Raw genomic sequence first — 115,343 nt, 5'->3', positions numbered from 1 at the left:
TGGGAAGAAGTCCCTTATTGGCTGCGGGGATATGCCGAAGTGGCCTATTTGCTGGAAGATGAAAGAATGTTGAAGGAGGCGAAGACATGGATTGAAGCGATTCTGGGCAGCCAACGTGCAGACGGGAATTTTGGTCCCTATATCGAAGTGAACGGCTCTCAGGATTTTTGGTCAAATATGGTAGCATTATGGATTCTTCAATCTTATTATGAATACTCTTCGGACGAGCGAGTCATTGATTTCATGACCCGTTATTTCCACTATCAACTGAGCGTGCCGGATGAAAAGTTCTTGTCGTCTTATTGGGAAAACAGTCGTGGTGGTGATAATCTCTGGAGTGTAGTTTGGCTTTACAACCGTACTGGTGATAAAGACTTGCTGAAATTGGCAGAAAAGTTGCATCGAAATACGGCAGATTGGACAAAATCAACCGAACTCCCGAACTGGCATAATGTGAATGTTGCCCAGTGCTTTCGTGAACCGGCCACTTACTACCTGTTCAATGGTGAAAGGAAGTATTTGTCGGCAAGCTATAATGTACAGAGTTTAATTCGACGTACATTTGGACAGGTACCCGGTGGAATGTTCGGGGCAGATGAAAATGCCCGCATGGGGTTCTTTGACCCTCGTCAAGGAACTGAAACCTGTGGCTTTGCCGAGCAGATGGCTTCGGATGAAATTATGCTTTTGATTACCGGAGATACTTATTGGGCAGAGAATTGTGAAGATGTGGCTTTCAATAGTTTTCCGGCTGCATTTATGCCGGATATGAGGTCGCTTCGTTATATTACCTCACCAAACATGGTGATGAGCGATAGCGAAAATCATAAGCCCGGCATTGACAATGCCGGTCCATTTTTGGCCATGAATCCGTTCAGTAGCCGCTGCTGCCAGCACAATCATGGCTTCGCATGGCCCTATTACGTGGAACATTTGATGATGGCTACACCAGACAATGGAGTGGCAGCCGTCCTTTATAACAGTTGTGATGTAACGGTGAAAGTGAGTGATTGTGAAACGGTGCTCATTAAAGAGCGGACAGATTATCCGTTCGATTCTCACATCTCATTTACAATAGAGAGCAATAAAACGGTAGCTTTCCCCTTTTATATTCGTATACCAAGTTGGACGAAAGCTGCGGAAGTGAAAGTAAACGGAAAAAAAATAAATGCCGATTTTGCAGAAGGAGAATATTTACGGATTCAACGCGAGTGGGAAAACGGAGATTGTATAGAAGCGGACTTCCCGATGGAAATATCTTATAGAACATGGCAAGTAAATAAAAACAGTGTCAGTGTAGATTACGGTCCTTTGACTTTGTCGTTGAAAATAGGAGAAAAATATGTAAAAAAGAATAGTACGGAAACGGCTATTTGGGATTCCCAGTGGCAAGAAGGAGCGGATGTGGAAAAATGGCCTTCATACGAAATCTATCCGGAAACTCCGTGGAACTATGCCTTGCAAATCAATTCAGGGGTTATGTTGAAGGAACACAGAAAATTGGAACCGAAGGTTAATCCATTCACTTCAGAGAATGTGCCTCTGATTTTTCAAGCAAAAGGAAGAATCGTTCCAGATTGGTCGGTAGATGAATACAAACTTTGCGGTGTACTGCCGGATGAGTGGTCGGCAAGGTCGGAGCAGGTTGATGATATTGAACTTGTGCCGATGGGAGCTATGAGGTTGAGGATTTCTGCTTTCCCAACATGCAATTAGCAGCTAAAGATTTATGTCCCGGCTATTTACGGCTTTGAGAGGAGTGAAAACCTTGTTTTAATCTTCCCTCCTCTCTATTTCTTCTTCTTTTCTTTTTTACTGTTTTTAAGTATACGACACTTGGATGTCGTAACACTTAAAATATACTTTTTGTAACCTAAATAGCTAAGCGAGCCTTAATTTAACGTGAGTTCGATATAAGAATAAATATCTTTCACTTATAATTAGAAACATAGCGATAAAAGTATTAAATTATAGTGCTCAATTATAACATTTAAACGATTACCACTATGTTTCCAGGTATGGCCGATGATTTTTGCAAGGAATTTACATTTCAACAGGAAAAATATATGATTGAGGATAAGAAGACCAAGCATCGTAACAACCCCAACCGTATGAGTGATGCAGAGATTATGGTTATTCTAATCCTGTTTCACTCCGGTGGTTTCCGTTGTTTCAAGCATTACTACAAGGAGTATGTCTGTAAACATCTGAAACACCTTTTTTCCGCGTCATATTTCTTATACTAACCGTTTTATAGAACTGGAGAAGGAAGTATTGCTTCCCATGACCATCTTCATCAAAAAAAGTCCTGCTGGGAACCTGTACCGGCATCAGTTTCGTTGACTCCACTCCCTTACGTGTATGCCGTAACTAAAGAATCTTGATTCATAAGACATTTGAAGGGCTTGCCGAGCGTGGAAGATGTTTTATAGGATGGTTCTTCAGATTCAAGCTGCATCTGATAATCAATGACAAAGGAGAGATCCTCAATTTCATGTTCACGCCTGGAAACGTGGATTACCGGGAACCGTTGAAACAGGGTAAGTTTCTGGAAAACATCAAAGGAAAACTATGTGCAGACAAGGGATATATAGGTCAGGCTCTGTTTGAAAATCTTTTCCTGAATGGCATACAGTTTGTTACTAAAGTTAAAAATAATATGAGGAACTCACTGATGAGTATTGCTGACAAGATTCTGCTCAGAAAAAGCACCTTGGTTGAAATGGGCAATGACGAACTGAAAAACATCGCACAGATTGAACACTCAAGACATCGTTCATTCAATAACTTTATAGCCAACTCCTTGTCGGCGGCATACTGCTTTTTTGAAAAGAAGTCCGTCATTGACGTAAATTTTGTCAATGACGGACAACTTGCTATTTTTTGATTTTATTTCGAACCCACGTTATTTAAGGTTGGTATGTGACGAAGGTATCTGTTCAAATATGGATTTGATACGCTTCATGTCCAGTTTAGGAGTGCGATCATAATAATAAACTCCGTTCTTTTCCTGTTCCACATCGGTAAGTTGTGTATAACAAAAACCTACTACATGTTTTGAGTTTTTCAGCGCCTTTATTTGTGAGTCAAGGCGTTTGTAAAACTCTTCTTCTGTTTGCGGGATGTTGCCGTATCCCCACGAGTTTTTACGTTCTTCGGCTTTCATCCATCCGATTCCTCCGAACTCATCTACCATATACGGTTGTCCTTCGTACACAGCCAAGAAATTCTTATTGGCATTGCGATATGGCTCTTTTCCGTCTTTGAACTCTAACTGTTCTTCCAATTTGTTTCCCTCCTGTGTGTAGTTGTGCACACTCCAGATGTCGGTAAGTATGTGGTCATCGCCACTGGCGTCATTTATAGGCCGTGTGGCATCCATGCTTTTGGTGACATTATACACATCGCGAATCAGGCGCGGATAAGTACTTTCCCTGCTTCCCCATGTCTCGTTGAATGGAGTCCATGTGACAAGAGACGGATGGTTACGGTCGCGGGCTACTATGTCGCTCCATTCGCTGATGAAGTTTCGCACGGCAAGTTCGTCATTGATGTCCATTCCCCAACTTGCGCTTTCGCCCCATGTGATGTAGCCTAATTTGTCTGCCCAGTAATAGTATCTTTCTTCGAATACCTTTTGGTGAAGACGGGCGCCATTGAAACCTGCGCTTTTTCCAAGCATGATGTCATTCTTGAGTGCTTCGTCGGACGGAGCTGTCCATATACCGTCGGGATAGTATCCCTGGTCAAGTACGAGACGTTGGAAGTAAGGCTGGTTGTTGAGGTAAAATATGCCGTTTGCCGTATGTACCTTTCTCATTCCCGCGTATGAATGAACTTCGTCCACTATGTTACCCGACATGTCTTTTACCCTATAAATTAGGTCGTACAAAAATGGAGATTCCGGTGACCATAATTTCGGCTTCTTCACCGGAAGTACTATACATGCCGAGTTAGAGCATTTTACTTCTTTTCTTGCTATGATTTTGTCTTCGTCTTTAAGTACCACTTCCAAGATGTTGTCCGATTCGTTATGGAACTCTGGGAGTATTGAAAGTTGGTTTTGGTCTATGTCGGGACGTACGACAGACGATTTCAGTCCGTTTTTATCTACCGCTTCAAGCCAAACTGTTTGCCAAATGCCTGTAACACGAGTGTATGAACATCCCTCGGAGTGGTATCGGGAGCATTGCTTTCCTCCGGTTTGCTTTCCAGAGCGCAAATTGTCCTTCACATGGACTACAAGGTTGTGCGTGTTTCCCGGAGTGACAAAGCGTGTCAAATCTACGGAAAAAGAAGAACTGCCTCCCCAGTGTTCCTGCACGCTTTTTCCGTCAATGTAAATCTCGGACCAATAGTCTATCGCACCGAAGTTCAAGAATATCTTTTTATCCTTCCAGTTTTCCGGTATTGAAATCTTTCTTTGATACCACATGCAATTGATGAAATCGGTGTGTGTTACACCTGACAATTTGCTCTCGGGACAAAACGGCACGGTTATATCCTTGCCTAGATGTTCGGAATTGTATAACTGGCGGTTTTCTCCCGATTGCCCGAAGTCGAAATCGAAAGTCCATGTACCGTTCAGGTTAATCCACTGCTCGCGTTCGAACTGAGGGCGAGGATACTCTTTTCTGGGTAAAGTCTCAGCATTACCAAACTGCGCCATCAATAGGAATATGGCGACAACGATAAGTTTTTTCATTGTTCTTGATTGTTTTAAAATGGTATTAATCATATTGAAAGTCTTTTCAATTTCCACATAAGGATTTCTCGACTACAAATATTCCCCAAAGAATCAACATGTAAAGCCATATACTGATTTATAAAAGAAAAAAACTGTTCAAAAAGCCCTATTTATACGTTTTTTATTACTTTTGTGTGCGTCTTTTGATATTGATAGCAACTCATTTCATTAAATCTAATCTTGATATGCGTAAAAGTTTAGTCTTTGCTATAATCATGGTGATATGCAGTGTGACTTCATGCCTGCATAAAGTTTCAGAAAATAATGATTGCGTTTCGAACACGTTTCAAAATCCCATTCTATCCTCAGGGCATAATCCGCAAGCTATTTTTTATAAAGGAAAATATTACTATACGCATGAAACGAACGATAGGATATTGCTATGGGAAGCCGATGATATAACAGACATGGGAAATTCTTTATGCAAAGAAGTGTGGAGACCGAAAGAAGATGTGGGAAGGCACAACTTATGGGCACCGGAGATACATAGGATTAATAATAAATGGTATATATATTATGCCGCGGATGACGGTAATACCGACAACCATCAGATATTTGTGCTTGAAAATGATGCAGAGACACCAATGACAGGAGAATTCAAGCAAAAGGGACCGATTATTTCCAATATAGATTGGAACTGGGGAATACATGCGTCAACGTTCGTGCATAACAACACGCAATACCTTATTTGGAGCGGATGGTCTCAACGAAGAGTGATGGAAGAGACTCAGTGTATATACATAGCAAGCATGAAAAATCCGTGGACACTCAGCAGTGAAAGGGTGATGATTTCAGAGCCTACATTCAGTTGGGAAAGACAATGGATAAATCCTGATGGCAGTAGGACGGCCTACCCGATATATGTCAATGAAGCTCCATATTTTATAAAGTCGCTCAATGGCGACAAGTTGTTTATCTTGTATTCGGCAAGCGGATGTTGGACACCTTACTATTGTGTGGGATTATTGCACTGCGATGCGGATGCCGATTTGTTGGCTCCGGTTTCATGGGTCAAGGAAAAGGAACCGGTATTTTCTTTGTCTATGAATGATAGTGTATGGGGACCTGGCGGCGCTTCGTTTGTTCCATCGCCCGACAGCAGCGAGTGGTACGTGTTGTATCACGCCAGAAATCTGCCCAATGGAGTAATCGGCAGTGGCGAACTGAGGTCGCCACGAATACAGAAAATATCATGGGATGAAAGAGGTTTCCCGGTTTTAGGTACTCCTGTCAGCCTGAATAAGCGTATGCAGAAACCCTCGAACAAGAGTAAGCAGGATTAAGCGTGTATGGGGGATTATAATGCTAGACCCACAAAAAAGTAATAAAAGAAGCTTGTACAGGGCTTTTTGAACAGTTTTTTTCTTTTATAGAGCAGTATGTGTCTTTATATATTGGTGCTTTAATGGATATTTGCAATCAAGAATTTTTTAATGCGAATGAAGTATCGTAATTTTATTCGTTAGAGGGCATCAATATTAACATATATAATTATACAAACGATATGAGAAAAAAGCTTTTATACCCCTTGTTGGCATCATGCCTTTTTGCGTGCAGTGACAAGGATACGTCTTATGAAGTCGTCAAGAATGACTTGAGAGCTCCAGCCTACCCGCTTGTTACCATCGACCCTTATGCCAGTGCATGGTCCATGAGCGATAACCTTTATGACAGCCCCGTTCGCCATTGGACGGGTAAGGATTTCCCTCTGATTGGCGTGGTGAAGGTAGACGGTGTTTCCTACCGTTTTATGGGGACTGAAGAATTGGAGATGAATGCAATCGTGCCCACCTCTCAGCAAGGGGACTGGACTGGACGGTATATCACAGACAAGCCCGCTGGCGACTGGGCATCTGCCGATTACAATGATTCCGGATGGAAGTCGGACCGTGGTGCCTTTGGTACCAAAGAAAATGAGCCTACAGCCAAGACCCAATGGGGGACCCGCAATATTTGGGTGCGCCGTACGGTAAATATCGACCGCGATTTGACCGGCATACCTGTCTATCTGGAATTCTCCAATGATGATGATGCCGTATTCTATATCAACGGAGTGAAGATACACAGTACGGGAACCACATGCAATAAGAACAAAGTCGTGAAACTTTCCGATGAGGCTTTGGCTGCTTTGAAACAAGGAGACAACATCATTGCCGCCGAGTGTATCAATCCGGTCGGCAACGGTCTGCTCGACTTCGGCCTGCAGATTCCGAAACATCAGGAAACCGTGTTTGGCAACACAGCCGTGCAGACCTCTGCCGACGTGCAGCCCATGCAGACACACTACGCTTTTACCTGTGGTGATGTCGACTTGAAAGTCACTTTCACGGCACCTCTTTTCATGGAAGACCTGAAGCTGTTGAGCCGCCCCGTGAATTACCTTACTTACAGTGTTGCTGCCCGTGATGGCAAGGAACACGATGTGGAGGTGTACTTTGAGGCCTCGCCGCGCTGGGCGCTCGACCAGCCTTACCAGCAATCTGCAAGCGAGGGATATGAAGCTGACGGGCTGCTTTACTTGAAGAGCGGAAGCAAAGAGCAGAATATCCTGGCTAAGCAGGGCGATGACCTTCGCATTGACTGGGGATATTTCTACATGGTTTCCGGTAAAGAAAACACAGCATACAGCATCGGCAACAGTACCGAACTGCGCAAGAACTTCGTGAACGGCACCTTTAATTCAGCTTCGCTTGCGGGTGAGGACAGCAACGGGAATATGGCCTTGGTGCGTGACTATGGTAAAGTGAGGAAGGTTACCGATAAGATAATGCTGGGATATGACGACATCTATTCCATCCAATACTTCGGTACAAACTTGCGTCCTTACTGGAACTCGAAAGGCGACCGTACCATCGAGTCGGAAATGCTGGCCGCCTACAATGAGTATGACGAGTTGCTGGCACGCTGCTATGTCTTCGATAAAAAGTTAATGGAGGATGCTTCTGCCGTAGGCGGCAAGGAATATGCCGAACTCTGCGCGTTGGCCTACCGTCAGTCCATTGCCGCCCACAAGCTGGTGGAAGCCCCCAACGGTGACCTTTTGTGGCTGTCGAAGGAAAACAACAGTAACGGCTGTATCAATACGGTGGACCTGACCTACCCCTCGGCTCCCCTCTATCTGATCTATAATCCTGAACTGGAGAAGGGCATGATGAACGGTATCTTCCATTATAGTGAAAGCGGCAAATGGACCAAGCCCTTCGCCGCCCATGATTTGGGTACCTATCCTCTTGCCAACGGACAGGTTTACGGAGGCGATATGCCGGTTGAGGAGAGTGGAAACATGCTGATTCTTACGGCTGCCATTGCTGCCGTAGAGGGCAATGCCGGCTATGCGGCCAAACATTGGGAAGTGCTCACCACCTGGACCGACTATCTGGTGGAAAAGGGACTCGATCCTGAGAACCAGCTCTGTACCGACGACTTCGCCGGACACTTTGCCCATAACACGAATCTTTCCATCAAGGCAATTTTAGGGGTGGCCTCTTATGGCCGGTTGGCCGAAATGCTCGGCAAGAAGGATGTTGCCGAAAGCTATACAACGAAGGCCCGTCAGATGGCGGCTGAGTGGGAACGTATGGCCAACGACGGTGGCCATTATCGTCTGACCTTTGACAAGCCGGGTACCTGGAGCCAGAAGTACAACCTTGTCTGGGATAAATTGCTCGGACTGAATATCTTTGACACAAAAATTGCAGAAATGGAGATACCTTATTATCTGACGAAGCAGAATATTTATGGTTTGCCTCTGGACAGTCGTGAGACTTATACCAAGACCGACTGGATCATGTGGACTGCTACAATGGCTCCTGACCTGGCCACTTTCCGTGAATTCATCGTCCCCTTGCATAAGTTCATGAACGAAACGATAGACCGCGTGCCTATGTCCGACTGGGTGTTTACCGACAAGCCCAACTGGCGTGGCTTCAAGGCCCGCTCGGTAGTAGGCGGATATTACATGAAAATGCTTGAAGGCAAGCTGATTGGAAATAAACAATGACAAAATCTATTAAACGAATGAAAAGACTTTTTGCATGGGGAACCGCCCTCCTTCTTGTAGGTGGTATGCAGGCGGCCTTACTGCCGGTTGACGAGCCGATTACTCCTGTTGATTACGTCAGCACCTTGGTTGGCACGCAATCCAAGCATGCCCTTTCTACGGGCAACACTTATCCTGCTGTGGCAATGCCTTGGGGTATGAATTTCTGGACACCACAGACCGGTACTATGGGGGATGGATGGGCTTATACTTATGATGCCGACAAGATTCGCGGATTCAAGCAGACACACCAGCCCAGTCCGTGGATTAACGATTACGGACAGTTTGCCATTATGCCTATCACCGGAAAGGTGGCTTTCGACCAGGACGAGCGTGCCAGTTGGTTTTCTCATAAAGCCGAGACTGCCACTCCTTATTATTATAAAGTCTATCTTGCCGACCATGATGTGACGGCGGAATTTGCTCCTACCGAGCGTGCCGCTGCCTTCCGTTTCACTTTCCCTGAAACGGAGGAAGCCTATGTGGTGATCGATGCCATGGACAATGGCTCTTTTGTGAAAATCATTCCGGCTGAAAAGAAAATCATAGGCTACACCACCAAGAACAGTGGTGGTGTGCCAAGCAATTTCAAGAACTATTTTGTATTGCAGTTCGATAAGCCTTTTACTTATACTGCTGCCGTGAAGGACGGAAAGATTGCCCCCCGTACCACCGAGGCAGGTGCCAATCATGCCGGTGGCATCATAGGTTTTCATACCCTCCGTGGCGAGCAGGTGAATGTACGTGTGGCTTCCTCATTCATCAGTCACGAGCAGGCCGAGTTGAACTTGAAGGAACTGGGTGACCGGACGCTTGAAGAGGTGGCGAAAGCTGGGCGTGACGAATGGAACCGGGTACTGGGCCGCATTGAAGTGCAGGATACCGACCTCGACCGTCTGCGTACTTTCTACTCTTGTTTCTACCGTTCGGTGCTTTTCCCGCGCAGTTTCTACGAGATAGATGCGCAAGGTCAGGTAATGCACTACAGCCCCTATAATGGTGAGGTGCTGCCCGGCTATATGTTTACCGACACCGGTTTCTGGGACACTTTCCGTTGTCTTTTCCCTTTCCTTAATCTGATGTATCCATCCATGAATGCCAAGATGCAGGAAGGGTTGGCCAATACTTACAAGGAGAGCGGTTTCCTGCCCGAATGGGCCAGTCCGGGACACCGTGGGTGCATGGTGGGCAACAATTCTGCCTCTGTGGTGGCAGATGCTTGGCTGAAGGGACTGCGCGGCTACGACATCGAGACATTATGGGAAGCTGTGAAGAACGGTACGGAGAAAGTGCATCCCGAGGTTTCCTCTACCGGACGTTTGGGACATGAGTATTACAATAAGCTGGGTTACGTGCCTTATAATGTGGGAATCAACGAGAATGCAGCCCGTACGCTGGAGTATGCCTATGACGATTGGTGCATCTACCAGCTGGGACTTTCGCTCGGCAAGTCGAAGAAAGAACTGGCTCCTTTTGCCAAACGCGCGCTGAACTACCGGAATCTTTTCGACCCTGCCCATAAGTTGATGCGCGGCAAGAATGAAGACGGTACATTCCAATCGCCGTTCAATCCCTTGAAGTGGGGTGACGCCTTCACCGAAGGAAACAGTTGGCATTATTCATGGTCGGTTTTTCACGATCCGCAAGGACTCATTGACCTGATGGGTGGCAAGGACTTCTTCAACCAGATGATGGATTCCGTGTTTGTGTTGCCGCCTGTGTTCGACGAAAGTTATTATGGCAGTGTCATCCACGAAATTCGGGAGATGCAGATCATGAATATGGGTAACTACGCTCACGGCAACCAGCCTATACAGCACATGATTTACCTCTATAATTATTCCTCCCAGCCGTGGAAGGCGCAGTACTGGCTGCGTGAGGTTATGGAGCGTATGTACAATGCCAATCCCGACGGCTATTGCGGTGATGAGGACAACGGCCAGACATCTGCTTGGTACGTGTTTTCAGCTTTGGGATTCTATCCCGTCTGTCCGGGTACAGACCAGTATGTGCTGGGTGCTCCTCTTTTCCGTTCTGTACGTCTGCATTTGGAAAATGGTAAGACTGTGACGATTGAAGCTCCTGAAAATAGTCGTGCCAACCGCTACGTGCAGAAACTCACTGTGGATGGCGTTGACTATACACGCAACTTTCTGACACACGAGCAACTGACGAACGGCTCCTCACTGCGCTTCACTATGGACAATGTGCCCAACAAACTGCGTGGGACAGGAGAGGAGGATGCTCCTTACTCCTTCTCGAAAACGCTTAAAAAGAAGAAGTGACCTCAAAGCCAAAACCATAGCAATTAATGATGAGGGTGTGCCGAATGTCTGACGGAGTGATAGCTGAAAAACGTTTTGACACACCCTCTCTCTTTTACGATAAATCACTGTTTGAAAACCCTATTTACCATGAAACTTAAGAAACTTACTATTTACTGCTTGGCATTGTTTTGCTCCTCTTCTTCCGTTTATGCGCAATCTGGTGAAGAAGTTCAAAAGAAACGTAGCGGCAATCCGATTTTTCCCGGTTGGTATGCCGACCCTGAGGGAGTAGTGCTGGACGGGAAGTTCTGGATTTATCCTACATATTCCGCTCCTTATGATGAACAGACTTTTATGGATGCCTATTCTTCGCCCGACTTGGTGCATTGGACCAAACATCCACGCGTGCTTTCAAAGGAAAATATCCCATGGTTGCGCCGTGCTTTGTGGGCGCCGGCTGTTATCGAGGCCAATGACCGCTATTATCTTTTCTTCGGAGGGAACGATATACAGAACAACTCTGAGATTGGCGGCATCGGTGTGGCTGTGGCAGACAATCCGGCAGGTCCTTTCAAAGATGTGTTGGGCAAGCCCCTGATTGATAAAATTGTGAATGGCGCACAGCCCATCGACCAGTTTGTGTTCCGTGATGACGATGGCACTTACTATATGTACTATGGCGGATGGGGGCATTGCAACATCGTGAAACTGTCTTCCGATTTACTTAGTGTCGTTCCTTTTGATGATGGCACAGTCTATAAAGAAGTGACTCCTCAGGACTATGTGGAAGGTCCTTTCATGTTGAAACGTAACGGAAAGTATTACTTCATGTGGTCGGAAGGCGGTTGGGGAAGTCCCGACTACCGTGTGGCCTATGCCATTGCCGACTCTCCTTTCGGGCCGTTCCATCGCGAGGGAATCATTCTTCAGCAGGATGCCGATGTGGCTACCGGTGCCGGACATCATTCAGTGGTGCGTGGAAAAGGTAAGGACGAATGGTACATCATTTACCACCGTCGCCCGTTGGGAGAAACGGCAGCAAACAGCCGTGCCACCTGCATTGACCGGATGTACTTTGACAAAAAAGGAAAGATAAAGCCGGTGCGCATGACTTTCGAGGGAGTGAAAGCTACCACCCCTCCACTTGACTAATAGCAATTTTCAATTCGAATTTATATAGAAGAAATATGAGTCTTAATTCCAAAAAGATTTGTTTCAGTCTTGTTCTGGCTGCGGCTGCCGGGATGGTTCAGGCTGTCAATAGTAGCTGCCTTCTTGCCGATGCGGGCTTTGTAGCCGTGCAGGATAATACGGCATCTGCCGGTAACTATACCTCTAACCGTCCTAAAGAGAAACAACGACTTTTCCGTTCCACTGCCGTGGAGAAAGAGATTGTCCGTGTACAGAAACTTTTGAAGAACCGCAAGCTTTCCTGGATGTTTGCCAACTGTTTTCCAAATACGCTGGATACTACTGTGCACTTCCGCAAGGGCAGCGATGGAAAGCCTGATACTTTTGTATATACGGGTGACATCCATGCTATGTGGTTGCGTGACTCAGGGGCGCAAGTATGGCCATATGTGCAGCTTGCCAATAACGACCCGAAACTGAAAGAGATGCTGGCCGGTGTTATTCTACGCCAGTTCAAATGTATCAATATCGACCCATATGCGAATGCTTACAACGATGGTGCGCTACCCGATGGGCATTGGATGAGTGACCTTACTGACATGAAGCCCGAACTGCATGAACGTAAATGGGAAATCGACTCGCTTTGTTATCCTTTACGGTTGGCTTATCACTACTGGCAGGTGACGGGTGACACTTCGGTTTTCGGTGCTGAATGGCTGGAAGCCATCCGCAATATTTATACTACTTTTTGTCAGCAGCAGCGCAAAGAGGGTGCCGGTCCCTACAAATTTCAACGCAAGACGGAGCGTGCGCTCGATACGCTGAACAATGATGGTCTGGGTGCTCCTGTCCGTCCGGTGGGACTTATCGTGTCCTGCTTCCGCCCGTCGGACGATGCCACAACGCTTCAGTTCCTTGTGCCTTCCAACTTCTTTGCTGTCACTTCCTTGCGTAAGGCTGCCGAGATTCTGGAAACAGTGAACAAGGAGACTGCTTTGGCTGCCGACTGCCGTGCCTTGGCCGATGAGGTGGAAATGGCTTTGAAACGCTATGCAACCTACAATCATCCTGAATTTGGTACCATTTATGCTTTCGAGGTTGATGGTTTCGGTAATCATTTGCTGATGGACGATGCCAATGTGCCTAGCTTGCTTGCCATGCCCTATCTGGGAGATGTAGACGTCAATGACCCTATTTATCAGAATACCCGCCGTTTTGTGTGGAGCGACAGCAATCCTTATTTCTTCAGCGGCAAAGCCGGTGAGGGTATCGGCGGACCGCATATCGGCTATGACATGGTGTGGCCTATGAGCATTATGATGAAAGCTTTCACAAGCCGGGATGATGCCGAAATCAAAACTTGCATCAAGATGCTGATGGATACGGATGCCGGTACGGGCTTCATGCACGAGTCGTTCCATAGGGATGATGCTGCCAACTTCACCCGCCCTTGGTTTGCCTGGCAGAACACCCTTTTCGGTGAGTTGATATTGAAGTTGGTTAATGAAGGGAAGGTGGATTTATTGAATAGCATTGATTAAGATATAACATGAAGAACTTATATACATGGGTGGCTGCCTTCCTTTTCGTGGCATTGGCAATTTCGGTTATGGCTTGTACTTCTGCCTCTTCTGCTGGTACGGTGACGGTGGTTGACCGGCCGGATATACATGCTGTCAATACTAATTATATGGGTTACCGTGCCCCGCTTCGTCCATTGAACTTTATAAAATTGCCAGTAGGCAGCATCCGTCCCGAGGGGTGGGTAAGGAAATTTCTGGAGTTGCAGCGCGACGGCCTGACCGGACATTTAGGGGAAATCAGTGCTTGGTTGGAAAAGGATGACAATGCTTGGCTTACGACCGGTGGAGACCATGGTTGGGAGGAAGTTCCCTATTGGCTCAAAGGGTATAGCAGTTTGGCATATATTCTGAATGATCCGAAGATGATAGAAGAAACCAAATACTGGATCGAAGGCGTATTTGCCAGTCGCCAGCCGGACGGTTATTTCGGCCCGGTCAACGAACGCAATGGAAAACGCGAACTTTGGGCACAGATGATTATGCTCTGGTGCCTGCAATCTTATTACGAGTATTCTCAAGACCAGCGTGTCATAGCCCTGATGACAAACTACTTTAAATGGCAGATGACGGTTCCCGACGACCAACTTCTGGAAGACTTTTGGGAGAATAGTCGTGGAGGCGATAATATCATCAGCATTTACTGGCTTTACAGCCATACGGGAGATGCTTTTTTGCTCGAATTGGCCGAAAAGATTCATCGCAACACTGCGGACTGGACTCAGTCGACCTCTTTGCCCAACTGGCACAACGTAAACATTGCCCAATGTTTCCGTGAGCCTGCCATTTATTATATGCAGACCGGTGATTCTGCCATGCTGAAAGCCTCTTATAATGTCCATCGGCTGATCCGTCGTACTTTCGGGCAGGTGCCCGGTGGCATGTTCGGGGCGGATGAGAATGCCCGTTTGGGATATATCGACCCTCGCCAAGGGGTGGAAACCTGCGGGCTGGTTGAGCAGATGGCTTCCGATGAAATTATGCTTCGCATAACGGGCGACCCCTTATGGGCCGAGCATTGCGAAGAAGTGGCATTTAACTCTTATCCGGTTGCCGTGATGCCGGATTTTAAAGCGTTACGCTACATCACTTGTCCGAACCATGTCGTCAGTGATTCCAAAAATCATCATCCGGGCATCGACAACCGCGGACCGTTTCTTTCGATGAATCCTTTCAGCAGTCGTTGCTGTCAGCACAATCATGCACAAGGCTGGCCCTACTTTGCCGAGCATCTGGTTTTGGCAACTCCCGACAATGGAGTGGCAACGGCTCTTTATGCAGCTTGCAAAGCTGTGGTGAAAGTAGCTGATGGAAAGGAAATCACTTTGCACGAAGAGACGAATTATCCTTTTGAGGAAGACATCCGTTTTTCTGTCTCTACCGAGGGAAAAGTCGTCTTTCCGTTCTATTTCCGAATTCCTTCATGGACTCAAAAGGCGAAAGTGTGCGTGAATGGTGAGGAAGTGGATGCGGTTCCCGTGGCAGGGAAGTATCTCTGCATCCATCGCGAGTGGTCGGATGGAGACTGTGTGGAATTGACATTTCCGATGTCTTTGTCCATGCGCACCTGGCAGGTCAATAAAAACAGCGTAAGTGTGGATTACGGTCCTCTCACGCTCTCTCTTAAGATTGCAGAGAAATATGTAGAGAAAGACAGCCGCGAAACGGCCATCGGTGATTCTAAATGGCAAAAAGATGCTGACCCTCAAAAATGGCCCACTACTGAGATATATCCCGGCAGCGCGTGGAATTATTCGCTGGTGTTGGACAAGACAGAACCCTTGAAACACTTCGAGGTAATCCGTAAATCATGGCCGGCCGACGACTACCCTTTTACGGTGGCCAATGTACCTTTGGAGGTGAAGGCTGTCGGCCGATTGGTTCCCGAATGGGAAATAGATGAAACCGGGTTGTGTGGCGTGTTGCCCGAAGAGGATGCAGCGAGAGGCGACAAAGAAGAAATCACACTCATCCCTATGGGAGCTGCGCGGTTAAGGATATCTGCGTTCCCGAATACAAGAGAATAAATTGATGAATGATGCGGACAGTAGTGAAGTGCTGACATCTTTAACTCCTGACTTGCATAAATAGAAAACTTAAAATAAAATGAAACGTATTGCTTTTTTGGATTACGTGCGCGTGTTTGCGTGCTTCTTGGTCATGTTGGTTCATGCCAGTGAGAATTTTTATGGAGCTGCCGGCTCTACAGATATGGTAGGACCGCAGTCTTTCCTTCAGAATGAGGCCGATAGGTTGTGGGTATCAGTTTATGATGGTTTCTCTCGTATGTCTGTGCCTCTGTTCATGATTGTTTCGGCTTACCTGCTTGCACCGATGAAGAAAGGACAGAGCTGTTGGCAGTTTTACCGCAAACGTTTCCTGCGCATCATGCCACCGTTCGTCTTTTTCATGGTACTATATAGCACGTTGCCCATGTTGTGGGGACAGATAGATGGCGAACAATCTCTGAACGACCTTTCACGTATCTGGCTGAACTTTCCTGCGCTTGCCGGGCACTTCTGGTTTATGTATCCGTTGATAAGTCTTTATCTGTTCATTCCGGTCATTTCACCGTGGCTGGAGAAGGTTTCGGCTAAAGAAGAACGTTTCTTCATCGGACTGTTTCTGATTTCTACTTGTATACCTTTCCTCAACCGTTGGTTTGGTGAAGTATGGGGACAGTGTTTCTGGAACGAATATCACATGTTATGGTATTTTTCGGGTTATTTAGGCTATCTTGTGCTGGCACATTATATCCGCGTGCATCTTACTTGGGGGCGCTCCTTGCGTCTGCGGGTCGGTTTCTTGCTTATGCTGGTCGGCGCGGCGGCTACCATATGGTCGTTCTATGTCCAGGCTGTTCCAGGAGTGGTTCATTCTACACCGGTCATTGAGGTGGGATGGGCTTTCTGTACCCTTAATTGCGTGGCGTTGACGGCAGGCACATTTTTGTTGTTCGGCTGTATCAGCATTCCGCAGCCTCCGCGCATCATTGCCGAAATGTCTAAACTCAGCTACGGCATGTTTCTTATGCACATTTTCTGGCTTGGCTTGTGGGTGTCGGTGTTTAAGTCTACATTGGGATTGCCCACTGTGGCTGCCATTCCGGTTATAGCGGTATGTACGTTTATCAGTTGTTTCGTGGCAACCAAGCTCATCTCGTTGATACCGGGCAGTAAATGGATTATCGGGTAAAAACCTTGTATTCGCTTTCCCGTTGAAGGCTCGGGAGCTGTCAATTGCCTGCTGCTAACCTCACTGTAGTAGGGGCGTAGCGTCACTGCAAAATGGTTGCATTCTTTTTGCACTGATTATCTGCTGATTCATAAATGGTTATGCTAAGAGGAAAGGAGGTGTAATCAAAGACAGATGCGTAATTGATAAGAAAACGCCGGAACACCTATGAGGTGCGGTAGTGCGAAGGAAAGAGGTCTTACCGGAAAAGCCGATGAATAGGAAGGTTGAGGAAGAAGGTGAAGGCTGTGGAGGATGAAAATACTCTCTCTTTAGCTGAAAAGCTGTGTATTCTGCTTGAAAACGTGTACTTTTGCAGATTATATGAATGAATGGCAGAATATGAACAAATCCGAAAAGCGAGTATTAGTGGGAATGAGCGGAGGTATAGACAGTACCGCCACTTGCCTGATGTTGAGGGAACAGGGCTATGAGATAGTCGGCCTCACCATGTGGGTGTGGGGAGACGAACCGGTGGAAGCCCGCAACCTTGCCGACAGTATGGGAATTGAACACCATGTGGCAGATGAGCGTGAGGCTTTCCGGCAGATTATTGTTCAGAACTTTATCGATGAATATCGTCGGGGGCGTACTCCCAATCCTTGTGTGATGTGTAATCCGTTATTCAAGTTCCGTATCCTGACGGAGTGGGCGGACAGGTTGGGGTGTGCGTTCATTGCTACCGGGCACTACACCCGTCTGGAGGAACGGAACGGGAAGGTTTACATTGTTGCCGGGGATGATGATAAGAAAGACCAGTCCTATTTCCTCTGGCGACTGGGGCAGGAGGTGTTGAAGCGATGCATCTTCCCGTTGGGAGCATTCACCAAGATGCAGGTTCGCGAGTATCTTCGTGATAAAGGATATACGCTCAAGGCGGAAGAAGGGGAAAGCATGGAAGTCTGTTTCATCAAGGGAGACTACCGCGACTTCTTGCGCGAGCATTCCTCGGAGATAGACAGTGAAGTGGGGCCGGGATGGTTTGTCAATTCGGAAGGCGTCAAACTGGGGGAGCACAAAGGATTTCCTTACTACACTATCGGACAGAGGAAAGGCCTGGAGATAGCTTTGGGCAAACCTGCCTATGTGCTGAAAATTAATCCGCAGAAGAATACCGTGATGCTGGGCGATGCGGAACAATTGAAGGCCGGATATATGCTGGCCGAAGAGGAGAATCTGACGGATGAAGACGAATTCTTTGGATCGGAAGAACTCACCGTGCGCATCCGTTATCGCAGCAAACCTATTCCTTGCACCGTGAAGCGCCTGGAGGACGGGCGTCTGCTGGTGCACTTCTTGTCGGAGGCTTCTGCCATTGCTCCAGGACAGTCTGCCGTGTTCTATGTCGGCCGGCGTGTGGTTGGAGGCTCATTCATCGCTTCCCAACGGGGCATCGGGATGTTTCTTTAATTTTTAATTTATAATTTCTAATTGTGAAAAGACTTGTACTTCTTTCAGCCTTTGTCCTGTTTGCGGCGGGAGCATCGGCACAACAAGATACTTTGAAGTATCGTATCAGCCTGAAGGATAAGGCTGCCACCACGTATTCGCTGGAACATCCGGAAGCGTTCCTTTCTGAAAAGGCGATTGAGCGTCGCCGGAAGCAGAATCTTCCGATAGACTCGACAGACCTTCCGGTATGCCGTAAGTATGTGGATGAGATTCGCAGGCAAGGCGCGAAGATTGTCGTTACCGGCAAATGGGAGAATTTTGTTACAGTGTCCTGCAACGACTCTGCATTGATAGAGCGTATTGCCGCCCTGCCTTTTGTTCGGAAGACGGAAAAGGTCTGGATAGCTCCCGGAGGTGACGGGCCGTTCATGGCGACAGAGCGCGACTCTCTGATAAACCGCCCGAGCGTGCATCCCGACAGCATTTATGGATTGGCTGTCGACCAGATACGGCTGAGCAATGGCGATAAGCTGCACGAAGAAGGCTTCAAGGGACAAGGAATGACGATTGCCGTTATCGACGCGGGTTTCCACAATGCCGACAAGATAACCGCCATGCAGAATATCCGCATCCTGGGTACGAAGGATTTTGTGAATCCCCAATCGGATATATTTGCCGAAAGCAGCCACGGCATGGCGGTGCTCTCGTGCATCGCCATGAATCGCCCCGGTGTCATGACCGGTACAGCTCCCGAAGCTTCTTTCTGGTTGCTGCGTAGCGAAGACGAATACTCCGAGCATCTGGTAGAGCAGGACTACTGGGCTGCTGCTGTGGAATATGCCGATAGCGTGGGAGTGGATGTGCTTAATACTTCATTGGGATATTACGCTTTCGATGATAAATCCAAGAATTATAAGCTCCGCAATCTGGATGGGCACTATGCGCTGATGTCACGTCAGGCATCGCGCATAGCCGATAAGGGCATGGTATTGGTATGCAGTGCCGGAAATTCGGGCACCGGTTCTTGGAAGAAGATTACGCCTCCGGGCGATGCCGAAAATGTGCTGACGGTGGGTGCTGTCGACAAGGAAGCTGTTCTGGCTCCTTTCTCGTCTGTAGGGAATACGGCAGACCATCGGATAAAGCCGGATGTTGTAGCCGTCGGGCTGGGTGCCGACGTTATACGTACGGACGGCAACCAGGGAAGGGCGAACGGTACCTCTTTTGCCTCACCCATTATGTGCGGTATGGTGGCTTGCTTGTGGCAGGCTTGTCCCGAACTTACGGCAAAAGAAGTGATAGAGTTGGTGCGCCGTTCCGGTGACCGTACGGATTATCCTGATAATATCTATGGCTATGGCGTGCCCGATATGTGGAAGGCGTATCAGGATTATCAGTCCGAAAGAAACAAATAACGAGAATTTCTGTTGGCTTGCCAATAGTGTATTGTCACTTTATCACGAATAAAGTACCGCTTTATTACGGATAAAATTTTATAAAGTTATAACTGGTTGAATGATAGCTGTATGGAAGCCTTGTCTTTACAAGAGTTGAATGCCCTTGTGCGCCGTAGTCTGGAGCAGTGTCTCCCCGATGAGTTTTGGGTGCAGGCAGAGTTGAGCGATGTGCGTACCAACAGTACAGGGCATTGCTATCTGGAATTTGTGCAGAAAGATCCCCGTAGCAATAGTCTGGTAGCTAAGGCGAGAGGCACCATCTGGGCAAATGTGTTTCGGTTGCTGAAGCCCTATTTTGAGGAGGCTACGGGGCAGGCATTTGTTTCGGGCATCAAAGTGCTGGTTCAGGTCACTGTCAGTTTCCACGAACTTTATGGATATAGTTTGACAGTGCAGGACATAGATCCCACCTATACGTTGGGCGATATGGCGCGTCGCCGCAGGGAAATATTGAGGCAGCTTGAGGAGGAGGGAGTCCTCACTCTTAATAAAGAACTGGATATACCCCGCCTGCCGCAACGTATTGCCGTCATATCTTCACCGACGGCGGCGGGCTATGGTGACTTCTGTCATCAGCTGGAAAACAATTCCCGGGGGTTCTACTTTTATACGGAGCTGTTTCCTGCCTTGATGCAGGGTGACCGTGTAGAGGAGTCTGTCCTTTCTGCTCTCGACCGGGTGAATGCACGCTTGTCCGAGTTTGATGTGGTTGCCATTATTCGCGGTGGAGGCGCCACGTCCGACTTGTCCGGTTTCGATACCTATCTGCTTGCTGCTGCTTGTGCACAGTTTCCGTTACCTATCATAACGGGTATCGGTCACGAGCGGGACGACACGGTGCTGGATTCTGTGGCACATACCCGTGTAAAGACCCCTACGGCCGCCGCCGAGTTCTTGATAGACCTCATGAACAATGCCGCCGATGAACTGGAAATGCTTGTTTCCCGCTTGCATGAGGGGGTCAGGAATCTGTTGCAGCAGGAACAGCGCAAGTTGTCTGTTTGCAAGAACCGGATTCCTTCTGCTTCATACCGTTGCATATCCGATGCAAAAATAGCTTTACTGACTGCGCGGAAAGATGTAGTGCAAGCTGTCACTTCCTATTTGTCCCGCCATCGCCACCGTCTGGAATTGTTGCAGCAGCGCTTGGTGGATGTTTCACCGGAAAAGCTGCTTGCCCGCGGTTACAGCATCACGTTGAAAGACGGGAAGGTTGTGAAAAATGTCGGCTTGCTGAATGAAGGAGATGAAATCACCACCCTGCTCCAAAAAGGAGAAGTAACCTCAATCGTAAATCGTAAACCGTCAAATCGTAAATAATATGGTGTCCAAGAAAAAAGAAACCTACTCCGAAGCCATGGCACGTTTGGAGAAAATTGTCAGCCAGATAGACAACAATGAACTGGAGATAGATGTGCTTGCTGAAAAAATAAAGGAAGCAAATGGAATTATAGCATTTTGCAGCGATAAATTGACCAAAGCTGATAAGGAAATTGAAAAATTACTGTCGGAGAAGCGGGAATCTGAAGAATAAAAGCTATTTTTGTTGCAAAATGTACGTAATAGAAGTAACTAATACTTTGAGATATGAAAGAACTTGATTGGGCTAATCTGCCGTTCGGATACATGAAGACAGATTACAATGTGAGAATTTACTATCGTAACGAACAATGGGGCGAACTGGAAGTTTGCAGTGAGGAAACCATTCCTATGCATATGGCTGCCACTTGTTTGCACTACGGTCAGGAAGCGTTTGAGGGTTTGAAGGCTTTCCGTGGCAAAGACGGTAAAGTGCGTATCTTCCGTTTGGAAGAGAATGCAGCCCGCCTGCAATCCACTTGCCGTGGCATCTTGATGCCGGAACTTTCTACAGAGCGTTTCAAAGAAGCTATTCTGAAGGTGGTGAAGCTGAACGAGCGTTTCATTCCGCCTTATGAATCGGGTGCTTCTCTGTATATCCGTCCGTTGCTGGTGGGTACCGGTGCACAAGTAGGCGTACATCCTGCCAGCGAATATCTGTTTGTGGTGTTCGTGACCCCGGTAGGTCCTTACTTTAAGGGTGGATTCTCAACCAATCCGTATGTCATTATCCGCGAATTCGACCGTGCTGCTCCATTGGGTACCGGTACTTATAAAGTAGGTGGTAACTATGCAGCCAGTTTGCGTGCCAACAAGAAAGCGCACGATTTGGGTTATGCCTGCGAGTTCTATCTGGATGCCAAGGAAAAGAAATACATGGACGAATGTGGTGCTGCCAACTTCTTTGGTATCAAGGACAATACGTATATCACTCCGAAATCTACTTCCATCTTGCCCTCCATCACCAACAAGAGCCTGATGCAGCTGGCAGAGGATATGGGTATGAAGGTAGAGCGTCGTCCGGTTCCTGAAGAAGAATTGCTGACTTTCGAGGAAGCGGGTGCCTGCGGTACAGCTGCCGTTATCAGCCCCATCGAACGTATTGACGACGTAGAGAACGGCAAGTCATACGTTATTTCCAAAGATGGAAAACCGGGACCGGTATGTACGAAGCTTTACAACAAGCTGCGTGCCATCCAGTATGGTGACGAGCCAGATACTCATGGTTGGGTAACGATCGTTGAATAATACGGTAATGTCTATCGTATAAGACTTGCCGGGACTTTGTTTTTATACTTTTAGGCACGGATTGCGCGGAAAACACGGATAGATTTAAGAGAAACCGTGAAAATCCGTGCAATCCGTGCTTAAAATAATATGTTTTATGTTTCAATACTTCTTAAATGGGAAAAAACAAGTTAGAGAAGTTTGCCGATATGGCGAGTTATCCGCATGTTTTCGAGTATCCGTATTCCGCGGTAGATAATGTGCCGTTTGACATGAAAGGAAATTGGCACGGGCAGTTTTTCAAAAATGACCATCCTATTGTCCTGGAACTGGGCTGTGGTAGGGGAGAATATACTGTCGGATTGGGACGCATGTTTCCCGACAAGAACTTCATCGGAGTGGATATAAAGGGAGCCCGTATGTGGACGGGAGCTACCGAGTCGCTGCAATCGGGCATGAAGAATGTGGCCTTTCTGCGTACGAATATCGAAATCATCGACCGTTTTTTTGCTTCGGATGAAGTGAGTGAGATCTGGCTTACTTTCTCGGACCCGCAGATGAAGAAGGCTACCAAAAGGCTTACTTCCACTTATTTCATGGAGCGCTACCGCAAGTTCCTGAAGAATGACGGTATCGTTCATCTGAAGACGGACAGCAACTTCATGTTTACCTATACCCGGTACATGATTGAAAGAAACCGGTTGCCGGTGGATGTGATGACGGAAGACTTATATCACTCCGGCATGGCTGATGAGATACTCAGCATCAAGACCTATTATGAACAACAATGGCTGGATCGTGGTTTGAATATCAAGTACATCAAGTTCCATCTTCCGCAAGAGGGTGAGTTGCAGGAGCCGGATGTGGAGATAGAGCTGGATGAGTATCGCAGTTATAACCGTAGCAAGCGTAGTGGACTGCAAACCAGTAAATGATGTGAATCAGTGGTTAAAACTACTGCTGATTCGCATAAAAATAGTAAATAGTAAATCGTCAAATAGTAAATACAATGACATTATATCCAAAATTAATCCTTGATGCATTGGCAACAGTGCGTTATCCCGGCACTGGAAAGAATCTTGTTGAGGCTGAGATGGTGGCCGATAACATGCGGATTGAAGGGATGAAGGTCAGCTTCTCGCTGACATTTGAGAAACCGACCGATCCTTTCATGAAGTCGATGGTGAAAGCTGCCGAGACGGCTGTACATACGTATGTTTCTCCCGAGGTGGAGGTTGTGATTACGACTGAAAGCCGTCAGGCGGCACGTCCGGAAGTGGGTAAGCTATTACCTCAGGTGAAGAATGTTATCGGAGTGTCTTCCGGAAAAGGTGGGGTAGGCAAGTCCACGGTTGCTGCCAACCTTGCCGTGTCTTTGGCAAAGTTGGGTTATAAGGTGGGTCTGCTGGATGCTGATATCTTCGGACCTTCCGTTCCTAAGATGTTCCAAGTGGAAGATGCCCGTCCGGTGGCGGAGAACATTGGTGGACGTGATTTAATTGTTCCGATAGAGAAGTATGGTATCAAGCTGCTTTCCATCGGTTTCTTTGTCGATCCCGATCAGGCCACCTTGTGGCGCGGAGGTATGGCAAGCAATGCTTTAAAGCAATTGATTGGTGATGCCGACTGGGGAGAACTGGATTATTTCCTTATTGACCTTCCTCCCGGAACGAGTGACATTCACTTGACTGTGGTGCAGACATTGGCGCTGACGGGGGCTATCGTTGTCAGCACGCCGCAGGCTGTGGCGCTGGCAGATGCACGCAAAGGCATCAATATGTTCACCAATGACAAAGTGAATGTGCCTATTCTCGGTTTGGTAGAGAATATGGCTTGGTTTACACCTGCCGAACTGCCGGAGAATAAATACTATATTTTCGGTAAAGAAGGAGCCAAGAGGTTGGCGGAAGAGATGAATGTACCGTTGCTGGGGCAGATACCTATTGTACAGAGCATCTGTGAGAGTGGTGATAAGGGCACTCCGGTTGCTTTGGATGAGAATACGGTGACCGGGCGTGCGTTCCTGCAACTGGCTGCCGCCGTAGTCCGCCAGGTAGACCGCAGAAATATGGAAATGGCACCGACACGGATTGTGGAAGTGCATAAATAAACATGGATATTTCCTTTATGAAAAAGGAGCAATTGCCCGTCGCCGGGTAACTGCTTCTTTTTCATTTAAACTTGTTTGGAGAGAGAATTAGTTTATTTAGTTGGAGTAACAGTGGCGTTCTGAACAGCAGGACTCTTTTCCGGTTCTTGCAGACGGAACATGATGGGAACTGTATATTTTACATTTACAGCTTGTCCTCTTTGCATGCCGGGCTTCCACTTAGGCATAATGGTAGTCAGGCGGATTGCTTCGGCATCCAGCAGAGGGTCGGCACTGCGGAGAACTCTGGGATTGATGATGTTGCCCTCTGTATTTACGATAAACTGTATGGTAACTCTTCCCTGAATCTTAGCTTGCTGTGCAGCTGCCGGATATTTGATGTTTTTGCTGATGAATTCCATCATTGCGGGCATACCGCCGGGATATTCGGGCATTTGTTCTACAACTTCAAAAATGGTTCCCTCCTCCGGTACCGTTGTACCTTCCGGAGCATAACCCACTACCACCAGTTCATTTATTTTGTTTTCAATGGGAGCATACTTCACCGGGATCTTGTCTTCTGTCAATCGGAACATTACTGGTACCGTAAATCTTACGCGTACTGCTTCTCCGCGTTGTGTACCGGGTTTCCATTTAGGCATGGCACTGACTACGCGCACGGCTTCTTTGTCCAATTCAGGGTCAACGCCACGCAGTATTTTTACATTGGTAATACTTCCATCCTTCTCCACAACAAATTGCACGATACCCCGTCCTTGTATACCTTTCTTCATAGCTGCTTCCGGATATTTGATGTTCTTGCTCAAGTATTCCATCAGTGCAGGCATACCTCCACCAGTGAATTCGGGCATATGCTCTACTACCTCGAAAATCGGATTGTCTGGAGTTCCCGGGTCGCTTTGCATGACTTCATTCCATTTCTCATTGTAAACGATTGTCCAATTCGTTTTGTTTTCTTTGGGTAATCTTTCATCAGTGAAAGAGATGCCTTTCTTTTTGTTTCCGTCTTGATATAAGAATAATAATTTTGCTTTGGGAGAGGCTTTGAATTCAAAACTTCCATCGGCTTGGGTAGTGACTTCGGTAGGAGTAGAATTAGGAACACTTAGTATTTTCACACCTTGTATTGGCTTTCCATCCTTGTCCACTACCTTTCCTTTGTAAGTCACGGTTTTCGTGTCTTGTTCCGGTTGGGGAGCTACTTGAGGGTCTTGAACTTCCGGTGCCGGTTGTTCGGTTTGGGGATCTACAGCTTCTATGACTTCCACCGCAATCTTCTTTGTGGTACGCGCTACGGTTTCGATATTGCTGACAATCATAAGTAAGGCCGCTAAAGGAAGGAACATCAAATATTTGGTTCTTCCTATTTCTTTGGTTCTCTTTTTGTTCATCATCTTGATGCGTTTTTTTAGAGGTAAAACATTGAAACTGTTATAGATGGTTACTGCAGCCTTTTGATGTGACAATCCTAACAAATGGTATTGATAGGTTTTGGAGTCATAGCCGTTTTCCAATACGCGGGCGTCGGCCATATATTCCAGATTGGTACGGATTTCCCGTTTCATGAGCCAGGCAAATGGATTACACCAGCAGAAAATGCACACCAGTTCACTGATGATGACATCAATGGAGTGCCATTGCCGGGCATGTGTCTGCTCATGGGTCAATATTTCGTTGAACTCCTCTTCCGTATGCGAGGACGGGTGGATAAAAATCCAGTGGAAAAAAGAGAAAGGCCCGTCTGCTTTGGGAAGTAGATGTATACTTGTGTTGCCTATTTGTATCTTGCGGCATCGGCATGTTAGGCGGATGATGCCTGCCAGTTGCATGATGAGGCGTATCATCAGCAATGCCACTATTCCCCAATAGGCGATATTGGCATATTCTGAAAGGATGCTTTTCCAGTCGGTCGGAGCCACTTCTGTGCCTACTGTGAGTTCCGGTAGCACAACGCTGGCATAGAGATCTGCCATGGCCACCATCGGTTCCTGCTCCGTAATCCACGTTTGTATGTTCAGCAAAGGTACGGCAGCGGAAACGGCAAAGAAACAAAGCAGTGCGGTTCTGCGCCAGCCGAAAAATGTGTCTTTGTAGAAGAACAGCCGATAGAATGCATAAAACAGTACTATCGCTACATTCACTTTCAGAAAATAGGCTAACATGTTTACTCCTTTCCTTTCTCTATCATATCTATAATGTCTTTCAGGTCATTGGCCGAAATCTTCTGGTCTTTGGCGAAGAACGAAACCATTTCCTTATAAGAATTTTCAAAGTAGTTGCGCACAAAACCGCTCATAAAGGTACGTTTGTATTCGCTTTCGCGTATAAGCGGGGTATACTGGTAGGTATTGCCTACACGTGCGGCACGGATATATTGCTTGCGCTCCAGGTTTTTCACAATAGATGCTACTGTTGTGTAGGGAGGCGCCGGTTTGGGATATTTGGCAACAATGTCTTTTACGAAGCAACTGCCCAGTTCCCAAATGTACAACATTGCTTCTTCTTCTTGTATCGTTAACTTTTCCATGGATAAAGTATTTAAATGAATTCAATACAAATCTACGAATATTTCGTAAACTGGCATCAAACAGTGAGTTAATTAATCTAAATGCGTTTACTGTATGTATATTCTTTTGTCTGATTGAAAAGAACATGGCTGTTGATAATCTTCTTTTGGTTAAGATTGTCTATCTTTGTTGCAATTAATTCTTTTACCTTAAATAAAGCAGAAATATGGGAACAGTTAAATCGTTGTTGCTGGGAATGTGCTTCGTATTGGGTGCATGCACAAGCCAGACTTCTACTGTGCAAACCACAGAGAAGGGAACTCAATGGGAATGGCAAAATGGTACCATTGTTGTCAAGACTCCCGAGCGTCCGGAAGGACAAAAGAGTGTATTGGGACTGACTACTCCGAAGCTGGAGGCAGTGCGTGTGGGTTTTGTTGGTTTGGGGATGCGTGGTCCCGGAGCAGTGGAGCGTTTCACTTATATTCCGGGTACGCAGGTAGTGGCTCTTTGTGATTATGAAGAGGCCCGTGCAGATAAATGTCAGGAGCTCTTGAAGAAGGCATCCATGCCCAAAGCCGCCGTCTATTCCGGTGACAAGGGATACGAGGAACTTTGCAAGCGTGATGATATAGACTTGGTTTATATTGCTGCGGACTGGCTGCATCACTTCCCCGTTGCCAAATGTGCGCTGGAGAACGGAAAGAATGTAGCGATAGAAGTGCCTTCGGCCATGAACCTGCAGGAATGCTGGGATTTGATTAACTTGAGTGAGTCTACCCGCAAGCATTGCTTCATCTTGGAGAACTGTTGCTATGACTGGTTCGAGATGAATACGCTGAACATGGCGCAGCATGGCGTATTCGGTGAAGTTATCCGTGCACAAGGTGCTTATATACATAACTTGAGCCCGTTTTGGGATTATTACTGGAAGAATGGAGAAAATGACAAGTTGGGCTGGCGTTTGGACTACAACATGAAGCATCGCGGTGACGTGTATGCCACTCACGGCCTTGGTCCGGTGGCGCAAGCACTGGATATTCACCGTGGTGACCGTATGGAAACGCTGGTAGCCATGGACACCAAATCTGTAGTGGGCAAGGAGTTGGTAGAGAAAAGAACCGGCGAGGAGTGCAAGGAATTCCGTAACGGTGACCATACCACGACCATGATTCGTACAGCCAATGGAAAGGTGATTGAGATTCAGCACAATGTAATGACGCCACAACCCTATAACCGTCTGTATCAGCTTACGGGAACCAAGGGATTCGCCAACAAATATCCGGTAGAAGGGTATGCGCTTGACGCTGACCAGCTGAGTGCATCGGGCGTTCAGCCCAAAGTGGATGATTTGAATTCACACGGTTTCCTACCGGAAACGGAGATGGAGGCACTCGTGGAGAAATACCAGCATCCCATTTTGAAGAAGTACGGTGAGATGGCGAAGGAAGTAGGAGGTCATGGTGGCATGGACTTCGTGATGGACAGCCGTCTGGTATATTGCCTGCAGAACGGTCTTCCTTTGGATATGGATGTATACGACCTTGCTGAGTGGTGCTGCCTTGCAGAACTGGGAGAACTTTCCATGGACAACGGTTGTGCGGCTGTGGCATTCCCCGATTTCACCCGTGGTGAATGGAATGTGGTGAAAGGCTACAAGCATGCGTATGCAAGTCCGGAAGAGGAAGCGGCTGCTATGGAGAAGGCAAAGGCATTCACTGCTAAACTGAAGGAGCAGGGAGCCAAGGAATGGGCTGAAAAGTAATAACGGTATACTGATAAAACAAAAAACAGCAGGCCTATCCCTGCTGTTTTTTGTTTTATCAGTTTGTCATTTAGTAACTTTCAATAATTCCTCCTTCATCTTTTCCACTCCCGGGAAACCAGTTTGCCTGAACGTGGTGTTTCCTTCTCGGTCTACAATCAGATAAGTCGGTACCCCTTCTATCTTGAATGCGTCCGAGAGGTATTTCCATTGGGTATCTGTCAGGCGGAAGTGTTCGCCGTGGATGTCGGGAATCATATTCTCCCAGGTCTTCAAGGGGGAGGTTTCACCGGTGATGTACAGATATACAATGTCCTTACCTTTCAGTTCCTCCTTCATGGGGACCATCATCTTGTTTGCCATACGGCATGGACCGCACCAGGTGGCCCAGAAATCTACTAACAATACTTTTCCTTTGAATTTGCTGATGATGGAAGTAAACAACTCTTCGTTGTTGACGTTGGTATCCACTTGGTTGATGGTGTAACCCGTCTTTTTCTTGTTGGCTTCGAGCTGTGCAAGCAACTCGTCATTGGCAGCAGTCAGCATTTCGCGGTATGCGGCGGGCATGGCGGCAACGGTTGCCTTTTGCTCGTCGGTGAGTGGGGTGAAGTTCTTGATACCCCGGTAGAGGGTGACATTACGGGCTATATCGAAGAAGATGCCTTTATCTGTTCCCCATGCTTTGGCCAGTTCCTCGCTCCGTTCTACATTTCTTGGAGCCATTTGTACATACTGGTTGGACAAGACTGCCTGCGGTACATTCAATATGCTCATGTCCTCGTCGGACACGTAGTTGGAGGACACTTTCCGGGAAAGTTCCTGATAGTAGTTGTTTGCTTCCTCCCGTTTGATGAGATTGGCTTGTAGGGCAGCCGATGTCAAGATGCTGGCAACGGAAGACAGCATGGCATTCGTAGTCAGTTTGTTATTGATGGTCAGAAGTTGTCGGGTAGAAACACTGTAAGGTAACTTGTCTATTGCTTCTTGTGTTTCGCCGGATATTTGGAGTACGTATGTTTTGGCTGCATCAATATCCTTGCCAGCCAGTGCAGCTATGTTTTGATAGAGCTTGTCTTGCATGTTGATGTCGGGGTGGTTTCCGTTCAACTCTTGTGCCACGGTTTCTAGAGGCCCGTTGATGTATACCATTTCTCCATAGGTTTTCCCCTTGCTGTGGAATTTAGACTTGCGTCGGGAAGCTTCGCGTAGATTGACGTATATTTCTGTTGTCTTGCCCGGTTCCATGAAGAACTGGAGCATATGTTCTCTACCCAGATACATGGTACATGGGGTAGTGCCGGGCAACGTTATTTCTTTGGTGAAACTGCCGTCAGGCTGGATGTCGAGTGGTATGTCCATGATGTCTCCTTTGATATTCTCCCACACGGCAATACTGATTGGCATTGCCATATTGGGGCGTGAATCCAGGAGTTTCCCTTTCAGCATGGCTTTTCCATATTGGATGACCGGTTCGGGAAGTTCGGCATTAGGGTCGGTTTTGTGCACTACGGCGTTTTGGGGAAGTGCCAATTCCGGCAGTTTCTTGCTTTTCAGCTGTATTCCCCAGATGCTGAATCCGTTTTCCACCTTTTCGCCTTCGGTGAAGTCGAAGGAGGTAGCATTGTCGGATAGGGGAGGAAAGACCAGTTGGAATTCCGCTTCGCCCGATTCGGGCATCCAAAATTCCTTGCCTGGTGTGATGCCTATGCCGGAACGCAGTTGGTAGGTTTCTCCGTTATTGTCTGTCAGGTAGCTGTCGGGTGCAATCTGTATCCAGTACTTGGGACGATACTTGGCATAGATGTGGAGCACGGTTGCCGTGTCACTGATGACTACTTTGCTCACTTCGATGGAAGTCGTGTTTCTTACGATGAACGGTGGTTGGTCAATCACACGGTTTTTGGCTTGCAGGGTACAGCAGATGCACAGTAGGAAGCCTGCTAAGAGGAAATGGATGTGTTTCATATGAATTGTTTTTTGCGAAAATACGAATGTTTCGTAAAGAAACAAGCATGTGGGAGTTAATTGATGTAAAATGCTTCCATTTCTTCGTTTTTCAAAGAAACCTTGTATCTTTGCCGTCTGATACTTAACACTTAATATCTTGTCATATGAAAACCAGAATTCTTCTGATGGGCTTGTTGTTGGCTGCTGTTGCCGATGCACAGACTGTCTATCATGATGCTTCCGCCTTCCCCCTTTTGGGCAAAGCAACAGAATCTACCCTTACCCGCTATGAGCGTCTGCCGGACTCTCTGCAGAACATCTCCCGCAAGCCTTTGTGGGACTTGGGCCGCAACAGTGCCGGACTTGCCGTGCGCTTCCGTTCCAACTCTACAAGCATTTCCGCCAAATGGGAAGTAAGGAACAATATGAGTATGAACCACATGACGCCTACCGGTATTAAAGGCCTCGACCTCTACTGCCTGCAAGACGGCAAATGGATATTTGCCGGTAGCGGTCGTCCGCAGGGCAAGGTCAGCAAGGCGACTATCGTAAGCAATATGTTGCCCGAGGAGCGCGAATACCTTTTGTACCTTTCTTTATATGACGGGGTTACCTCGCTTTCCATCGGAGTGGATTCCCTATCTGCCATCACTCCACCGGCAGTGGACTTGCCGAAACGTGAGAAGCCGGTAGTATTCTATGGTACCAGCATCTTGCAGGGAGGCTGCGCTTCCCGTCCCGGCATGGCACATACCAATATTCTGGAACGTTGGCTCAATCGTGAGTGTATCAATCTGGGCTTTAGCGGCAATGCCTTGCTCGACCTGGAGATTGCCGATGTCATAGCCGGTGTGGACGCTTCTATGTTTGTCCTCGACTTTGTGCCCAATGCTACCGTGGAGCAAATGAGAGAGCGTGCCGATAAATTCTATACCATTATTCGCAGCAAGCATCCCGATACGCCTGTTCTTTTCGTGGAAGACCCTCTCTTTACCCACTCTCCTTTTGACACCAGGATTGCCAAGGAGGTGAAGGACAAGAATGAGACATTGAATGCCTTTTTTCGTTCTTTGAAGCAACGTGGAGAGAAAAACATCTATTTCCTTTCTTCCCGTGACATTATTGGCCACGACGGGGAGGCTACGGTAGACGGCATTCATTTTACCGATTTGGGCTTTATGAGGTATGCTGAGATACTTTACCCAATATTAGAGAAACACATGCGACCGTAATTAGGTATTACAGCCCCGTTTGTCTGTTTGCTGCCTTGCCGATGCTGTAGGGCAACTATTTGTTTCCTTTAACAAAACAGTCTGTTTCCTATAAGGGAACAGACTGTTTCAATATGGCGAACAAACTGTTTTTATATATTGGAACAAATTGTTCTGATACACTGAAACAAAGTGTTCAAACGTATGTGAACACTTTGTTTCGTAGGCTTGGAACGATGTGTTACGCTTCTATACTCTTATGCTTCTTATACTCTTCAATTACATGTTTCCTGCTCTGCAATATCTGCCAGCGATATACCAGACACGTGGTGATGAAGTAGAAGCCCGTTTGTATCCATAGTGCCTGATACTCGAAAGAGACTTCATTGAGTGTGGCTCCCATACTGTTGATGCGTACGTAGCCGTTGATGCCGAAGGTAGAAGGGAAGATGTACGAGAAGTACTTCCAGAAAGCAGGCATGGCGGCTCCCGGCCACGAAATGCCGGAGAGGAACAGCAGCGGCACTGAGGTGAACACGAACAGCAGCATGCACGTTTCGCGGTTGCGGATGGCAATGGATGCTGTCATGGCAAAGAAAATACAAGCGGCCAGGTAGGGCAGGGTGAACAGAGTCAGGACACCGGGTATCGCTATTTGGTTGAGGCTGAAAAGCCATGGAACCACACACAGTATATATACCGATACCAGTGAATATACCATGAAGTAGCTCAGCCCTTTTCCCATCACAATGCGTAGTGTGCCGTTGTAGTGGCGGTTGATAGGCACCAGGTCGCGGAAGCGGTTCTGTTCGCGTGCCGTCCCGGCAGACAAGCCGATGCCGAGTAGCAGCGTTTGCTGGATAATCAATACCAATACTGCCGGAATCAGGAAAGCGGCAAATCCGTTGGTCGGATTATAGAGGGCGACATCCTCATACTCTATCGGGTAGGCGGTAATCTTGTCCTGGCGGTCGGTGGTATTGGCGCTTCGCTCCACTTTGATGTCTGCGTTCATGGCGAGCGACACGTTGGTGTTGGCGGTCAGCAAGGCTTTGTAATACAGCAGTCCGCTCATGTCGCAGAAGATACTGACCTGCGTCTGCTTACCGCGTACAATGTCGTCGCTGAAGCTGGAGGGGATGTAGATAATGCCGTATGCCCTGCGGTCTTTCAACATCAGTTTGGCTTCTTCCATATCGGCGCAGTAGCTCACGAGGCTCACTTCGGGACTGGAGTCCACTTTCCGCAGGTATTCGCGGCTCAACGAGGAGCGTGAGTCATCCACCACGACAGTGGGCACTTCGTGGATGGTTTCGTTGGTATAGATGAAAGCATATATCAACGGATAGACCAACGGAACGAGCACGAAGAAGATGAGCACGCCCTGGTCGCGGAAGGTTGTACCGAATTCCCGTTTCCATATATAGAACAAGTCATGAATGCCTTGTATCATTTTCTGTCTGAACGTCAGGTCTTTCATTAGGGCATGTATTTATAGTAAACCAACGCTCCTTTCAGCCTATGGGCTATAAGGAACGGGAGCATCATGAAAATAAGCAGCGCTACGTAGTTGACCCACGAGTAAATCATGGGGTATCCATTCAGTGCCTGGTCCACATAAATCAGGAAATAGTGGCGCAGGGGGAACAGATTTGCCAATGCCTGCAATACGGGGTGCATGCCCATGGCGGGGAATGACAATCCGCACATGGAGAAAGAGAGTACGCCCCATAGGGAAGCGAAACTGAGTCCCAGACGCAGGGTAGGCAGGGTTCCTATCATCAATATTCCCATGCCTTGCGATGCCAGCACCAGGCAAAGGGTGGCAAGCAGCATCGGCAGGATGCCGCTGTTGCAGGGAAAATGGAGGAAACCGTAGAGGTATACATTATATAATATTCCCATCAGGAAGAAGATGGCGGTATGCGGCAGCAGTTTGCCGGTAAGGGAAATCCAGATGGAGTTGTTGCCCATGCGCAGCCATTCGCGGGCTGTGCGGTCTTTTATCTCAACTCCGATGGAATAGACGGTCACCATGAAGATAAGCAGCATCAGTACACCCGGTGCAAAGGTGTTGCACAGATATACGGAGTAGTTCAGCCACGGGTTATTGAGTGGATGCGTATCTATGACGATGGGCTGGAGGAAGGCCATCGCTTGCTCCTCGGTAGCGCCTTTGGCATAGAGGGCGGTGCGGGCGGCGGCTCCCGATGCCAGTTCGCTCATCATCTTCATATCTTTGAAGAGCAGTGAGCCGGCAATGAGTAGTGTGTTGTTGGTGTAGAACGAGAGTTTGGGCTGCCGTTGCGCCTGCGCCTTGGCGGAGGTGCCTTCGGGTATATAGAAGAAGCCGTAAATCTCTCCGCGCTGCATGGCGGTGCGGGCTTCGTTGATATTGGGATAGCGAGCCACGACGGCTGTCTGCTCAAAAGCGTCCAAGTTACGTATCAGCTGGCGTGAAGTGGCACTCATGTCCTGGTCTACCACACCTACGGGCATGTCCGTAGGAAGCCCGGAGTCCATCAACGTGGTGAAGAATATGTAGCAGAACAACGGTGCTATCACCATACAGAACAGATAGAGCGGGCGGGAAACAAGACGGCGGCATTCGCGTCTTGCTACATTCCACAAAGCCGTATGTTTCTTATCTCTTTCCATCATCCTCCCCAATAACTCATAACTCCTTTTATTTCTCCAATATCACACTCATTCCCGGACGCAGTCCTTCCACCTTCTCTTGCGGAGCGGCTTTTACTTCGAATGTTTTCAGGTCGAACTGGCCGGTAGTCTTGGTCGCTTTCCAAGCGGCATATGTGCCGAGGTCTTTCATGTAGTACACTTTCAGGCGGATATTCCTATCGAGGGCAGGGATGAACGCTTCGAATTCGGTATTCATACCCAACCCTTGCAGCAAGTCCTCGCGTACATTGAAGGTTACCCACATGTCATCCAGAATAGCGATGTTCATAATGGGAGCACCCGTGCCCACAAGCTCGCCTACTTTGGGGAATATCTCGGATACCTCACCGGCAGTCTGTGCAATCAGGTAAGTTTCCTTGATGTACGATTCAACTTCGGCCACAGCTCCTTTAGCACGTTCCACCAAGGCAGCGGCAGCGGCTTTGTCCTCGCGTTCCGCACCGTTCTTGGCCATATCATACTGGGCTTTGGCGGCTTTCTCTGTAGCCTGGGCTGCATTGCGTTGGGCGGTAACTTCGTCAAGCTTTTGTGCAGACATCACGCCTTGGTCGTGCAGGTTCTTCACACGCGTGTAGGATTTTTCGGCAATCTCCAGTCCGGCCAGTGCCTTTTGCCACATTTCATAGGCAGCTTGTATCTGTTCCCGACGGGCGCCTTTCAAAGCTTTTTCGTTCTGGGCCTGGGCTGCCGATTCGGCGGCGCGTGCTTGTTCCAGTTTGGCCTGCACGTCCGGAGCCTCCAAAATGGCAAGGGTGTCTCCGGCTTGTACGCTTTGTCCCTCTTTTACACGAAATTCCAGAATACGTCCCGGCACTTTGCTCGATACTCGATACTCCGTTACTTCTGCTTGTCCTTGCACAATCTCCGGCCCTTTACGCAACATGAAGAAACCTACAAGGGCAACGATGGCAATAACTCCCGTCAGTGTGAGGAATGCCAACAACATGTTGCTGTTTTGTGATTTTGTATCTAACATATTATTTACTATTTACAATTTATGATTGAAGAAACGATCAATTATCAATTGTCAATTCCCCCGTTGCCTTTCTCAGATAGATTTCCGTCAGTTTTACGTCAATCTGTGCGTCTATCTTTTCCGATTGAGCAGAAAGCCATGCGGTATGCGCTTCGAGCACATTGCTGGCGGGTATAACGCCTTCCTCAAAGCCGAGTGTGGCGTATCTCAGGTTCTCGTTGGCTTTTTCCAGGTTCTTTTCGGCCATGGTCAGTTTTTTGGCAGCTTCGTTCACTTGGAAAGCAGACTGGTTGACCTGCAGCTCTATCTTTTCTTTGGCGTCATCCAACTGGTATTGGGCGATGCGTGCTTCCGATTTGGCTGCTTTTACTTTATAGATGCCTTCGCCCCAGTGCCAGATGGGTACCGATACCATGACACCCACGTTCCACATTCCTTTGAACTTCTTCTCAAAACTATTGAAGACGGAAGGGTTGGTTGCCATATAGCTGCCCATTAGTGCTATGGAAGGAAGATATTCCGAACGGGTGACATTTACTTTTTGCTTGTAAATCCGTGTGGCAAGTTCCAGGCTGCGTACTTCGGGGCGAGTGGCATAAACGTTGTTGATGTCGATGGCACCGTTTTTCAGAGTTGTGGGGGCCAGGTCTTCCTTCTGTTCGTCTGCGAGCATGATAGGAGTGGAAAGGTCAAGACCACACAGTTGGCACAGCAGCATCCGGGCAAGGCTCAAGCCATCGGTTACTTTGGTCAGAGTCATTTCGGCTTCATTCACTTTTACTTTGATGGAGAGTCCGTCTGCTTTGGTGGCAACGCCTTGGGCAATCATTTTGTCGACGTCGCTGTCGAGTTTCTGCAGTAGTTTCAGATAACCTTCTGCCAGCTTCTTTTTATGGGCAAGGGATACTACCTGCCAATATGCCTGGTCTGTACTCAGGATTACTTCCTGCATACCGGTGTTGTGCTGCTGGCGGGCCAGCTCTTCGGCGTATTTGGTGATTTTATTGTAGGCACGTATCTTGCCGCCCATATATAGGGGTTGGGTCAAGGTCAGTGCGCCCGCATACATGTTGCGGGTGTCTGTACGAAAGGCGTCAACCAAGGATTGGCCTGCACCGTCGAGGGCACCTACCAGGCTTTGTCCTAAAGCCGGCAGTTTCCCCGCTATTTCAGGATGAAGCTGCGCTATGACTTGGGCGGCTTGTTGCAAGGGGCCGCTGAGGTTTGTACCCAATCCGGACAAGGCCCCTTTTTGGGCATCACTGAGGATAGACAACTCTTTTTGGCTGCGCATATATCCACCGGTGGCCGAAATGTTGGGAAGGTAATTGGTGAATGCCGCCTTTTTTTGATAATGTGCAGCGTTGATTTTTTCTTGGCTTATCAGCAGTTCTTTGTTGTTGGAAATTGCCAATGCACGGCAACTATCCAAGCTCAATGCTTCCTGGGCCTTCACGGGGAAGGACAGGTATGCCAAACAGATGAAACAGAAGAACTTTTTCATTGGGCTATACATTAATTAAGGTGATGAATCGGTTACTTATACAACAACAATAATTGCATAAACAACGATGCAAATGTATAGGCTTTCAATGATATTGCAAAATAATTTAGAAATTTTTTTAGGCATAAGAACAAAAGAACACATTTTGCAGCGTTACGAAATCAGTAGTATGCCGCATGTTTTATGCTCTTTTGTTCTTACTTGTCTGAAAAATGTATTAATTCAAGTTGAATGATTGTGAACCGATAAGGGTGCCGTCAGTAAAAATGTCTACGCGGTAGGTACCTGCATAGAGGTATTCTTCTACATCCCAATATACGGTGACGGTTTGCTCTTCTCCGTTGTATTCTATATACTTCTTGATGGAATATACCAGTTCCCGGTTCTCGTATGGGAAGGTGTTTGAGGGACTTTTGGTCAGCACGTCATTGTCCGGTTTGGTGATGCGGATGTAGAGGGTGCGTTCGCCGGTTTCTGCAGTGATGTTTTTCACGATGGAGAAGTTTATTTTGAACTTCACGATGTCTTTCACTTTCTTGGCAGTCTTGCCGCGTTTGTTGGTGGGCTGCACAGAGATGTTGGTGGCGTCCAGTTGTGCGGCAAGCGTCACTGTCTTGGTCAGGTTCTTCTTTTCTTCGGACAAGTTGCTGATTTGCCGGGAAGCGGCGTTGTACTTTTGGGTGACATCGGCTATGATTTCCTTCTGTTGGGCAGTCAGGCGGTTCAGCGAGTCAATCTGGTTGATATAGCCTATCATGACTTTGCGGAGAGAGGCCAGTTCCTTCTTCAGACGGCGTATCTCGGTGGCATTGCTGCTCTTCACGGTGCGGAGTTCTTCCAATAAACGTTGGGTCTTCAGTTGTTCCTGCTCCAAAAGTACGGAGAGGGAGTCGTTGGAGACGGTCAGCTTCAGTTCGTCATATTGTCTGGCGAAGTCTGTGTATTGATTTTCAAGGTCTTCTTTATCCAGATTGAATTCCATCACCAGTTCCTTGTTGGTTTGCTTTTCGGAAATCAGCAGAATGGTAACTCCTATTAATAATAAGATAAGGAGGCTGCCTGCCACGATGAGAAGTGTATTCTTCTTAACTGCCATTTTTGATAATGATTAATGGTTAAGTGATTAATGGTTGGTGACTGATTATTCGTCTTACGTTCACTAATCGTCCGCAAAATTAATCATTAATCATTAATCATCGTCCACTAATCGTTGGCTAAATGTGTATTTAACTAAAATTATTACGGAAATATTTCTCTAATTACGAAGTTCGCTGTACTTTTGTATCATCTTTAAAGAATACTTATAAACAAAAAACTTTAGAAATTATGTCAAAAGTAACCGTAGTAGGTGCAGGTAACGTAGGTGCTACATGCGCTAATGTGTTGGCCTTTAATGAAGTGGCTGACGAAGTGGTAATGCTGGACGTGAAAGAAGGCGTTTCAGAAGGTAAGGCAATGGATATGATGCAGACTGCTCAACTGCTGGGCTTCGACACCACTGTTGTAGGTTGTACCAACGATTATGAGAAGACTGCCAACTCCGACGTTGTAGTGATTACTTCCGGTATTCCCCGTAAGCCGGGTATGACTCGTGAAGAATTGATCGGTGTTAATGCAGGTATCGTTAAGTCGGTTGCACAGAACATCTTGAAATATTCTCCGAATGCTATCCTCGTGGTTATTTCTAATCCGATGGATACCATGACCTATCTGTCATTGAAGTCTTTGGGCTTGCCGAAGAACCGTATCATCGGTATGGGTGGTGCTTTGGACAGCTCTCGTTTCAAATATTTCTTGTCTCAGGCTTTGGGCTGCAACGCCAACGAAGTAGAAGGCATGGTTATCGGTGGTCACGGTGATACTACCATGATTCCGTTGGCTCGTCTGGCTACTTACAAAGGACAGCCGGTAAGCACACTGCTGAGCGAAGAAAAACTGAACGAAGTAGTAGCTTCTACCATGGTAGGCGGTGCTACACTGACTAAGTTGCTGGGTACTTCTGCATGGTATGCTCCGGGTGCGGCAGGCGCTTATGTAGTTGAGTCTATCATCCACAACCAGAAGAAGATGATTCCTTGTTCAGTATATCTGGAAGGAGAATACGGTGAATCAGACATCTGTATCGGTGTTCCCGTAATCCTTGGCAAGAACGGTATCGAGAAAATCGTTGAACTGGAACTGACTGCTGACGAAAAAGCTAAATTTGCTGCCAGCGCTGCTGCCGTTCACAAGACAAATGCTGCTTTGAAGGAAGTAGGAGCTCTCTAATTGAGGGTAACTTAAAGAGAAATAAGCAAGCCTCACGGACTTTTTCTGACAAGGAAAAGACGTGAGGCTTTTTTTATCCCCCAAAAAGAATCATTATGAAAAAACTACTATTAGGTATTGCTGCCGCTTGCCTGGCAGGTTTTACTTTTGCGCAAGATGCTCCGCTCTGGATGCGTCATAGTGTTATCTCTCCCGATGGGACCACCATTGCTTTTACGTATAAGGGAGATATTTATACGGTGCCGGTTACCGGTGGACGTGCCATGCAGATAACTACCAATCCTGCATATGATACGGATCCGGTATGGAGTCCGGACAGTAAGCAGGTTGCTTTTGCTTCGGACCGTATGGGAAGCCTGGACGTCTACATTGTGTCCAAAGACGGAGGCGAACCACGACGGCTGACTACCCACTCGGGAAGCGAAACACCGCTTGCTTTTACAGATGCCGGACATATCCTGTTCTCTGCAGGCATCATGCCGTCTGCTGAGGCTGTTGTCTTTCCCTCTAACGGGCAGTTCAACCAGGTCTATCGAGTATCAGTGGAGGGAGGGCGTCCGACGATGATTTCGTCCATGCCTATGGAGTGCATCTCCATCAATAAGGAGGGAGCGATGTTGTATCAGGATAAGAAAGGTTACGAGGACTACTGGCGTAAACATCACGTATCGCCCATTGCCCGGGACATCTGGATGTATACTCCGGGAAAAGAACCGCAGTACCGCCAACTGACTACTTTCGGAGGAGAAGACCGTGAACCGGTTTGGGCTCCTGATGGAAAAACATTCTACTATCTGAGTGAGGAAAACGGCTCTTTCAATATCTACCGACGTACTCCCGGAGATGCGAAGGCCGTGCAGTTGACGCACTATACCAAAAATCCGGTACGTTATCTCAGTGCCGCTACGGACGGAAGGTTGTGCTATGGATTTGATGGTGAGATTTATACCCTGCTTCCCAGTGGAGAAGCGCAAAAGGTGAACATCTGCATTGTTTCCGACAGAAACGACAAGGATATTATCCGCCAGATTAAGAGTAGTGGCGCCACGGAAATGGCAGTGTCTCCGGATGGTAAGGAAGTGGCTTTCGTTTTGCGCGGCGATGTCTACGTCACTTCAGTGGAATATAAGACTACGAAGCAGATAACGAATACTCCTTGTCAGGAACGTACCGTAGACTTTGCCCCCGATGGGCGGACACTGGTTTATGCTTCCGAACGCGGCGGGCTTTGGCAACTTTACACTTCGACGATTGTGCGTAAGGACGAGAAGCTGTTTACCTATGCCACAGAGCTGAAGGAAGAACGCCTGACAAACTCGGATGCCGCTTCTTTCCAACCCCAATACAGCCCCGACGGTAAAGAGATTGCTTTTCTCGAAAACCGTAGCGCCATCCGTGTCATCAATCTGAAGACGAAGGCTGTGCGTACCGTTATGGATGGCAAGTACCAATACTCTTATTCGGACGGTGACCAGTGGTTCCAGTGGAGTCCGGACAGCAAATGGATTCTTTCGGACTATATCGGTGTAGGTGGATGGAACAACAAAGATGTTGTGCTGCTGAATGCCGATGGTAAGGGTGAAATGGTGAACCTGACCGAAAGCGGATACAACGATGGCAATGCCAAATGGGTATTGGACGGAAAAGCCATGATTTGGACCAGTGACCGTGCGGGGTATCGCAGCCACGGCAGTTGGGGAGCCGAAGACGATACTTATATCATGTTCTTTGATGCTGAAGCATACGACCGTTTCTTGATGAACAAGGAAGAAACCACTTTGCTTGAGGAAGTGGAGAAGGCAGAGAAGGAAAAAGCCGGGAAGAAAGACGAAAAGGATGCCAAGAAGAAAAAAGAGGATGCCGACAAAGATAAGGAGAAAAAGGTAGAGCCGTTGAAGTTCGATCTCGCAAACCGCTTTGACCGTATTGTACGCCTGACCGTTAATTCCTCGCATATGGCAGATGCCATGCTTTCTGCTAAAGGGGATAAACTCTATTATCTGTCTGTTTTTGAGGATGGGTACGATCTTTGGGAGCACAATCTGAAAGAGAATGTTACAAAAGTTCTTTTGAAGAAAGTAGGTGCAGGCGCTTTGCAGCCTGACAAGGAAGGGAAGAATATCTTCCTTTGTGCCCGCGACGGAATGAAGAAGATAGAGATTGAAGGCAGCAAGATTTCTCCAATTGAATTTGAGGCTTTCTTCGATTACCGTCCTTACGGTGAGCGTGAATATATCTTCGACCACATCTGGCAGCAGGTAAATGATAAGTTCTATGTGGCAGACTTGCAAGGTACGGACTGGAATGGATACAAAGAAACTTATAAGCGCTTCTTGCCTTATATCAACAATAACTACGATTTTGTGGAAATGCTGAGTGAGATGCTGGGTGAATTGAACGGTTCTCATACGGGAGCGCGTTATTATGCTTCGGGCGCAGCACTTCCTACGGCAGCTTTGGGAGTGTTCTATGATGAAGCTTATGCGGGCGATGGACTGAAGATTAAAGAAATTATAGCTCAGAGTCCATTGACGAAGAAAAAGACGGATGTCAAGCCGGGCTGTATTATCGAGAAAGTGGATGGTGTTGCCATTAAGGCTGGCGCTGATTATTTCCCGTTACTCGAAGGTAAGGCAGGCCGCAAGGTGATTCTCTCGGTCTATAATCCTGTTACCGGAAAGCGGTTTGAAGAAACCTTGAAGCCCATATCTTACGGTGCCCAGAATGAGCTGTTGTATAAGCGCTGGGTGGAAAACTGTCGCAAGAAGGTGGATGAATATTCCGGTGGGCGCATTGCTTATATTCACATCAAAGGTATGGATAGTCCGAGCTTCCGTAAGATTTACTCCGATTTGTTGAGCGAAAGCAGTCGTAAGAAAGAGGCTGTTGTGGTGGATACCCGCCATAACGGAGGCGGATGGCTGCACGAACAAGTAGCGACGTTACTTAGCGGCAAGGAGTATGAACGCTTTGTGCCGCGCGGCCAGTACATCGGCAGCGATCCTTTTGATAGATGGCTGAAACCTTCGTGTATGTTGGTTTGCGAGGATAATTACAGCAATGCCCACGGTACTCCTTTTGTGTACAAGACGTTGGGTATCGGTAAGCTGATAGGTGCTCCAGTGGCAGGAACCATGACTGCTGTCTGGTGGGAAAGCCAGATTGATCCAAGTATTGTATTCGGTATTCCGCAGGTAGGTTGTGTGGATATGCAGGGTAACTATCTGGAGAACCGGACTTTACAGCCGGACATCTTGGTTTATAATGAGCCGGAAGCTGTTTTGAAGGGAGAAGATGCACAGCTGAAAGCGGCGGTGGACCACTTGCTGAAGGGGTTGCAACAAAAGAGATGAGTTGTTAAAGCGCTGATTTTTATATAGAACTCAGATTATTTAACGTGAGTCCGACGAATTCAGACGCTCTGTTGATTCGTCGGATTCATGTTTTTTAAAGTTTTCTCATGTCAGTGTTCTATCTGCAAGAGTGTATGACTAAGTCCCTATGTAAAGGAAACAAAGTCCCGGACTATTGTATGCTGGGTTTCGTTATCCTGTCCGGGCGCTCATTTCTTTATTCCTGGTGACTCATATCTCTCCGAATGTCCTGAAGGGGAAGTTTCTTATTTGCCTTTGAACCATTTATCAGCGAACCAGATGTATTGTTCCCAATCATAAACCGTAATGTCATGGATTCCGGTGCGGATATGGTAGGCAATGCTTCCATCTCGGACGGGGGTATCTGTAGCAGGCATCTCTGTAGACTCTAATCCTTTCTTGCCAAAAAGCTCATATACGGGAGTGGCATATACTCCGGATAGGAATTCGCCTTTGGGGTCGGCCCAGCGGTCTTCGGTTGCACTGGCTATGTAGACCGGACGGGGAGCTTGCAGGGCAATGAGCTCGTGTTGGTCGAACGGTAAATTTTCCTCCTTATCATTGTATTTCCAGAAGTTGCGGCAGAACCAATGCGTGAATTGCCGGTTGACGGCACGGACTGTTTCGCCAAAGGCACGGCGGGAGAGCGCTGCACCTCCGCAACCGGAACAGTTGGAAATGATTAGGGAGAAACGTGGATCTGTAGCACCGGCCCATAATGCAGCTTTGCCATGTCGGGAATGACCGAAGACAGCCACTTTGGATGCATCTATCTCTTTGTCCGTCTCAAAATAGTCCATGGCACAACTCATGGCCCATGCCCATGCTGCAATGGTTCCCCATTCGTTATCGGCAGGGCGGCGTTGTCCCTTTTTGTAGAACAAAGGATGAACTCCGTTTTTAAAGGCGTCATCGAAATCAGGATCGATGTCTCCCCGGTAAATAGTGGCAAGCGCATAGCCGTTCTTCATAATCGTTTCTATGGGCCAGCGTGCCGAGGCGATACCTCTTTCGGGGAGCTTCCTCCATCTGAACTCTTTTTGTTTTTCAAGTGTAGGATATGATATGCCGGGGTCGGTGCTGATGGTGTGGTTACCTTTGAAGTTGAGTCCGAAGAACAACGGTACGGTTCCCGCACGTTGGTTGGGAATGTACATGAGTATGGTGAAATACTTTTTGTTGTCCTTTGTAAGATAGACATTGACTTCTTTTCGAGTAGCCAGTCCTCCAAGTGCATGGCTGTCTTCCGTCAATACTTCGAAATGCATGTCCTTAGGATGTTTGGGAGCCTTACCGAACATCTCTGTTTCAAAGAGTCGCAATAGTTCGGGACGGCGTTTCTTCGTCCATTGTTCTGCTGTTGTTACCGGTTTTCCGTTTTCCAGTGTCAACGCATCAGGCAAGGTGTATTCGGGAACATTCACTTCATTGTAATTGGCTTTGGCGGCCGGCTGCTTCAGGTCGACCAGATAGGTGACCTTGTCCGGACAAAGTATGGCTGCGTGTGCTGCTGTCTGGGCTACTTCCTTCTCGTCATAGTTCATGCCTTTTGGGGAGTAGGGGGCTCCTATGACATTTTGGCCGGTCAAAGCTTCGAACCAGGTACAAGCGGCGGTATATCTGCCTATTTTCAGGTCCAGATGATAGCCATCCCTATTCATGTGGTCGCCTATAAAGGTGGTGCGGGCATTCTGGATGGCAGTGCCGGAGGGGATGATTTTTTTGATGCCCACCAATCCGGCTGCTTCCTTAACGGCATTGACAATATCGGTGTACATTTTCATCTGACTTGAATTGTAGTTCTTGAATCCCGAATGAGTGCTGTTGCCGGCATAGGCCCAAGTTTGATGCATCATTAAAACTGTCTTTTTACTGACCCGTGGTTTGACATAATCCACCAGTTCAGGGAGGGACGCTTTGTATGTTTCGTAAATGCCTGATACCGGACTTGCTTGTTGCAGGCTTACATAGTCCCATGGTTCGTCGGCAAGGGCTTTCTCAATGGTCATTTCTCGGATTTCTACCCTTTCCCCATTTTTGTCTACTTTGCGGTAGGCGTAGGCCGGTGTATTGTTGCGTATATTTTTTACATGCCGTTCCAATGAACATCCTCCGATATACATGTTGCCGATAATCATGATATAACCTTCGGACTTTCCCAGTTCGTGCAGATATTGTTCCACTGCATCTTGTGAGAAACTGTTGCCTATGGCCAGCACTCTAAGAGTGTCTGCGTCAGTTGCTTTTGCCTGCAATCCTCCGGGGGAGGCAAGCAGCAGGGCAAGCAGCAGGAGGAGCCTTGCCGATAATCTTGAAACATGAAAGTCGTTTCTTTTCATCATACCTTTGTGTGTTTTTAATGTATTTACTTTATAGTTACTTCTGCCAGTTTCAGCCAACCGGAGTTTGTGTAAGTACCTTTGGCAGAGATATTCAGTCCTTTTACATTACTACCATTGCCTTTGGTCGTATCTACCAAAGCCACTGCCCAAGTATAGTTGCCTTTCTTGACTCCCTTGATTTTAGGAGTAAACTCATAAGAAGTGGGATGGTCTTTAATCCAGACCGACAAATCGGTATTGCTGTCCAGATAGGAGTAGGCTATCTGATTGTCTTGATTCAATAAGGCAAAGGCTACTTTGTATTTCTGATTCCATTGTGGTATATTGGTAGGACAGTATCCCCAGCCTAAATTGTTCCAACGATGTGCTATTCTTATTCTTGTCCCGTTCTTTATCTCTTTGGGAACCACAATGGAATCGGGATACAAACGATAACCTCCTTCGGAGATGAAACGCTCAACCAGAGGATAGGCATCACGGAACCAACTCATGGTTTCGTCTCCTACACGGAAATCCATCATATTGACATGAGCTTCCTGGCCGTCTTCAAATTCTCCTATACGAACTTCTTTGGCTGTTTTGTAACCGCTCGGGTCATTGTGGTAAGGGTGTTTGCTTACAATCCAGCCACCTTCCAGCAATACCGGACGCTTCATAATCCAAGGCTTTACATAATTCCGTTCCCACTGGCCGTAATACTCTCTCATTCCGAAAGCATCATGGCGTAAAGAAAAACCTTTCTCACAAGCACTGTCCAACAGACGTTTGCTGTCGGGATCAAAATTCTCTTCACCGGCCCAGTCTTTACCTGCACCCATCCAACGGTGGTAGTTGATGACTAAAGGCACCTTCGTGAAATTCTTGAGATACAGGTCAATGATCCAGTTGAATACAGTTTCACGGTTTTTAGGGTCGATGTACTTCATGGTGTGTGCCTCGCCCCACTTGCCAAGGCCGTAGCCATCTATAAATTCTACCAAGTCGGGATTATTGTACTTCTGGGCAAACGCTTCTATGAATTTTGCATATTTCTCCTGAAAGATAGGGTCATCGGGATAGGGAGAACGTTTCCCGTTATCAGTATAGTATTTGGCTCCTGCATCGAATACATAAGCCGGAGTAGCTTCGTTCTTTCTGTCACGACTATCGACTATCACGCGGAAAGAAAGACGCATGCCTCTGTCGAGTGCACCTTGAATTACTTTTTTCAACTTTTCATCCGTGTCCCATCCGTAGACTCCTTCGGCAGGATTGAATGTACTCCAATGAGTACGGATATAGAGTGTACGAGCATAATCGGAAATCTTCACGGTCGTTCCTTTTTCCGGTACATAGATATGGTCGTATTTCTTCCAGAAGTCATCGCTTACATTCTCGTTTGCATAGATTACCCAGCCACTCAAAGGATTTCCCTGCATGGTTTTCTTGTCCGGCCAGATTTTTATGTAATCGGCTTCCGTATCTACAGCCATCTTGTAAATCTGGCATCCTGCTGCAAGAAAAGCGCCGACACCGTAAACTTCTGTCATGTCACGGGTGACTTTACGAGGATCGGCACCGATCGGTTGTACCCAGCCAAGTTTGCCGTTTGCATCTACAGCATTAGTCAACGCTTTCCATCCTTTTATAATGACTGGCATAAAGTCATCTTCGTCCAAGATACCTGCATTCACACCATATGCCAGTGCATATACAAAGAAACCGGTAGAACTGGTTTCGGGAGAAGGGTAGGAAGCCGGGTCCAAAAGGCTGGCATGCCAATAACCGTCTTCGTTCTGCAATCCGGCAATACGGGTACATAACCGGACAAACAGTTCTTCGTAATAAGCGCGTTCCATCAAGCCTTTGGGCAACTCCTGCAATACTTCTGCCAATCCGGCCAGTACCCAGGCATTTCCACGTCCCCAGAACACCTTTCTGCCATTGGCTTCTTTTTTGCCGAAATAATGCCAGTCTCGGTAGAAAAGGTTCTCTTCCTTATCGAATAGATATTCGTAGGTAGCCCGGTATTCATTGTCCATGAATTGGAGGTATTTCCGGTTGTTGGTTTCGCGGTATAGCTTGGCATAAACCGGGGGGGCCATGAACAAGGCGTCACACCAGGTCCAGCGTTCCAGGGTTTTGTTGTCACCGTACTCCAGTTTGAATGTACCGTTGGATGGATGGTTGACGATCCATTCCGTACGTGCCAGGGTAGGAGCTAGTATTTCCTCTTTTTTATATTTACGGTATAAATCAATGAATGATTGGGAAACGGTTATATCGTCTGCATGGTACAATCGCTGATGGGGTTGCCAGCAGTTCCGTCTTCCTATTTTATAGAGCCATTGATAGTAGGTGCTGTCATTGTACTCCTCTTCTGCCAGTTTTGCCCAATCTGCCATACCTACATAAAGTGCTCCATTGGTCCAGTCCAGGTCGTGGTGTTCGTGGGCAGTGTTAGGATTGGAAATTTGCCAGTCCGCCACTTGCTTCATTTTCTCTTTTACTTCCTTTTTGCTGAATGGCACTTGTGCCATGATTGCCATACTGATAAACAGAAAGGCTGTTGCTGTTAATTGTCTGTGTATCTTCATGATTGTTTGTTGATAAAATTAAGGGAATTGCCTTTGTTCTCAACGGACGCGGACAATTCCCTTTATGAGAATCTTGAAAACTATCTTTTTACCTTTATTCGTGTTTTATTTTGTCTTTGTGCTGTTAATATCCTTCGTTTTGCGGGAATTCTGCTCCCGTATTTGAATCGATTATGCTCTGAGGAATCGGCCATAATGTATGGTAATCACGCATAACGGGACCCGATTCTGTATTGTATTTGCGGGTACGCTCCAATAATTTGCCGGTACGGCATAAGGTAAAGCGGCGTGATTCTTCACCTACCAACTCGCGGATACGTTCGTCCAGCAAGAAGTCCATGGTCATTTCACTGTCTGTAATCTCAGGAGCATGTGCGCGACGGCGTACTACATTGATTGCTTCGCGGGCACCTGAAATATCCTTCAAACCCAACCTTGCCTCGCAGAGTAAGAGATAAGTTTCGGACAAACGGAACTTCATGCGGTCACGGTAGGAACCGGTCAAAGAAAGGTTTTCGGAACGGCCATAGAAGAATTTTGTCAGAGCCGGATAAAGACGGAAGGTGGTAAACCATGTTTCGTCTGTAATCGTGGCTTTTTTACCATAAAGGTCGGGCATGTTCTCGTTGTTGTAATACCAGTTACGTTTGATGTTGTATTCGGAATTACGAATGTCTTCTTCATCAAAGAAACCGGTATCTTCTCCAATCCACCATTTCATTGGTACCAATTGCGACAAGCCGCGGCCACCCAGTGAGTCTGCCAAAACAAAACCGGTAATTTCGAAGTATTTGGGTTCCCAGGCACGGCGTGTCCAGTCATCGGAATTTGTACCGCCACCAGTAGTGTTATATTCAAACTGCATGACCCAAATGCTTTCCATATTGCCGGATGTGCGATTTTGATTGTTTTCAACGAATAGGTCGGAGAACACATCGCCGTTTGCTTTTGCCTTTTCACCGAAGCGGTCTTCCATCAAGTGGAAATATCCGCTGTTGATGACATTTTCTGCAGCTGTTTCAGCCTTTGCATAATCACCTTGCATTAAGTAAACCTCACTTAACAAGTGTTCTGCCGCCCATTTGGTTAGCTTGCCAACTTTTACGGCATCAGGGTCGGTAGGCAGGTTCTCGACAGCAAACTGAAGGTCTTCTACCATGTGGGCAATAACCTCTTCCTTCGGTGTACGGGTAAAATCAATTCTGAACTGATCTTGAATCTTGTCCACATAAGGAACGTCTCCATACAGATAAACCAACGTACGGTATGCATAAGCACGGAAAAAACGTGATTCTGCTTGATAGAGCGCCTTGTCTGTGCTATTATCCCAGTTCGTGTTTATTTCAGAGTATTTCAACATCTCATTGGCTCCTGCAATCAGACTGTAGGCCCAATTCCAGTAGGAGCCTACAATACCGGTATTGGGAGTTAATGTCAAATAACCGAACGGTTGGATAGAACCGTCTTTGGTACCCATGGTAGCAAGGTCAGTGGCAATTTGTAATGCTTCGTAAGGGCAAGCGGCATTATGCATGAAGGCTCCGTTTTCACCCCAAGTGTTATATTCAGAACGTGCTTGGGCATAAAGTCCGGTGGAACCTACCTCGAAACCATAGGAACTTGTATATGTGTTATCCGGGGCCAGTTCACTTTTCAGTTTCTCATCCAGAAAGTCAGAGCAACCGGTAGCAGACAGAGCTACTAACAGAGCTAGAGTTGCTTTTGATATATAATTTTTCATTGTATATATATTTAAGTAAGTTTAGAATGATAAGTTCAGTCCAAGTACGTAGGAACGTGCAGTCGGGTAAGAGGCAAACCAACTGTTGTCATAGTTCAATACGCTGCGTATATCACAGAATGTATAAGGGTTTTCCACGCTGATATTGACTCCCAAACCACTCAGCCCCAATTTCTTTACTAAATTCTTTTCAAAATTGTATCCTAAAGTGATATTTTTTATTTGGATGTATGTAAAGTTTTTGTAATAGCTGTGTCCGTCGAAGTTGTTATATACCGGAGAAGCATATTTGGCATTGGTATGTTCCGGCGTCCAGTAATCGGCATTATGCAGATAGTTGTATAAATTGTAACTCCAACTTCCGATATTGGCTTCATTCAGCTCACGTGTAACCTTGAATGTTCCGTTCAGTAAAAATGACAGATAGAAATTTTTGTAGGTTAGAGTATTGCTCATAGACATCAGGAAGCTTGGATTCTTTGAACCGATGATGACTTTATCGTTGGAATCAATGTAACCGTTTCCGTCTGCATCTTTCACTTTGGCAGAGCCTGGCTTGGCACCTTTTTGGATTTCTTTTTCGGTACCGTCTGCTGTAGTATAGGTGAATTTGTCACCTTCCTGCCAGATACCGTCAACGTCATAGTCGTAGTAAACTCGCAAAGGTTTGCCGATGAACCACTTATTGGTGATATCATCTTTTTTGTCACCACGCAGGTCTACAATCTTGTCACGGTTTAGTGAGAAGATGATTCCGGTGCTCCATTCGAAATTCTTATTGCGTATGTTGACAGTGTTTAAAGTGAATTCAACACCTTTGTTACGTGTTTTACCCACATTATCCCAAATAGTTTTATAACCGTTCATGATAGGAACAGTACGCTTCATCAGCAAGTCTTTTGTGTTGGCGACATACATTTCAATGTTACCGTTGATGCGGCCGTTAAAGAATGAATAGTCAATACCGACGTTGAATGTTCGGGTTGTTTCCCATTTCAGATTCGGATTTCCAATGCCGTCATTGGCTAGATAAGCACCATTGACACCTGCTCCACCGTCACCCCAGATATAGTTTGTGAGATGTAGACGGTCCAGCGTCTGATAGGGGCTGATGGCTTGGTTACCGTTGGAACCATAAGATACGCGGAGCTTCAGTTGGTCCAACCAGTTTTGGGTATTTTCCATAAAGCTTTCGGAAGCAATGTTCCATGCAGTAGCCACTGACGGGAAGAATGCATACTTATTGTTTGCACCGAAGGCAGAATAACCATCGGAACGTCCGGTTAGGGTCAGCATATATTTTCCGGCATATGAATAATTCAGACGAAGCATATAAGATAACATGGAGGTTTCTGATAAACTGGACTTTACAGTCTTATTTTTCTCACCTGCATTGATATTATGATAGCTGGAGTCATCGTTTACAAAACTTTCGGCACTTGAATTGGAAGTTTTCTTCTGAGTCTGTTGTACACTGAACAAACCTGTAGCGTCGAAACGGTGCTTGCCAAATTCACGATTATACTTGAGCAAGTTTTCCCAAGTGTAATCCCAGTAGTGCTCATTATTGATGCTGGCTTTTCCGCTGGCTGTTCTACCGTCTTTGGTGTCACGGCCATAGTATGTGCCGGTAAAGTTGCTACGGTAGTTGTAACCAAAGGTTGTACGGGCTGAAAGACCTTTTACCGGCAACAGAATGTCAGCATAGGTGTTGATGAAGAAGTTACGTCTTGTTTGATCTTGATCGGCATTGACATTGGCCATCGGGTTAATAATCAAGGATTGGTCCATAGGTTCTTCATAATACTTGCCGTTTTCATCTTTGTAGATACCATAAGGACTCTGTTTTACAGCATGTTCAATATTCGGGGTTATACCACCGCCATCTCTTTGAATAAATTGGGTCTGTATACCGATAGTCAGCCATTTGTTTAATACTTGTGTGACATTCAAATTAATATTGTAACGTTTCATGGCAGAGTTATAGACTACACCTTCTTGATCCAGATAGGAAACTGCCCCCATGTAAGTGGTACTTTCAGTACCTCCGGAAATGCCTACCTGATGTTCCATGGTAAATGCATTGCGGAAAATATAGTCCTGCCAGTCGTTTGTAACGCCTTTCTTGTAATTTATAAGTTCGCTGGCACTCAGAATATTCTCAGGAGCCAATTGGTCACCACTCCATCCATCTTTCAGGCGTGCAATGTCTTGTTTAAATGTGATGTATTCGTCTGGAGTCATCACATCAATAGTCTGTTGGGGTTGCGACATTCTGAACTGCCCTTTGTATGTAACTTGGGGTGCACCTTTCTTGCCTTTCTTTGATTGAATCAAGATAACACCATTGGAACCGCGTGAGCCGTAGATAGCTGCTGCGGAAGCATCTTTTAAGACACTAAGGCTTTCGATGATGTTTGGGTCAATATCACTCAAAGAACCATTGTAAGGAATACCGTCCAATACGATGAGCGGTGCATTGTCGGCACTTAATGAGTTTTCACCACGTACACGGAGGGTTTGGTCTGCTCCTGGTTTCGCATCACCAGTAGTTACGCTTAAGCCCGGGATTTGTCCTGCGAGACGGTCCATTAAGTTACTGCTATTTATCATGTTCAGCTTCTTCTGGTCTACTGATACCAGACCTCCAGTCAGGTCGGACTTACGTTGTGTACCATAGCCGATTACCACGACTTCTGCCAGTGTTTTACTGTCTTCCACTAACTTTACGGTACTGTTTCTACCAGCTTTTACAGTCTGTGTCACATAACCGATATAGGAAATTTTGAGATTACTCCCTGCCGGTGCGTTGATCGTGTATTTTCCGTCAAGATCTGTGATGACACCAGTATTGGTTCCTTCCACCATGACATTTGCTCCGATAATTGGTTCACCACTTTCGTCAATTACTGTACCAGAGATGTTCTGTGGTTGCCCGGATATTGCCTTGTTATTCTTTCCGGTATATAAAATAATGTGTGTTGCGTCGATTTCAAATTTAACATTGGTCCCTTTCAATAAGGCTGCTATTGTCTTATTAATAGTTGCATTCTTAACATTTAGGCTGACTTTCTGTTTGATGTCTATTTGCTGCGATTCATAGAAGAAAGTGTATCCGCTTTGCTTTTCCACTTTTGGCATAGCCTCTGATAATGGGATGTTTGTGAACTTCAGTGTGATCAGTTTCTCTTTCTTTTGTGCAGAAACTGGGGCACATAGAAGTACTAGTATAAGAATGATGAGTTGTTTTCTTATATCCATAATTGTCTTAAATTTAAAGATTAATGTAGGTGTTTACTTTTCGTTAATTATTAAATAACGTGCATTTCTCATTTGTTTGGCATAAGTTTTTTGTTACTGTTTCATTTTACTTTTTGTTTTGTGTCTGCAAACGAAATTGTCAATTCATTCTCTTCGTTAAAGGTATATTTCATAGGTTGGATGCGTGACATGATACGGAGTATTTCGTCCAGCGGTTCGCTACGCAACGTAAACGTATAGAAATATTTATTGGATAATGTAGGATCCACGTCTATCTTTACCCGATACCATTTAGAAAGCAGTTTGCAAATGTCTCCCAATGAACGGTTTCTGAATACGAGTTGTGTATTTGCCCACGAAGAGGCAAAATGTACATCATCTTTTTCTACCTTAAGTGTCAGGGTTTTCCGATTAAAAGTAGCTGTTTCGCCTGGTTTGAGGAAACGGTTCTCTGTCTCGGTTTCCAAAGAGACGGACCCTTCTACCAAACTCACTACTGTATTTTCCGAACCGGGGAATGCATCGACATTGAATTTGGTTCCGTGAACTACGATACGCATACCTTCTGTCTGCACGATAAAAGGTTTGTCAGCATCGTGTGCTACATCGAAGTAAGCTTCACCAGTTACATTTACGATACGCTCATCCTTATTCATTTGTGATTCGTATTGCAAAGAGGTCTCTGTATGCATCCATACTTCGCTTCCGTCAGGAAGGAGAACCTTAGACTTACCCGACAAATTAGAGTATAACTGCGGCATGGCTTCAAGCTGTCCGTTAAGGAATCCTATGTAGAATGAGCAACCGATGGCAACAGCTATACATGCTGCTACTGCGTAGCGGTATATCCGTTTCAGCTCGAAGCGTTTCTTTGCAGGTTTTTCAGTCTGCTTAGGCTCGCTGGCGTGCATACGGTTGACAAGTTCATTCCAATAATATTCGGTATTGGGCGTATAGTTTTCTACATTTGCCTGAATTTTTTCCCATAACAGTTGTAATTCCTTGAATAACGCTTCGTTGTTACTGCTGCGTAACCAAGTCTCCAATTGCCGCTCTTCGTCTGCGGAAATTTCCTGTTTCAACTTAGGAATGATTAAATTCCAAGGAACACTTTTTTTCATGATCATGATGTTTTTATAGGCCTTCACTTATATGACACATCACTTGAGTTTAACCCTTATTCCAATTCCAATTATTTTTTTAATAAATTTCGAGGAACGAATAATATTAGTATCTTTGCCGCTCAAGAAGCCCTTATCTAATATAACTTCGATATGCCTGCAGAAGATGATATCCTATTGTTACAGTTAATCAAACAAGATGACGAGAAGGCTTTCAAGCACCTTTTCGATACTTATTTTGTTTCACTCTGCCGCTTCATGTCCCTTTATCTGAGAGACAAGCAGGAGATAGAAGAACTGGCCCTTTCCATTTTTATGAATTTATGGGAGGGTAGGGCCGACTTGACTCTTAAAATCTCATTCAAGGCTTATCTTTTCCAGTCTGCACGCAATCGTTGCCTGAATGCTTTACGCGATGAAAAGGATACGGTTCCCATCGAGGGAGGAGAAGAATATGGATATGCTCTTGCGGCTGATACTTCGGTGGAGATGGAAGAACTTAATCGATTGATTGAAGAAGCTGTTTGTTCCCTTCCGAACAAATGTGGGCAGGTTTATCGCAAAAGTAGGGAAGAAGGGAAGACTAATCAAGAAATTGCCGGGGAAATGGGTATTTCTGTCAAGACGGTGGAGGCCCAAATAACCAAAGCCTTGAAGCATATCAAGAAATTTTTAGGAGAACAGTATACTTATTTGTTCTAAAAATAGAAATTGCAGGCCATCTGTCTTTTAGAATGATGAAAGGAGGATGGCCTACAATATAAAAAGAAGATTAATCTATAACCGTGAATTTTACTTTCTGGTCTTTCACTATTACATAATATTCTCCATTTTCAAGGAAATGTTCACCATTGGCATTTACAAAACCAAGATCACGTATCGGGTCTATTTCAAAGCGGAATATATGTGTTTCACCTGCTTTAATTAGTTGCTTTTCGAAGTGCTTCAACTCTTTGCATGGACGGGTAATCGTGCTAAATGGGTCTGAGATAAACCAATGCACCACTTCTGCACCGTCACGTTTGCCTACATTGGTGACTGGGATTTCCATTACCAACTTTTCACCGCGTCTGATGGTTTCTTTGGGCAAGTTGATATTACCATAATTAAAGGTGGTATAACTCAAGCCGTATCCGAATTCATACAGTGGGGAAGAGGGGATGTCTTGATATTTGCCACTTTGTGGACGGGCTGTTTTGCGCTGATTGTAATAGATTGGAATCTGTCCGGTGGAACGTGGAAAAGTAATGGAAAGCTTGCCCGAAGGATTTACCCGGCCGGACAAGACACCTGCCAATGGTTTACCGCCAGGTACTCCCGGTTGCCACATTTCAACGATGGCGTCACAGAGAGGTTCCACTTTAGAGAGTCCCAAAGGACGTCCGTTAGCCAGTACCAGAACAATCGGTTTGCCTGCTTTCTTCATTTCAGCAATGAATTCCTCTTGAATGGTAGGCAGTTCTATGATGGAACGCGATGCGTTTTCGCCACTCCACTTTTTCTTTTCACCCATGCAGAGTAGAATGACATCTGCTTTCTGGGCTACAGCCAGTGCCTCACTGAATTTGGAAGTGTCGTTACCGTCGAAACCACAACCCTCGGTATAAATCAGTTTGGCCTTGCCTGCAAATTCTGCATCCAGCGCCTTTTTGATGGGGAGGACATCTTCTGCATGTCCATGTCCATACCATGACCCCAGGAGCTCGGCACTGTTTTGTACCAGAGGCCCCATGACGGCGATAGTTGGCTTGTTTCCATTTGCCAGAGGGAGTACCTTGTTTTCATTCTTCAGTAGAACAATGGTCTCCTCTGCCAGTTTCTCTGCAATAGCCAGGCTTTGTGGAAGGAGGAAGCGCTCTTTTTCTGTAGATGTCGGGGTGTAGGGATTGTCAAAAAGTCCAAGGCGGAATTTGATACGGAGCACGCGTTTCACTGCATCGTCCACCAGTTGCATGCTTATTTTACCTTCTTCCACCAGCTTTGCCATATGCCTGTCATAGCAATGCCCCATCATGTCCATTTCCAGGCCGGCGTTGAAAGCTAGACGGGCAGCTTCTTTGCGGTCGGCAGCATGGCCCTGGTCAATAAGTTGCGGTACTGCAGACCAGTCTGAAACAACAAAGCCGTCGTGTTTCCAACGGTTCTTCAGAATTTCTGTCATCGTGTAATGGTTGGCGCTTCCGGGAGTACCGCTGATGTCATTGAATGAACTCATTAAAGTAGCGGCACCGGCTTTTACGCCAGCTTCATAGGGAGGAATATAGGTGTCCCACAGAGTCTGATTGGAGATTTCCGTATAAACATAGTCACGTCCTGCTTCAGAAGCGCCGTATCCGATATAATGTTTAAGGCAGGCGGCTACTCGCTTGCTGTCGGACATGTCTTCACCTTGGTATCCTTTGATAGATGCGACACCGAATACAGCATTGGTATAAGGGTCTTCGCCATAGCCCTCTGCAACACGTCCCCAGCGTCCGTCTCTTGCCACGTCAATCATAGGGGAAAAAGTCCAGTCTACCCCGGACATGCGTGCTTCCTGGGCGGCAACGGCACATGCTTGTTCTACCAATTGGGGATTCCAAGAACATGCTTGTCCCAAAGAGATGGGATAAATGGTACGGAACCCGTGGATGACGTCGTATCCGAAAAGGATGGGGATACCCAGACGTGATTCTTCCATTGCTTTTCTCTGAGCCTCGTTACGCAGATTGGCATCTTCATCAAAATAAATGAGGGAGCCTAGTGTGGCAGGAATTTTTTTTACTTCCTCACCACGATTGTTCTCGTTGTTATTCCGCCCCAAAGTGTACTGGTTGAGTTGTTGTACCTTTTCTTCCAGTGTCATTCTGCTGACCAGGTCATTCACACGCTCCTCAATGGGAGCTTTGGCATCTTTGTAGATGGGTTGCTTTTTGTTTGCAGCCATTGCTCCGGCCAGGCAACCACTTAAAAGGAGGCAACTGATAAATGTTAGTTTCTTCATGATATATATAATTATGCTATTCTCATTAAATAAGACACGTTTTTCGGAATCTGCTCCTACATAAAGGTCGTTTTTTTAAGGAATATAAACAAGTACATGCAAGAGCTTATTTGAAAATAGGCTTATCGGTTAGTGTCATGGAAGCTTGTTCGTTATTTTTTAGTTCAAATACCACTATTTCATTATTACCTGCTATCAGAGCACCGGTAGGTATCTCCAGGGTCTTTTCTGCATTTTCTTCCCAGTAGGCACCCAAGTATTGCCCGTTTATCCAGACTTCTCCCATTCCCCAGCCGGATACGTCAAGAAAGGTCTCTTGTGCCGGGTTGCTTACTGTGACACAACCTTTACGGAAGCAAGGGATGGAGGAGGTACCTTCTTTGAAAGTTATTCCGGCCACATCGCATTCCTTAATTTCCAATGGGGTCATCTTCCAGCCTTCTAAATCTGTCTTTCCCAATGTTATGCTGCCGTAGATACCTTTTGAATTGTCCAGAATTTCAGGACCATAGGTAATACGTCCGATATTTTCAGTATAGATACTAAGTTTGTGTATGCCTATCGGTAGATTGGTTTTCAGGCTTTTACTGCTATCTTTTAAATATCCTTGCAGTTTGCCGTCTGCATAGACCACAGCATAATCCCGTACGTTTTCAATAGTTAGTGTGGGATTCTCCTCTTCCACATCAACGGTTGTCTCATAAAGGGCATAGCCAAAATCCATATCCAGTTCATTCATGGGCAGTAAGGCATCATCTTCTACTGTTTCTCCATAAACTTGTTCCAATGGAGCTGTTTGTGACATTTTTATCTCTTGTGCTGCTGCCGGTCCGACCGGCAGCAACAAAAGAACCCAAAGCAAGAATAATTTCATCATATTTCCTTTATTTATTTCTTTAAGAATGATTCAATGTAGGACTCATCAACGGTAATTTGCGGAGCGAATTTGTCACTCTTTACGTAGCGGTCAATGCTTTCCAGCAATTGCTGGGTGGCAGGACGTTCGTTGATGTTTTTCTGGGTATCTACGGCCAGTACCAGTAAACTGCCTTTCTTCACTTTTGCTTCGAAACCAATACCGAGCTTTTCATTATTGTCGTAATGGTCTATTACTTGTATGAAAGGCCGCAGTGCTGCCGGAGCATCCTTCATCTCAATAACCTTGGCATTTTCCAGAATGTCCCACCACTGCCAGTCAGTATGGTAGGAAGTTATGAAATGCTCGAATATAGGCTGGTCGTCATGAATCAGACAGCCAATGGTCATAGGAGGCCATTTGAACATTATCGGATTCCAGAAGTGATTGTGGAACACTGATTTACGACCTTTTACTTTGGAAGGTTTGGGGCAGAGTACCACTTTCTTGCCATCGGCAAGGTGTTGTTTTGCTTTTTCATCGAATACTGTGGTGTAGAGCACTTCACTAGTGGACTGCATTAAGTTGCTATGACGGGGATATACCCAGATATCCCAGCTGTTTTTTACGTGTGCAACAGAAAGATGGACCGTCAGCTTCTGTGGTTCAGTGATATTGTTCAATGCATAACTGAAACTGCCAAGTGGAAATACCCCGTTCTTTCCGACAGTTTGTGTTTTCAGTTTTCCGCTCTTAAGGGTTTTACCGTTGCTGTCGGTGATACTCCAATTGATTTTTGCGTTTTTCAATAGGGCAGGTCCATAATTGTATATTTCCGCTTTTCCTTCAAATACTTCATCATTGTAAAGTGCGCGTTTGTCGAAACGGAGCAACGCAACAGTCGGTGCACAGAACTCGCGCCACTTTTCCGGTGTGATGAGCCCTTTGGTATTCCAGAAAGGATCGAGAATGCCTACCGGTGCATATCCTTGTCCGGTAAAATCATTCAGAGACAGTAATTGGAAACCGCCTTTCAGATAAGTGCGCAACTGGGCTTCTATGACATCCTTGTACTCTATGGCGGTCAAGGCTCCAGAAGCACGGAAGAAGTCATGTGCTTGGTCGAGCATGTGGTTTTTGTCCAGCAGTTCACGGAATATCTCGAAATTACGCGCTTGTACGGGGCCGGTGAAGTTCTTTATTTCCTCGAAATTGGGATAGATGCACCGCTGTCCGGATTCATGCGAGATGATGGGCAGGCCTACTCCCAGTTCCTTGTTTTTGTCCCAGTTTGTATAAGGACGTCCTTCGTAGATGGCCATGTGTCCTTTGGTAGTCTGATGGGTAATGTAGAACTGGTCTGATTTGACACGTGTGCGGGCTGTGGAACCGCTGTATAGACGGCGGTTATCCAACTGGCGGGCCGTGGCGGTAAGCTCTTCTATGAAACTGAAATCGCCGGTAATTTCGTTTCCGTTACAGTAGAGAATGAAGGAAGGGTGATTCCCATATTCTTTCAAGTATAATCCGCAAATCCAAATTTCCGCAGAATCCGAAACGAAGCGTTCGATTTTCAGGGAAAAGGACAAAACGAAGCGTTCAAAAAAGGAAAGCGCGCAACACTCAAAAAGCCGAAACAAAAGTTTTGTAATGACCTCTGTTTCGGCTTTATAATTTCATAAAAAATGGCTTTATAACGGCATTAAAATAAGGCTCAAAAGTTTGGCCTTCTACTTGAAAAATTGTATCTTTGTTCAGTGCTAAGCAGCTGTTTTATGAACTAATTTTTCCTGTTTCTTATACAGCATCATGTCTGTATATTCGGCAGAATAATTCATGTGGGCATTGAATTCCTTTTTTGTACAACCCTCAAAAGGATTGCCAATGGTTTTGTTTGCTCCAATCCATTCACACAGTTCAAGTATGGAAGATTTATTGGATGTGAAATAAACGAAGGAATGCTTTTCGAGTATCTTTAAAACATCCAAATAATCAGACAAGCGCCAATACATATTGTACGTACCAACATCAGTGGAAAGATAAGGCGGATCAATTAAAAAGACGACTCCGGGAACATCCTTATATTGGTTGAATACTGCTTTGTAGTCGCATGATACAATTTCAAGCCCTTTTAAGTAGTCAGAAGACTCCGGATAACCGGTCTTGCGAATGTTGTTATAAAGGACTTCCTTGCGCATTTCGGCTACAGACAATTTATACTTCATGGAGAACATAAGTGAGGATGATAAGGTTATAAAATCCACGTACCCAACATTTAGTTCTTCTTCCTCGATACGTTTAAAAATGCGTTCTCTAAGTTCCCCTTTAATTGGTTTATGTTTGGGTATCGAATTACCCACCAGCTCCCTAATATCGGCAAGCAGTTTATTTGTCTGTGGGATATTTTTCAGTCTGAACCGGTAGTTGTCGAAGTCATTGTAGACAACAGTAGCATCGGGCTTGCTTCTTTTGGCTATATGCGAAAGAAGTCCGGAACCGCCAAACAAGTCCACAAACACGGTATCTTCAGGGAACTGTTCCAAAACTTTAATAAACTCTTTAGCAAACATTCTTTTTTGGCCTACAAATGGCAGTGGTGCAGATAAATTCATATTCTTCATACGTTCAAGTCAAATTTAATGTTTTCAACTCCGGATAACAGTTCCAGAGTCCGGTCAATGTTATTTTCATATATATGCACATTTCCAAGGTCAAGGGTTATGGACTTCAGGGGAAGCTCCACCTGCCTTGCCATCAGATAAAGATGATAAATATCAGCCGGAAGCCCAAGGTTCGCATCAGAACTACGCTGATATGCAGATAGCACCAATTCTCCCTCATCAATTTGGAACTGCACAAGACTCAGGCAGGGTGCCTGGTTGCTTTCCACCCCGGTTTCTCCAAGAAACAGGACATAATTCTTGCTGTTGCGCTTTTCCCGGTTAATCCTGGTTATGAGGGGTGGAAGCTTTTCAAAGTAAGTTGGATAGCTGTTTACAAGGGTATGGCCGCAATAATCCCACCAGGTAATCCCTGCCTCTTTGTATTTTTCCACATCCCGGACTCCTTGCATAAACAGTTTCAATTCCTCTTTCAGCTTTTTCCTGGCTATCCCGTGGCTTTCAAATATGTCAAGTAAATCAGCGGGGGTTAGCATGAGCCTTTCGTTTAATAGATACTTGATACGCCCTTTCCTATTGGTCTGGATTTTGCCCGTTTGGAGTATCTTGTCTAATGTCTGGTAATACTTATTCATGAGCTTTATTTTTGGTTGTACAAAGGTAGCTCTACCGGACAACACAAGGCATCCCCGGCACATCAATCACACTGCACCGAGCGTGCAGTGCTTTCCAAACCGTTTGATAACATCATACACCTTACGTTCGCTTACCGAATATTTATTTGCCAAAAACGCCACTGCATAAGTGGTCTTTTCACCTTGTTTTTTCATGACCTCATACTCCGTATATAAGTCTATGAATCGAAGGTCATCCTGCTTGCCGCCCAAACTTATAAGCATTTCAAGCGGTTCTCTGTTAAATTTAAGTGCTTCAAACAATGTCATATCCAATCATTTTTGTACTTTTGCAATGCCAATCATTTATTTAATGCGTAAAAACGCCACGAGAGTGCGGCAGAGGGCATTGCCCCCGGTCGCGCACTCTCGTGGCGTTTTGTGTTAATAAATGATTGGCGTCTATATTAACAGGCCGGGGGCTTTTTTTATCCCTCCCCCGAAGGGATTGTCAATCACTCAATCCGATATAATTCCAAATTGAACTTGTCCTTTTTTTCCCAGCCTTCAGCCAGAACTGTCTGAATGAATCCTACTGCTTTTGTATAGAAATCTTTCAGTTCTTCTAACTGAGTAAAAGTATGGTATTCCGGTTGTTCATCCGAACCAAACTTAAACGTCACTGGCAGGGTTTCTCCGCCCGTCTGAACGGCCAAATCGTATGCTGCCTTATAGTTGTACTGGTTCTCCACAGAAAGCCATACATGGGCACCATTATAGGCGAATCCGGATAGGATAGCCGCATCAGTCTGGCTGTTATACCAGGACATAACCAATGTGTGGATTTCCTCATCAGTAGGCTTATGCCCGAACTCCTCTTCCATGTAGGAGGCAGAGCCGTTCTCTTTTTCCTGCACATCCCATCGGATGCGCCATTTGTCTTTAACCGGGTTCGTGCATTCCATCAGCGAAACCCCGGAACTTCCTTCAACTCTTCTCATGTAAACACGTATTTGGTTCTACCTTTGCCGAATGTCTCTGTCTTGATGGTCGTTTCAAACGGGAAACCATCCGGCATTTCCTTTACTTGTGCGAGAATATTCTTCATTTCCTCGCTGTTGGTGAAGAACTTCTTTGCCTCGCCGTTCACTTCGATGGCCACAATACAGCGGTCTTCTCCCTGCTCGGTTTTGATACCGGTCTCAAAGTCCTTCACTACAATGGGTAAGTTTACCAGTTCCCGGATGCTTACCACCACTCCGGGGAATCGCTTTTTACCGTCTTCCGGCTTGTAAGCGACATTCAAGTCTTTAAAACTTCTCATTTCTTTGCCTGTTAATTTTTTAAACAACTTATTACAGTCGGCGTGCTTCGTCATGCCGTAGAAACTGGCAATCAGTTCCCGCCGTCTTTTTCTCGATTTTACCTCGTGCATTTTCCGGGCAAACTTCTGTTTGATGCGTTTCCGCAATCTTACATAGTCGGGACGGATAACATAGCCAAGGAAATCAATGCCTTCTTCCACAGGGAACACCCGTTCATTCGGCTTTATTTCCAAGTCTATTTTTCCCATTTGCCCGTGAACAGCATCACGAATCTTCCACAATTCCGCTTTCGTTTTACCGAGTACCAGTCCGTCATCGCAATAGCGATAGTAATAACGAACCCCGTACTTATCCTTCAGATAGTGGTCTAAAAATACAGACAGAAGCAGATTTCCTGCCCCTTGTGAACTGCGCAGTCCGAAACTGATACCTTCCGGCAGCAGCTTAACAAACCGCTCCAACAAGACCAACAGCCTTTTGTCCTTGAACACCCTCCGGAAGCACCACATAACAAAGTCCTGCCGCGCATTGTCATAAAACCTCCGGATGTCAAATTTGTATGCGTAAAGCGTGCCTTCCGGATTTTTTTGCAAATCGGTACGTATGCAGTTCATCAGGTCATGAGTACCGCGCCTTTTGATGCTTGCACCGGTTGTCCGGATATAACGTTTTTGCAGGTGGCGGTCCACCACATTCATGATGGCAAACACAGCGATGCGGTCTTTCATGGACAGGATCTGCAAAATACGTTTTTTACCGTATTCTTCAATTTCCCTCTCATGGTAGCCGCCCAGCCGGAATGAGCCGTCCGCAATGGAAGCCGTCAGTTCGGTGATAATCTTCTCCCTATGGGCAAGCAGGAATCGTCCCTGCCTTGACCTCTTACGATCGGTTCCGCGAAGTACCGAATCGAATGCCTCCGACATATTGGAGTATTCGATGATTTCCTCGATAATATATCCTTCCCTGCGCATAAGCTATTGGTTAATAAACATGGAAGATGAGGGCCTTCCTTTCCCCGGGTCTGACTTCTTCGAACTGATAACAGCCTACCAAACTCCACCCGACGCGTGATTTTTCAGCTTTCCACCTTTTCTGGTGCTGTTGCTGTGGCTTGCTCCCCTCGGCACCGCTTCGGGGACACGTCCCCGCTGCTGTACGCCGATTTGTTAGATTTCCAGACGCGAGCCGACATTCGCATTCGTATTCGAAGCATCGTTATTCGCATTCGCATTCGACACACCGCCATTCGCATTCGCATTGTTGTACCCGCGATAGACCACACGGACTATTGGGGAACTCTACCGCTTGCAAAGTTACTGATTTAACAGGCAAAACAGATAAACGAATTACACTATCATCCAAAATAAAACGGATATACTGCCACCCGCGACGGTGAGCCCCCAATCAATCCAGTCCCAAGGACTTCCCCGAAGAGTATCTTTCAGTTCCAGACAGGAAGCTGCAATGGCCGCAGCATAAAAGGCCGTCCAAGGAGTAAATCCCAATAGACCTACCATCAAACCACCGATAAGATGCTTGTAACGGTTACTCATTTTTAAAAATGCGATAATCTTTTTCATATACCTCAAAATTCTATTTTTTCGACCGGCTTCGCCGGTATTTGAATACCTTTTAAATGGAATTCGGAAACCATCCGAATCCCGTTCTTTCGTTTTAGTCGCTTCGCTCCACGCTTTGGCGCTTTGCGCTTACGCCACCTCGCGTATCGCCTTGTACGCTGCCACGCTTTGCGCCCGGACGATTTTGCCGCGGAAGGCCAGACGCGAGCCGACATACGCATACGTAAGCGAAGCAACGTTAAACGCATACGCACCCGACACACCGCCATTCGCATTCGCACTGTTGAACCCGCGAAAGACCACACGGACCGTAGCGGTGCTTATCCAGTACATGTCGGTATAGTAAGTAGAAGATGATCCGTTCAGATTACCTACCGGAATCATGTCCATATACTTGCCGTGCGCCACGCCTGTAATCCACTGACCGCTGTCCTTCTTGCCCTGTACCATACGGATACTGCCGTCAGGCATCCAGATGCGCCATTTGCCCACGTTACCGCTGTCGTTCGGCAGATCCACGCCGTCCATCATGTCATACTTGTTGCCGTAGATGTCCTCATAGCCCAGGCAGCAGATATTGTTCACCTGCACCACAGTCGCCTGTCCGTATTCGTCCCGACTCTTATACCAGGCATACTGGTGCACCAGGCCGTCAATCAGCGAATTCGTGATTTTGTTGTTAATGACATACGCTTCATCGTAGCCGATGGTGTCTGTCATCCCGTGTTCGGCCGTTCCGCCTGTTGTGCGGTTATTGTTATGCTGACCGGCACCGCATTGTTCCTGCATATCCCTGCGCCCGTACTTTGCATAGCTCAGGTTCGCGATGCGGCTGTGCATCAGCGCATCTATCTGCTGCATACCCCGCTGCTGGCTGTAGTAGTGGAAGTCCGTCCAGGTCATACTTGCCGTGGTCGAAGCTCCGGTGATGCAGGCACGCAGTTTACTGCCCACCACCGAACTGCCCACAACGGCACACAGATGCTCCTCATTGGCCACCCAATCCGGTTCCATGTCCTCTATCTTGTCGCTGTGGCTCAGTACCACGCAGTCAAACTCTGCCGTGTTCAGAATGGAGAAATGCAGGGCTGTAGCACGTTCCGGAACGTCTGCTATCAGATACATGCCGGCTTCAAATTTCAAGCCGATGGTCGGCACCACAATACTCTTCAGGATGTTTCCCTCCGCATCAGCAAACACACTGCCGATAAGCCCTGTTCCTGGAACGCTCGGGAAGCGGACACGTCTGTAACCCGACACGTCCACTTTGCACACGGAATAAGCCTTGTCCGTCGTATAGGATTCCATCAGCGTGGGCTTGCCGCTCATGATCTTGCGTTCACCCAGCCAGCCGCCCTGTGTCTCCTTGATGGCATCCAGTGTCAGTACCGTCGCCTCAGGCACCGGGGGCATTTCGTCCTCCGGATAACTGCTGTAGCAGGCGTACTTCTTGTTGTTCAAATAATCGTTGATGCCTTTGCTCCAGTAAAACGGCTCATACATCATCCAGTCTCCCTCGCTGCCGTCCAGCTTCGCCACCGTACAGTCGTTCATATCCTCCGCATCGGCATAGAAGTTCGAGCTTTCGTCATGCAGGGGGAAATAGGTCATCTCCCCGTCCGGGTTGTTCACTTCCACCTGCTGCCCGGCTATCTCCACCTTCCGGCTCGTGGGCATCTTCGTCACCTTGGCCAATACGCGGTGGCGCTTGGACAGGATGGCATTCACATGCCCGCTCATTTTGTACGTATTGCCGAATTTGTACCCCGTCTTGTTGTCCAGGTTCGAAACATTGGCATCGTCGGCCACGCTGTCGTCAAACTCGATCATCGTATAGGGCGGCTGCTTGATGGTCAGTTCCGGATAACGGGCGGCATACTTCTCCAGTTCCTCATCGGCCAGATACTTCGTCAGGGTCAGCTTGCCCCTCAGTCCCGAATGCCGGTCATCCACGGCACCCGTCTGTGTATACGTTCCGTAGTCGTAATACTTCTTCAGCAGGGTTCCGTCGTCTTCCCGGTCTATCTCCAGCACGAAGCGCTCCAGCTTGCCGCTGCCGTTCAGTCTGGCCTGGTGCAGGCGTTCCAGCATAGCGAACCCGTCGATGCCGGGGCAGTTGGTGTAGCGGTAGCCCCGCACATTATTGATCCCTTCCAGTATCAGGCCACTATCGGACAGCTTGGTCAGATATTCCAGGAACAGTTCCTCAATCGTGTCCGGCAGGCATAACTGCACAACGGGCGCACCGGTGGCCAGTTTCACACGGGTCAGCCCCGTACCCCTCACGTCCAGTTTCTTCAGGCGGCCCTGCCAGCTCAAGTCCAAAGTGGCCACATTCCCGTTGTCCCCGTTCCGGGCCAGCCGGTTGTTCCGCATGTTCACTTCTTCCAGAAGCAGCATACCATTGGTCGAAGCCATGAACGAGCCGTTCCGGTAACCGCTGGCTTTCTCCACGCTCATGTCGAGTTTTACCAGTGAGGTCAGCAGACCGAAGTTGAAGCCGATTGCGAACGCATCCTCGTGCCATACCAGCTCCTTGATTTTGGCTGCACCGATAATCTTCAGCGGGTCGTTCTCACCGAAGGCACGGGTCAGCTGCAGGGAATGGAGCACGTCCGCATCCACCACGCCGCTGTCGGCCTGCACGCCGTTGCTGGTGGAGAGCTGCACACGGTACGGGATGGTCAGCCGGTACTGCATCGGTTTCAGTTTATAAGCCTTGTCCAGCGATGCCGTACTCTGGTAGAACTGGGCACCCAGCGTGGATACATAGCCGTACTCCACCTGCTTCAGGTCATACCGGCGTTGGATGAAGTAGTTCCGGTGTGCTTTCAACGAACCCTTCAGACCGTAGATTTGCGGATAGGTCTGTTTGGCACCGTCAGCACCCACCGGCATTTCGTTCAGGAACGGGTAGATGTATTTGAAGATGCCGGACTTGTTATAGAGGCGTGAGCACCACTTCTTCATCTGTTCGGTATCGAAATGGTCAATGGCTTTCTGGATACTGAAGGCACTCATGAAGCTTGCGCCCCCGTTCCATCCGCTCACCATAATCTCCACAATCATGTCCCAGCAATTGGCCACGATGAGGTTCCACAGCCACGAGTTATGACCCTGCATCACATAAGCCCCGTCGCGCTTCGTCTGGCGGTTGTCGTCATACTTCCCGGTCAGGAACGACTTGTTGTCAGAACCGAGCTGGCAGTCGCCGTCATAATAGTCAATCGACCATTTCACACCGTCCCATGTGCGGATAAGCATGTTCTTCGCAAGCTGGTCCACGCCGAGGTTGAACTGCACGTACAGATAGTAGGCAATCAGGTGGGGAAGGTCGAAATACTTCCCGGCCTCTTTCCTGAACGTATCGCTCTGCCACTTGGCGGTAGGGAACTTGTCGCCGTCGTCCTCATAGTCCACCCCCTCGAACGAATGGGATTCCGTGCTGTAAACCATGTTCCTGCCCGCAGGCGTTTCCTTTACGCACCGGTAGACGAAACTCATCATGCGGTCGGTGGCCTTGTACATCTTGTCGTACTTGTCACCGGTACCGAGGTGGTCTTTCAGGTTCGGTTCTTCCTCCGCGTCACCGCCTCCGTCCGACCAGAAGGTATCTTTCGGATGATTAAATTCCAGTCCTCCGTCAAAGTTGTAGTCCATGAAATCCTTATGCTCCGGTTCGGTACTCGGCAACCAGTGGAACAGGCACAGCGGATTGGAGTTGTTCAGCGTCTCGAAGCAGACGGGCAGGTACTGCTTGTGTCCTTCCTCGTCGGCTTCCAGGTAGTTCAGCGTGTCGCCCTCGCCCCATTTCTCGCCGCCGATGGTCTCATCCTGCCCGAAGATGGGGTAGCTGTCGCTCTTCTCGTTGTTCATGTTGTACTGGCCGTAATAGGTCAGGTCTTCGTCGGCACTCTTCGCTACGAACAGGTCGCACGGCAGGCCGTCGATGGCCGAACGGTAATCGTCCTCCAGCCCATGGTCTTTGGCGTAACGCTGGGCAGGCGTAAGCAGCCCCATCTCTTTCAGTCCGTCATTGATAAGCTTCGCACCTCCGGTATTGGTGGTCATGGACGAGTCCGAGAAGTCGCATTTGGAACATGCCAGCTTCGCGCCTACCGAGTTCCTGCGTAACTTGAAGAGATTTTTTTTGCCGGTAGTTACCACCGGATTCTTCTGCCTGCCGTTTCCGTCAATCTCCCCGTAGCTCAATGTAACCGTCCAGCCGCTTGCCGTCTTCTGGAAGTAGAAACGGAAGTTCTTTCTGGCATAGTTCACGGAAGAAGTACCCTGAATACGGACATATACGTTGGTAAGGATAAAGTCAAGCGTCCTGTCCTCTCCGTTATAGAAACGGACCTCCCTTACCAGTTTATTGGCCTTCTTGTCGTTCAGCTGGGCCAGTGCATCCACCACGTTCAGCGTGTCGCTCTCGCTCGGAACCTCACTGCCCACGCTGCCCGTGCCTATCAGTACCAGGATCGAGTTCCGGCGCTTCTTCATCAGCCCCATCAGCTTCTCCATGCTCACCGTATCTCCTTCATTCAGCACGCGGTTGTCCTCATCCAGTGAGCGCACGCCCGGTTCCCCGTCGGCATCCTCCAGGTGGTTGCGGTCCACGATGTAGTTGTTCAGCACCTCGTCCGAGGTCAGCGCCTTGTTATAGATACGCACGCTCTTCACGTTCAAGTCGGCACCTGCCGACTTAAATTCCAACTGGCTCTGAATGTCAAAATTCACCTTGTCGAGCCACTTGGAAGCAGCCGACTCTTCACCGTTCACATAGAAACCGATCAGCGTGCGCTGTTCGTTGGTCTGCACGTTCGGATAGAACACGTAGGTAATGCGGATATTCGTACCCGGCTGGAACTTGGTACCCACCGAGTCTTCATAGCGCAGCACCTGTCCGGCATCCATCGCCTCGGTCACCACACCGGTCAGGAACTTGGCCTCTTCCGGAGTCACAATCAGCCCGTACCGGTTGCCGTTGTCCAGCTGCCCCAGGCAGGTGATCAGCTCGGCATCCGTATCCGTCACGTTGGCCGTGCTGTATTCTATCTCCAGCGTCATGCCCACGTCACGGATGGCAAATCCCTCGGGCTTGTCCGCCTCGTTGAAGGGGCGGTAACCGCCGTCAGCGGTCAGGGTCATACCTGCACCACCGGCCAGCAGCAGGCGGTCCTTGTGCCAGCCGCTACCGGCACCATATTCGTTCACGCTCCACAGCACGTCCCGGAACTCCATACGCTTGTCACCGCTCACCCAGCTTGCCGGGTTGTTTTCCGTGTTGCTTCGCCCGAAGGCGTCAAACGTACACACGGCATCCGGTGCCAGCGTGGCTTCAATGTCCGGGTGCGATGTGGTGTTCACCTGCACCTCAAGCACGGCATCGCCGCATGACACACGGTAGTCCAACGGTTCCACGTTCACGTTCGTCCGTCCGTAGCTGCCGGTCTCACCGCGTTGCAGCAGGTCTTCCTTCACCACGCTGCCCCGGTCGGTCACTTTCACACGGGCCGTGTACGCATCGCGGTCATAGCCGGCATACGTGAAGTTCCATGCCGTGAACTGCTCTGCCTCCAGCACCGGGTGTTTCCAGTCACGCTGGAACCCCGCTGCCCGGTGGCTGAACATCAGGCCGGCATACGCTGTCACACCTCCGCCTGCCTTCAGCAGCGTAATGTAATGCACCCGGCTCACCACACCGGAGTTCTCATGCTGCGCGTAGGCTTCCACCACGTTCGTACCCTCCTGCATCTGTGTCAGGGGGATGGTCACGTTCTTCTGCTGCACACCGCTGCCGGCCGAAAGACCGAGGGTAAAGGCCTGTCCGCCGTTCACGCGGTAGTAGATGTTCTTCTCACCGCTCGTGCCCTTGGCAGTAAAGGGGATGTTCACGTCATTTTTATATCCCCCGTCGGCCAGCCCGTTGCCCGCCGAGTAGGTGGTCTCCAGCTCCATGGCCACCATGGTCACCTTGGCCGTGGCCGTCTTCATCAGCGTGCCGTCCTGGTAAGTTGCCTGCGCTTCCACCTGTACGGTATAGGCAGTGGCATCCTTCAGGTAGGGCGAAGCGTCAAAGGTATAGCTCTGTCCGGCTGTAACGCCCACAAACTCCGCATCCCGGAACTCACTGATGACGGTCGAACCGCGTTTCACGATCACGCGGGCTTTCAGGTCGCTGTAGCCGTCCACCGTACCGCCACCGGCAGTGCCCACACCTACGGAGTATTTCACCACAAAGCCGCTGCCCAGTGCCAGATACTGCGAGGCGGGAAGTCCCGCACCGCCGCTGTCCGTCAGGTCGATGTTCACCACCACCTTGTCATCGTCCGTGTACTTGGAAAAGCGCACTTCCTTCGAGCTCTCGCCGCCCTGGTTGTCCTTCTGCTTGACGGTCATCACGTACTGGGTGCCGTCCTCGCTGTCCTGCACATCCACGTCCGTCACCGTACCCACCATCGCATCGAACACCGTTCCGGATGTAGGAGGTTTCGTCTCGCCGCTCACCAGTTCCTCGGTAGGGGTACGGTTTGACAGTTCCTTCTTCAGGAACGCTTCGATGTCATCGCCTGCATAGGCATGATAGGTGCCGTCCGGCTGTTTCTGATTCCATGGTGTTTCAAGATTCATCGGATGTTCAGTCGCGTTGATGATTCCGCTTATTTTCCTTTTTGCCATAATACTGTCCTTTTATAATAATCATTCATTTATCAGTTTTACTGCTACCGTTCCATGCGTCCGATCCGTTCCACGGCTCGTCGCCTTTCCAGTATCCAAGTCCGAAACAGCTGCTTATCGCAGACCACACCAGTCTTGCCCCGGCATAGACTGCCGACAGGGCACGTTTCCCCACATACGCAGCCGTTATTTCCTTACCGCCTATGGTTATCATCGTCAATCCTCCTCATAAATCAGATACAGCGTATTCGCATCCTTGTCCTGCAGCGCCTCGTAAGCTTCCCCGCTCATCACCTCATGCCGGTAGGCCAGCAGTCTCAGGCTGCCGCCTGTTCCGGTATATACGGCATCACCCAGCAGGTAGAGCTTGTCCGGCAGGATGGCTGTCCGGTCCGCATTCATGAATATGCCGGCAGGAGGCACACCCGCCACATCCCAGTCCCCGTACAGGGTGGAGTCCATGTGGTAGGCGAACTTCCCGGCATCCGCTACATACACTACGCTGCCGCCCGGTTTGGTACTCTTGTCAGGTAAAACGTTGCCTGTTTCCATCCATGAGGAAAAGCGTGCGGTAGCCCCGCCGATGGCTGCTGCCGTAGTCTGTTCCACCTTGGCAGCGGCGTTTTCTGCCTTGGCTGCCGCTTCGTTGGCCTTGGTGGCCGCTTCCGTGGCGGCCTGGGTCTTTTCCTCCAGTCCGGCTACGGCTCCTTCCGCTTTCTTGGCGGCAGCCTCGGCACGGGCGGCGGCATCGCTCGCAGGCTTCCCTATCAGTTCCAGGGGGACGTTCACCATCTTGCCGTCCTTCTCCCCGGGCAGTGATTTCACACCGCTCAGCGAGGTGACGGTCTCCAAGTCCTCCACGCCGGTAGAACTCTGGAGTACACGGTCCAGCACTTCCTGAACCAGTTCTTCTTGTGTCATTTCTGCCATACTCATTCGTTTTTATCGGTTTCTGACCCGCCCAGGATTTCGTTCAGGGCATCTATCACATTGGGAAGACAATAGCGTTCCACCGCCATGTGTATCATCCCGGTTTCCTCATCGCTGAACTCGGTCTCGCCGGTACTCTCGAAAATCTTGAACGCAAGCCGATGGGCCTTGATGCCACTGACACGCGTATACAGCAAATCGGCTATCTGCTCACGTGCATCGAAAACCTCCCTCGTCTGACGGGTTATTCCGGTGGGAACGCTGAAATTCCTGAAATCTAACTTTTTCATATATATCTGTTTTTTAGGATGAATGATTCAATATCTGGTAACGGAATCCGTCCGCTTTTGTAATAAGTACCGTTACGGAGTCCCCGGATGCCATCTCGTAGTTTTGCAAATCTTCATTGTGGTTATAGATACCTTTTAGTATGATATTCTTTGAACCGGGTCTGACCCTGAACGTGACAATGGCTGCAAAATCGGTAGGCAAGTAACTCATGCCGAACTTGTATGCCACAGAACTTTCCGACGGCAGCGTAACCTCTACCTTACTGTAGTTGGGTTCATTGTAATACATCAAAATGATATTGTGTTGTGAGAAATCCACCGTGTAGTTTCCACTTCCGAAGGTAAGCAGCTTGGCTTTCGTATTGATAAACGCCGGGGCAAGTAATGCCGCATTGCTGCTGATACCGTAGTTCTTCGTACCGCCGGTAACATCTATAAACAATCCATAGTTCGCTTGGTCGAAGCCGTAATTCCCGTATATATTGGGGGCTGAGTTCACGATACGACCGACAGCGGTAAAAGCTCCTCCTGCAGAAGACGGTATCACATCATCACCGAACATCACATATCCTTTGCTGCCGCCGACACGGAAAAAATCATCATAAATGGCAAGACCGCCACCGCTCCCGTGAGAGTCGGCCACAGAACCGATACGGCCGTTCCCTATCTCAAAGCCGCCGATTTTCCCTTTGCTGCTGTCTATCTCTCCGGTAAACTTACCGTTGGTCGTTTCAATGCTGCCGTCTTCCAGTATCTTGAAGTTGCCGTTGGCCGTTACCAGTCCCTCCAGCTGTATATGGTCGGCTGTCAGCTTGATTTTGCTCACGGTATTTCCGTACTCGTCCTCTTCCTCCACGCTCACCCCGATAAGGGCAATCTTTCCTGTATTGTCCTGCGCATACAGACCGGAACCTTCAGGCTTTATGACAAGCCCGGTCTCTTTCAGCGCATTACCGTCCTTGTCGAAGACCGCCGCTGAAATCTTTACCAGCCGGTCGCTCTGTTCGAACAGTGTACGGTACTTATAGGCCAGTGCGTCCGCCTTGTTGGTGCTGAACACCAGCAGCGAAATGTAAATCACGCCCGTAAACGACAGCTTGAAGTCGCCAGTGCCGTTCCAAAGTCCGTCCAACGTGAACATCTTCTCACCGCCAACGGGCAGGTCCTCTTCATGGCCGAACATGTTGAAGTTCTCAAACCCGGTCTTATCAGCGTTCACAAATTCTATTTTCAACCTTCCGGCCTTGATAACCCGGTAGCTGAACGACAGATACACCACGCCGGGCACCCGTTCGCCCTGGCTGTTCGTCTGCCGGTACTCCGGTACCAGCCGGAAGTCCTCCAGTTTCTGCATGATATAGCTGTTCCGGATATAGGCATAAGGCACCTTGCCGTCGGTCCGTATCTCGGCATGGCCGTCCGGCTTCGTACCGTAAGGACCGCCGTTCGCCCAGATCCAGCGTCCGCCCAGGGTGAACAGCGTAGCCTTGCTGCCCGTCTTCCATTTGTCCATGCCGTCGGCAAAACTGCTGTTGTCCAGATAACTCTGTTCTTCGCGTATTTCCTTGCGCAAGCTTTCCACGGCTGAATGGATTTTCCCCTCGGTTATCTCAAACCGCGTCAGGATGTCCTCGCCCGTCATCAACACGAACGTACCCTTCAGCCACACGTTGTCGGCATACAGGCCGTTTCCTTTCGGCTGTTTGTCTGCCGGGAAAGCGCTGCTCCTGATGCCGTCCAGCTTACCCAGCCGGCAACGAAGGCAGCCGTTGAAGTTCTTGGCCTTCACACCGTCCAGAATGTCGATACGGGGCTGTCCGTCCTCCGTGGCCGCAATGGATATAAGGTTCTGCCGGAGCGGGGTTTCGGTGTTGCCCATCAGCACGCACTCATCGCCTGCCTCCGGCTTCACCCCGCCAAACTCGCTTACCGGGACCAGTACACCGCCGGCTATCACCGAAGCCACCTCCACCCAGTATGCTTTTAGTTTCTTACCACCCGTAACCGCACAGCGCATCAGGTCATGGGCCACAAAGCCCGATTCCTGCTCAAACACGATGCGGTAGTTGTCGCCCTGCTTCACCACGTCCTTGATCTTGCCGTTGGCAGCGGACACCACCAGCTGGCCGCACACGCTGCGCACCTTCTCGATCAGCAGTTCCAGCGCCACCAGGCTTTGCCGGGCAGTCACTTTGTCCACCGTCAGGTTTGTCAGTCCGGTCAGCTGGTCAATCCACAGCTGCCAGCCCTCACCGGTCAGCCCGTCCACAAACTCCGTGCTGCGCAGCAGTTCGCGGATCACGGCAGTCAAGTATTCGGCATTGCCCTCACCATCCACGATGCCGCAGGGCTTGCCGCCAGCAGCCTCGCCAAAGCTCACACCCTTCAGGAAGCGGATGGACTCTTTGGCTGTGTCCGGCTGGTTCTTGCTCAGGAACTCTTTCTGGCTGCGCCGGGCGGAAAACAGGTTGTTGTCCGTGGGCAGCGTCTTGTCCCAGCTTCGTATGATGTCCGGAAGGGCAGCGCCTTCCGTCTTTGATTTCGTATAGCTTTTCAGCGCACCGATGCTGTCCGTCACCTTGTCGAACTTGCCCACCTGCAGCGCATCGCTTATCTCGATGTCCATCTGCCCGGGTTCGTTCACCTTGCGGCTGATCTTGGTGATACGGCTCTGACGGTAGCCTTTTTCCGGGAAATACTTCCGGCTCTCCAGCTTCACCCGTCTGCCCACAAACAGGTCTATGCCGTGCTCCTCGATGTATACCGGGTCTGTCGGGGCTTTGTAGGCGGCAATGTCCAGCCAGTGGTCCCGGTTGTACTCGTCCACCGCAACCGCAAACTCCTCTTCGGCCAGCCGGTAATACTCATCCGGCATCCGGATATTCCACAGGATATAGGTGTCGCCTGCTCGGGGCACCAGCTTGCCGCCCGGCAGCTGGGTGTCGTCATCGTAGGGCCAGATGGTGATCAGTTCGAATTCACGTGCCGCGCTGTCGTAGTTCACCTCAAAGTAGTGGTCATCGCTTTCTCCCAGTCCGGCAAGGTCGCCCGTCTGGAACGACACACGTTTGGTTTCTCCGGCCAGCTCGTACAGGTTAGGGTCAAAGTCCAGTTCCCCGTCCCGGAAATAATAGACGGTGAATTTGTTTCCTTCATCGTCTGCCACCTCCTCGCTGCGAACCGAGCTCACCGTACCGACCCGACGGGGGAAGATGCCGCTGAAAGCATCCTGCTCGTAATGGTCATAGATGCCATATTCCTCCACGCCCTGCTCGATGTACTTCCTGCCGCCGGGAAGCATCAGACGCGGGCTGCCGTATTTCTCCGCATCGATGTTGCGGGTCGAGCCTACCGGGAACAGGCGCGTATAGAATTTGGCCGTGTTGCTCGTATCTCTTTCCAGGGAGGTCAGCCCCTTGCCATAGCCAAGGGTGATTTCTTCCCCGTGTTCGCAGCGGCACACGTTCACAGTCTGCCCCTCAACCCACCATTCCACCTTGCCGCCTGCCTTTTCCGCGATGGCTTTCAGCGCTTCGTCGCAGTACATCCCCTCGTAGTCTATCGTGATCAGCTCCGTACCTTCCACCGTACCCGTCTTCCAGTCAGTAATGTGGCCCATGCCGTTATTGATAGCCTTCACCACCATCGCCACATGCTCGCGGGGCGTGGCCGTCAGGGTAAACAGGGGGTTGGTGTCCCCGTCCGTCGTCTCCAGCACCAGGAACCGCTTGATTAGGCTCTCGATACCGTACAGCTTCAGGTTATACTCCCATTCACCATCGCTCACCTGCTTCGGCGTGTAGCGTTCTGTCAGCCAGTACCGTTCGCCCAGATAGTCCGTGTAGTCGTTCACGTCCAGGGGCAGGAAGGCATAATAGCTGAACGACAGGGAAAGCACATTGTCTCCCTGCACTTCCTTGCTTTGCGTCGAGCTGTCGTTCACGGCCACATCCGCACGCTTGGTTCCGGCTTTATCATATATCGTTAGAAGCATATTCTAATAGCGTTTGAATGGTTATATAATCGGTTTCGGTTCCCGGAACTTTACCCGGAACTTTCCGGCATGCACACCTTCCGTCCACAGATAGGTCAGCGGGGTGAACTTCGTACAGTCGGCATACTTCACCCGCAGCTGCAGATCCAGCTGGGGGAAACGGATCTCCAGCCAGCCGTCCTTCCCTTGCTTCAGGAAATTCACAAAGGCAAAGTACTGCTTCATCCAGCCTGCCTGGGTCTTGTTGTAAAGCGCAAAATGCAGCGTCACGTCACGCGCTTCATTCCGTGGGGTCAGCACGGGGCTGTATTTTTCCCCGTGCTCTTCCCGTATGTCCACAGCCGTATCCTTCTTGGCCTTGCTCGGGGTCAGGATGGCCGTCAGGTTCTCCATGCCCCCGCGCCGGTCTTCCACCAGGAACACGCCGTATTCCGTCCAGATGTCCGTGCCGTTCACCAGCACCAGTCCGCTCAGTATATTGCCCATATCACTTCACTTTTAGTCCGTCACGTATCATTTTCTTTATCACTTCCTTCAGTTCGCCCAGGTGTCCGGCGCTCACACCGGTGTTCTCGGCTATCCGGGCCAGATGCCCTTCAGCCGTGTCCATCTTCTCCACCACGCTTTCCAGCCGGTCGTCCATGCTGCTCCAGTGCTGCAGCCCGCCGGTGAACATGCCCTCCAGCTTCGTGCCCTGGTCCTGCGTCATGGCCGTAAAGCCGCCCGCTTTCGCACTTTGGCTCGTACCGCCCTGCTGCGTCTTGTCATAACCGGTGGCTGCCGCCAGGTTGTCACGCAGGGCAAGGGCTTCATCCATATACTGCATGTACTCTTCCATCAGCGCGTTCCGTTCCGCCTCGGTCAGTTCGTTGTCCTCCATGGCCTTGCCGAACTTCTCCCACCAGCCTTTCAGTTTGTCGCTGTACATCTCACCGATCTTGTTGCTCAGCATCGCCCGCATGAAGTACTCGGATATATCCTCCGCCGCATCCTTGGCACCGTACTTCATGTTCATCAGGTTGTCGATGAAGCTGCTGTACATACCGTCGAACGAAATGCCCGTCAGCCCTTCATACAGCTGGTCGGTCAGTTCCTCCAGCTTGCCGGCCTGGTCTATGTAGTCATCCAGTTTCTCGGTCAGTCGCCCGCCATAGCCTCCCTTACCGGTATTCTGGATTTGCGTCCACATATCCACGTTGCTGCGCAGTGCCTTCATTTCCTCCGGGCTCAGGCTCCACAGGTTCCCGTCCCACTGGCGGCCGATCTGTCCGCTCAGTTTGTCTATCTGTGCCTGGTTGAAACCGCCCCAGTAGTAGTTCCAGCTGTGGTGACTTCCGCTGTAGCGTGCCTGTTCCTTTGCTATCTGCAGATAGTTTGCATTCGTTTCTTTTTGGTATTTGTAAGCATCCCGGTAAGCTTCCACCGATTTTGTCCCCTTGCTTGCCTTAATGGTATCGGTCAGGTCTTCGATGGAAGTCTGCAGTTTCTCGTTCCGGTCCGTAAGACGGTCTATAGCCGCCTGCACTTCCCTGGCGTTCCCGCCGATGCCGAACAGTTTGTTGAAACCTCCGAAAGACACCGTGTTCAGCAGTCCTCCGATACCATTCACAAGGGAACCGCCTATCTGTTTGAACAGGTCTCCGCTGAGGATATTGTCGAGTATTCCGGTTATCGCATTGAAAATGGTATCTATCAATGATGAGATAATCGGGCCAATACCGTCTTTCAGCAAATCCAGTATGGAGAGAATGGCCGATATGATTTGTCCGATGACTCCGGCACTTGACAGGGTTTCGGACATCCGGCTGATGGCATCGCCGACCTTGCCTCCGATATTCAGTTTTGAAAGACCGGTAAGCATGTTCTGGATTCCTTCAAATGATCCCTGCAAGGTTCCGCTCGCAAAGCCGTGCAACCCGTCGGATACCATGTTCAACCCGTCAACCGTGTCCCGGGAGGCACTTTTCACCTCCCCGGCAAGCGCCTTCATTTCAGAGGTGGCGTTCAGGTATTCTTCGTCAGCTGAAATGCTGGACGATTGGGCCATTTGAAGAGCGATTTTAGTACGTTCTATTTCTGCCTGGTTACCGCTTTCAAGAGCCTTGTTGTAATCGGTCTGCGCTGCTTTTAACCGAATGAATGCCGCTTCCTGCTGCAGTTCCGCATTTTGCACGCGTGTTACGGCATCCCCCAAAGCGTGCATCTGCGTTTGCAGCCGGGCAAAATCCAATGTCCCGTTGCCACCGGGGAGCATGCTTTGAATCCGTTCGATGGCATCGTAAACGACCTGCTGGTCTGCGGCTCCCGTTTTTTTGAACTCATCCGTCTTGACATACTGTTTAAGCTCGCCAAGCAGGTTCTTCATCTGGTCTGCAAGCAGACCGGTCAAATCCCCGAACGCTGCTCCCCAGTCTATCTTCTGGGTAAGGGCTTCCATGTCCACTTTGTGCACAGCCGCATCACGCTGCTTCTCCAAAGTCAGCCTTTCTCCCTGGGACTGTGCCTTGCGGATTTTCTCGGCATATTCTTCAGCGATGGCCAGTTTCTGCTGCTGGAAGGTCCCGTATTCCTTCAGATAGTCACGCATGGCTTCCGCCTCTTCCCTGTACACGTCCGCCTCCGCTTTTTTCCTTGACTCGGTGTTTGAGGCACGGGCTTTTTCAAGTTCATCCTGTTGCTCCCGGGTAAGTCCGTTATCTCCGGTGGAAAGACCGGCTTCCTTGTTCTCACGCTTCCAGTCGGCTTCCTGCCGGTTTATTTCTTCTTTCCGGGCGTTATAGTCATATTCGATTTGTGCCAGTTTCTTTTCGGTACCGGCTTGCATGCGGTCTATCTCTTCCTTCCGGTTCTCGGCCTGCAGGGCGGCAAGATCCTGCGCCAGCCTGCGCTCTGTGGCAAGCCGTTGCTTGGCTTCCGCTTCCGGATTCTTCCCGGACTGTTCGGGGTCGGTATGTCCGCCGATATTTCCTTTTTTGGCTGCTTCTGCCGCTTTCTTTACCTCTTCCTCCGCTTTTTTCAGATAACCGTCGCGTTTGTTTTCGGCATTTTTCAACAGTATGTCATAAGCTTCCTGATCATGTTTCTTGATGGCAGCCTGTGCGTCATAGAACTGCCCGGATTCTGCCATGCTTGACTGCATGATATATTGTCCCCATTTCCCGAAAAAACCCATGGCGCTTTCCGCCTCTTCCGGTTTCTGCGCCTTGATTTTATTCACCTCTTCATCGGCTTCTGCAGCTTTTTTTACAAGGTTCTGGACATTGGCCTGGTGCAGCAGGACCTGTACATAGTCCTCGCTCTTTTGGATAAGGGTATCATACCATTCGGAAAGTGTTTTATAATACCCGAAAGATTCCCCGTACTTGCGGTTCAGTTCCTCTACCTTCGCCTTTTCCTGTTCCTTGCTGCCGGTGAAGTTCTTTATTTCATCGATGACCGATTTCAGTTCGAAGCGGGTACGCACCATCTGGGCACGGCCGTCCTTCTCTATCTCGGTCATTTCCTTGACTGATACGTTGAATTCATCCACGCCTTTTTTGGCACTGAACAGGTTTTTCGTCCAATCCCAGATTTCATCACCGTACATTACCAGCAGCATGATGCCGGTGGTCATGGCCGTCTGCCAGGAAAAGAGCGAGGACAGGACCTGTTTCCATACCGGTGTGCCTTTCTTGCCTGACTTCTGCAGCTCATCATATTCCTTACGGGCACGGGCCAGTTCGTCCGTAAAAATCGGCAGGTTGTTGGATATGGCCAGAAAGAACATCTGCGGTCCCATGGCCAAAGAAGGCATTTCACGGGCCATCTGCTGGATGCTGTTGTGAAGCCCGTTGAACTGGCGCTGTGCATTGGGCATGTCTGCAGGGGTGACCTGCACGGATTCCGATTCCTCCTGCAGCAGTTTCAGTTTGCCGCGCAATTCCTCAAGCTGCTTCTCCAGTGCATGGATCTGCGCGATATTGGCACTCTGGTCCAGATTGGGGGCAGCCGTCTCCCCGGCAAGGCGCAGCCTTTCCAGTTCAGCCTCCAGCAGCCTGACGGTATTACGCAGTTCCAGCGCCTCACGTTCGGCCTTGTTCATGCCGGGCGTGAGTTTGTCCTTCATCAAAAATTCAATTTCTACAGGTTTGCTCATTCCAGTTTGCTTTGAAAAAATCCTACTATATCGTTCGCTTCATCCTCGGCGCTGTGTTCCGGTCTGGGAGCACCGTTTCCGCCGCCTTGCTTTTTCCGCACATACCGCGGCGCGTCGCTCAGCATCATGATCAGCGTCTGGTAATTCACCCCATCAAGGATGTAATCCACGCTCCAGCCGGTCGCCGATGCAATCTGCCACACGAAGCCGAAAGGGCTATGGGAACCTTCATACCGGGTTCTTAACTCCCCTTCCTTGCCTGGCTCAGTCTCGGAGTCATCGGGTTCGCCCGCGCTGTCGAGCTGATAATACGCATAAAATCCTTCGTGCCCATCATACGCTCGAATGTTCGGAACATGGCCGTCAGATAACGCCACTCCACAAAGTTCCGCAGTACCCACGCTGTCACCCCGATGCCCACGTGCCGCGACACGTATCCCCGGCATACCGTATAGGCCAGCAGGCGGCTCACAGCCTTACCATGCTCCGCCACAAAGGCCAGTTCCTCGGTCTTGTCCTTCGGTTGCCAATCGGGTTTGACACCCGTCTTCAGGTATTCCCGCGCCAGCAGAATCTGACCCCGCAGCCTCGGACGCTTCATCGTCACACGCACCTCCACCGGGCGTTTCAGCCACGGAAGCTTCCACCTTTTAAGAGGTACGGACACGCCGCTGTCAAGCAGCGCGTCCGCACACTCCATCTCTATCAGTTGTTCCAAACGGTCAGCCATACGTTAGCCCTCCTCACTTTGGAGCGATGCTGCAGCCGCGGCTTCCGCCGGCGGCAGCTTGTACTGCCCCCACTCGTCCGGTATTGCTTCCGTATCGAACACGCCGTAAGGCTGCGAACCGTCCTCCGGCATCGCCACTTCGAGCGTAACCTCTATCTTGGAGGTTTCTGTAAGGGTCAGCTTGCCTGCAGGATTGGAAAGCAGCGTGGCGTTGGGAATCAGTACGCTCTGTCCGGACACGAGGGAGAGTTCCCATGGTCCCTGCATGACAAGCACCTCCGACGGGGCTGTCCAGCCGATCGGAGTTTTCTTTTCCGAGTCTTCTTTCTTATAATGCAGGCTGCCGCCAAGCAGTTTGTGCAGGTTCGAATAGCTCATCTGGATCACATTGAACGTCGGGGCGATGCCGCCGTTACTCTGTGGGATGACCAGCACCGGGGCACCCTGCACCTGTTCGGCCTCGATCTTCGCGGCCTCGGGTTTCTTGCCGCCCAGGTCAAACGAGTTCTTTTCAATATACCCGATTGTGAAATCCTTATACTTTACGGCTCCTATGCCGTACATGAAATTCTTGTTCATCGTTTATAAAGTTTGATGGTTAATAACACACCGGCCAATAAGCCGGCCAATACACCTGTGATAAACGTCCGCATCCGGTTCGGAGGGCGTTTTTCTACTGTTTGAACGTCATTTGAAATTTCGCTCTTGGTTTCGCTACGGATGCGCGCCAGCTCTTCTTCATACCATAGCACCAGCTGCTGCAGACTGTCACACGAGGCTTCGGCCACGATGTTCCCGCTGTCGTCGCTGCCTACGGTCAGATTCGCCTGTCCGCTCTTGCCACGGTACACGGCACCTTCAGGAAGTTTACGGAGGCTGTCCGCAGGTATAGACAGCTTCACCGAACTCGCCGGTATACCCGCCATCACCAGTCCCGCCCGTCGGCTTCCGCTCGCGCTGTCGGTGCTTGCCGATTCCGTCTGTATCTTCTCCACCGTCGTGCTCTTCCTGCTGCTTGCGCAGCCCGCCAAGCACAGGACAGTCATCATGATGGCGGCAACTGTTGGCAGTGTCAATGGCCTTGCGCAGTCGCGCCATTTCGCGCTTGTTGGCCTGCAGGTCTTTTCTTGTTGCATTCAGTTCTTCTTTTAAGGGTACCACAATATTGCTCACCAAAACGCGGGTGGCATGTTCTGCGTTATCCACACGCACACCCTCTGCGTCGGCTTCGGCTTTCATCGCTTCCGCTTTCGCTTTCCTCACCGTAGCACGCAGGGAACCGATGGCTGCTGCAGTGCCCACAAGGCCGCCGCTAAGAATAATGTTCATGATCTCGCTAAAGTCCATACCACCCGTTTTTTAGTCAGTCAACCTTTTATTCTGCTTCCTCGCGTTTCTTTCGGAATAGTCCGATAACCCATTGCACCAGTCCCGTGTCGGCTACCCCATTGGCTACAAGTGAGGCACCAAAACCATAGAGCAAGGCAATGTCCCAGCTCACATCACTCACAAATCCGGCATCAAGCCACCACAGTAGCATCGCGCACACCAAGCCCACACACCAGCTCACCAGCTGCGTCACCCAGCCTTTCATGTTGGGGAACAAACCTTTCAACCCTTCAGTAAGCACCACCACACCGCCGACGAAACCGGCAAAGGTGCCAATCATTGCGTCATAGTCCGTTGCCGGAACATCGGCCCCTTGGGCCATCACAGCCGATACTGTTCCCAGCATCAGCATCATAAACAGCATAATTCGTTTCATTGATTGCTTCTTTTATTATTGGTTAATACCTATTTCTTTCAGCCATTTCTGTACATCGAAACTGGGGCAGGCTTTGGCCGCCAGCTCGTTGTGTCCCACAATGCGCACATCCGGGAATCTGCGATGGAAGTCCTTCACATACTTCTCCAGTGCCTTTTTCTGGCAGCCGGTGCGGGTGTCCTTCGGGGTCTTGCCGTCCTTGGCCACACCGCCGGCATACACAATGTGGCGGCTCACGCTGTTGTACCCCTTGGCTCCGTTGGTCACTTCCCAGGGATCCACCTGCGCATCCTCGTTGTTGTTCACCAAGCGTTCCACACCGCCCTGCAGGTGGAACAGGTCGGTGTAGCCCACCTGTTTCCAACCTCTGCCACCCTGGCTTACGGGCGAAGTGTGCCACTTCCGGATGTCCGCCGATGATACCTCACGCCCCTCCGGGGTTGCCGTACAGTGAATTACCAGATACTTCAATTTTGCCATACCATCTTATTCTTTCTGGTTTTGGGTAATGGTAATCTTGGCCGTCTTGCTGCGGTCGGCATTGAGCGTAAGGGTCAGTGTACCGGTTTTCTGACTGCCACTGTTTGCACCGGCCGAAATCTTCACGCCTTTATCCGTCGCTTCCACCTTGAAGCCGGCAGGGGCACTGCCTATCTCATATTCTCCGCTGGCGGTCACGGTCACTTCTTCACTGCCACCGGTTGCCTCAAGGGTCACACTGGCAGGGTCAACTGAAATCTTCTTCTCGCTCGCCTTGAACACGGGGTTGCTTCGCTTGTCCAGCACCACCACTTCTTCACCGAAGGCAATGTTCGTGTCAGCCTTCATCAGCATCTTGAAGAAGTACAGTTCGCTCGCGTTCGAGATCTTGTCAATCTGAATCACGTCTTCATCGTCCTGCAGGTTCACAGCCGCAAACAGGTTGCCGCCGGCATCGGGCGAACAGAGGGTGCACACAATCAGATCATCGGGCCAGGCCGCAAGCGTCTCAATGGTAATGCCCTTGTAGCGACGGGCATTCACATCGGTTTCGCTCGTGTTCTTGGACTCGCGCTGGGTCAGCTCGTCATCATACTTGTCAAAGTCGTTCACGCTCATCAGAATGCGGAGGTCCGGGTTGTTGCGGATGGCCACGGGAATCTTCGCACGCATGGCTTTCAGTCTGCCCAGCATGGTCGATTCTGCGCTGTCCACCACAATCACCTCAGTATCCTTGGCCATCTGGGTCAGGATGCCGTTAAACAAGTGGTCGTCATCATCCCCATATTCACCGTTCACATAGTGGTCACCCAGTTCAAACTGTACCCGCTTGGCCAACTCGGCAAGCAGGGCGTTCTGCGCTTCGGGCGGAAGTTCCGAGAATACCAGGTTGCCCTTCGGCTGCCATTTGCGCCAGATGTTCTCGAACGTGCGGGGGTTAAACACCGTAAAGGCCATGAAGTCCACCGGGTCAAGACTCTTTTCGTCGTAGTTGAAGTTGCCCTTCGAATCCTCCACGCCGGGGTTCTCCTTGCGCTTCTGGAGCATCTTGCCGGTCTTCAGGCGCGGCAGGCTGATTTTCTTCTCCACACCGGGAATCACCATGATCAGCCCCTTTTCCACAATCTCATTGCTCGTAGCGGCAAGCGTCAGCAACTGTTCCAGTACCTCGCCGCTGTAATTCGTGTTTCTTACAATTATTGCCATAGTTCAATCACTTTTTACGTTTGTCCTTAATTTCTCGCATACGCCTGTTCCAGGGGCTTTCTTCACCATTCGGTTCCAGATGCAGGTCTTCCATCACACGGCGCTTTACCGGCAGTTGGGCCAGGGCCTTTTCGCCGTTCTCGCGGTCATTGGCCAAAAGGTTTTCGTAGATGGGGCGGGTAGTCGCATCAATGCGACCGTCCTGCTCGGCTGCGTCAAGCAGCTGCTTGCGGGCGGCAAGGTCTTCGGCTTCAGCCTTGTCTTCGTAGGTCTTCACCTTGGCCTTCAGGTCGGTGTTCTCTTTCGTAAGGATAGGTACCTTGCCTGCCTCTTCCTCCAGTTGGTCCATCAGGCGGAACACATCCGCATCACTCGCGCAGTCCTTGAAGCGCGGGCGTTTCTTTACGTCTTCCAGATTCATGTCTTCTCTGTTTTTTTGTGGCTCAACGAGCCGGTTATTGAATAAAGTATATATCTGCGCCGGTGTACTGTCTGCCGGCACGGGGTCTGCATCATAGATGTCGTCTATGAAACCAAGGTCCAGGGCTTCCTTGGCGGTCAGCCAATGGTCCTCGCCGTCAAAATAGGTCTGTTTCACTTCTTCCTTGCTCATGCCCAGCCGCTCGGCATAGATTTCACTCAAGCTGCCTTCCAGGCTTTCTATCTCTTCCATGCAACGCTGCAGGTCCTGCTTGTTGCCGTAACACCCGCCGCTCACACTGTGCAGCATCAGACGGGCATATTTGCTCATTTCTACGGGCTTGCCGCAAAGGGCTATCACACTGGCCATGCTGGCGGCTATGCCATCCACATAAATGCGGATGTCGGCCTGGCTATGGCGCAGGGCGTTGAATATCGCAATGCCGCTGTACACTTCCCCGCCGTTGCTGTTGATACGCACATGGATGCGTCGGCTCACGCGTTCGGCTTCCATCAGTTCCTGGGCTATGCGCCCGCTTTGCACCTCCGTATAGTCTCCGATGTCCCCGTACAGGAATATCGTACTGGTGCCGTCGTCACTCGTTGTAATATTGAAAAATCTGCTCATCGTCATGTCTTTACCAGCGGTTTCCCCGCCTTTCGATGGTGCGAAAATAGAACATTCCCATGGCACCAAGAAACCGCGTCCGCATCATAACGTTTTCTGGCGTTATCATAACGCTGTAACCCGTCATCATGCGTACGCGCTTTTACAAACCCCGCTTTTTCATGCAATTTTGTAACGTGATTTACAACTAAAAAGGACGATTTATGGCAGATTTGACGAATGCCCAGAAAAAGGAATGGGCAAAAACTTTGTACCTCAAGGAAAACCTCACACAGCAGGAAATCGCCGACCGGGTGGGCGTGTCACGGGTGTCCGTGTCCAACTGGGTACGGGCCGGGAAGTGGGAGGAACAGAAGGTGGGGCTTACGCTCACAAGGCAGGAACAGGTGGCTAACCTCTACCGGCAGGTGGCCGAAATAAACAAGGCCATCGCCGAACGGCCCGAAGGGGAACGGTTCCCCTCATCCAAGGAGGCTGACATCCTCGGGAAACTGTCGGCGGCCATACGCAACATGGAGCAGGAAGTGGGCATTGCCGACATCATCAGTGTCCTCACCGGGCTCATCGACTGGGTACGGGCGGCCGACCTCGAAAAGGCAAAGGAAATTACACGCCTGGCCGATGCGTACATTAAAGACAAATTATAAAGGGATAGACAATGAAACAGACTGACAGACTCGCTCTCCTCGATTGGGAGAAGTACAAAGAAGACATCGCAAGGGCTACACCGGTCGATAGGAACATGACGGCAGCCGAACGGGAAAAACACCGGGAATATCTTGAGAAACATCCCATAGAATGGATCAAGTTCTTTTTTCCGAATTATGTCAAATATGAATTTGCCGACTTCCAGAAAAAGGCTATCCGGCGGATCATTGCACACGATGAATGGTTTGAGGTGCTTTCTTGGAGCCGTGAGCTGGCCAAATCCACCGTCACCATGTTCATCGTCATGAATCTCACGCTTACCGGACGCAAAAAGAATGTGATTCTGACCTCCAACAGCAAGGACAATGCGGTGCGCCTGCTCGATCCCTACCGGGCCAATCTCGAAGCCAACGGACGCATCATGGCATACTACGGCAAACAGGAACTGCCGGGCTCATGGACCGAGGATGAATTCACCACCAAAGGGAAGGTCTCTTTCCGCGCACTGGGTGCCGGACAATCTCCGCGTGGTTCGCGAAACGAGGCCATACGTCCCGACGTACTGCTGGTCGATGACTTTGATACGGACGAGGATACCAAGAACCCGGACATCATCCAGAAGCGCTGGGACTGGTGGGAAAATGCGCTGTATCCCACAAGGTCCATTTCCGAACCTACACTGGTCATCTTCTGCGGAAACATCATCGCCAAGGACTGCTGCGTGGTGAGGGCGGGCGAAATGGCCGACTCCTGGGACATCGTGAACATCCGCGACAAAAACGGTTTTTCCACATGGCCGGAAAAGAACTCGGAAGAGGACATCGACCGCACACTGTCCAAAATATCCAAAAAGGCGGCACAGGGAGAATATTTCAACAACCCGATTTCCGTGGGAGAGGTATTCGAAAACATTGCATACGGCAAGGTTCCGGCACTCTCCAAATTCAAGTTCCTCGTGGTGTATGGCGACCCGGCACCGGGCGAAAGCAAGGGTAAGAAAGGCAAATCCTTCAAGACGGTTTCGCTCTGTGGCAAATTGGGTGGCAGGCTTTACGTCATCAAGACTTTCCTGGCACAGGCGCTCAATGCGGAGTTCATTGACTGGTATGTCCGGATGCTTGAATTTGTCGGGGGCAAGACCAATGTCTATTGCTACATGGAGAACAACAAGCTGCAGGACCCTTTCTTCCAACAGGTGTTCAAACCGCTGGTGGCAAAAGTACGCCGCGAACAGAAGATTGCGCTGTTCATCCGGGGCGACGAGGAGAAGAAGACGGACAAGGCTACGCGCATCGAGGCCAACCTTGAACCGCTCAACCGCGAGGGGAACCTCATCCTCAACGAGGCTGAACGGGACAATCCGCACATGAAGGAACTGGAGGATCAATTCAAGTTGTTCACCCTGACCATGCGCTATCCGGCCGACGGACCGGATGCGGTCGAAGGGGCGAACCGTATCATTGACGAACTGATCAGGCGCATTGAACCGCCCGTATTCCGATCACGGAAGGATGTAAGAAAACGGAATAAGAAAAGATTATGACAACTCTAAAACAATAGGACTATGAGCAAATTTGTTGAACTTACCGATTACGATGCGAGCATCCACCGAGACATCCTCGACGCACTGGTTCGCGAAGACGAAACGGTCATTGAGGTTTGCGAGGACAGGGCCATTGCCGAAATGCGGTGTTATCTGGGCAAACGCTACGACTGCAACAAGATTTTTGCAGCCACCGGCGAGAACCGTAACCAGCTCGTGCTGATGATGGTCATCGACATGGCGGTCTATCACATCTTCTGCATCCACAACCCGCAGAAACTTTCCCAGGTACGCAAGGATCGTTACGAACGGGCGGTGGAATGGATGAAGGCGGTGGCCGACGAGGACATTTCAATCGAAGGGGCTCCGCTGCTGCCCGAGGAACAAAGGGCGGGCAGGTCGGATTTCCGCATTCAAAGCAACCGCAAACGAACGAACCACTGGTAAAAAGCAAGCATCATGAAAAAGAAAAACAGAAAAAACAACAAAGCCGGCATCATCACCGTAGGGGGAAACTTCACGTTGCCGGGACAAAAGAGACCGAATGTGATTGTGCTCACACAGCCCAAACGCTTCGGGCTGGACATTTCCGACTACATGGCAGCCGTAAGGGTGGCCGAGAATGTCGATTTCTCGCGACGTTACAAACTTTATGACCTCTACGAGGACATTCTGATGGATACCCACCTTTCCTGTGTGCTCGAAAAGCGAAAGAATGCCGTGCTGTGCTCCAACATGGAATTCCGGGTGGACGGGAAGCCCGACGATAAAATCAACGAACAGATACAGTCGCCCTGGTTCAACCGGCTGGTGGGTGACATCCTTGATGCGAAATTCTGGGGCTTCTCGCTCTGCCAGTTCTACAAGCTGCAGGAGTGGGTGGATTATGACCTGGTACCACGCAAGCATGTGGATCCGGTCAGGGAACTCATCCTGCGCCACCAGACGGACATTACCGGCCATTCCTGGAATGAATATACCGACCTGCTGTTTGTGGGTTCACCGTCCGATTTGGGGCTGTTGGCCAAGGCTGCACCTTGGGTCATCTACAAACGTAACACTACGGGCGACTGGGCACAGTTCTCCGAGGTATTCGGCATGCCTATCCAGGAATATATCTATGATTCCGACGACGACGAGTCACGCCAGCGGGCCATGGAGGATGCGGCCAATGCCGGAAGTCTGGCGCAGTTCTTCCATGCCAAGGACACGGAACTCAAACTCACGGAAGCCGGAAACAAAACAGGGTCTGCCGATGTCTATGAACGCCTCTGCGAGCGGTGCAACAACGAAATTTCCAAACTGATACTGGGCAATACGCTGACCACCGAATCGTCCGAAAAAGGCACGCAGGCTTTGGGTACGGTTCATAAGAAAGTAGAGGACAAGGTACTGGAGGCCGACCGGAAGTACGTGCTCAACGTGCTGAATTACGACATGACGGACATTCTGCTGCGCATGGGCATCAACACCGAAGGGGGTACGTTCTGTTTCCCCGAACCGAAGGAAACGGATGCCGGTACCAAAATATCCATCCTCACGCAGCTGAAGAAGAACTTCAACATCCCCATCGACGACGACTATCTCTATGAGGAATTCGGTATCGACAAACCGGCCAATTACGAGCAGCTGAAGGCGGAACAAAAGACGGCTGAACAAGCCGACCAGATTCCAAGCCCGAAGAAGGAGCCGGAGCCAGCGAATAAGGGACGGGATGATGAACCGACACCGAAACAGAAAAGAAACTTCCGGAACTGGCTCAAAGGTTTTTTCGTGAAAGCCCCGGCAGACGGGGCAGCTTTAGACTGGTAGTCGACAGACTGTATGCGGCTGATAATGGCAGCATCTCCATGGAGTTTGACTTCTCCGAAGAGGTGCTGCGGCGTGCCTTGCTGAACATATACAGCAGGGACTTTCATCCGGCAACCGAAATCGAAATCAACCTGTTCAATGAAATATGGGCAAAGATGGACAAGGCGGCAAAGGAAGGGTTCAGCAAATCCAAGGCCATTACTCCGGACGAGGATTTCAGAAATGCCATACTCCGGAACAATGCCGTATTCTCGGCATTCAAGGTACATCGTATGCAGAATGACATGGCACGACTTTTATTGGATTCAAACGGCATTTTAAAACCGTTCGACAAATGGGTACAGGAAGTCTTGCCCATTGCTTCCCATCAGGTTCGTCACTGGCTGCGGACGGAGTATGATACGGCGGTCATCCGGGCGCATCAGGCGGCTGACTGGCAACAGTTCCTGCGCGAACGCGATATTCTGCCCAACCTCAAATGGCTACCGTCCACCTCCATTCATCCGGGGGCTGACCACCGCCCGTTCTGGAATACCATCCGGCCGATTGATGACACGTTCTGGAACATCCACCGACCGGGCGACCGGTGGAACTGCAAGTGCGACCTCACTGCCACCGACGAGGAGCCGACACCATTTCCGGACGAAGACGACAAGAACAAGCCCCAGCCCGGACTGGATAACAATCCGGGAACGGACGGCAAACTGTTTTCCGACAATCATCCATATCAGGCAGAAGCCCACAAGGGTGCCCAAAAAGCGGTGGATAAACTTATGGCCCGTATTGACGAGATGATTGCGGAAATGCCGGACTACCTTACCGGGGAGGAAAAAATGGCCATTGCCCGGAACAACCTCGAAATGGAAAAGGCTCTTAAAATCAAAAAAGGAAAACCTATGGATGTGGATAAGGCGGACAAACAGAATGCAAATCCCAAACATGTGGAAGAGTATATTTTGGATTCCAAAGGAATATACCGCGATAAAAGGGGAAACAGATACCGGAAGAACAGCGATTACGATAAAAAACGGGATACTCCATACAGTATCAACTGCCAGACTTGCGCACCGGCATACGCTTTACGATTACGTGGATGGGATATTACCGCCAAAGGCAATGTCGCAGGGTCTAAACTTGAATATCTGAGTAATGGACGTGCTTTTGAAGTCTGGAAAAACACCGACGGTACTCCGGCGCAACATATAAGTATAAACAGCTGGCTTGCGCACAAAGGATACCTGAAAATGACCCCTAAAAGGTACATGGAGTATTTCAATGAGGTATGTAAGGAAGAAGGCGTGTATGAATTGTGCATCGGCTGGAAAAGTGGAGGAGGTCATGCTACAATCCTGCAACGGTTTGCGGATGGTGAACTAAGGTATATCGAACCCCAAAGCGATAATTCTGCCGGTTCAGGAATGGAATGGAAAGACGTAAAATATTTATGTGAAATAGGAGCTGCGACTTCCCACAACTGCAGGGGAGTCCTGAGAATTGACAATAAGCTATTCGATGTCTCCTTCCTCGATATTTTCGATACATGAATCGATAACGTCAAGGGATAACGGACCGGTTATTTCGGTTGCGTCTTTACCGTCATACAGATAGACGAAAGGATAACCGGTACAGGAGTCCCCCGGAAACTTGAACACATAGGCTTCCTGGCCTTCATAAATACCAAGGTATTCGAAGGTGTCACCGTATTGCTCAATAAGTACACGGGCCTCGTTCTTTACTTGTTCCGGTATATTCATAACGCATAAAAGGCATATTGGAAGCCTCGGTTGCAAAGTTATAAATTATTCTTGAATTACTGATGATTATGGACATAAAAGATTTTACGGAAATGATAAAGCGGAAACGTGACAGGCTGGACAGTATGATGCGCCGCAAAATGCCAGTCATGGTAGGACGAATGGCCAAAGACCATTTTCAGGATAACTTCCGGCAGGGTGGATTTGTCAATGGCGGTCTTCACCCTTGGCCCAAAGCCAAACGGCTGTCCTCGGGAGGTTCCGATGCCGCCAGCAATTATGGAACGCTGCTCTCCGGCAGGAAACATCTGTTCAAATCGGTCGGATATACACCTGCAGACTACCGGGTAAGGGTATTCAACGAGGTGGTCTATGCACCCATCAACAACTGGGGCGGGGAAATCGATGTCACCGTCACAGACCGCATGAGGCGCTTTGCATGGGCCAAGTTCTACAAGGCTTCGGGAAAAAGAAAAAAAGCCGGCACAGGGCAAAAGAAACGCGTCAAACGACGTTCCAAGCCGAAGGAACTGAATCCGCAGGCACAGTTCTGGAGGAACATGGCGCTTACCCAAAAAAAGAAACTGCACATCCGCATCCCGCAGCGTCAGTTCATGGGCGAAAGCGAAGAATTGAACCGGCGTATCCGGGAAAAGGTGGACCAGGAAATTACCAACATTTTAAACCAATAACGATATGGACGAAATTTTTATCGCAATCATGGAACAGATTGCACAGGAAATGCCGGAACTCTCTCTCATCGACGAGGACTACGGACAATTGGAAATGGGAGCAGAAGAAGACCAGTACCCGGTCACTTTCCCTTGTGTATTAATCGGAAATACAAACTCCGACTGGCACGACCTCGGATACGGGGCACAGAAAAGCGAATCCGCACTGACCGTCCGGCTGGCCATCGATTGTTACGACGATACAAGCTACGCATCCGGCACGTATGACAAGGTGAGGGAAAGGCAGCAGCTGGCCAAGAAATTATACAAGTCGCTGCAGTGTCTGCAATGCACGGACAACGCTTCGCCGCTGGTACGCGAGAAAAGCCGTTCGTATGCCATGCCGCATTACATCAAGGTCTATGAAATGACGTTCTCATTCACACTGCACGATGAATCGGCCATGCCGTCATCTTATGGGGAATAGTTCCAGCTGGGCGGCAGTCAGACGGGGGGCTTTCACCTTGGGAACAGGCTTCAGATTGTAGTCTGTTCCCTCACGTGATTTCCGGCGGATGATGGTCATGATACGTTCCTCGGATATAAAGAATTCGCGCTCCGACAACACTTTTAAAGCATCGTCGAACCGCAACCGCTGTATTTCTGTCCAATAGTAGTAACGACGGCATAGTGCCTCGTCACGCAGCTTGATCAGTTCTTTATCCCGTCCTTTGCCCATACATTTTATTTCTCTTACAAAAATAACTGATTTCCATCTATTTTAAGAACAAAAGCGCCGCAATTATAACAACTGCGGCGCTTTCTGTTTATAGGGTTAACGGGTTTCGGCTACAAACGGCAGAAACTGGGTTCAATGCGGGTCCATACGCCGTTTTCAGGGTTGCGGCGGCTGAAGTAGTAGTTGGTGGCATTGCGCTGCACTACATTAGCTTCCTTGAACAGGCGCATGATGTCTGCATACTCTTCATCGAACTTATCTTCCAGTTCATACAGCTTTGAAATGCTCTTGTAGTCCAGGTCGCCCATCTTGTTGCGCTCCAGCAGGGTCATGGCCATCTGATACATCGGATCATCAGAACCTTTCTCGCTGTTCTGCATGTAGCGCTTCAAATAGTCAATCAGACGGTCGGCTGCCATGTCGGCTCGTTCATCGAAGCCTTTCACCTTGTTGCTTTTCACTTCCAGACGGAAGTCTCCGTCCGTAATGGTATAGCTGCGCTGTTCGTCGCTTTTCACCTGGCCGTATTCCTTCATCACCTTGGTAAAGGCATCGGCTTCTTTTTCCAGCCATCCGCGGAACCCGGTCACGGCATTCACCATCTCAAGAACGTTGGTCTTTACTTCGTGCATAAACTCACCGCGTAATGCCTCGTAAGTTTCACGACGGGCGATGCGGTCTTCTTTCTCTTCTTGCTGCAGCTGGGCCATGAGGGCTGCTCGCTGTTCTTTACTCAGGGACTTGATGTCCACACTTTGATTGTTCTTTTCCATTTTAAATCATTTTAGTTGTTAATCAGCTATTACTTTGTCATCCTTCAGCAGCAAAGCGAATGTCCTGTCTCTTTCTGCTTTGGTTTCAAACTTCTTGTATGTCTTCCAGCCACCGTTTATGCCGGTACACATCTTTATCCTCGGGCCTGGATAATCATCCTTTCGTATTATACAGAACCCCGCTTTTATCAGCTTGTCTTGGTCATCTATCCTCATAATCATCCTGCTTTTCCGGTTCATCGTCTATCAGCATGGCCTCCCCATTGGCATACGCCCAGTCGGCCAGTTCGTTGAAAAACTCCGCTGCATCCTGGTTCTCCATATCGGATGTCGTAAGGGTCACGTCTTTTCTTATGCGCTCAAGCGCTTCATGTGCTTTTTTATCCATATTGCTCTATTTATCGGTTAAACCTCCTTTTCGTTGGATAGCCCGCAGTTTGATGGCCAGTTGTTCCAGCTCGGCTGTACTAACCTGAACAAAGGGCTTGCCGGCTATCCGGGGGTTGTTGCAGAATTCGTTCACCCGGTTCCAGTCGGTGGTGTCTATACCCAACTGTTGCATCAGCTTCAGGCAGACGCTGCGTTTCCGTCGCAGTTCCTCGCGAAGTTTCTGCCGCCATTCGTCTTGTCCGCTCAGTTTCTCCAGAGCAGTACAACAAACTTCATACTCCTTGGCCGTCATTTCCTTCAGACTGTCTGTCCGGTTCCACGTGTACTGCAGCACGATTTGTTTTTTGAATTCCTCCCGATCGCCCTGATAAGGCAGTTTGTTGAACAATGCATAGAACCGGGCGAAATTGGTTACTTCCTGTGCCATATCATCCTTTCACTTTTTTCTCCACTGAAAGAATTGCCAAACTTATCATCATAAGTTTTACAGACTGGCTGTCCTCTTCAAACAAATCAATATCCGCAACCACAGGCTCACCGCTCATGGTGTTCCATATTTGCTCTACCTCTTTCGTCTTCTTTTGATTCATCAAAAAGAGATACGCGTCATACTCGGAACGGTCAAATTCAAATACGACCTGAACTTTCTGTTTTTCTTCCATACATTCACTATTAAAAGGTTATTCAAACAATACTTTAATGCCACACGAACTGGCTACGTCAAGCTCCAGTTTGGCTCCCTTGCTCAGTTCCCAGTCCTTCAGCATGTAGATATAGTCACAAGCCAGCAACAGGGCAATGTCGGCCCGCATGTGGGCTCTCCAATGAGCTTCATCCGGCAATCCGTTCCTGAAAGGGTTTACAGGATCATAGCCTTGTGCCATCAGTTTCTCCTCGGCACGGCTGAAGGCTTCCTTGCGCTCATTCATATCATAGTGCGCGATGGCTCCGCTGATGTACACTTTCCCGGCACCGGTCGCTTCACCACGTTGAAAAGCCTTGTGTCGTTCCCACCGTTCCGGAACCACCACACTGTAGTTGCACGATTGGCAGCAGCAGCCTTCTTCTTTCACCGGGAACGGATTGTATCCGTAGCCCTCATACTCTTTGCCGCAGATGCAGCACACTTTCTTTTCTTCTTTCTTTTCCATCACTTCAAATCTTTAATGTTTATTTGGCAGGACGGATGCCATACCTGAATATTCCGAGCAAACATCACATCCCTGGTTTCTATCACTACGTGTCCCTTTGTCTTGGCCCTGCGCAGACGGAGGTCGCTTTGTATGTTACGTTCTACCCAATCGTCCACCACGGCCTCCGCTTCCTGTTCTTTCAGGAGTATCTGGTACAGCTTATTCTCCCATTCCATCATTCAAATAATCCTCCATATTATCGTCCTTCAATGTTTTGGCAGCACCTTCTTCCCATATCACGTAGGGCTCACCGGGCCGCTCCATAAAGCGGCTTTTGCACCAGGCTTTGAAACAGCTTACCATGATTTTCACATCGGCATCATATTCCACCTTGCGGGCGCTTCTACCTGCCGGATGAAGCCCCTCGGCATGGCTGATGAAGATAAACAGTTTCTTGGGATGACGTTCCTTGAACTCCTTGTAGGTTTTGTAGTTCAAGCCGCTGTATTGGAAGCTGTCGATAATCACGATTCCGGGACTGCCTCTGCGCCGTAACCGTTCCTCCAATTGCTCCATCGGTTCCCGGTCAAGGATAATCAGCTTCTTTTTCACTTCACCCATCTTGTGCCGTTTCAGGCTCATCTGGAACGACAAACCGGTACTTTCTTCCAAACTGTCATAAATTACGCGTCCGAAGCTACACAGGTACTTGGCCAGCTGCATCACAAAGCTGCTCTTACCGTTTCCGCTGGCTCCCCAAATAATCCACACGCCGCTCTTGGCCGGGTTGCCTATCGAGGTTTGCCAGTCCCCGGAAAACTCGAACCGGGGAATCTTCATGTTCAGCACCTCACCGGGACTGTAGGCTCTCTTCAGTTTCACGGTTACCTCCTTTCAATTCTTCAATAAGAGCATCAGCATAGTCCACAGCAAGTCTGGCAACTTGTTTTATAGACATTATACCTGATGAATTGCTTCTTACTACCGGAAGCATGCTTTTGGCAATTTCATATCTGCGCTGTTCCCAGTCTATCTCATTCGCTTTTCTCATCTCGCGATGGATACCGATAACAGCATCCATCGCTTGCATTTCTATCTTGCTTATCATGCCTGCATCCTCCTTAATTTTTCGATTTCGGTATATACGCGCCGCAAGCCGCCTCCGGTGCTATGAACAATCTTGGCAATGTCGGCACCGTCCGGGGCATTGATTTTTGCGACGATGGCAGCCTGTGCCTTCAGAAACTTTTCGCGTTCCTGCGCATCGTCCGGGGTCACCTTGCTGTAGGAGTCACCGTAGCGGCTCAACATTTCGGTATAGCCCACCTTCTTGCCTTCGATGGCGCGGTTGATCTTCTCCTTTAATCCGTCGGCACCCATCATATACCAGGCACAGCAGCGTTCCGTAGCGTTCCAAAGCGCCTTTAACTCCAGGAAGGCTTCATACTGCAGGTCCCCGGCTTCATCCAGGATAACCAGGGGCGTATCAATCGTGCGCAGGTAGGCCACCAGATCCTCATACACGTCGCTATAGCGTCCGTTGCTGGTCACACCGAATTCCTTGGCAATGTAGCGTATCAGCTTCAGTTTGGTCTTCACCTGGCTGCAGTCCACATATACGGCGTGCTTGTGCTGCTTCACGTAAGCTTTCGCTGTAAAGGTCTTGCCGATATTGGGCATATCGCACAGGATGGCACTCAGCCCGCTTCCCTGGCACACTTCCAGCTGCTTGCTCACAAACACGTAGGTCGGGGTCTGTGCTGCCAGCCAAGGTATTTCTGTACGCAGTTGCACGCCTAATCTTCGGGCTATACCTACCCAGTTGGCATCACTGACCTGCTTTTCATAATTGCCCCGCTTGATGGCATTGTAAACGCTGGGGGCTATGCCCAGTGCCGTGGCATGGCGGTTGTCACTGGGATAATTTTCACGGTCGGCGGCTATCGCTGCCACAATACGTTGCTTTACTTCATTTGTTATTTCCATTTGAATGCTGTTTTAAATTCGTTCTAACGTCGTTAATTATATCTTGGCTACTGCATCATGCTCGAAGGCACTGATGTCCATATAGGCTGAGTAATCTTCTTCCTCGGCTTGTGCAGGAAGGGGAACGGCTTCCGCCTGTACCTCTGTTATCAGCTTTGCTTCCTCTTTGGCAAGGATGCCCACACGCTTGATCTTGCCGTCCTTCATCATCTTGTCGAATTGAGCTACATACTTGGACTGTTCGGTATAGGCTGCCTTGTCGTACTCGGTCTGCTCGGCTGTATTCTCATTGTAACGGGCTACGGGCTTGCAGGTGGCGATATATCGTCCGTTCTGGTAGATATATACCTCGTTGATGGTTCCGTCGGCATCGGGCAGATAATAGGCATCTACCTTGTAGTTCCTCGGCTCCAGCTTTTCGATGATTTCCGGGCTGGGCAGTCCGTATTGGTTGTACATCACCGTGCAGTAGGTGTTCTGCCGGATGGTTGTTTCGGTGTGCTGTCCGATGAACCGGTAAAGAACGGCCTTGTCCCAAGGTGCAAGGTTCGGGTTCTGATGGGCGCAAAGCACATCCCAACGGCTCATGCCCGGATAGCGCTTTTGGTTGGGGTGAGGCTGTGCGTTGAAGGTCTCAATGGCGCGTATATCATCGGCTACCAATTCTTCATAACTATAGGCCTTCACCTTGTAGGTGTTGTTCTTTTCGTCATACACCTTTTCTTCCTTCGGGCGGTTGGCCTCCAGCTTGGCATACCATCGGCCGATACCTACCTGCGTGCGTTTCTCCACACCGTATTTCTTTTCGCGGTTCTTGTGCTCGGCACGTTTTTCACGCGAGTTCCCGGGGTTACACCAGCGGATCAGGGGGAAGACGGTACCGGCTTGCATCAATCCGTCGGCAAAGTCGCTTACCAGGTGGTGTTCCACTTCTAACTCGGCGGGGATATACATGCCGTTCCGGTCCAGGGTCTGGAACATGTTTCGCATGCAGTCTAAAAATAACTCGGTAGTCTTGTACCGGTTGTAGGCATATCCCACCACAGCACCGCTCACCACATCGTAGGCATAATAGGCTTTCACTCGGTTGCCATCCTTCATTGGGCGCGGCAGGTCGCGGTCGTCAAGAGAAACCTTACTCAAGGAATATTCACCGATGCTGCGCAGATGATAAGGACGGTAGGCATTGTTGAAATCCCATTGGCTCATGTGCAGCTTACCGCGAAGGGCCTTGTTCTTGGGGTTGTTCAGGTAGTTGGCTACTGTGGCCGGGCTCAATACCAGCGGATTTCCATCCTTGTCGGTAAAGTCTGCCGGATTCAACACCTCGCCGGTTTCGGGGTCATATAGCTCCAGTTCTCCTTGCACAAATAGATTGTACTGTTCCCACACGGTGGTATTGAAGGGCTGCTCCGGTTGGGCATCGATGCTCAGCAGCAGGCGTTCAATGTCATAGGTCACTTTCCGGCGGTTCTGGTTCATGAACTTGCGGCTGATAAGGCTTTCATAGCCGTTGGCCTTGAAGTCATTCACACGCTTCTTGAAGCGGTTGGAACTGACAGGCAAGGTATGTCCGAACTCTGCTTGGTAGTAACTGATGGCTCCTGCCAGTTCGCCCCAGTTCACCGGCCCGGCCTTCATGGCCTTTCGCATAAACGTGGCATCCTCCATGGCACGCATCACTGCCTCAATTACCGAAGCGTTTACCGTATATTCTTGGATGTGTTCCGGTGGCAGTGTATCTCCGTTGTCAAAACGGAACCGGGTGTAAAATTCCCGGGCTTTCGCATCGATGTGGTAATGGCTGCCGAGCCAGTTTCTTATTACGTCTTCTTTCATATCTCCGTATTTTAGTTTTATCCTTTCCTGAAACCGTAGGGGCATGGTGGCTATTTCTACCAAAACGTAACCTCCCAGACCTCTTCCGGATCGAACTACATTGATTTTCTCCTTTGCCGCTAACTTCTTGTAATTGGGTATCGACATGATGGGAGCAAGTTCTTCTTCGGAAAGAGTGGAAGGATGAACTCCTTTCAGCGTGCGGCTTCTGCTGTAGTCTGCCTTTCCGTTCACCATCACCGGTCGGTCATCGTAAGTCAGGTCATTGTAGGATATGCACAATATCTTTCCATAATACTCCATTTCATTTCTATTTATAAGGCAGATGCCATCTGTTGGGTCTCGTGCTGCAGCTGCATGAAATCCGATACAAATTCACATTGGTAGGTTTCAGTCCGTTTTCCGTCCACGTACACATCCACATCATTGGTCTTTCTGTGGACCACGAGTTTTACACGGGGACCGAAAGTGCAGGTCATGGTCTTCTCGCACTCCTCGAAGGTGGTTTCGCAGTTCGGGATGAAGTTCCCGTCAGTCAGTTTGCCGCCTCGCTTCAGGGCAAGAGTGCGTATCCGGCGCGCCTGATCGCTGTCACGGACAAAATTCAGTGCTTGCCACACAGCCTGACGGCTGCATCCGAATGTCTTCATCAAGAAGGTCTTGGTCTCGTTATCTGTCAAAATCTGCTTTCTCATATCGTCATACTTTTTAATCGTTATCGTTCGTTCAAAGGTTTTCAACGGCTTCCGCTATTTCCTAATCACCCGTCAGTATTTCATGAAGGCGTGTCCCTTTCTGCAGTTCTTCGACCAGCACCTGCATCGCTTCCTCACACACACAGCTCACATTCTCTATCACCCGGTAGGCATCCGAGTTGCTTATCTCATCCTCCGTCATGAATTGTCCAGCCAGCTCCATCGCCTGGTCGGCAATATTCTGCGTATGTGCCGTACTGCCTATCATCGTGCGCAACTTCTGTTTGAACAGACTCTCTGCTGTTCTCGGATTGAAATTCTTTGCCATAACTCTAAATTTTAAAAGTTTATATCGTGGGGCGCGGGGAATCGAACCCCGACGGCTTTCTACGCTTTCTTATTTCGATTTACCAACTCTCCGGCCGTGCCTGCCGCCCCTGCCCGTCTTTCCGGGCTGCCAGTTATCCGGCAATCTATTTGCCTTGTTCTTCTATCATCGAAAGGACAACCATCCTGTCTTCATCCCAAAGCGGAAGCCCCAATTCAATGGTCCGTTTCACCACTTCCATCTCACCGACCAGCCCTACCGCTTCTTTGCGGAAATCGGTATCGTCATACGCATGCGCCTTTCCAATCAGGAAGTCGGTCAGGTTGCCGATAACTTCCTTTTGCCGTTCACATTTCATCTCATAGTTCAGCACCCGTACATGGACATCGCGGATAATCCGGCTGTCCCCATGTTTCTTGAAATCTTTGCAGAACTCATCCTTGTTCATCGAAGTGTTCAGATAAACCGCATGGATGTAATCAAAATCCTCTGCTGTAGGGGTTATCCCCGTCCGTTCCATAAATTCTTGCTGTGTCATAAACTCACTTATTTTATTGTATTATTCTGCATCTTCAATTTTGAAAGAAAAGCACTTATCCGCCAATACTCTTTTTACAAAGTCTAAGTCGTATCTATCAGCTGAAAAGAAAACTGCCTGATAATCTACACTGGGATAAGCCTTGATTGCTGTTGTATCTACCATCTTCTTGACCAGTCCGTAAAGAGTTTCGGCGGTCTCTGCTGTTGCTTGAGCTATAATTACTTTTGCTTTCATTTACTTTAATCCTTAAAATTCGCTAATCACACGCATTTTTTGTATATTTGGCGCGCTGTTTACATCTTAAACACGCTGCAAATATAGACAAGATTTCTCGATTATGAAAGAAAAACAACAAGAAAAATCGCCTATAAAGCAAAATATCTTGCTTTACTTAGAAAACAAAGGTGTAACCCCCTATGAATTCTATAAAGAATCGGGGGTTACAAGGGGAATTCTACAACAAAATAATGGAATCAGCGAAGATAATATAGCAAGATTTCTCGCTTATGCTCCAGATGTAAATATCGAATGGCTTCTTACCAGCAAAGGAAGTATGATAAAAGATGGTTCTACCGATATTCAAATATCGAATGATACAACCACTTCAGCTATGCCAACTACGTCCATGAACCCAGGCATCGGCACACCGTATTACGATGTGGATTTCATCGGCGGCTTTGATGAAGTGTTTAATTCACAGGTAAACATACCTGCCACCAACATTGTAATAAGGGGATTCGAGAAAGCCAGCCTCTGGTGCAATGTCACCGGGCACTCCATGGAACCCAAAATAAACCATGGCGACATCATTGCCCTGCACCAATGCACACTCAACGACATCCAATATGGCGAAATCTATGCAGTGGTGTTGGATACCATCCGCACCATTAAAATCCTCCGCAGGTCGCCGGATCCGGACAAGCTGCGCTTCATCCCCATCAACACCAATGATTACGATGAACAGGAATTCGACAAATCACGCATCATCAATGTCTTTGAAGTAATCGGAAGTATCAGCAAGTTCTTCTAAGTGGTACACGCATGCCTCCTACAGAAGGCTAAAAAAGGACGCACGCACACACTTTTGAAGGAATTTACCTGAAGCAAACTCGTAAATACACTGTAAATCAAAGGATTTATTTTATTATAATAAGGTATATCACACAAACAAGTGTCGTTTTTCCTCTCTGAAAACAGAGAAAAACGGCACTTGCTTTCATTTATAACATAGTTTCCTATTTCGGGCGTACCCTCTGAGAACTGAAAAAGTAACCCCTAAAGTAACCCCTAACTTAAAGAAGTAGTAACCCCTAACAGTAACCCCAATAGTAACCCCTAACCAAATAAAACCAACCGTAGGGGCATAAAAAAAGGGAGCCATAAGCTCCCCAATCAGCATTCAAAGAAATAACGCCTACAAGCCTTTCTAACGGCGCTATTATATCGTTCTAACCATTCCCTTACTACCACCCGAGATGAGCGTAGATTGCTTAATTATAGCCTTTTTCGTGCATATTGTGCCGTTACCAGACAGCCCGGCATGAAGCAGGTAATTCTTGGTTGCCCCCACCTGATCTGCCGTCAGAACCGTATAAACAGCCGATATACTGCTGAAATACCAATCTTTCTGCTTCGTCCCGTCTATTTTATGCAGCAAATGCACATGAATCACTTTTGCCATATTCGTTTCTATTATGCTGCAAATATACCAAATAATACTTATTTGGAAGAATTTTAAGGCAACATCTTTAAAAATAGGCACAAAAAAACGGCCACACAGCCGTTCACACCATCATATAACAAAATCCATCAACCCAGCCATAAAACGGCCACACAGCCGAAAATAAAACCCTTCCAGGCCGTTTTAGCCCCATCTGCAAGCCCGATGTAAAGCAATCCCCCGAATATCCGAAGAAAAGCCCCTCAAACGTAAAGCAGATGTAAGCCATGTAAAGAGAAAAACCGCTTCGAAATATTCAGCCCATTTTCCCGATCATGCCTAAACCCTTTGGTTTTCAAAACCTTTCGCCCATTTTTCCCGACCATTGAAAAAACCGCTTCGTTCTATGCCCCATACAAGATACCCCGCAGCTCGCGACGGAAGAAATTCCAGCGCTTCTCATCGGGTTGGGCATCTTTACCCCACATCGGCATTTCCACCTCCAGATAGACACCCAGCTTGTCTGCCATACGGAACGCAGCGGCAGGAGGACACCAGGAGTGGAAGCGCATATGGTTCATACCATATTCTTTCAGGATACGGAGTACACGTTCCCAAGAGGCATCGTCCACAGGAGCATAGCCGGTCTTGGGGAACACTGCGTTTTCAACGGTACCGCGCAGGTGTATGGGTTCGCCATTAAGGATGATATGGTCCTCACCGGCCTCTACTTCGCGCATACCGAAAGTTGTGCTTTTCTCATGCGCATAGGATTGGCCCTCTACACTGGAAGTCAGCTTACAGTCCAACGTATAAAGATTGGGATGGAACTCATTCCACAAATGGATATCCTTGCCCAAAAACATTTCTTCCTCGATATAAGTAATGGAATCGGTCACTGTTACTGGTACTTCCTTTTGTAGTCTATAGTCCTTTCCTGTCACGTGGAAGGATATTTTGCCGCTGGCGGTATGTTCTGTACAGTTGCGGACAGTCATTTTGACTTTGATGCTTTTGTTCTTGATGTCCGGATAGACCTGCATGTCATCTACATAGACCGGGTCTACAGCTACCAGTTTAATTTCGCCCAATACTCCGTTCCAGTTTATTTGGGTAAATTCGGAGTGGGCATGGTCCCATTTATGGGTATCGTACTGGTAGCGGTTGTCTATGCAGAAAGTTATCAGTTCTTTTTTGCCTGGATGTAGCCATTGGGTCAGTTCGTGGTTGTGGGGAATACTGATGTAGTCTATTTTACTCACTTCTTCTTTGCCTACATATACCGAACTGAGCCAGTGTGTACGTTCAAAATAGAGGAAAATGCGTTTGCCTTTCCATGCCGCAGGAATCTCTATTTCCCGCTGGTACCATGCGGGGCCCATATATTCGTAGACACGGGTCAGCCTATCCAGGTGGCGGTAAGGAGATTTGTAGCCTATTTTATAGTCATCTGTAATTCCCGGCAGAACGATGCTTTCCTGCAGGCGATGGCAGTAACGTACGTCCAGTGAACCTCTCCGGAAGTCCATGACATCTGTCTGGAATGCCCATTCACCGGACAAGTCCATTTCATTCTTTTCTTGGGCATGCCCGCTCCAGACCATAGAGGTCAGGAGGAGGGCAGCCATGTAGTGTTTTATTTTGTGTTTCATTGTTCTGTTTTCTTTTGGTTATAGTAATCACGCATGATGTACCATGCTTTTTTGCGTTGTCCCTGGTCGGAAACCAGTCCTTTACGGTTCCATTCCCCTCCCTGGTGTGGATGGAAACGGAAGGGAGAACGGAAATCAAAAAGAATCCACGGCGATGTTCCGCGCAGGTTGGGGATATGCTTGAACATTTCCAGATTGTCCTTGTAGAGTTGTGCCTGATAATCCTCACTCCAAGAACTCTTGACTTCCGCGTCGCCATGTTTGCCATAGAGCGCTTCGCCTCCGAACTCGGAAATGAAAAGAGGTTTGCCGGGAGCTACATTCCAGACAGCCTGGTCCGGAGCCAGTGGCCAGTCATGATACCATCCCATATATTTGTTGATGGCTACCATGTCCAGGATGTTGATAATGGAGTCATTCATCTCAAAGTTCCGGCTTTCGCGGTTGAAGCGTACCAAATCGAAGGCAGCCGTAATCAGACGGGTTGAGTCGATGTCCAGGCAACATTGTTTCATGTGTTTCAGAAATTCATTGCGCGGGGCGGAAGTGGCTGTTTCATTGGCAATCCCCCAAAAGGTAACGGAACAACGGTTTTTGTCGCGCATCACCATCTCTTTAATCATTCTGCCTGCTTTCTCACGGGTAGCGGTATTCTTGAAGTCAATCCCTTGCCAGATAGGTATCTCTTCCCATAAAAGGAATCCCATTCTTTCTGCCAGGCGGACAGTATATTCATTTTGTGGATAATGTGCCAGACGAATCATGTTGGCACCCAGCTCTTTGGCTTCGGATAACAGCATTGTTGCGTCCGCTTCTGAGAAGGCACGCCCGCGGCGTTGCGGAATTTCCTCGTGGAAGCTGATACTGCGCAGGAAGATGGGCCGGTCGTTCAGATAGATATCTTCGCCTTTTACATAAAGGTTACGGAAACCAATTTGCTCGTTGAGCCGGTCACTTTCCGAAGTGATGGTTACATCATACAGCTTTGGAGCATCCGGTGACCAACGTTGCAGTTTTTTGGTTTTGATAGTGGCCTGGGCAATTCCGTTGGCATCGGTAGTCATGTTCTGTCTGATGCCCAATTCGGGGATGGCGACTTGCACGTTGATGCCAGGCTTTGCTTCGGATAAGGTTACTTTGGCACGAATCAGGTTGGATTGTACCTTGTCCAACTGGATGAAATGGTCTTTGATGTAGCTTTGTGGAACGCTTACCAACATTACATCGCGTGTGATGCCGCCGTAATTCCACCAGTCAAAGGACATGGCAGGGATGGCATCCGTGGTGCGGGTATTGTTGACTTTCACCACCAGGAAGTTGTCCTTTTGCTTTACCTTATCTGTGATTTCCACCTGGAAGGGAGTGAATCCACCTTCATGGCTGGCTATTTTTTCCCCGTTCAGATATATTTTGCTACGGTAACTTACCGCACCGAAATAGAGAAACAAACGTTTGCCGTCAGTCTTTGGGGTATCGAAAGAGCGTCCGTACCATACAGTCCCTTCATAAAATTTCAATTCGGGCATTTGTGAATTGAAATCGGCAGGTACATTCAGGACCAAACCTCCGTCGAAAGAGTATTCATAAAATTGCTTGTTGTCTTGAGGTTTTCTGTTTTTGTACACCTGCATCCTTTCCCCTTGGTCATAAAGGTCTACAATGGCTCCCCACTTCCCATTCAGTAGCCGGTAGTCGCGTCCGTAAACATTGGACAATAAGTCTTGTGCTTGTGACTTGCCTCCCAGTACAGACACTGCGAGCAAACAAGTAATCATTAGTCTTTTAATTTTCATAAATCGTATGTATCAGTTAACGTTTAAAAAGCCTATGAATTATTCTTTGTATATTTTCAATGCGCATCCGCCTCCTTGTGCCATTTTGACGGTCAGTTTACGGGATGCAGGAATGTCTGTGACGGTCTTTTGGTAGTCGGAAGCCAGGCGGTTGGCATTCACTCCGTCATGAAACATTTCCGCTTTCCATCTGCCTGTACCGAGGAAAGAAAGGTCCAGTGTCAGAGTACGTGCATCCCAATTGGTCAGGGAGCCGACATACCAGACATCTCCTTTCCTGCGCGCCATTGTAATGTATTTTCCAATTTCTCCGTTCATGGCTACTGTTTGTTCCCAAACGGTAGGGATGGTAGCGATGAATTCCGTGCATTCTTCTTCACGGTCGTAATTGGTGGGACTGTCGCACAACATGTTCAATGGTGATTCAAATACTACATATTCAGCTAATTGGCGGCAACGGGTTCCCTGGCTCATTGGGGTATCCATTGAGGAGTGGTAACACCGTTTGTTGGCATTGTGCATGGCGCCTTGTGTATAGTCCACCGGTCCGGCCAGCATACGGATGAATGGCATGGTGACATCGTAGGTTACCTGGTCGGTATGGATGTCACTCCACTTCATCTGTTCCAGCCCGTGAACGGCTTCATAGTTGATGACATTGGGATAAGTGCGGTTCAGCCCGGTAGGTTTGTACGTGCCGTGAAAGTCTACCATCAACTTATATTTAGCGGCAATTTCGGCAGCCCGGTAGTGGAAGTCTACCATTTCCTGGTCATCCCTGTCCATAAAGTCAATCTTGAATCCCTTGATGCCCATTTCGGAATAGTGCCTGCATACATGTTCCATGTCGCGGGCAAAGGCATGGTAGCCTGCCCAAAGGATGAGTCCTACATTCTTTTGCCTGGCATAGGACGTGAGTTTCTTTAAATCTATTTCCGGTACAACCTGAAAGAGGTCAGCCTCGAGGTTGACAGCCCAGCCTTCATCTAGAATCACATACTCGATGCCATGCCGGGAGGCGAAGTCGATATAGTGCATGTATGTTTCATTGTTTATTCCAGCTTCGAAATCCACGCCTTTGATTCCCCAATGGTTCCACCATTCCCAGGCCACTTTGCCCGGACGTATCCATGAGATGTCTTTCATGCGTGATGGAGCAGCCAGCTTATAAACCATATCGTTATCTGCCAGCTCCTTGTCATTTCTTGCCACAACAATGATGCGCCAGGGTAGTTTGGCTTTCGGCTGGCAGGAAGCAATGTAGTTTTCACGCTCTGTGACCAATATTTGCAGTTGGTTATGCCCGCCTTGTTTTTTTGTTTTGGGGACGGCGGCAAAAGCGGAAGTGAGTGCTGTTCCCCCGTTCCTGTTGATGAGGAACATGCCCGGATAGCTCTCCACGTCGGATTCGGCAATACAAAGTTTACGGCCGTTTTCCTGCTCTATTACTACGGGGGTAAACATCAGTCTTTGGGGGTTCAGTCCGGATAGCTCTATATGTGTATAGGTGTTTTCAAAAGAGTTGGAGAACTGGGCCTCTATCGGTTGTTTATCGCCATCTTTTACATAAGGGACAATCGATTTGTAGTCCTTGTTGAAGTTGAAGGCGGCTTCTTCGTTTGTAACTTTGAACGGTCTGTTTCCGGTCGCTGTGAACCGGTATGCCATTCCTTCATTGTACATTCTGAAAATGAGGTTGAAATGTTCCCGGAAACTTAACGTCATTTCATTATAGACATCCTTTACTTCACTGCGCTTGTAGAAAGGAGAGGGAATCACCTCATTTGCCTGGCGATGACTGACTCTCTTAAGATGGGAGCCGTTACCCCAGACTGTCCCATTATCCAGATGTACTGATAAGGGAGAGGGGGCTACCAATGTATGCCCTTCTTCCGTCAGCTCGTAAGTGATCCGGTCACCTATATATAAGGTAACCTCCAACTTGCCGTCCGGTGAGTTCAGACGATATTCCTTTTGTCCGAACATGTTCGGGATGATGAAAAGCAGTGTTGTAATAAAAAAAAGTATTCTCATGATTCTTATAGTTTTTATTTGTTTTGTTGAAAGAAATCAGCGACCCATTTCCATGCGGCTACCCATTGTTCTGGGTAGGCATAATGAGCCGTTTCTTCGGATACTAATATTTGTTTGGGTGCTTGAATTACATTGTAGGCAGAATAGGTAGTAGTGGGTGGACAGACCATATCATTATATCCGAATGAGTAGAATCCGGGAACTTTTATTTGGCGTGCAAAATTAACTGCGTCATAATAACGTGCTGTATTTGCCTTTTCTGCAGTCTGATTTTCTTGCTTGTTAAACATGTGTGGCCATCCTCCGGCACGGTTATGTATATAGCCGACCATGTCACAAAGAGCAGGGTAAAAGGCTACCAGTCCTTTGACACGTGAATCAAGTCCAGCTGTCACGATGGACAATCCTCCTCCTTGGCTACTGCCGAATGTTATCAAATTGCTCCCATCGAATTGTGGTAGGGAATAAATAAAGTCAATGGCACGTACACAGCCTAGATATACACGTTTATAATAGTATTTATCCCGATTATCCAGATTGAACGTGTGGTACCCTTTTAATGCTCCCATATAGAGATTGGTATATACCGGTCCTGACATGTTGACCGGAATACCGTGTATTCCTATTTCGAAAACAATCCAGCCATTGGCAGCATGTTCCACATCTCCGGCATAAGAACGTATTCCTGCACCTGGTAGCTTTAAAACTGCGGGATATCGACCTTTTGCTTTAGGCATAGCCAGCATGCCGTATAAGCGTGTATGGGATTCATAATTCTGTATATTCACATGGAATACATTCACTTTCTCTGTACAACGTTCGGGTACAAGAGTCATTTGTACATCCATTGGTGTCTTTTGAGCCTGGAGCTTTGCTGTTTCCCAGAAATTTAGAAAGTCTTCGGGCAATGATGTGATAGGTTTTAATTTTTCTGGATCGATTCCAACGGTTACTATCCCTTGGTATTCGCGTCCTCCATATTTAACAAAGGCTTGGCAACGGAGAAAGCCAGGTTTTTCCATTGTTTGGGCTTCCACCGTAGCTGTCCCTTTTTCAGCTTGCAATATGCCTTCTTTGTGAGGCTTCATCATATCTTCTGAAATCTGGTACCGAATTTCTGTGTCAGGAATTGGTACGTTGTTTTTCAGTACCGTAATGCTGAATTCTATTTTTTCGCCTGGCTTATATAGCCAGTCTGTATGATTGGGAGTGATCTGTATCCGAATCAGCCGTTCGGCAGGTTGTCCGAAGGCTCGGTAAAACAGCATCAAGAAGGCGATTAAGAGTATACTCCTTGTGATTTTCATGTCAGTCTTTATTTTAGCGTTTGTTTTTAATCTCATACTTGTAGACAACATAGTCATTGATTGATGGCAGAGAGATTTCCAGCCTTCCTTTCTTTCCGGTTACTGCTGTCATCGCTTTGCCGTGTCCCATCAATGGGATACATCTTACTGTGACACCTTCTGGCAGCCAGGTTTCGACTTCTGTAGTCCCTTCTGGATGATTTTCACGGTACACAATCAAGTATCCTCTATCTTTCTTTAGAGACTGGAAGCCGGTCCAAGAGCGTCCCGACGGTTCATCTCCTATGGGTAGGATAGTGCCGGAATGCATGTCATGCTGAAATTTCTTGTAGGCTTCTGTATGTTCTCGTAATGTAAATGCTTCCTCGGGTAGATTGGTACCTTCCATCCAGGCAAGCGGCTGTCCTGCTAAAGTCGTAGCAAACAGATATTCAAATGAATAGTTTTCCGGAGCGAAGACTTCTCCTTTATATTTATCCGTATTTCTCCATTTGTTCAGGAACTCTATTTGCAGCTTTTCTGCCGGAACATATTTGGAAAGCATCCAGAGGTTACGCAAAGTCCAGTAAGGATAGTAGTTCTGCCAGTCGGTATAACGGTTTTCCAGAAAGAAATTTCCATATTCATTGAACATGTGGTAGCCTCCGCGGCGGCTGGCTGTCGCATCAAGGTTGAAAATCACTTCCTCGTCCGTCTCTTCCAGCACTTTGTTGAATAAGCGGTGCAGGTTTGTTTCGGCTTCTTTACTGGGAATGGTGAGCCCGTCTATCTTGAATACTTTGATGCCGTATTCGCGATAAAGGCTGATGAGTGCTTGCGCATCTTTCTGCCAATCGGCAAAATCATTTTGTATGCTGGGATTGAACCAAAGACCGATTTCAATACCTAATTCCTTGCCACGTTTTACGATGGGATGCAAACCACGTGGATACTTTTGCGGGTCGGGTTTCCAGTAGTCTTTATTGTCCCAAATGTTCTTGAATGAACCGCGGGCTACAGCTGAATTAGGGCTTTTACCTATTTGCCAGCCATCATCAATCTGGAAATGGGTGATTCCCAGACGGGCGGCGCGTTCCAGTTCTTTCAAACAGAAGGATTCGTTTACTTTTGAGTCCTGGCTACGGTCTCCCCAGGTGTTCATCATAATCATCTCGTCGCGGTCGGCCCGGTAAGTACGTATATTCTTCTGATATGAACGAAGCGCTTGTAGTCGGCTCAGTTCATCTTCTCCGTATATTCCCAATACGCATCCGTATGTTTGGGTCCAACGGTCGGGAGTCACGTCTTTCTCGGTAATGCCCAGGCCGGTTACTGTAAACTTTCCGAAATCAGTCAGAAAATCCTTTCCTTGATAGGCTAATTGTACCGAAGAGCAGGGAGCCTCTTTTAAAAAGAAGATGCCACAGTTGTCCTCGCCATTAAAGGCAAACAGCAGATTGCCGCGATATCCCAGTTTGCGATAGGAAATAATCTCTTTCTCGAAAACCAGGTTGTTGTGCCAGTCCGTCACATCGGAAAATTCCACGCTGCGGGCGTGCCAATGTTGTCCTTGGAAATGGAACTGGTCTAGTACAGCGGTTACTTCTTTAGATTTCATGTCTTCGGCGAATTCAATATTCTTCCGGTCGGCTGCACTAACTTCTCTGCCTCCGAAAATACTGTTTACTGTTCCTCTGAGGTAGGTGTCGCAGGCTATGGCTGGACAATCATCATAAATACGATATACCCGTTTTATATCTAGCTTCTCCAGGCTGAAAGAAACTTCTACTTTCAGATAAGCGGGAAATATTTTAGTCTCTTTTACGGGAACTACTTTGAGTGAACCGTTTGATGGTTGCGGCAAATCTTTCGTTACTCTGAAATCTGGAGTAAGGCTGTGGTTCTTCCATGATTTTCCATTACTCTTGTCGGTCAGGCGGTAAGTTATGATATTTCCCCCGTTCCACAAAAAGGTACGTTCGACCAAGCTGTTTCCGATGGTTAAAGTGTCATTTTTCAGACGGCCGTAACAAGCATCTTGTGCGTGTAACGAATATCCTCCGAAAAGGACAAATAATAATGTTAGAATATTTTTCATGATATGCGTGTTTTATTAATACTTAAATTGTAGTATCAACGTGTTTCTTACTTCTTGTTTTTTTCAATGATAAATATACGAGGCTCTTTTAATAATTTTTGTTCATTGAACTTCTGATTATCGGGAATCCCTTCTTTTTTTCCTACTCCCTCTTTCATCAGTGCTTTCAATTCCGGTAGGTGTTTCTGATATACTCCTCTCGGAGTGGTGTTGTACTTTTTACATAAGGAAGCCGCCATCCCGACAACTTCGCCCATCATTCCGGTGGTACGCATTACGCGGACAGTGCCCAGTGCCACATGGGTAACACTGATATTGCGGCCTGCCATAAAAAGATTCTCGATATTCCTGGAATATAGGCAGCGGTAGGGCACTGCGTAAGGATATATATGGATGTGTTTGGTTGCTGCTTTGAAGGGCGCATCAGGAAAGTGTGACGCATTGAGCGAATCCGGGAAATGCAGGTCGATGCTCCAGGTTGTGACGAAGGAGGCATCTTCGTGATAGACATTTTTGTCTATATCATCTTGCTTTAGAATATAATCGCCCAACAATCGGCGTGATTCGCGTTTCCCGGCAATATAGGCTACCCAGTCCAATGCGCGGTTCTTATATTTCTTGTTGTCCTTTAATTCATTTTTCAGAAAACTCCAGTTAGAATAGATGACCATTAAGCCATAATCACGTATACGTTCGAAGTCGTCGATTTGATTGAAGTTCATGCCGGTTTCCCATTTCCATTCACCCATCGTCACTTTTTCGCAATTCTTTTCATTGAATTGCAGACCGTACGAGAAAATAGGGAAACGGGTAGGTTTACCTTTGTCTGCAGAGTACCATTGTACGGATGAACCCATTGTCATTTTGTCCGGTTGAATCGGTGCCAGCTCTTCTCCGTATTCGGTACGGGATTCGCGTCCCATGTTGTAGTCTGCACCGGCCAGATACCCGATGGTGCCGTCTCCGGTACAGTCGGAGAACAATGGTGCTTTCAGTTCCACTTCTTTTCCATTCTCTATATGCTTGATGATGACAGATTCTATTCTGTTGCCATCGGTCTTTACAGATATGGCGCGGTAGTTGGCATAAAGGGTGATATTCTTTTCATTGGCGATAAAAAGCTCCTTCTTTTCATCTTCATAGTTTGCGGCAGGTTTGGCATTTCCTTCTTTAGAATGTCCGAATTCTCTTATCATACGTCCCAGTCCGGAATTGGGGCCTACTCCGATATTGCCCCCTAAGTGAACCCTGACTTCAGAGCTATTATTGCCGCCAAGTACTGGGCGGTCGTTGATTAATGCCACTTTGCATCCCAATCTGGAAGCGGCTGCGGCTGCACACATACCGGCTATACCGCCACCAGTTACAATCACATCATAGGAGTATTGCTCCGGTTCGGCTGGAATATCCAGCATTTTTTTACGGAAATTTGTCAGTTGTACAGTTTCGTTAGGAGGTAGTTGCTCTTTTTCTGTTGTAAAATAAATAGCATCGCAACGGCCATTGAAACCGGTCAAGTCTTTTAATGTTAGATTACTATTCCCAGCCTTTACTGAAATTTTTCCGGCGGGTTGCCACATCCATTGGTTGCCTTCATCACCTAAAACTATAGGCAGCTTTTTATTACCGATTTTTAGAGTGAACTTTCCTGCTCCTTTGCCATCATACCAGGGAGAAGTCCAGTTATAGGTACGTACATATACATAATATGTACCGCTCTCGGGAAAAGATATGGTAGTGGAAGCATCCTCAACCGGGACTCCCATTCCATGAGCCATTAGATAGGGTGACCCCATAAGATCCATGAATTGCTGGTCTACTACCCATCCTCCTTTTTGGTCAAAGCTTTCTGCTTCTATCAATAGATTGGAGGCTGTGATAAGCTGGCTACAGAACAGTAGACTTAAAATCAATATAATTCTTCTCATAAATATGCGGTTCTTTATTTTGTTGTGGAAACGGTATAAAAGGGCTGCCCTGGATTTCTAATTTGCAGGGGCAGTCCTTTCATTACAGTTTGTTTATCCTTTTATTCACAATCTTTTTACCTATAATGTCTAACCGTTAATACCCTGGATTCTGTTTCATGTTTTCATTAATAATGATTTCAGATGTGGGGATTGGCCATAAATACTGCCGTTCGTCCCATTTGCGCTGGGAAAGTACTTGGATTAAGCCTTCTTTTTCCATAGCAGAGAAGTCTGCGATTCCATCTTCATCTATCTGTGGTGTAGTAGGCCAGAACCACAGTCCTTTTGATGTAACTTTGTCTCTTAATATGTCAGCAGGATATAGAATGCCGTAGTTCTTGGTGTTCAGAGCTTTGGTTGCCAATTTCCAACGAATGAGGTCCATGTAGCGGAGTCCTTCTTTAGCAAACTCTACGCGACGTTCCAGTCTGACTGTCTGGCGTAAGGACTTTTGGTCACGTGCTGTTACTGCCGGATATTTGTCTGTTTCAGAAGATTTCACTCCGTATGCTCTGGCACGTACACTATTGATGGCTTCTAATACAGATTCGTCAATCTTGTTCAGTTCAATCATGGCTTCTGCATAAGTCAACAATACTTCTGCGTAACGTATTTCAATATAGTCACTTTCCACTTTTTGTTTGTTATCTACCCAAGAATCGTCAATACCTTTTTTCCATAGCAATGCATTGAATGAGGTGTATTGTGCATTGGCACGGGTATCTTGGTTGGTTACCATTTTACCGGTTTTGTAGTTCATTACTTTTAATGCATCGGGATGAGGATCAAAGTCAAAGCTACAATGGCGGGTTCCAAATTCTACAATGGTGGCAGTACAACGGGGGTCACGGTTCTTGAAAGGATTGTGGGGATCAAAAAGAGGTGACTCGTCAATGGGCAACCCATCTGTACAGAGGAACGAAGCCAACAAGTCCCAAGAGGGTGCATACGAACCGTATCCTCCAGCATTTCTAGGTAGCTCATTTTTTGTGGCAGTAGCATCGTATAGAATGTTGTATTGCACGGAACGTGGGAATACAAGAATGCTTTCTATAGAATTTTTGGTATTCATCAAGAATAAGTCGCTGAAGTCGGGATGTAATTGATAAGCTTGCAAATTCATACACGCTTTAGCTGATTCGGCCGCAAGTTCCCAATCACCCATGTAAAGGGCAAAACGTGCTTTCATGGCTAGCGCAGCACCTTTTGTGAAACGTTGTGTCGAGTTACCGGTATAAGATACTGGTAACATAGAAATTGCTTTGTCGAAGTCTTGGTAAATTAAAGGTATAATCTCTTCTTTTGGAGTACGTCCTTTTTGGAAGGCTTCTTCAATGTAAATATTCTTATCTAGCCAGACAACATCACCAAAGAAAGAAACGAGTACTGCATATTTACAAGCTCTTGTAAAGTAAGCTTCTCCTCTGTATTGATTCAATATTTTTTCAGAGACACCAGCCTTTTCGGCGCGCTCAGACTTTTCAAGAAATGTATTGGCCATTGTTATACATTTATAGTTTGATTGCCATTGCTCTACTGGATACCAGTTCTCTGTTCCACCATCACCATTTACTGTACCGTCTAGGAGGTTGCAACGATTCACATTTCTATAGGTGAAGTTGTCGGTGGCTTGTTCCAGAAGTCCCTGGTTCATTTTATTCCAATATCCTATTTTATAGAATTCATTGGCAGCCATCAATAGTTCTTCTTCTGAAGAATACCAGTTTTCAGTGGAGGCCTCAGACAATGGAACTAAGTCCAAGTCATTGCAGGAACTTGCTAAAAATCCAAGTCCTAAAGCTAATATTATAAATTTATGTTTCATTTTTTTTCTTTCTTTTAAAAGTTAACAGATACGCCTAACAATATAGATGTTGTGATAGGATATTCACTTACTCCCATTTCAGGGTCCCATCCTTTCGGATATTTGCTCAAACAGAATAGATCGGAAGCACTGGCATAAATGCGTGCACCTTTGATGCCTATTGCGTTCATCCATTCTTTAGGGAATGTATAGCCTAAAGTTATATTTTTGAGACGGAAGTAACCTCCGTTGAACAGCCAATAATCTGACATGGCATAGTTGGAACTTTTGTTTACATGGGTTAGACGAGGATATTTGGCAACTGCGTTTTGTTCGTCCGTATTATAAGGACTCCAATAGTTTCCATCAATGATGGCGGGGAAATTCCCGTAATTGTTACGGAATGGTTCTACCATTTCTCTTGCCAAGCGTGCATTTTGTTTTCCGACACCTTGGAATGCCAATGAAAGGTCAAAATTTTTGTACCCCAAATTGATATTACCACCATATAGGAAATGGGGTAATGAGCTGCCTAGTAATACTCGGTCATATTCAGGAGAAATCTTTCCGTCGGGTACACCGTCAGGACCAGATATGTCTTTGTATTTAATATCGCCCAATTGAGTGTTCTTATCATTGATTTTGGGAGAATTCTTTAAGTCTTCTTCTGTCAGGAAAAGACCATCGCTAACATAGCCATACCACTCATTGAATTCACTGCCTTCCATTTTAACTTTGTCACCGAGGAATTGGGTTCCTTGTAAATCCCCCATTTTGGAGGTGAAGTCAGAGAAGTTAATGGCTATTCCGTAGCTGAAGTCACCGATGTGGTCATTCCAACTGACATTCAATTCATAACCTTTGGTTGACATTTTGCCGGCATTGACGTCTGGGTCAGAGAATCCTAGAAAATCAGGGATAGCCATTGCTAATAGCATGTCTTTAGTATTTTTCCAGTAATAGTCACCGTTCACACGTAAGCGGTTGTTCAAGAAAGAAATGTCTAAGCCAATGTCTGTAGATTCAGTTTTCTCCCATGTTACATTTTCAATGGCATATTTCTGTTGGGATGCAGTTTGGTCAAAATAAATACCGTTGTTTTGATAGAAAATAG

At 48.2% G+C, this 115,343-nt stretch carries 90 protein-coding genes and 4 pseudogenes (2 of these 94 running past the window's edge); 29 read left to right on the top strand and 65 right to left on the bottom strand.

From position 1 onward, the window contains the following. Together JXR92_RS00940 and JXR92_RS00935 are read left to right on the top strand one after the other, a co-directional pair. A protein-coding gene (locus JXR92_RS00940; protein WP_138344903.1) for a beta-L-arabinofuranosidase domain-containing protein crosses the window boundary here: on the top strand, positions 1 to 1,716 show its 3' portion. 309 nt of this gene lie to the left of the window's left edge; only the last 1,716 of its 2,025 coding nucleotides appear in the window; the start codon falls outside the window, past its left edge; it ends in the stop codon at positions 1,714 to 1,716. A 290-nt stretch (positions 1,717 to 2,006) separates the two neighbouring features. Next, positions 2,007 to 2,887: pseudogene (locus JXR92_RS00935) on the top strand (IS982 family transposase). Between the two features lie 18 nt (positions 2,888 to 2,905). Here JXR92_RS00935 and JXR92_RS00930 read toward each other — a convergent pair. Next, the gene (locus JXR92_RS00930) at positions 2,906 to 4,705 is read right to left on the bottom strand and encodes a glycoside hydrolase family 2 protein (RefSeq protein WP_138344905.1); all 1,800 of its coding nucleotides are present in this window, start codon (positions 4,703 to 4,705) and stop codon (positions 2,906 to 2,908) included. A gap of 227 nt (positions 4,706 to 4,932) precedes the next feature. Here JXR92_RS00930 and JXR92_RS00925 point away from each other — a divergent pair, with 227 nt between their 5' ends. The 14 genes from JXR92_RS00925 (at position 4,933) to JXR92_RS00860 (ending at position 24,543) form a co-directional block, all read left to right on the top strand. Beyond that, positions 4,933 to 6,030 (top strand): glycoside hydrolase family 43 protein, encoded by a 1,098-nt coding sequence (locus JXR92_RS00925; protein WP_138344907.1) that lies wholly within the window; start codon positions 4,933 to 4,935, stop codon positions 6,028 to 6,030. A 221-nt stretch (positions 6,031 to 6,251) separates the two neighbouring features. Beyond that, positions 6,252 to 8,747 (top strand): glutaminase domain-containing protein, encoded by a 2,496-nt coding sequence (locus JXR92_RS00920; protein WP_138344909.1) that lies wholly within the window; start codon positions 6,252 to 6,254, stop codon positions 8,745 to 8,747. Between the two features lie 17 nt (positions 8,748 to 8,764). Then, positions 8,765 to 11,071 (top strand): GH92 family glycosyl hydrolase, encoded by a 2,307-nt coding sequence (locus JXR92_RS00915; protein ID WP_138344911.1) that lies wholly within the window; start codon positions 8,765 to 8,767, stop codon positions 11,069 to 11,071. A 129-nt stretch (positions 11,072 to 11,200) separates the two neighbouring features. Then, on the top strand, positions 11,201 to 12,205 hold the full coding sequence (locus tag JXR92_RS00910; RefSeq protein ID WP_098032184.1) for a glycoside hydrolase family 43 protein: 1,005 nt from the start codon (positions 11,201 to 11,203) through the stop codon (positions 12,203 to 12,205). Positions 12,206 to 12,240: 35 nt separating this feature from the next. After that, a complete protein-coding gene (locus JXR92_RS00905; RefSeq protein ID WP_138344913.1) occupies positions 12,241 to 13,725 on the top strand; it encodes a glycoside hydrolase family 125 protein in 1,485 nt (494 codons plus the stop codon). Between the two features lie 8 nt (positions 13,726 to 13,733). Beyond that, a complete protein-coding gene (locus JXR92_RS00900) occupies positions 13,734 to 15,791 on the top strand; it encodes a beta-L-arabinofuranosidase domain-containing protein (protein ID WP_138344915.1) in 2,058 nt (685 codons plus the stop codon). Positions 15,792 to 15,870: 79 nt separating this feature from the next. Continuing rightward, on the top strand, positions 15,871 to 16,959 hold the full coding sequence (locus tag JXR92_RS00895) for an acyltransferase (protein WP_117600803.1): 1,089 nt from the start codon (positions 15,871 to 15,873) through the stop codon (positions 16,957 to 16,959). Positions 16,960 to 17,340: 381 nt separating this feature from the next. Then, the gene (gene mnmA, locus JXR92_RS00890) at positions 17,341 to 18,408 is read left to right on the top strand and encodes a tRNA 2-thiouridine(34) synthase MnmA (protein WP_098032197.1); all 1,068 of its coding nucleotides are present in this window, start codon (positions 17,341 to 17,343) and stop codon (positions 18,406 to 18,408) included. Positions 18,409 to 18,431: 23 nt separating this feature from the next. Continuing rightward, positions 18,432 to 19,805 (top strand): S8 family peptidase, encoded by a 1,374-nt coding sequence (locus JXR92_RS00885; RefSeq protein WP_098032180.1) that lies wholly within the window; start codon positions 18,432 to 18,434, stop codon positions 19,803 to 19,805. 111 nt (positions 19,806 to 19,916) lie between these two features. Next, the gene (xseA, locus tag JXR92_RS00880) at positions 19,917 to 21,167 is read left to right on the top strand and encodes an exodeoxyribonuclease VII large subunit (RefSeq protein WP_117600804.1); all 1,251 of its coding nucleotides are present in this window, start codon (positions 19,917 to 19,919) and stop codon (positions 21,165 to 21,167) included. 1 nt (position 21,168) lies between these two features. Then, complete coding sequence (xseB, locus tag JXR92_RS00875) at positions 21,169 to 21,381, top strand: exodeoxyribonuclease VII small subunit (protein ID WP_117600805.1); 213 nt, start codon at positions 21,169 to 21,171, stop codon at positions 21,379 to 21,381. 53 nt (positions 21,382 to 21,434) lie between these two features. Beyond that, positions 21,435 to 22,454, top strand: a complete 1,020-nt coding sequence (locus JXR92_RS00870; RefSeq protein WP_016273137.1) for a branched-chain amino acid aminotransferase — start codon at positions 21,435 to 21,437, stop codon at positions 22,452 to 22,454. Between the two features lie 155 nt (positions 22,455 to 22,609). Further along, a complete protein-coding gene (trmB, locus tag JXR92_RS00865; RefSeq protein WP_117600806.1) occupies positions 22,610 to 23,368 on the top strand; it encodes a tRNA (guanosine(46)-N7)-methyltransferase TrmB in 759 nt (252 codons plus the stop codon). A 74-nt stretch (positions 23,369 to 23,442) separates the two neighbouring features. After that, positions 23,443 to 24,543 (top strand): Mrp/NBP35 family ATP-binding protein, encoded by a 1,101-nt coding sequence (locus JXR92_RS00860; protein WP_117600807.1) that lies wholly within the window; start codon positions 23,443 to 23,445, stop codon positions 24,541 to 24,543. A gap of 92 nt (positions 24,544 to 24,635) precedes the next feature. On the opposite strand, the gene JXR92_RS00855 is transcribed toward JXR92_RS00860, so the two are convergent. Together JXR92_RS00855 and JXR92_RS00850 are read right to left on the bottom strand one after the other, a co-directional pair. Continuing rightward, complete coding sequence (locus JXR92_RS00855; protein WP_431190421.1) at positions 24,636 to 26,387, bottom strand: TonB family protein; 1,752 nt, start codon at positions 26,385 to 26,387, stop codon at positions 24,636 to 24,638. Between the two features lie 320 nt (positions 26,388 to 26,707). Then, positions 26,708 to 27,070 carry a BlaI/MecI/CopY family transcriptional regulator gene (locus JXR92_RS00850; protein WP_005829755.1) on the bottom strand — a complete coding sequence of 121 codons (363 nt, stop codon included), beginning with the start codon at positions 27,068 to 27,070 and terminating at the stop codon, positions 26,708 to 26,710. Positions 27,071 to 27,276: 206 nt separating this feature from the next. Between JXR92_RS00850 and JXR92_RS00845 the strand changes: the two genes are divergently transcribed. Next, positions 27,277 to 28,815 carry a Gfo/Idh/MocA family protein gene (locus tag JXR92_RS00845; protein ID WP_119961226.1) on the top strand — a complete coding sequence of 513 codons (1,539 nt, stop codon included), beginning with the start codon at positions 27,277 to 27,279 and terminating at the stop codon, positions 28,813 to 28,815. A 66-nt stretch (positions 28,816 to 28,881) separates the two neighbouring features. On the opposite strand, the gene JXR92_RS00840 is transcribed toward JXR92_RS00845, so the two are convergent. Next, the gene (locus tag JXR92_RS00840; RefSeq protein ID WP_138344917.1) at positions 28,882 to 30,783 is read right to left on the bottom strand and encodes a TlpA family protein disulfide reductase; all 1,902 of its coding nucleotides are present in this window, start codon (positions 30,781 to 30,783) and stop codon (positions 28,882 to 28,884) included. Between the two features lie 146 nt (positions 30,784 to 30,929). Here JXR92_RS00840 and JXR92_RS00835 point away from each other — a divergent pair, with 146 nt between their 5' ends. Further along, positions 30,930 to 31,997, top strand: coding sequence for an SGNH/GDSL hydrolase family protein (locus JXR92_RS00835; RefSeq protein WP_119961224.1), 1,068 nt, complete (start codon positions 30,930 to 30,932; stop codon positions 31,995 to 31,997). A 220-nt stretch (positions 31,998 to 32,217) separates the two neighbouring features. On the opposite strand, the gene JXR92_RS00830 is transcribed toward JXR92_RS00835, so the two are convergent. The 5 genes from JXR92_RS00830 to JXR92_RS00810 all read right to left on the bottom strand — a co-directional run bounded on the left by JXR92_RS00830 (position 32,218) and on the right by JXR92_RS00810 (position 38,252). Next, positions 32,218 to 33,456 (bottom strand): ABC transporter permease, encoded by a 1,239-nt coding sequence (locus JXR92_RS00830; protein ID WP_117965187.1) that lies wholly within the window; start codon positions 33,454 to 33,456, stop codon positions 32,218 to 32,220. Beyond that, on the bottom strand, positions 33,456 to 34,634 hold the full coding sequence (locus JXR92_RS00825; protein WP_119961270.1) for an ABC transporter permease: 1,179 nt from the start codon (positions 34,632 to 34,634) through the stop codon (positions 33,456 to 33,458). The genes JXR92_RS00830 and JXR92_RS00825 overlap by 1 nt, the downstream gene beginning before the upstream one ends. Positions 34,635 to 34,662: 28 nt before the next feature. Continuing rightward, positions 34,663 to 35,652 (bottom strand): HlyD family secretion protein, encoded by a 990-nt coding sequence (locus JXR92_RS00820; protein ID WP_131225440.1) that lies wholly within the window; start codon positions 35,650 to 35,652, stop codon positions 34,663 to 34,665. 37 nt (positions 35,653 to 35,689) lie between these two features. Then, a complete protein-coding gene (locus JXR92_RS00815) occupies positions 35,690 to 37,156 on the bottom strand; it encodes a TolC family protein (RefSeq protein ID WP_117974254.1) in 1,467 nt (488 codons plus the stop codon). A gap of 217 nt (positions 37,157 to 37,373) precedes the next feature. Continuing rightward, complete coding sequence (locus JXR92_RS00810; RefSeq protein ID WP_138344919.1) at positions 37,374 to 38,252, bottom strand: hypothetical protein; 879 nt, start codon at positions 38,250 to 38,252, stop codon at positions 37,374 to 37,376. A gap of 230 nt (positions 38,253 to 38,482) precedes the next feature. Between JXR92_RS00810 and mdh the strand changes: the two genes are divergently transcribed. Continuing rightward, positions 38,483 to 39,424, top strand: a complete 942-nt coding sequence (mdh, locus tag JXR92_RS00805; RefSeq protein ID WP_005829779.1) for a malate dehydrogenase — start codon at positions 38,483 to 38,485, stop codon at positions 39,422 to 39,424. A gap of 95 nt (positions 39,425 to 39,519) precedes the next feature. Then, a complete protein-coding gene (locus JXR92_RS00800) occupies positions 39,520 to 42,777 on the top strand; it encodes a S41 family peptidase (RefSeq protein ID WP_138344922.1) in 3,258 nt (1,085 codons plus the stop codon). Positions 42,778 to 43,043: 266 nt separating this feature from the next. Here JXR92_RS00800 and JXR92_RS17605 read toward each other — a convergent pair whose 3' ends face one another. The 5 genes and pseudogenes from JXR92_RS17605 to JXR92_RS00775 form a co-directional block, all read right to left on the bottom strand. Further along, positions 43,044 to 45,137 (bottom strand): DUF4886 domain-containing protein, encoded by a 2,094-nt coding sequence (locus tag JXR92_RS17605; protein WP_138345029.1) that lies wholly within the window; start codon positions 45,135 to 45,137, stop codon positions 43,044 to 43,046. A gap of 1,469 nt (positions 45,138 to 46,606) precedes the next feature. Further along, positions 46,607 to 47,716 (bottom strand): annotated as a pseudogene (locus JXR92_RS00790) (glycoside hydrolase family 88/105 protein); the annotation flags it as partial. Between the two features lie 124 nt (positions 47,717 to 47,840). Then, on the bottom strand, positions 47,841 to 49,457 hold the full coding sequence (locus tag JXR92_RS00785) for a RagB/SusD family nutrient uptake outer membrane protein (RefSeq protein ID WP_138344924.1): 1,617 nt from the start codon (positions 49,455 to 49,457) through the stop codon (positions 47,841 to 47,843). Between the two features lie 21 nt (positions 49,458 to 49,478). Further along, a complete protein-coding gene (locus JXR92_RS00780; RefSeq protein WP_138344926.1) occupies positions 49,479 to 52,718 on the bottom strand; it encodes a TonB-dependent receptor in 3,240 nt (1,079 codons plus the stop codon). Between the two features lie 101 nt (positions 52,719 to 52,819). Continuing rightward, positions 52,820 to 53,839, bottom strand: a complete 1,020-nt coding sequence (locus JXR92_RS00775) for a FecR family protein (protein WP_119961268.1) — start codon at positions 53,837 to 53,839, stop codon at positions 52,820 to 52,822. A gap of 153 nt (positions 53,840 to 53,992) precedes the next feature. On the opposite strand from JXR92_RS00775, the gene JXR92_RS00770 reads away from it, so the two are divergent. After that, the gene (locus tag JXR92_RS00770; RefSeq protein ID WP_119961204.1) at positions 53,993 to 54,541 is read left to right on the top strand and encodes an RNA polymerase sigma-70 factor; all 549 of its coding nucleotides are present in this window, start codon (positions 53,993 to 53,995) and stop codon (positions 54,539 to 54,541) included. Positions 54,542 to 54,611: 70 nt separating this feature from the next. On the opposite strand, the gene JXR92_RS00765 is transcribed toward JXR92_RS00770, so the two are convergent. The 25 genes and pseudogenes from JXR92_RS00765 to JXR92_RS00645 all read right to left on the bottom strand — a co-directional run bounded on the left by JXR92_RS00765 (position 54,612) and on the right by JXR92_RS00645 (position 85,080). Next, positions 54,612 to 56,822 carry a glycoside hydrolase family 3 N-terminal domain-containing protein gene (locus JXR92_RS00765; protein ID WP_118273882.1) on the bottom strand — a complete coding sequence of 737 codons (2,211 nt, stop codon included), beginning with the start codon at positions 56,820 to 56,822 and terminating at the stop codon, positions 54,612 to 54,614. 106 nt (positions 56,823 to 56,928) lie between these two features. Continuing rightward, a complete protein-coding gene (locus tag JXR92_RS00760; RefSeq protein WP_138344928.1) occupies positions 56,929 to 57,699 on the bottom strand; it encodes a hypothetical protein in 771 nt (256 codons plus the stop codon). Between the two features lie 11 nt (positions 57,700 to 57,710). Next, positions 57,711 to 59,198: pseudogene (locus JXR92_RS00755) on the bottom strand (beta-glucuronidase); the annotation flags it as partial. A gap of 240 nt (positions 59,199 to 59,438) precedes the next feature. After that, entirely contained in the window at positions 59,439 to 60,299 is an 861-nt protein-coding gene (locus JXR92_RS00750) for a DNA adenine methylase (RefSeq protein ID WP_007562461.1), read from the bottom strand. After that, a complete protein-coding gene (locus JXR92_RS00745; RefSeq protein ID WP_007562465.1) occupies positions 60,296 to 60,934 on the bottom strand; it encodes a thymidylate synthase in 639 nt (212 codons plus the stop codon). The genes JXR92_RS00750 and JXR92_RS00745 overlap by 4 nt, the downstream gene beginning before the upstream one ends. 66 nt (positions 60,935 to 61,000) lie before the next feature. Beyond that, positions 61,001 to 61,243, bottom strand: coding sequence for a hypothetical protein (locus tag JXR92_RS00740; RefSeq protein WP_007562467.1), 243 nt, complete (start codon positions 61,241 to 61,243; stop codon positions 61,001 to 61,003). Positions 61,244 to 61,428: 185 nt separating this feature from the next. Next, on the bottom strand, positions 61,429 to 61,914 hold the full coding sequence (locus JXR92_RS00735; RefSeq protein ID WP_007562469.1) for a DUF4376 domain-containing protein: 486 nt from the start codon (positions 61,912 to 61,914) through the stop codon (positions 61,429 to 61,431). Then, positions 61,911 to 63,212 carry a reverse transcriptase domain-containing protein gene (locus JXR92_RS00730; protein ID WP_007562471.1) on the bottom strand — a complete coding sequence of 434 codons (1,302 nt, stop codon included), beginning with the start codon at positions 63,210 to 63,212 and terminating at the stop codon, positions 61,911 to 61,913. Before JXR92_RS00730 ends, JXR92_RS00735 begins: the two co-directional genes overlap by 4 nt. Before the next feature lie 375 nt (positions 63,213 to 63,587). Further along, a complete protein-coding gene (locus JXR92_RS00725) occupies positions 63,588 to 63,821 on the bottom strand; it encodes a hypothetical protein (protein ID WP_007562474.1) in 234 nt (77 codons plus the stop codon). Positions 63,822 to 63,950: 129 nt separating this feature from the next. Next, the gene (locus JXR92_RS00720) at positions 63,951 to 70,502 is read right to left on the bottom strand and encodes a hypothetical protein (RefSeq protein ID WP_206897512.1); all 6,552 of its coding nucleotides are present in this window, start codon (positions 70,500 to 70,502) and stop codon (positions 63,951 to 63,953) included. Positions 70,503 to 70,527: 25 nt separating this feature from the next. Beyond that, entirely contained in the window at positions 70,528 to 70,716 is a 189-nt protein-coding gene (locus tag JXR92_RS00715) for a hypothetical protein (protein WP_007562482.1), read from the bottom strand. A gap of 2 nt (positions 70,717 to 70,718) precedes the next feature. Beyond that, on the bottom strand, positions 70,719 to 71,438 hold the full coding sequence (locus tag JXR92_RS00710) for a hypothetical protein (protein ID WP_007571287.1): 720 nt from the start codon (positions 71,436 to 71,438) through the stop codon (positions 70,719 to 70,721). Further along, positions 71,435 to 71,722 (bottom strand): hypothetical protein, encoded by a 288-nt coding sequence (locus tag JXR92_RS00705; RefSeq protein ID WP_005798244.1) that lies wholly within the window; start codon positions 71,720 to 71,722, stop codon positions 71,435 to 71,437. Before JXR92_RS00705 ends, JXR92_RS00710 begins: the two co-directional genes overlap by 4 nt. A 13-nt stretch (positions 71,723 to 71,735) precedes the next feature. Further along, positions 71,736 to 75,716, bottom strand: a complete 3,981-nt coding sequence (locus JXR92_RS00700; RefSeq protein ID WP_007751559.1) for a hypothetical protein — start codon at positions 75,714 to 75,716, stop codon at positions 71,736 to 71,738. 21 nt (positions 75,717 to 75,737) lie between these two features. Next, positions 75,738 to 76,202, bottom strand: a complete 465-nt coding sequence (locus JXR92_RS00695; RefSeq protein ID WP_005798248.1) for a hypothetical protein — start codon at positions 76,200 to 76,202, stop codon at positions 75,738 to 75,740. A gap of 1 nt (position 76,203) precedes the next feature. Beyond that, positions 76,204 to 79,851, bottom strand: a complete 3,648-nt coding sequence (locus JXR92_RS00690; protein WP_206897511.1) for a phage tail family protein — start codon at positions 79,849 to 79,851, stop codon at positions 76,204 to 76,206. Continuing rightward, entirely contained in the window at positions 79,848 to 80,054 is a 207-nt protein-coding gene (locus JXR92_RS00685) for a hypothetical protein (protein ID WP_007562496.1), read from the bottom strand. The genes JXR92_RS00690 and JXR92_RS00685 overlap by 4 nt, the downstream gene beginning before the upstream one ends. Before the next feature lie 38 nt (positions 80,055 to 80,092). Continuing rightward, positions 80,093 to 80,581 carry a hypothetical protein gene (locus tag JXR92_RS00680; protein ID WP_206897510.1) on the bottom strand — a complete coding sequence of 163 codons (489 nt, stop codon included), beginning with the start codon at positions 80,579 to 80,581 and terminating at the stop codon, positions 80,093 to 80,095. 3 nt (positions 80,582 to 80,584) lie between these two features. Next, positions 80,585 to 81,160: a hypothetical protein gene (locus JXR92_RS00675; RefSeq protein WP_206897509.1), complete on the bottom strand. Its 576-nt coding sequence runs from the start codon at positions 81,158 to 81,160 to the stop codon at positions 80,585 to 80,587. Then, the gene (locus JXR92_RS00670) at positions 81,157 to 81,483 is read right to left on the bottom strand and encodes a hypothetical protein (RefSeq protein WP_224205180.1); all 327 of its coding nucleotides are present in this window, start codon (positions 81,481 to 81,483) and stop codon (positions 81,157 to 81,159) included. Before JXR92_RS00670 ends, JXR92_RS00675 begins: the two co-directional genes overlap by 4 nt. Further along, positions 81,449 to 81,928 carry a hypothetical protein gene (locus JXR92_RS00665; protein WP_007562503.1) on the bottom strand — a complete coding sequence of 160 codons (480 nt, stop codon included), beginning with the start codon at positions 81,926 to 81,928 and terminating at the stop codon, positions 81,449 to 81,451. The genes JXR92_RS00670 and JXR92_RS00665 overlap by 35 nt, the downstream gene beginning before the upstream one ends. Before the next feature lie 28 nt (positions 81,929 to 81,956). Further along, positions 81,957 to 82,346, bottom strand: a complete 390-nt coding sequence (locus tag JXR92_RS00660) for a hypothetical protein (RefSeq protein WP_007562505.1) — start codon at positions 82,344 to 82,346, stop codon at positions 81,957 to 81,959. Positions 82,347 to 82,361: 15 nt separating this feature from the next. Beyond that, on the bottom strand, positions 82,362 to 82,826 hold the full coding sequence (locus tag JXR92_RS00655; RefSeq protein WP_007562507.1) for an N-acetylmuramoyl-L-alanine amidase: 465 nt from the start codon (positions 82,824 to 82,826) through the stop codon (positions 82,362 to 82,364). Between the two features lie 6 nt (positions 82,827 to 82,832). After that, a complete protein-coding gene (locus tag JXR92_RS00650) occupies positions 82,833 to 84,032 on the bottom strand; it encodes a BACON domain-containing protein (protein WP_117737026.1) in 1,200 nt (399 codons plus the stop codon). 7 nt (positions 84,033 to 84,039) lie between these two features. After that, positions 84,040 to 85,080 (bottom strand): head maturation protease, ClpP-related, encoded by a 1,041-nt coding sequence (locus JXR92_RS00645; RefSeq protein ID WP_022199168.1) that lies wholly within the window; start codon positions 85,078 to 85,080, stop codon positions 84,040 to 84,042. Positions 85,081 to 85,283: 203 nt separating this feature from the next. Between JXR92_RS00645 and JXR92_RS00640 the strand changes: the two genes are divergently transcribed. Genes JXR92_RS00640 through JXR92_RS00620 form a run of 5 tightly spaced genes read left to right on the top strand, consistent with a single transcriptional unit; the run spans position 85,284 to position 90,627 of the window. Further along, entirely contained in the window at positions 85,284 to 85,727 is a 444-nt protein-coding gene (locus tag JXR92_RS00640) for a helix-turn-helix domain-containing protein (RefSeq protein WP_007562513.1), read from the top strand. 11 nt (positions 85,728 to 85,738) lie between these two features. After that, positions 85,739 to 87,271, top strand: coding sequence for a hypothetical protein (locus tag JXR92_RS00635; RefSeq protein WP_007562515.1), 1,533 nt, complete (start codon positions 85,739 to 85,741; stop codon positions 87,269 to 87,271). 21 nt (positions 87,272 to 87,292) lie between these two features. After that, a complete protein-coding gene (locus JXR92_RS00630) occupies positions 87,293 to 87,718 on the top strand; it encodes a phage protein Gp36 family protein (protein WP_007562516.1) in 426 nt (141 codons plus the stop codon). 12 nt (positions 87,719 to 87,730) lie between these two features. Then, positions 87,731 to 89,083 carry a phage portal protein family protein gene (locus JXR92_RS00625; RefSeq protein WP_007562517.1) on the top strand — a complete coding sequence of 451 codons (1,353 nt, stop codon included), beginning with the start codon at positions 87,731 to 87,733 and terminating at the stop codon, positions 89,081 to 89,083. 38 nt (positions 89,084 to 89,121) lie between these two features. Next, a complete protein-coding gene (locus JXR92_RS00620; RefSeq protein WP_206897508.1) occupies positions 89,122 to 90,627 on the top strand; it encodes a toxin glutamine deamidase domain-containing protein in 1,506 nt (501 codons plus the stop codon). Here the strand turns inward: JXR92_RS00620 and JXR92_RS00615 are convergent. Further along, a complete protein-coding gene (locus JXR92_RS00615) occupies positions 90,589 to 90,837 on the bottom strand; it encodes a hypothetical protein (protein WP_007562519.1) in 249 nt (82 codons plus the stop codon). The two genes, JXR92_RS00620 and JXR92_RS00615, sit on opposite strands and share 39 nt — an antisense overlap. A gap of 68 nt (positions 90,838 to 90,905) precedes the next feature. On the opposite strand from JXR92_RS00615, the gene JXR92_RS00610 reads away from it, so the two are divergent. Both JXR92_RS00610 and JXR92_RS00605 read left to right on the top strand, forming a co-directional pair. Further along, complete coding sequence (locus tag JXR92_RS00610; protein ID WP_181975829.1) at positions 90,906 to 91,529, top strand: hypothetical protein; 624 nt, start codon at positions 90,906 to 90,908, stop codon at positions 91,527 to 91,529. Positions 91,530 to 91,533: 4 nt separating this feature from the next. Beyond that, positions 91,534 to 91,995 (top strand): hypothetical protein, encoded by a 462-nt coding sequence (locus tag JXR92_RS00605; protein ID WP_007562523.1) that lies wholly within the window; start codon positions 91,534 to 91,536, stop codon positions 91,993 to 91,995. Here the strand turns inward: JXR92_RS00605 and JXR92_RS00600 are convergent. From JXR92_RS00600 to JXR92_RS00525, 16 genes are all read right to left on the bottom strand, one after another. Further along, a complete protein-coding gene (locus JXR92_RS00600; RefSeq protein ID WP_007562525.1) occupies positions 91,978 to 92,247 on the bottom strand; it encodes a hypothetical protein in 270 nt (89 codons plus the stop codon). The two genes, JXR92_RS00605 and JXR92_RS00600, sit on opposite strands and share 18 nt — an antisense overlap. A 110-nt stretch (positions 92,248 to 92,357) precedes the next feature. Beyond that, positions 92,358 to 93,020 carry a DUF3164 family protein gene (locus tag JXR92_RS00595; RefSeq protein ID WP_007751532.1) on the bottom strand — a complete coding sequence of 221 codons (663 nt, stop codon included), beginning with the start codon at positions 93,018 to 93,020 and terminating at the stop codon, positions 92,358 to 92,360. Between the two features lie 18 nt (positions 93,021 to 93,038). After that, the gene (locus JXR92_RS00590; protein WP_007562529.1) at positions 93,039 to 93,236 is read right to left on the bottom strand and encodes a hypothetical protein; all 198 of its coding nucleotides are present in this window, start codon (positions 93,234 to 93,236) and stop codon (positions 93,039 to 93,041) included. After that, positions 93,223 to 93,408: a hypothetical protein gene (locus JXR92_RS00585; protein WP_007562531.1), complete on the bottom strand. Its 186-nt coding sequence runs from the start codon at positions 93,406 to 93,408 to the stop codon at positions 93,223 to 93,225. The genes JXR92_RS00590 and JXR92_RS00585 overlap by 14 nt, the downstream gene beginning before the upstream one ends. 6 nt (positions 93,409 to 93,414) lie before the next feature. Further along, positions 93,415 to 93,837, bottom strand: coding sequence for a hypothetical protein (locus JXR92_RS00580; protein ID WP_007562532.1), 423 nt, complete (start codon positions 93,835 to 93,837; stop codon positions 93,415 to 93,417). Position 93,838: 1 nt separating this feature from the next. Then, a complete protein-coding gene (locus tag JXR92_RS00575) occupies positions 93,839 to 94,072 on the bottom strand; it encodes a hypothetical protein (protein ID WP_007562534.1) in 234 nt (77 codons plus the stop codon). Between the two features lie 18 nt (positions 94,073 to 94,090). Next, positions 94,091 to 94,561 carry a DUF4406 domain-containing protein gene (locus JXR92_RS17515; RefSeq protein ID WP_007562536.1) on the bottom strand — a complete coding sequence of 157 codons (471 nt, stop codon included), beginning with the start codon at positions 94,559 to 94,561 and terminating at the stop codon, positions 94,091 to 94,093. After that, positions 94,561 to 94,782: a hypothetical protein gene (locus JXR92_RS00565; RefSeq protein ID WP_007751522.1), complete on the bottom strand. Its 222-nt coding sequence runs from the start codon at positions 94,780 to 94,782 to the stop codon at positions 94,561 to 94,563. Before JXR92_RS00565 ends, JXR92_RS17515 begins: the two co-directional genes overlap by 1 nt. Continuing rightward, positions 94,763 to 95,425 (bottom strand): AAA family ATPase, encoded by a 663-nt coding sequence (locus JXR92_RS00560; RefSeq protein WP_032558186.1) that lies wholly within the window; start codon positions 95,423 to 95,425, stop codon positions 94,763 to 94,765. Before JXR92_RS00560 ends, JXR92_RS00565 begins: the two co-directional genes overlap by 20 nt. After that, positions 95,394 to 95,651 carry a hypothetical protein gene (locus tag JXR92_RS00555; protein WP_007751518.1) on the bottom strand — a complete coding sequence of 86 codons (258 nt, stop codon included), beginning with the start codon at positions 95,649 to 95,651 and terminating at the stop codon, positions 95,394 to 95,396. Before JXR92_RS00555 ends, JXR92_RS00560 begins: the two co-directional genes overlap by 32 nt. Beyond that, positions 95,648 to 96,529 (bottom strand): AAA family ATPase, encoded by an 882-nt coding sequence (locus JXR92_RS00550; protein ID WP_007751516.1) that lies wholly within the window; start codon positions 96,527 to 96,529, stop codon positions 95,648 to 95,650. The genes JXR92_RS00555 and JXR92_RS00550 overlap by 4 nt, the downstream gene beginning before the upstream one ends. Before the next feature lie 36 nt (positions 96,530 to 96,565). Beyond that, positions 96,566 to 98,671, bottom strand: coding sequence for a hypothetical protein (locus JXR92_RS00545; RefSeq protein WP_206897507.1), 2,106 nt, complete (start codon positions 98,669 to 98,671; stop codon positions 96,566 to 96,568). Positions 98,672 to 98,682: 11 nt separating this feature from the next. After that, positions 98,683 to 99,063 (bottom strand): hypothetical protein, encoded by a 381-nt coding sequence (locus JXR92_RS00540; protein WP_007758937.1) that lies wholly within the window; start codon positions 99,061 to 99,063, stop codon positions 98,683 to 98,685. Positions 99,064 to 99,124: 61 nt separating this feature from the next. Continuing rightward, the gene (locus tag JXR92_RS00535) at positions 99,125 to 99,391 is read right to left on the bottom strand and encodes a hypothetical protein (protein ID WP_007751507.1); all 267 of its coding nucleotides are present in this window, start codon (positions 99,389 to 99,391) and stop codon (positions 99,125 to 99,127) included. 145 nt (positions 99,392 to 99,536) lie between these two features. Next, a complete protein-coding gene (locus JXR92_RS00530; protein WP_007751501.1) occupies positions 99,537 to 99,929 on the bottom strand; it encodes a hypothetical protein in 393 nt (130 codons plus the stop codon). 21 nt (positions 99,930 to 99,950) lie between these two features. Continuing rightward, positions 99,951 to 100,166 (bottom strand): DNA-directed RNA polymerase subunit beta, encoded by a 216-nt coding sequence (locus tag JXR92_RS00525; RefSeq protein ID WP_117615990.1) that lies wholly within the window; start codon positions 100,164 to 100,166, stop codon positions 99,951 to 99,953. A 103-nt stretch (positions 100,167 to 100,269) separates the two neighbouring features. Between JXR92_RS00525 and JXR92_RS00520 the strand changes: the two genes are divergently transcribed. Further along, positions 100,270 to 100,962: a S24 family peptidase gene (locus JXR92_RS00520; RefSeq protein WP_206897506.1), complete on the top strand. Its 693-nt coding sequence runs from the start codon at positions 100,270 to 100,272 to the stop codon at positions 100,960 to 100,962. 408 nt (positions 100,963 to 101,370) lie between these two features. Here the strand turns inward: JXR92_RS00520 and JXR92_RS00515 are convergent, their stop codons facing one another. The 9 genes and pseudogenes from JXR92_RS00515 to JXR92_RS00475 all read right to left on the bottom strand — a co-directional run. Then, positions 101,371 to 101,613: a hypothetical protein gene (locus tag JXR92_RS00515; protein WP_007751495.1), complete on the bottom strand. Its 243-nt coding sequence runs from the start codon at positions 101,611 to 101,613 to the stop codon at positions 101,371 to 101,373. A gap of 395 nt (positions 101,614 to 102,008) precedes the next feature. After that, positions 102,009 to 103,244: pseudogene (locus JXR92_RS00510) on the bottom strand (sugar-binding domain-containing protein); the annotation flags it as partial. Continuing rightward, complete coding sequence (locus JXR92_RS00505; protein ID WP_131225434.1) at positions 103,241 to 105,037, bottom strand: glycoside hydrolase family 2 protein; 1,797 nt, start codon at positions 105,035 to 105,037, stop codon at positions 103,241 to 103,243. The gene JXR92_RS00505 and the pseudogene JXR92_RS00510, both read right to left, overlap by 4 nt. 39 nt (positions 105,038 to 105,076) lie before the next feature. Further along, positions 105,077 to 107,071 (bottom strand): glycoside hydrolase family 97 protein, encoded by a 1,995-nt coding sequence (locus JXR92_RS00500; RefSeq protein WP_138344932.1) that lies wholly within the window; start codon positions 107,069 to 107,071, stop codon positions 105,077 to 105,079. A gap of 14 nt (positions 107,072 to 107,085) precedes the next feature. Further along, positions 107,086 to 108,378, bottom strand: a complete 1,293-nt coding sequence (locus JXR92_RS00495; RefSeq protein WP_119961267.1) for an acetylxylan esterase — start codon at positions 108,376 to 108,378, stop codon at positions 107,086 to 107,088. 13 nt (positions 108,379 to 108,391) lie between these two features. Next, entirely contained in the window at positions 108,392 to 110,455 is a 2,064-nt protein-coding gene (locus tag JXR92_RS00490; protein WP_138344934.1) for an alpha-galactosidase, read from the bottom strand. Positions 110,456 to 110,502: 47 nt separating this feature from the next. Next, entirely contained in the window at positions 110,503 to 112,383 is a 1,881-nt protein-coding gene (locus tag JXR92_RS00485) for an FAD-dependent oxidoreductase (protein WP_119961199.1), read from the bottom strand. Positions 112,384 to 112,519: 136 nt separating this feature from the next. After that, positions 112,520 to 114,250 (bottom strand): RagB/SusD family nutrient uptake outer membrane protein, encoded by a 1,731-nt coding sequence (locus tag JXR92_RS00480; RefSeq protein ID WP_119961198.1) that lies wholly within the window; start codon positions 114,248 to 114,250, stop codon positions 112,520 to 112,522. A 14-nt stretch (positions 114,251 to 114,264) separates the two neighbouring features. Then, on the bottom strand, positions 114,265 to 115,343 hold the 3' portion of the coding sequence (locus tag JXR92_RS00475; protein ID WP_119961197.1) for a TonB-dependent receptor. The gene runs 2,245 nt beyond the window's last position; 1,079 of the gene's 3,324 nt are visible here — the last part of the coding sequence; its start codon lies beyond the right edge, outside the window — the gene reads right to left on this strand; its stop codon occupies positions 114,265 to 114,267.

This window comes from Bacteroides parvus, from assembly GCF_017309675.2.
In the GTDB taxonomy this organism is placed as follows: domain Bacteria; phylum Bacteroidota; class Bacteroidia; order Bacteroidales; family Bacteroidaceae; genus Bacteroides; species Bacteroides uniformis.
The sequence above is the reverse complement of the archived record's forward strand: the minus strand, read 5'-3'. Positions and strand labels throughout refer to the sequence as shown.

What these genes read in the sequence shown, in the direction of transcription:
- JXR92_RS00930 (WP_138344905.1), bottom strand. Translation starts at nt 4,705, where the DNA reads ATGAAAAAACTTATCGTTGTCGCCATATTCCTATTGATGGCGCAGTTT.
- JXR92_RS00925 (WP_138344907.1), top strand. Translation starts at nt 4,933, where the DNA reads ATGCGTAAAAGTTTAGTCTTTGCTATAATCATGGTGATATGCAGTGTG.
- JXR92_RS00920 (WP_138344909.1), top strand. Translation starts at nt 6,252, where the DNA reads ATGAGAAAAAAGCTTTTATACCCCTTGTTGGCATCATGCCTTTTTGCG.
- JXR92_RS00915 (WP_138344911.1), top strand. Translation starts at nt 8,765, where the DNA reads ATGAAAAGACTTTTTGCATGGGGAACCGCCCTCCTTCTTGTAGGTGGT.
- JXR92_RS00910 (WP_098032184.1), top strand. Translation starts at nt 11,201, where the DNA reads ATGAAACTTAAGAAACTTACTATTTACTGCTTGGCATTGTTTTGCTCC.
- JXR92_RS00905 (WP_138344913.1), top strand. Translation starts at nt 12,241, where the DNA reads ATGAGTCTTAATTCCAAAAAGATTTGTTTCAGTCTTGTTCTGGCTGCG.
- JXR92_RS00900 (WP_138344915.1), top strand. Translation starts at nt 13,734, where the DNA reads ATGAAGAACTTATATACATGGGTGGCTGCCTTCCTTTTCGTGGCATTG.
- JXR92_RS00895 (WP_117600803.1), top strand. Translation starts at nt 15,871, where the DNA reads ATGAAACGTATTGCTTTTTTGGATTACGTGCGCGTGTTTGCGTGCTTC.
- mnmA (WP_098032197.1), top strand. Translation starts at nt 17,341, where the DNA reads ATGAACAAATCCGAAAAGCGAGTATTAGTGGGAATGAGCGGAGGTATA.
- xseA (WP_117600804.1), top strand. Translation starts at nt 19,917, where the DNA reads ATGGAAGCCTTGTCTTTACAAGAGTTGAATGCCCTTGTGCGCCGTAGT.
- xseB (WP_117600805.1), top strand. Translation starts at nt 21,169, where the DNA reads ATGGTGTCCAAGAAAAAAGAAACCTACTCCGAAGCCATGGCACGTTTG.
- JXR92_RS00870 (WP_016273137.1), top strand. Translation starts at nt 21,435, where the DNA reads ATGAAAGAACTTGATTGGGCTAATCTGCCGTTCGGATACATGAAGACA.
- trmB (WP_117600806.1), top strand. Translation starts at nt 22,610, where the DNA reads ATGGGAAAAAACAAGTTAGAGAAGTTTGCCGATATGGCGAGTTATCCG.
- JXR92_RS00860 (WP_117600807.1), top strand. Translation starts at nt 23,443, where the DNA reads ATGACATTATATCCAAAATTAATCCTTGATGCATTGGCAACAGTGCGT.
- JXR92_RS00855 (WP_431190421.1), bottom strand. Translation starts at nt 26,387, where the DNA reads ATGATACGCCTCATCATGCAACTGGCAGGCATCATCCGCCTAACATGC.
- JXR92_RS00850 (WP_005829755.1), bottom strand. Translation starts at nt 27,070, where the DNA reads ATGGAAAAGTTAACGATACAAGAAGAAGAAGCAATGTTGTACATTTGG.
- JXR92_RS00845 (WP_119961226.1), top strand. Translation starts at nt 27,277, where the DNA reads ATGGGAACAGTTAAATCGTTGTTGCTGGGAATGTGCTTCGTATTGGGT.
- JXR92_RS00840 (WP_138344917.1), bottom strand. Translation starts at nt 30,783, where the DNA reads ATGAAACACATCCATTTCCTCTTAGCAGGCTTCCTACTGTGCATCTGC.
- JXR92_RS00835 (WP_119961224.1), top strand. Translation starts at nt 30,930, where the DNA reads ATGAAAACCAGAATTCTTCTGATGGGCTTGTTGTTGGCTGCTGTTGCC.
- JXR92_RS00830 (WP_117965187.1), bottom strand. Translation starts at nt 33,456, where the DNA reads ATGAAAGACCTGACGTTCAGACAGAAAATGATACAAGGCATTCATGAC.
- JXR92_RS00825 (WP_119961270.1), bottom strand. Translation starts at nt 34,634, where the DNA reads ATGGAAAGAGATAAGAAACATACGGCTTTGTGGAATGTAGCAAGACGC.
- JXR92_RS00820 (WP_131225440.1), bottom strand. Translation starts at nt 35,652, where the DNA reads ATGTTAGATACAAAATCACAAAACAGCAACATGTTGTTGGCATTCCTC.
- JXR92_RS00815 (WP_117974254.1), bottom strand. Translation starts at nt 37,156, where the DNA reads ATGAAAAAGTTCTTCTGTTTCATCTGTTTGGCATACCTGTCCTTCCCC.
- JXR92_RS00810 (WP_138344919.1), bottom strand. Translation starts at nt 38,252, where the DNA reads ATGGCAGTTAAGAAGAATACACTTCTCATCGTGGCAGGCAGCCTCCTT.
- mdh (WP_005829779.1), top strand. Translation starts at nt 38,483, where the DNA reads ATGTCAAAAGTAACCGTAGTAGGTGCAGGTAACGTAGGTGCTACATGC.
- JXR92_RS00800 (WP_138344922.1), top strand. Translation starts at nt 39,520, where the DNA reads ATGAAAAAACTACTATTAGGTATTGCTGCCGCTTGCCTGGCAGGTTTT.
- JXR92_RS17605 (WP_138345029.1), bottom strand. Translation starts at nt 45,137, where the DNA reads ATGAAAAGAAACGACTTTCATGTTTCAAGATTATCGGCAAGGCTCCTC.
- JXR92_RS00785 (WP_138344924.1), bottom strand. Translation starts at nt 49,457, where the DNA reads ATGAAAAATTATATATCAAAAGCAACTCTAGCTCTGTTAGTAGCTCTG.
- JXR92_RS00780 (WP_138344926.1), bottom strand. Translation starts at nt 52,718, where the DNA reads ATGGATATAAGAAAACAACTCATCATTCTTATACTAGTACTTCTATGT.
- JXR92_RS00775 (WP_119961268.1), bottom strand. Translation starts at nt 53,839, where the DNA reads ATGAAAAAAAGTGTTCCTTGGAATTTAATCATTCCTAAGTTGAAACAG.
- JXR92_RS00770 (WP_119961204.1), top strand. Translation starts at nt 53,993, where the DNA reads ATGCCTGCAGAAGATGATATCCTATTGTTACAGTTAATCAAACAAGAT.
- JXR92_RS00765 (WP_118273882.1), bottom strand. Translation starts at nt 56,822, where the DNA reads ATGAAGAAACTAACATTTATCAGTTGCCTCCTTTTAAGTGGTTGCCTG.
- JXR92_RS00760 (WP_138344928.1), bottom strand. Translation starts at nt 57,699, where the DNA reads ATGATGAAATTATTCTTGCTTTGGGTTCTTTTGTTGCTGCCGGTCGGA.
- JXR92_RS00750 (WP_007562461.1), bottom strand. Translation starts at nt 60,299, where the DNA reads ATGAAGAATATGAATTTATCTGCACCACTGCCATTTGTAGGCCAAAAA.
- JXR92_RS00745 (WP_007562465.1), bottom strand. Translation starts at nt 60,934, where the DNA reads ATGAATAAGTATTACCAGACATTAGACAAGATACTCCAAACGGGCAAA.
- JXR92_RS00740 (WP_007562467.1), bottom strand. Translation starts at nt 61,243, where the DNA reads ATGACATTGTTTGAAGCACTTAAATTTAACAGAGAACCGCTTGAAATG.
- JXR92_RS00735 (WP_007562469.1), bottom strand. Translation starts at nt 61,914, where the DNA reads ATGAGAAGAGTTGAAGGAAGTTCCGGGGTTTCGCTGATGGAATGCACG.
- JXR92_RS00730 (WP_007562471.1), bottom strand. Translation starts at nt 63,212, where the DNA reads ATGCGCAGGGAAGGATATATTATCGAGGAAATCATCGAATACTCCAAT.
- JXR92_RS00725 (WP_007562474.1), bottom strand. Translation starts at nt 63,821, where the DNA reads ATGAAAAAGATTATCGCATTTTTAAAAATGAGTAACCGTTACAAGCAT.
- JXR92_RS00720 (WP_206897512.1), bottom strand. Translation starts at nt 70,502, where the DNA reads ATGGCAAAAAGGAAAATAAGCGGAATCATCAACGCGACTGAACATCCG.
- JXR92_RS00715 (WP_007562482.1), bottom strand. Translation starts at nt 70,716, where the DNA reads ATGATAACCATAGGCGGTAAGGAAATAACGGCTGCGTATGTGGGGAAA.
- JXR92_RS00710 (WP_007571287.1), bottom strand. Translation starts at nt 71,438, where the DNA reads ATGAGTATGGCAGAAATGACACAAGAAGAACTGGTTCAGGAAGTGCTG.
- JXR92_RS00705 (WP_005798244.1), bottom strand. Translation starts at nt 71,722, where the DNA reads ATGAAAAAGTTAGATTTCAGGAATTTCAGCGTTCCCACCGGAATAACC.
- JXR92_RS00700 (WP_007751559.1), bottom strand. Translation starts at nt 75,716, where the DNA reads ATGCTTCTAACGATATATGATAAAGCCGGAACCAAGCGTGCGGATGTG.
- JXR92_RS00695 (WP_005798248.1), bottom strand. Translation starts at nt 76,202, where the DNA reads ATGGGCAATATACTGAGCGGACTGGTGCTGGTGAACGGCACGGACATC.
- JXR92_RS00690 (WP_206897511.1), bottom strand. Translation starts at nt 79,851, where the DNA reads ATGAGCAAACCTGTAGAAATTGAATTTTTGATGAAGGACAAACTCACG.
- JXR92_RS00680 (WP_206897510.1), bottom strand. Translation starts at nt 80,581, where the DNA reads ATGGCTGACCGTTTGGAACAACTGATAGAGATGGAGTGTGCGGACGCG.
- JXR92_RS00675 (WP_206897509.1), bottom strand. Translation starts at nt 81,160, where the DNA reads ATGAACAAGAATTTCATGTACGGCATAGGAGCCGTAAAGTATAAGGAT.
- JXR92_RS00665 (WP_007562503.1), bottom strand. Translation starts at nt 81,928, where the DNA reads ATGGACTTTAGCGAGATCATGAACATTATTCTTAGCGGCGGCCTTGTG.
- JXR92_RS00660 (WP_007562505.1), bottom strand. Translation starts at nt 82,346, where the DNA reads ATGAAACGAATTATGCTGTTTATGATGCTGATGCTGGGAACAGTATCG.
- JXR92_RS00655 (WP_007562507.1), bottom strand. Translation starts at nt 82,826, where the DNA reads ATGGCAAAATTGAAGTATCTGGTAATTCACTGTACGGCAACCCCGGAG.
- JXR92_RS00650 (WP_117737026.1), bottom strand. Translation starts at nt 84,032, where the DNA reads ATGGCAATAATTGTAAGAAACACGAATTACAGCGGCGAGGTACTGGAA.
- JXR92_RS00645 (WP_022199168.1), bottom strand. Translation starts at nt 85,080, where the DNA reads ATGAGCAGATTTTTCAATATTACAACGAGTGACGACGGCACCAGTACG.
- JXR92_RS00640 (WP_007562513.1), top strand. Translation starts at nt 85,284, where the DNA reads ATGGCAGATTTGACGAATGCCCAGAAAAAGGAATGGGCAAAAACTTTG.
- JXR92_RS00635 (WP_007562515.1), top strand. Translation starts at nt 85,739, where the DNA reads ATGAAACAGACTGACAGACTCGCTCTCCTCGATTGGGAGAAGTACAAA.
- JXR92_RS00630 (WP_007562516.1), top strand. Translation starts at nt 87,293, where the DNA reads ATGAGCAAATTTGTTGAACTTACCGATTACGATGCGAGCATCCACCGA.
- JXR92_RS00625 (WP_007562517.1), top strand. Translation starts at nt 87,731, where the DNA reads ATGAAAAAGAAAAACAGAAAAAACAACAAAGCCGGCATCATCACCGTA.
- JXR92_RS00620 (WP_206897508.1), top strand. Translation starts at nt 89,122, where the DNA reads ATGGAGTTTGACTTCTCCGAAGAGGTGCTGCGGCGTGCCTTGCTGAAC.
- JXR92_RS00615 (WP_007562519.1), bottom strand. Translation starts at nt 90,837, where the DNA reads ATGAATATACCGGAACAAGTAAAGAACGAGGCCCGTGTACTTATTGAG.
- JXR92_RS00610 (WP_181975829.1), top strand. Translation starts at nt 90,906, where the DNA reads ATGGACATAAAAGATTTTACGGAAATGATAAAGCGGAAACGTGACAGG.
- JXR92_RS00605 (WP_007562523.1), top strand. Translation starts at nt 91,534, where the DNA reads ATGGACGAAATTTTTATCGCAATCATGGAACAGATTGCACAGGAAATG.
- JXR92_RS00600 (WP_007562525.1), bottom strand. Translation starts at nt 92,247, where the DNA reads ATGGGCAAAGGACGGGATAAAGAACTGATCAAGCTGCGTGACGAGGCA.
- JXR92_RS00595 (WP_007751532.1), bottom strand. Translation starts at nt 93,020, where the DNA reads ATGGAAAAGAACAATCAAAGTGTGGACATCAAGTCCCTGAGTAAAGAA.
- JXR92_RS00590 (WP_007562529.1), bottom strand. Translation starts at nt 93,236, where the DNA reads ATGAGGATAGATGACCAAGACAAGCTGATAAAAGCGGGGTTCTGTATA.
- JXR92_RS00585 (WP_007562531.1), bottom strand. Translation starts at nt 93,408, where the DNA reads ATGGATAAAAAAGCACATGAAGCGCTTGAGCGCATAAGAAAAGACGTG.
- JXR92_RS00580 (WP_007562532.1), bottom strand. Translation starts at nt 93,837, where the DNA reads ATGGCACAGGAAGTAACCAATTTCGCCCGGTTCTATGCATTGTTCAAC.
- JXR92_RS00575 (WP_007562534.1), bottom strand. Translation starts at nt 94,072, where the DNA reads ATGGAAGAAAAACAGAAAGTTCAGGTCGTATTTGAATTTGACCGTTCC.
- JXR92_RS17515 (WP_007562536.1), bottom strand. Translation starts at nt 94,561, where the DNA reads ATGGAAAAGAAAGAAGAAAAGAAAGTGTGCTGCATCTGCGGCAAAGAG.
- JXR92_RS00565 (WP_007751522.1), bottom strand. Translation starts at nt 94,782, where the DNA reads ATGATGGAATGGGAGAATAAGCTGTACCAGATACTCCTGAAAGAACAG.
- JXR92_RS00555 (WP_007751518.1), bottom strand. Translation starts at nt 95,651, where the DNA reads ATGATAAGCAAGATAGAAATGCAAGCGATGGATGCTGTTATCGGTATC.
- JXR92_RS00550 (WP_007751516.1), bottom strand. Translation starts at nt 96,529, where the DNA reads ATGGAAATAACAAATGAAGTAAAGCAACGTATTGTGGCAGCGATAGCC.
- JXR92_RS00545 (WP_206897507.1), bottom strand. Translation starts at nt 98,671, where the DNA reads ATGGAGTATTATGGAAAGATATTGTGCATATCCTACAATGACCTGACT.
- JXR92_RS00540 (WP_007758937.1), bottom strand. Translation starts at nt 99,063, where the DNA reads ATGAGAAAGCAGATTTTGACAGATAACGAGACCAAGACCTTCTTGATG.
- JXR92_RS00535 (WP_007751507.1), bottom strand. Translation starts at nt 99,391, where the DNA reads ATGGCAAAGAATTTCAATCCGAGAACAGCAGAGAGTCTGTTCAAACAG.
- JXR92_RS00530 (WP_007751501.1), bottom strand. Translation starts at nt 99,929, where the DNA reads ATGACACAGCAAGAATTTATGGAACGGACGGGGATAACCCCTACAGCA.
- JXR92_RS00525 (WP_117615990.1), bottom strand. Translation starts at nt 100,166, where the DNA reads ATGAAAGCAAAAGTAATTATAGCTCAAGCAACAGCAGAGACCGCCGAA.
- JXR92_RS00520 (WP_206897506.1), top strand. Translation starts at nt 100,270, where the DNA reads ATGAAAGAAAAACAACAAGAAAAATCGCCTATAAAGCAAAATATCTTG.
- JXR92_RS00515 (WP_007751495.1), bottom strand. Translation starts at nt 101,613, where the DNA reads ATGGCAAAAGTGATTCATGTGCATTTGCTGCATAAAATAGACGGGACG.
- JXR92_RS00505 (WP_131225434.1), bottom strand. Translation starts at nt 105,037, where the DNA reads ATGAAAATTAAAAGACTAATGATTACTTGTTTGCTCGCAGTGTCTGTA.
- JXR92_RS00500 (WP_138344932.1), bottom strand. Translation starts at nt 107,071, where the DNA reads ATGAGAATACTTTTTTTTATTACAACACTGCTTTTCATCATCCCGAAC.
- JXR92_RS00495 (WP_119961267.1), bottom strand. Translation starts at nt 108,378, where the DNA reads ATGAAAATCACAAGGAGTATACTCTTAATCGCCTTCTTGATGCTGTTT.
- JXR92_RS00490 (WP_138344934.1), bottom strand. Translation starts at nt 110,455, where the DNA reads ATGAAAAATATTCTAACATTATTATTTGTCCTTTTCGGAGGATATTCG.
- JXR92_RS00485 (WP_119961199.1), bottom strand. Translation starts at nt 112,383, where the DNA reads ATGAGAAGAATTATATTGATTTTAAGTCTACTGTTCTGTAGCCAGCTT.
- JXR92_RS00480 (WP_119961198.1), bottom strand. Translation starts at nt 114,250, where the DNA reads ATGAAACATAAATTTATAATATTAGCTTTAGGACTTGGATTTTTAGCA.